The organism is Ornithinibacillus jepli, assembly GCF_047228935.1.
GTDB lineage: Bacteria > Bacillota > Bacilli > Bacillales > Amphibacillaceae > Ornithinibacillus.
In genome coordinates this window covers 1-115,343 of record NZ_JBFEGG010000001.1, presented here as the reverse complement: position 1 = coordinate 115,343, position 115,343 = coordinate 1, and the positions used below count along the sequence as shown (strand labels likewise).

Annotated in this window: 106 protein-coding genes, 4 tRNA genes, 1 pseudogene and 2 riboswitches (1 of these 113 running past the window's edge); of the genes and pseudogenes, 30 read left to right on the top strand and 81 right to left on the bottom strand. The window is 35.2% G+C overall.

Annotated elements, in window-relative coordinates; genetic code table 11:
- The 4 genes from AB1K81_RS00555 to AB1K81_RS00540 form a co-directional block, all read right to left on the bottom strand.
- Positions 1-680, bottom strand: partial view of an FAD-binding oxidoreductase gene (locus tag AB1K81_RS00555; RefSeq protein ID WP_412974703.1) — the beginning only. Its footprint begins 685 nt before the window's first position; only the first 680 of its 1,365 coding nucleotides appear in the window; it begins with the start codon at positions 678-680; its stop codon lies off the left edge, out of view.
- A 251-nt stretch (positions 681-931) separates the two neighbouring features.
- Positions 932-1,561, bottom strand: coding sequence for a hypothetical protein (locus AB1K81_RS00550; RefSeq protein ID WP_412974702.1), 630 nt, complete (start codon positions 1,559-1,561; stop codon positions 932-934).
- Positions 1,551-1,772: a helix-turn-helix domain-containing protein gene (locus AB1K81_RS00545; RefSeq protein WP_412974701.1), complete on the bottom strand. Its 222-nt coding sequence runs from the start codon at positions 1,770-1,772 to the stop codon at positions 1,551-1,553. The genes AB1K81_RS00550 and AB1K81_RS00545 overlap by 11 nt, the downstream gene beginning before the upstream one ends.
- 10 nt (positions 1,773-1,782) lie before the next feature.
- A complete protein-coding gene (locus AB1K81_RS00540) occupies positions 1,783-2,259 on the bottom strand; it encodes a DUF2975 domain-containing protein (RefSeq protein WP_412974700.1) in 477 nt (158 codons plus the stop codon).
- A 377-nt stretch (positions 2,260-2,636) separates the two neighbouring features.
- On the opposite strand from AB1K81_RS00540, the gene AB1K81_RS00535 reads away from it, so the two are divergent.
- The 3 genes from AB1K81_RS00535 to AB1K81_RS00525 all read left to right on the top strand — a co-directional run bounded on the left by AB1K81_RS00535 (position 2,637) and on the right by AB1K81_RS00525 (position 6,679).
- Entirely contained in the window at positions 2,637-4,100 is a 1,464-nt protein-coding gene (locus AB1K81_RS00535) for a methyl-accepting chemotaxis protein (protein ID WP_412974699.1), read from the top strand.
- A gap of 277 nt (positions 4,101-4,377) precedes the next feature.
- Positions 4,378-4,734, top strand: coding sequence for a hypothetical protein (locus AB1K81_RS00530; RefSeq protein ID WP_412974698.1), 357 nt, complete (start codon positions 4,378-4,380; stop codon positions 4,732-4,734).
- A complete protein-coding gene (locus tag AB1K81_RS00525) occupies positions 4,724-6,679 on the top strand; it encodes a 7-cyano-7-deazaguanine synthase (protein ID WP_412974697.1) in 1,956 nt (651 codons plus the stop codon). Before AB1K81_RS00530 ends, AB1K81_RS00525 begins: the two co-directional genes overlap by 11 nt.
- Positions 6,680-7,027: 348 nt before the next feature.
- Here AB1K81_RS00525 and ade read toward each other — a convergent pair whose 3' ends face one another.
- Together ade and AB1K81_RS00515 are read right to left on the bottom strand one after the other, a co-directional pair.
- Positions 7,028-8,770, bottom strand: coding sequence for an adenine deaminase (ade, locus tag AB1K81_RS00520; RefSeq protein WP_412974696.1), 1,743 nt, complete (start codon positions 8,768-8,770; stop codon positions 7,028-7,030).
- Between the two features lie 150 nt (positions 8,771-8,920).
- Positions 8,921-9,022, bottom strand: a riboswitch (purine riboswitch).
- Positions 9,023-9,196: 174 nt separating this feature from the next.
- Positions 9,197-9,934, bottom strand: coding sequence for an SDR family NAD(P)-dependent oxidoreductase (locus AB1K81_RS00515; protein ID WP_412974695.1), 738 nt, complete (start codon positions 9,932-9,934; stop codon positions 9,197-9,199).
- A 193-nt stretch (positions 9,935-10,127) separates the two neighbouring features.
- Here AB1K81_RS00515 and AB1K81_RS00510 point away from each other — a divergent pair, with 193 nt between their 5' ends.
- Positions 10,128-10,727 carry a TetR/AcrR family transcriptional regulator gene (locus tag AB1K81_RS00510; protein WP_412974694.1) on the top strand — a complete coding sequence of 200 codons (600 nt, stop codon included), beginning with the start codon at positions 10,128-10,130 and terminating at the stop codon, positions 10,725-10,727.
- Positions 10,728-11,061: 334 nt separating this feature from the next.
- Here the strand turns inward: AB1K81_RS00510 and AB1K81_RS00505 are convergent, their stop codons facing one another.
- Positions 11,062-12,717 carry an alkaline phosphatase gene (locus AB1K81_RS00505; protein WP_412974693.1) on the bottom strand — a complete coding sequence of 552 codons (1,656 nt, stop codon included), beginning with the start codon at positions 12,715-12,717 and terminating at the stop codon, positions 11,062-11,064.
- Positions 12,718-13,241: 524 nt separating this feature from the next.
- Between AB1K81_RS00505 and ltaE the strand changes: the two genes are divergently transcribed.
- Together ltaE and AB1K81_RS00495 are read left to right on the top strand one after the other, a co-directional pair.
- Positions 13,242-14,261 (top strand): low-specificity L-threonine aldolase, encoded by a 1,020-nt coding sequence (gene ltaE / locus AB1K81_RS00500; protein ID WP_412974692.1) that lies wholly within the window; start codon positions 13,242-13,244, stop codon positions 14,259-14,261.
- A 110-nt stretch (positions 14,262-14,371) separates the two neighbouring features.
- Positions 14,372-15,310, top strand: a complete 939-nt coding sequence (locus AB1K81_RS00495; RefSeq protein ID WP_412974691.1) for a threonine ammonia-lyase — start codon at positions 14,372-14,374, stop codon at positions 15,308-15,310.
- Positions 15,311-15,434: 124 nt separating this feature from the next.
- On the opposite strand, the gene AB1K81_RS00490 is transcribed toward AB1K81_RS00495, so the two are convergent.
- The 8 genes from AB1K81_RS00490 to AB1K81_RS00455 all read right to left on the bottom strand — a co-directional run bounded on the left by AB1K81_RS00490 (position 15,435) and on the right by AB1K81_RS00455 (position 21,911).
- Positions 15,435-16,067: a response regulator gene (locus AB1K81_RS00490; protein WP_412974690.1), complete on the bottom strand. Its 633-nt coding sequence runs from the start codon at positions 16,065-16,067 to the stop codon at positions 15,435-15,437.
- Entirely contained in the window at positions 16,064-17,104 is a 1,041-nt protein-coding gene (locus tag AB1K81_RS00485) for a sensor histidine kinase (RefSeq protein ID WP_412974689.1), read from the bottom strand. Before AB1K81_RS00485 ends, AB1K81_RS00490 begins: the two co-directional genes overlap by 4 nt.
- Entirely contained in the window at positions 17,101-17,826 is a 726-nt protein-coding gene (gene liaF, locus AB1K81_RS00480) for a cell wall-active antibiotics response protein LiaF (protein ID WP_412974688.1), read from the bottom strand. The genes AB1K81_RS00485 and liaF overlap by 4 nt, the downstream gene beginning before the upstream one ends.
- A gap of 92 nt (positions 17,827-17,918) precedes the next feature.
- Positions 17,919-18,554, bottom strand: coding sequence for a PspA/IM30 family protein (locus AB1K81_RS00475; RefSeq protein WP_412974687.1), 636 nt, complete (start codon positions 18,552-18,554; stop codon positions 17,919-17,921).
- Between the two features lie 80 nt (positions 18,555-18,634).
- On the bottom strand, positions 18,635-18,985 hold the full coding sequence (locus AB1K81_RS00470; protein ID WP_412974686.1) for a lmo0954 family membrane protein: 351 nt from the start codon (positions 18,983-18,985) through the stop codon (positions 18,635-18,637).
- Positions 18,986-19,314: 329 nt separating this feature from the next.
- Entirely contained in the window at positions 19,315-20,181 is an 867-nt protein-coding gene (locus AB1K81_RS00465; RefSeq protein ID WP_412974685.1) for a metallophosphoesterase, read from the bottom strand.
- Between the two features lie 105 nt (positions 20,182-20,286).
- Positions 20,287-21,090 (bottom strand): arginase family protein, encoded by an 804-nt coding sequence (locus AB1K81_RS00460; RefSeq protein ID WP_412974684.1) that lies wholly within the window; start codon positions 21,088-21,090, stop codon positions 20,287-20,289.
- A 101-nt stretch (positions 21,091-21,191) separates the two neighbouring features.
- On the bottom strand, positions 21,192-21,911 hold the full coding sequence (locus tag AB1K81_RS00455) for a DinB family protein (RefSeq protein WP_412974683.1): 720 nt from the start codon (positions 21,909-21,911) through the stop codon (positions 21,192-21,194).
- A gap of 159 nt (positions 21,912-22,070) precedes the next feature.
- Between AB1K81_RS00455 and AB1K81_RS00450 the strand changes: the two genes are divergently transcribed.
- On the top strand, positions 22,071-22,715 hold the full coding sequence (locus AB1K81_RS00450; RefSeq protein ID WP_412974682.1) for an HD-GYP domain-containing protein: 645 nt from the start codon (positions 22,071-22,073) through the stop codon (positions 22,713-22,715).
- A gap of 47 nt (positions 22,716-22,762) precedes the next feature.
- On the opposite strand, the gene AB1K81_RS00445 is transcribed toward AB1K81_RS00450, so the two are convergent.
- The 5 genes from AB1K81_RS00445 to AB1K81_RS00425 all read right to left on the bottom strand — a co-directional run bounded on the left by AB1K81_RS00445 (position 22,763) and on the right by AB1K81_RS00425 (position 26,807).
- A complete protein-coding gene (locus tag AB1K81_RS00445) occupies positions 22,763-23,413 on the bottom strand; it encodes an SDR family oxidoreductase (protein ID WP_412974681.1) in 651 nt (216 codons plus the stop codon).
- Between the two features lie 199 nt (positions 23,414-23,612).
- Complete coding sequence (locus tag AB1K81_RS00440) at positions 23,613-24,110, bottom strand: DinB family protein (RefSeq protein WP_412974680.1); 498 nt, start codon at positions 24,108-24,110, stop codon at positions 23,613-23,615.
- Positions 24,111-24,122: 12 nt separating this feature from the next.
- The gene (locus AB1K81_RS00435; RefSeq protein WP_412974679.1) at positions 24,123-25,094 is read right to left on the bottom strand and encodes an NAD(P)-dependent alcohol dehydrogenase; all 972 of its coding nucleotides are present in this window, start codon (positions 25,092-25,094) and stop codon (positions 24,123-24,125) included.
- Between the two features lie 70 nt (positions 25,095-25,164).
- On the bottom strand, positions 25,165-25,773 hold the full coding sequence (locus AB1K81_RS00430) for a Crp/Fnr family transcriptional regulator (protein ID WP_412974678.1): 609 nt from the start codon (positions 25,771-25,773) through the stop codon (positions 25,165-25,167).
- Between the two features lie 272 nt (positions 25,774-26,045).
- Positions 26,046-26,807 carry a class I SAM-dependent methyltransferase gene (locus tag AB1K81_RS00425; protein WP_412974677.1) on the bottom strand — a complete coding sequence of 254 codons (762 nt, stop codon included), beginning with the start codon at positions 26,805-26,807 and terminating at the stop codon, positions 26,046-26,048.
- 261 nt (positions 26,808-27,068) lie between these two features.
- Here AB1K81_RS00425 and AB1K81_RS00420 point away from each other — a divergent pair, with 261 nt between their 5' ends.
- Complete coding sequence (locus tag AB1K81_RS00420) at positions 27,069-28,238, top strand: MFS transporter (RefSeq protein ID WP_412974676.1); 1,170 nt, start codon at positions 27,069-27,071, stop codon at positions 28,236-28,238.
- Between the two features lie 40 nt (positions 28,239-28,278).
- On the opposite strand, the gene AB1K81_RS00415 is transcribed toward AB1K81_RS00420, so the two are convergent.
- Entirely contained in the window at positions 28,279-29,652 is a 1,374-nt protein-coding gene (locus AB1K81_RS00415; RefSeq protein WP_412974675.1) for a DUF6880 family protein, read from the bottom strand.
- A 295-nt stretch (positions 29,653-29,947) separates the two neighbouring features.
- On the opposite strand from AB1K81_RS00415, the gene AB1K81_RS00410 reads away from it, so the two are divergent.
- The 3 genes from AB1K81_RS00410 (at position 29,948) to AB1K81_RS00400 (ending at position 31,531) form a co-directional block, all read left to right on the top strand.
- Positions 29,948-30,325, top strand: coding sequence for an SET domain-containing protein (locus AB1K81_RS00410; RefSeq protein WP_412974674.1), 378 nt, complete (start codon positions 29,948-29,950; stop codon positions 30,323-30,325).
- Positions 30,326-30,402: 77 nt separating this feature from the next.
- Complete coding sequence (locus AB1K81_RS00405) at positions 30,403-30,843, top strand: cell wall hydrolase (protein ID WP_412974673.1); 441 nt, start codon at positions 30,403-30,405, stop codon at positions 30,841-30,843.
- 142 nt (positions 30,844-30,985) lie between these two features.
- Positions 30,986-31,531: a VanZ family protein gene (locus tag AB1K81_RS00400; protein ID WP_412974672.1), complete on the top strand. Its 546-nt coding sequence runs from the start codon at positions 30,986-30,988 to the stop codon at positions 31,529-31,531.
- A 72-nt stretch (positions 31,532-31,603) separates the two neighbouring features.
- On the opposite strand, the gene AB1K81_RS00395 is transcribed toward AB1K81_RS00400, so the two are convergent.
- The 6 genes and pseudogenes from AB1K81_RS00395 to AB1K81_RS00370 all read right to left on the bottom strand — a co-directional run bounded on the left by AB1K81_RS00395 (position 31,604) and on the right by AB1K81_RS00370 (position 35,685).
- Entirely contained in the window at positions 31,604-31,900 is a 297-nt protein-coding gene (locus tag AB1K81_RS00395; protein WP_412974671.1) for a rhodanese-like domain-containing protein, read from the bottom strand.
- Positions 31,901-31,955: 55 nt separating this feature from the next.
- Positions 31,956-32,213, bottom strand: a pseudogene (locus AB1K81_RS00390) (metal-sensitive transcriptional regulator); the annotation flags it as partial.
- Between the two features lie 75 nt (positions 32,214-32,288).
- Entirely contained in the window at positions 32,289-33,617 is a 1,329-nt protein-coding gene (locus AB1K81_RS00385; protein WP_412974670.1) for an MFS transporter, read from the bottom strand.
- A 173-nt stretch (positions 33,618-33,790) separates the two neighbouring features.
- Positions 33,791-34,045 (bottom strand): GlsB/YeaQ/YmgE family stress response membrane protein, encoded by a 255-nt coding sequence (locus AB1K81_RS00380; RefSeq protein ID WP_412974669.1) that lies wholly within the window; start codon positions 34,043-34,045, stop codon positions 33,791-33,793.
- A gap of 116 nt (positions 34,046-34,161) precedes the next feature.
- The gene (locus tag AB1K81_RS00375) at positions 34,162-34,587 is read right to left on the bottom strand and encodes a YbaN family protein (protein ID WP_412974668.1); all 426 of its coding nucleotides are present in this window, start codon (positions 34,585-34,587) and stop codon (positions 34,162-34,164) included.
- 153 nt (positions 34,588-34,740) lie between these two features.
- Positions 34,741-35,685, bottom strand: a complete 945-nt coding sequence (locus tag AB1K81_RS00370) for a Gfo/Idh/MocA family protein (RefSeq protein ID WP_412974667.1) — start codon at positions 35,683-35,685, stop codon at positions 34,741-34,743.
- Positions 35,686-35,838: 153 nt separating this feature from the next.
- On the opposite strand from AB1K81_RS00370, the gene AB1K81_RS00365 reads away from it, so the two are divergent.
- Positions 35,839-36,348, top strand: a complete 510-nt coding sequence (locus AB1K81_RS00365; RefSeq protein WP_412974666.1) for a CueP family metal-binding protein — start codon at positions 35,839-35,841, stop codon at positions 36,346-36,348.
- A 14-nt stretch (positions 36,349-36,362) separates the two neighbouring features.
- On the opposite strand, the gene AB1K81_RS00360 is transcribed toward AB1K81_RS00365, so the two are convergent.
- From AB1K81_RS00360 to AB1K81_RS00305, 12 genes are all read right to left on the bottom strand, one after another.
- Positions 36,363-36,938 carry an alpha/beta fold hydrolase gene (locus AB1K81_RS00360; RefSeq protein ID WP_412974665.1) on the bottom strand — a complete coding sequence of 192 codons (576 nt, stop codon included), beginning with the start codon at positions 36,936-36,938 and terminating at the stop codon, positions 36,363-36,365.
- Between the two features lie 169 nt (positions 36,939-37,107).
- Complete coding sequence (locus AB1K81_RS00355) at positions 37,108-37,680, bottom strand: CBO0543 family protein (RefSeq protein WP_412974664.1); 573 nt, start codon at positions 37,678-37,680, stop codon at positions 37,108-37,110.
- A 117-nt stretch (positions 37,681-37,797) separates the two neighbouring features.
- Positions 37,798-38,265, bottom strand: coding sequence for a hypothetical protein (locus AB1K81_RS00350; RefSeq protein ID WP_412974663.1), 468 nt, complete (start codon positions 38,263-38,265; stop codon positions 37,798-37,800).
- Between the two features lie 135 nt (positions 38,266-38,400).
- Positions 38,401-40,329, bottom strand: coding sequence for a ribosomal protection-like ABC-F family protein (abc-f, locus tag AB1K81_RS00345; RefSeq protein ID WP_412974662.1), 1,929 nt, complete (start codon positions 40,327-40,329; stop codon positions 38,401-38,403).
- 495 nt (positions 40,330-40,824) lie between these two features.
- A complete protein-coding gene (locus tag AB1K81_RS00340) occupies positions 40,825-42,771 on the bottom strand; it encodes an FtsX-like permease family protein (protein ID WP_412974661.1) in 1,947 nt (648 codons plus the stop codon).
- A complete protein-coding gene (locus AB1K81_RS00335) occupies positions 42,761-43,522 on the bottom strand; it encodes an ABC transporter ATP-binding protein (protein ID WP_412974660.1) in 762 nt (253 codons plus the stop codon). The genes AB1K81_RS00340 and AB1K81_RS00335 overlap by 11 nt, the downstream gene beginning before the upstream one ends.
- A gap of 96 nt (positions 43,523-43,618) precedes the next feature.
- Positions 43,619-44,623, bottom strand: coding sequence for a sensor histidine kinase (locus AB1K81_RS00330; RefSeq protein WP_412976090.1), 1,005 nt, complete (start codon positions 44,621-44,623; stop codon positions 43,619-43,621).
- Positions 44,623-45,315 (bottom strand): response regulator transcription factor, encoded by a 693-nt coding sequence (locus tag AB1K81_RS00325; protein ID WP_412974659.1) that lies wholly within the window; start codon positions 45,313-45,315, stop codon positions 44,623-44,625. The genes AB1K81_RS00330 and AB1K81_RS00325 overlap by 1 nt, the downstream gene beginning before the upstream one ends.
- A 149-nt stretch (positions 45,316-45,464) precedes the next feature.
- Positions 45,465-46,622: an MFS transporter gene (locus AB1K81_RS00320; protein ID WP_412974658.1), complete on the bottom strand. Its 1,158-nt coding sequence runs from the start codon at positions 46,620-46,622 to the stop codon at positions 45,465-45,467.
- Between the two features lie 197 nt (positions 46,623-46,819).
- Positions 46,820-49,012 carry an RNA degradosome polyphosphate kinase gene (locus AB1K81_RS00315; protein ID WP_412974657.1) on the bottom strand — a complete coding sequence of 731 codons (2,193 nt, stop codon included), beginning with the start codon at positions 49,010-49,012 and terminating at the stop codon, positions 46,820-46,822.
- Positions 49,013-49,123: 111 nt separating this feature from the next.
- A complete protein-coding gene (locus tag AB1K81_RS00310; protein ID WP_412974656.1) occupies positions 49,124-50,653 on the bottom strand; it encodes a Ppx/GppA phosphatase family protein in 1,530 nt (509 codons plus the stop codon).
- 158 nt (positions 50,654-50,811) lie between these two features.
- Positions 50,812-52,476: a ribonuclease J gene (locus AB1K81_RS00305; protein WP_412974655.1), complete on the bottom strand. Its 1,665-nt coding sequence runs from the start codon at positions 52,474-52,476 to the stop codon at positions 50,812-50,814.
- Between the two features lie 194 nt (positions 52,477-52,670).
- Between AB1K81_RS00305 and AB1K81_RS00300 the strand changes: the two genes are divergently transcribed.
- Positions 52,671-53,057, top strand: coding sequence for a MarR family winged helix-turn-helix transcriptional regulator (locus tag AB1K81_RS00300; RefSeq protein ID WP_412976089.1), 387 nt, complete (start codon positions 52,671-52,673; stop codon positions 53,055-53,057).
- An 11-nt stretch (positions 53,058-53,068) separates the two neighbouring features.
- A complete protein-coding gene (locus AB1K81_RS00295; RefSeq protein WP_412974654.1) occupies positions 53,069-54,256 on the top strand; it encodes an MFS transporter in 1,188 nt (395 codons plus the stop codon).
- Between the two features lie 25 nt (positions 54,257-54,281).
- Here AB1K81_RS00295 and AB1K81_RS00290 read toward each other — a convergent pair whose 3' ends face one another.
- From AB1K81_RS00290 to AB1K81_RS00270, 5 genes are all read right to left on the bottom strand, one after another.
- A complete protein-coding gene (locus AB1K81_RS00290) occupies positions 54,282-55,241 on the bottom strand; it encodes a nucleoside hydrolase (RefSeq protein ID WP_412974653.1) in 960 nt (319 codons plus the stop codon).
- A gap of 196 nt (positions 55,242-55,437) precedes the next feature.
- Complete coding sequence (locus AB1K81_RS00285) at positions 55,438-56,712, bottom strand: DUF5667 domain-containing protein (protein ID WP_412974652.1); 1,275 nt, start codon at positions 56,710-56,712, stop codon at positions 55,438-55,440.
- Positions 56,713-56,787: 75 nt separating this feature from the next.
- A riboswitch (cyclic di-GMP riboswitch) is annotated at positions 56,788-56,873 on the bottom strand.
- A gap of 172 nt (positions 56,874-57,045) precedes the next feature.
- Positions 57,046-58,152, bottom strand: a complete 1,107-nt coding sequence (locus tag AB1K81_RS00280) for a DUF4145 domain-containing protein (protein WP_412974651.1) — start codon at positions 58,150-58,152, stop codon at positions 57,046-57,048.
- A 181-nt stretch (positions 58,153-58,333) separates the two neighbouring features.
- The gene (locus AB1K81_RS00275; RefSeq protein ID WP_412974650.1) at positions 58,334-60,154 is read right to left on the bottom strand and encodes a methyl-accepting chemotaxis protein; all 1,821 of its coding nucleotides are present in this window, start codon (positions 60,152-60,154) and stop codon (positions 58,334-58,336) included.
- A 2-nt stretch (positions 60,155-60,156) separates the two neighbouring features.
- Positions 60,157-62,157 carry an efflux RND transporter permease subunit gene (locus AB1K81_RS00270; RefSeq protein WP_412974649.1) on the bottom strand — a complete coding sequence of 667 codons (2,001 nt, stop codon included), beginning with the start codon at positions 62,155-62,157 and terminating at the stop codon, positions 60,157-60,159.
- 207 nt (positions 62,158-62,364) lie between these two features.
- Here AB1K81_RS00270 and AB1K81_RS00265 point away from each other — a divergent pair, with 207 nt between their 5' ends.
- Complete coding sequence (locus AB1K81_RS00265; protein WP_412974648.1) at positions 62,365-62,937, top strand: TetR/AcrR family transcriptional regulator; 573 nt, start codon at positions 62,365-62,367, stop codon at positions 62,935-62,937.
- Positions 62,938-63,012: 75 nt separating this feature from the next.
- Here the strand turns inward: AB1K81_RS00265 and AB1K81_RS00260 are convergent, their stop codons facing one another.
- On the bottom strand, positions 63,013-64,200 hold the full coding sequence (locus tag AB1K81_RS00260; protein ID WP_412974647.1) for a DUF4317 domain-containing protein: 1,188 nt from the start codon (positions 64,198-64,200) through the stop codon (positions 63,013-63,015).
- A 249-nt stretch (positions 64,201-64,449) separates the two neighbouring features.
- Here AB1K81_RS00260 and AB1K81_RS00255 point away from each other — a divergent pair, with 249 nt between their 5' ends.
- The gene (locus AB1K81_RS00255) at positions 64,450-64,983 is read left to right on the top strand and encodes a hypothetical protein (RefSeq protein ID WP_412974646.1); all 534 of its coding nucleotides are present in this window, start codon (positions 64,450-64,452) and stop codon (positions 64,981-64,983) included.
- A gap of 89 nt (positions 64,984-65,072) precedes the next feature.
- Here AB1K81_RS00255 and AB1K81_RS00250 read toward each other — a convergent pair whose 3' ends face one another.
- The 12 genes from AB1K81_RS00250 to AB1K81_RS00195 form a co-directional block, all read right to left on the bottom strand.
- Positions 65,073-65,705, bottom strand: a complete 633-nt coding sequence (locus tag AB1K81_RS00250; RefSeq protein WP_412974645.1) for a hypothetical protein — start codon at positions 65,703-65,705, stop codon at positions 65,073-65,075.
- Between the two features lies 1 nt (position 65,706).
- A complete protein-coding gene (locus tag AB1K81_RS00245) occupies positions 65,707-66,135 on the bottom strand; it encodes a permease prefix domain 1-containing protein (RefSeq protein WP_412974644.1) in 429 nt (142 codons plus the stop codon).
- Positions 66,132-66,461, bottom strand: a complete 330-nt coding sequence (locus AB1K81_RS00240; protein ID WP_412974643.1) for a PadR family transcriptional regulator — start codon at positions 66,459-66,461, stop codon at positions 66,132-66,134. The genes AB1K81_RS00245 and AB1K81_RS00240 overlap by 4 nt, the downstream gene beginning before the upstream one ends.
- Positions 66,462-66,927: 466 nt before the next feature.
- The gene (locus AB1K81_RS00235; protein ID WP_412974642.1) at positions 66,928-68,805 is read right to left on the bottom strand and encodes a PTS fructose transporter subunit IIABC; all 1,878 of its coding nucleotides are present in this window, start codon (positions 68,803-68,805) and stop codon (positions 66,928-66,930) included.
- A gap of 30 nt (positions 68,806-68,835) precedes the next feature.
- A complete protein-coding gene (gene pfkB, locus AB1K81_RS00230; RefSeq protein WP_412974641.1) occupies positions 68,836-69,747 on the bottom strand; it encodes a 1-phosphofructokinase in 912 nt (303 codons plus the stop codon).
- Complete coding sequence (locus AB1K81_RS00225) at positions 69,744-70,493, bottom strand: DeoR/GlpR family DNA-binding transcription regulator (RefSeq protein ID WP_412974640.1); 750 nt, start codon at positions 70,491-70,493, stop codon at positions 69,744-69,746. Before AB1K81_RS00225 ends, pfkB begins: the two co-directional genes overlap by 4 nt.
- Before the next feature lie 198 nt (positions 70,494-70,691).
- Positions 70,692-72,563 (bottom strand): ABC transporter permease, encoded by a 1,872-nt coding sequence (locus AB1K81_RS00220; RefSeq protein ID WP_412974639.1) that lies wholly within the window; start codon positions 72,561-72,563, stop codon positions 70,692-70,694.
- Complete coding sequence (locus tag AB1K81_RS00215) at positions 72,538-73,302, bottom strand: ABC transporter ATP-binding protein (RefSeq protein WP_412974638.1); 765 nt, start codon at positions 73,300-73,302, stop codon at positions 72,538-72,540. The genes AB1K81_RS00220 and AB1K81_RS00215 overlap by 26 nt, the downstream gene beginning before the upstream one ends.
- Positions 73,303-73,387: 85 nt before the next feature.
- Positions 73,388-74,389: a sensor histidine kinase gene (locus tag AB1K81_RS00210; RefSeq protein WP_412974637.1), complete on the bottom strand. Its 1,002-nt coding sequence runs from the start codon at positions 74,387-74,389 to the stop codon at positions 73,388-73,390.
- Entirely contained in the window at positions 74,386-75,090 is a 705-nt protein-coding gene (locus AB1K81_RS00205; RefSeq protein ID WP_412974636.1) for a response regulator transcription factor, read from the bottom strand. Before AB1K81_RS00205 ends, AB1K81_RS00210 begins: the two co-directional genes overlap by 4 nt.
- Positions 75,091-75,254: 164 nt before the next feature.
- A complete protein-coding gene (locus AB1K81_RS00200; RefSeq protein ID WP_412974635.1) occupies positions 75,255-75,776 on the bottom strand; it encodes a DinB family protein in 522 nt (173 codons plus the stop codon).
- Between the two features lie 118 nt (positions 75,777-75,894).
- Complete coding sequence (locus AB1K81_RS00195) at positions 75,895-79,089, bottom strand: SNF2 helicase associated domain-containing protein (protein ID WP_412974634.1); 3,195 nt, start codon at positions 79,087-79,089, stop codon at positions 75,895-75,897.
- A gap of 201 nt (positions 79,090-79,290) precedes the next feature.
- On the opposite strand from AB1K81_RS00195, the gene AB1K81_RS00190 reads away from it, so the two are divergent.
- On the top strand, positions 79,291-80,217 hold the full coding sequence (locus tag AB1K81_RS00190) for a DUF4349 domain-containing protein (protein ID WP_412974633.1): 927 nt from the start codon (positions 79,291-79,293) through the stop codon (positions 80,215-80,217).
- A gap of 77 nt (positions 80,218-80,294) precedes the next feature.
- Here the strand turns inward: AB1K81_RS00190 and AB1K81_RS00185 are convergent, their stop codons facing one another.
- Positions 80,295-81,266 (bottom strand): iron-hydroxamate ABC transporter substrate-binding protein, encoded by a 972-nt coding sequence (locus tag AB1K81_RS00185; protein WP_412974632.1) that lies wholly within the window; start codon positions 81,264-81,266, stop codon positions 80,295-80,297.
- 251 nt (positions 81,267-81,517) lie between these two features.
- Here AB1K81_RS00185 and AB1K81_RS00180 point away from each other — a divergent pair, with 251 nt between their 5' ends.
- The 3 genes from AB1K81_RS00180 to AB1K81_RS00170 are packed head-to-tail and all read left to right on the top strand — an operon-like array spanning position 81,518 to position 84,541.
- The gene (locus AB1K81_RS00180) at positions 81,518-82,495 is read left to right on the top strand and encodes a FecCD family ABC transporter permease (protein WP_412976088.1); all 978 of its coding nucleotides are present in this window, start codon (positions 81,518-81,520) and stop codon (positions 82,493-82,495) included.
- Positions 82,495-83,511 carry a FecCD family ABC transporter permease gene (locus tag AB1K81_RS00175; protein WP_412974631.1) on the top strand — a complete coding sequence of 339 codons (1,017 nt, stop codon included), beginning with the start codon at positions 82,495-82,497 and terminating at the stop codon, positions 83,509-83,511. The genes AB1K81_RS00180 and AB1K81_RS00175 overlap by 1 nt, the downstream gene beginning before the upstream one ends.
- A gap of 31 nt (positions 83,512-83,542) precedes the next feature.
- Positions 83,543-84,541 (top strand): NAD(P)/FAD-dependent oxidoreductase, encoded by a 999-nt coding sequence (locus tag AB1K81_RS00170; protein ID WP_412974630.1) that lies wholly within the window; start codon positions 83,543-83,545, stop codon positions 84,539-84,541.
- Positions 84,542-84,589: 48 nt separating this feature from the next.
- Here the strand turns inward: AB1K81_RS00170 and AB1K81_RS00165 are convergent, their stop codons facing one another.
- From AB1K81_RS00165 to AB1K81_RS00150, 4 genes are all read right to left on the bottom strand, one after another.
- Positions 84,590-85,504, bottom strand: coding sequence for a GNAT family N-acetyltransferase (locus tag AB1K81_RS00165; protein ID WP_412974629.1), 915 nt, complete (start codon positions 85,502-85,504; stop codon positions 84,590-84,592).
- A gap of 49 nt (positions 85,505-85,553) precedes the next feature.
- Entirely contained in the window at positions 85,554-86,777 is a 1,224-nt protein-coding gene (locus AB1K81_RS00160; protein ID WP_412974628.1) for a DUF418 domain-containing protein, read from the bottom strand.
- Between the two features lie 85 nt (positions 86,778-86,862).
- The gene (locus AB1K81_RS00155) at positions 86,863-87,990 is read right to left on the bottom strand and encodes a DUF4279 domain-containing protein (protein WP_412974627.1); all 1,128 of its coding nucleotides are present in this window, start codon (positions 87,988-87,990) and stop codon (positions 86,863-86,865) included.
- Positions 87,991-88,148: 158 nt separating this feature from the next.
- On the bottom strand, positions 88,149-89,498 hold the full coding sequence (locus AB1K81_RS00150) for an amidohydrolase family protein (protein ID WP_412974626.1): 1,350 nt from the start codon (positions 89,496-89,498) through the stop codon (positions 88,149-88,151).
- A 134-nt stretch (positions 89,499-89,632) separates the two neighbouring features.
- Here AB1K81_RS00150 and AB1K81_RS00145 point away from each other — a divergent pair, with 134 nt between their 5' ends.
- On the top strand, positions 89,633-90,547 hold the full coding sequence (locus AB1K81_RS00145) for a helix-turn-helix domain-containing protein (RefSeq protein WP_412974625.1): 915 nt from the start codon (positions 89,633-89,635) through the stop codon (positions 90,545-90,547).
- 55 nt (positions 90,548-90,602) lie between these two features.
- On the opposite strand, the gene AB1K81_RS00140 is transcribed toward AB1K81_RS00145, so the two are convergent.
- Together AB1K81_RS00140 and AB1K81_RS00135 are read right to left on the bottom strand one after the other, a co-directional pair.
- Complete coding sequence (locus AB1K81_RS00140; protein ID WP_412974624.1) at positions 90,603-90,725, bottom strand: YuzL family protein; 123 nt, start codon at positions 90,723-90,725, stop codon at positions 90,603-90,605.
- A 489-nt stretch (positions 90,726-91,214) separates the two neighbouring features.
- The gene (locus AB1K81_RS00135) at positions 91,215-92,063 is read right to left on the bottom strand and encodes a patatin-like phospholipase family protein (protein WP_412974623.1); all 849 of its coding nucleotides are present in this window, start codon (positions 92,061-92,063) and stop codon (positions 91,215-91,217) included.
- 204 nt (positions 92,064-92,267) lie between these two features.
- On the opposite strand from AB1K81_RS00135, the gene AB1K81_RS00130 reads away from it, so the two are divergent.
- Positions 92,268-93,290, top strand: coding sequence for a DUF3231 family protein (locus tag AB1K81_RS00130; RefSeq protein ID WP_412974622.1), 1,023 nt, complete (start codon positions 92,268-92,270; stop codon positions 93,288-93,290).
- 458 nt (positions 93,291-93,748) lie between these two features.
- Here AB1K81_RS00130 and AB1K81_RS00125 read toward each other — a convergent pair whose 3' ends face one another.
- Complete coding sequence (locus AB1K81_RS00125) at positions 93,749-94,036, bottom strand: hypothetical protein (protein WP_412974621.1); 288 nt, start codon at positions 94,034-94,036, stop codon at positions 93,749-93,751.
- Between the two features lie 63 nt (positions 94,037-94,099).
- Positions 94,100-94,435 carry a hypothetical protein gene (locus AB1K81_RS00120; protein WP_412974620.1) on the bottom strand — a complete coding sequence of 112 codons (336 nt, stop codon included), beginning with the start codon at positions 94,433-94,435 and terminating at the stop codon, positions 94,100-94,102.
- A gap of 295 nt (positions 94,436-94,730) precedes the next feature.
- Here AB1K81_RS00120 and AB1K81_RS00115 point away from each other — a divergent pair, with 295 nt between their 5' ends.
- Complete coding sequence (locus AB1K81_RS00115; protein ID WP_412974619.1) at positions 94,731-95,675, top strand: NADP-dependent oxidoreductase; 945 nt, start codon at positions 94,731-94,733, stop codon at positions 95,673-95,675.
- 227 nt (positions 95,676-95,902) lie between these two features.
- Positions 95,903-96,457, top strand: a complete 555-nt coding sequence (locus AB1K81_RS00110; RefSeq protein ID WP_412974618.1) for an NADPH-dependent FMN reductase — start codon at positions 95,903-95,905, stop codon at positions 96,455-96,457.
- Positions 96,458-96,515: 58 nt separating this feature from the next.
- Here AB1K81_RS00110 and AB1K81_RS00105 read toward each other — a convergent pair whose 3' ends face one another.
- From AB1K81_RS00105 to AB1K81_RS00090, 4 genes are all read right to left on the bottom strand, one after another.
- Positions 96,516-98,612: a tetratricopeptide repeat protein gene (locus AB1K81_RS00105; RefSeq protein ID WP_412974617.1), complete on the bottom strand. Its 2,097-nt coding sequence runs from the start codon at positions 98,610-98,612 to the stop codon at positions 96,516-96,518.
- A gap of 345 nt (positions 98,613-98,957) precedes the next feature.
- Positions 98,958-99,551 carry a hypothetical protein gene (locus tag AB1K81_RS00100; RefSeq protein ID WP_412974616.1) on the bottom strand — a complete coding sequence of 198 codons (594 nt, stop codon included), beginning with the start codon at positions 99,549-99,551 and terminating at the stop codon, positions 98,958-98,960.
- 19 nt (positions 99,552-99,570) lie between these two features.
- Positions 99,571-101,007: a sodium:solute symporter family protein gene (locus AB1K81_RS00095; protein ID WP_412974615.1), complete on the bottom strand. Its 1,437-nt coding sequence runs from the start codon at positions 101,005-101,007 to the stop codon at positions 99,571-99,573.
- A 27-nt stretch (positions 101,008-101,034) separates the two neighbouring features.
- The gene (locus AB1K81_RS00090; RefSeq protein ID WP_412974614.1) at positions 101,035-101,244 is read right to left on the bottom strand and encodes a hypothetical protein; all 210 of its coding nucleotides are present in this window, start codon (positions 101,242-101,244) and stop codon (positions 101,035-101,037) included.
- A 252-nt stretch (positions 101,245-101,496) separates the two neighbouring features.
- On the opposite strand from AB1K81_RS00090, the gene AB1K81_RS00085 reads away from it, so the two are divergent.
- On the top strand, positions 101,497-102,126 hold the full coding sequence (locus AB1K81_RS00085; RefSeq protein ID WP_412974613.1) for a LysE family transporter: 630 nt from the start codon (positions 101,497-101,499) through the stop codon (positions 102,124-102,126).
- On the opposite strand, the gene AB1K81_RS00080 is transcribed toward AB1K81_RS00085, so the two are convergent.
- Entirely contained in the window at positions 102,123-103,439 is a 1,317-nt protein-coding gene (locus tag AB1K81_RS00080; protein ID WP_412974612.1) for an amino acid permease, read from the bottom strand. The two genes, AB1K81_RS00085 and AB1K81_RS00080, sit on opposite strands and share 4 nt — an antisense overlap.
- A gap of 215 nt (positions 103,440-103,654) precedes the next feature.
- Here AB1K81_RS00080 and AB1K81_RS00075 point away from each other — a divergent pair, with 215 nt between their 5' ends.
- The 3 genes from AB1K81_RS00075 to AB1K81_RS00065 all read left to right on the top strand — a co-directional run bounded on the left by AB1K81_RS00075 (position 103,655) and on the right by AB1K81_RS00065 (position 106,541).
- The gene (locus AB1K81_RS00075; protein ID WP_412974611.1) at positions 103,655-104,401 is read left to right on the top strand and encodes a YqcI/YcgG family protein; all 747 of its coding nucleotides are present in this window, start codon (positions 103,655-103,657) and stop codon (positions 104,399-104,401) included.
- A 173-nt stretch (positions 104,402-104,574) separates the two neighbouring features.
- A complete protein-coding gene (locus tag AB1K81_RS00070; protein WP_412976087.1) occupies positions 104,575-106,005 on the top strand; it encodes an FAD-binding oxidoreductase in 1,431 nt (476 codons plus the stop codon).
- Complete coding sequence (locus AB1K81_RS00065) at positions 106,002-106,541, top strand: MFS transporter (protein WP_412974610.1); 540 nt, start codon at positions 106,002-106,004, stop codon at positions 106,539-106,541. The genes AB1K81_RS00070 and AB1K81_RS00065 overlap by 4 nt, the downstream gene beginning before the upstream one ends.
- 201 nt (positions 106,542-106,742) lie before the next feature.
- Here AB1K81_RS00065 and AB1K81_RS00060 read toward each other — a convergent pair whose 3' ends face one another.
- The 4 genes from AB1K81_RS00060 to AB1K81_RS00045 are packed head-to-tail and all read right to left on the bottom strand — an operon-like array spanning position 106,743 to position 110,762.
- Positions 106,743-106,889 (bottom strand): hypothetical protein, encoded by a 147-nt coding sequence (locus AB1K81_RS00060; protein WP_412974609.1) that lies wholly within the window; start codon positions 106,887-106,889, stop codon positions 106,743-106,745.
- Positions 106,890-106,948: 59 nt separating this feature from the next.
- Positions 106,949-108,118, bottom strand: coding sequence for a Ger(x)C family spore germination protein (locus tag AB1K81_RS00055; protein WP_412974608.1), 1,170 nt, complete (start codon positions 108,116-108,118; stop codon positions 106,949-106,951).
- 15 nt (positions 108,119-108,133) lie between these two features.
- Positions 108,134-109,660, bottom strand: coding sequence for a spore germination protein (locus tag AB1K81_RS00050; protein WP_412974607.1), 1,527 nt, complete (start codon positions 109,658-109,660; stop codon positions 108,134-108,136).
- Positions 109,620-110,762: a GerAB/ArcD/ProY family transporter gene (locus AB1K81_RS00045; protein WP_412974606.1), complete on the bottom strand. Its 1,143-nt coding sequence runs from the start codon at positions 110,760-110,762 to the stop codon at positions 109,620-109,622. The genes AB1K81_RS00050 and AB1K81_RS00045 overlap by 41 nt, the downstream gene beginning before the upstream one ends.
- A 718-nt stretch (positions 110,763-111,480) precedes the next feature.
- Between AB1K81_RS00045 and AB1K81_RS00040 the strand changes: the two genes are divergently transcribed.
- Positions 111,481-111,999, top strand: coding sequence for a hypothetical protein (locus AB1K81_RS00040; protein ID WP_412974605.1), 519 nt, complete (start codon positions 111,481-111,483; stop codon positions 111,997-111,999).
- A gap of 232 nt (positions 112,000-112,231) precedes the next feature.
- A complete protein-coding gene (locus tag AB1K81_RS00035) occupies positions 112,232-112,720 on the top strand; it encodes a hypothetical protein (protein WP_412974604.1) in 489 nt (162 codons plus the stop codon).
- 496 nt (positions 112,721-113,216) lie between these two features.
- Here AB1K81_RS00035 and AB1K81_RS00030 read toward each other — a convergent pair.
- The 6 genes from AB1K81_RS00030 to AB1K81_RS00005 all read right to left on the bottom strand — a co-directional run bounded on the left by AB1K81_RS00030 (position 113,217) and on the right by AB1K81_RS00005 (position 115,343).
- A tRNA-Leu gene (locus tag AB1K81_RS00030) sits at positions 113,217-113,298 on the bottom strand.
- Positions 113,299-113,402: 104 nt separating this feature from the next.
- Positions 113,403-113,876: a hypothetical protein gene (locus AB1K81_RS00025; RefSeq protein ID WP_412974603.1), complete on the bottom strand. Its 474-nt coding sequence runs from the start codon at positions 113,874-113,876 to the stop codon at positions 113,403-113,405.
- A gap of 9 nt (positions 113,877-113,885) precedes the next feature.
- Positions 113,886-114,893, bottom strand: coding sequence for a DUF3231 family protein (locus AB1K81_RS00020; protein WP_412974602.1), 1,008 nt, complete (start codon positions 114,891-114,893; stop codon positions 113,886-113,888).
- A gap of 216 nt (positions 114,894-115,109) precedes the next feature.
- Positions 115,110-115,183 (bottom strand) — tRNA-Cys (locus tag AB1K81_RS00015).
- An 8-nt stretch (positions 115,184-115,191) separates the two neighbouring features.
- Positions 115,192-115,266, bottom strand: a tRNA-Gly gene (locus AB1K81_RS00010).
- Between the two features lie 2 nt (positions 115,267-115,268).
- Positions 115,269-115,343: transfer RNA gene (locus tag AB1K81_RS00005), tRNA-Gln, on the bottom strand.

The window sequence follows — 115,343 nt, the reverse complement described above, 5'->3', positions numbered from 1 at the left end:
GCATTAAATTTTTCTAGAATTTTCTTGGCATCCTTATAATCGTACATAACATCTAATGTAAACACTTTCGGTCCAACTTTATGTAAGGCAAATTCAAATCTAGTAACAACTCCAAAATTTCCGCCACCCCCTCGAATCGCCCATAAGAGATCAGAATGGCTTACTTCATTCACGTCCAGTATATCTCCATCATTTGTAACAACTCGAGCAGCAATAATATTATCACAAGTTAAACCATACTTACCCCTTAAGTAACCAATACCTCCACTTAAAGCTAAACCTCCGACCCCAACTTTTGAAACTGTACCAAGTGGTACCGCAAGTCCAAATTTTTGTGTCTCCTTATCAACGTCTCCAGCCCTTGCACCACCATCAACTAATGCGACTTGACGATTCTCATCTATAGTTACTTTCCTCATATTTGACAAATCAATCATTAAACCACCATCACAAACCCCAAATCCTGCCACATGATGTCCACCACTACGAATGGATATATCTAAACCGTTCCTTTTAGCGAACTTCACAGCCTGAACAACATCCTCTTCCGATTCACAAACACTAATACAGGCAGGCTTTTTATCTATCGAATTGTTCCAAACCATTCTCCTTAATTCATAGCCATATTCCCCAGGTAATATTAGACTACTCTTCCCCTTCTCCTCTAGGACTTCATACATATGTACATCCCCTCTTATACTAGCATTTAGTACCATTATACTGTTCGTTATAACGAAAGTCTATCGTTTTTTGTAAATTTTTATCTAAATATCGTGGAAACTATCCAAATCACCAGTTGTCAATCACTCGGTAGAAAAGTGGATAAAGAAGCTGTAATACAATTTCTTTTAACACAAAAAAAGTCCAAATACACAATTCCTATGTGTATTTGGACTTTGCCTTTCCATACCATTGATGACATTCTTATATATTACATTCCAACTGGCACTACTGGATATGGGGATTGAACTAATTGATTCATATATTGATACTCTCTTAATCTACCTTCAAATACTAGTTCAAAATCTGCTGCAAGAAGAATATCACTTGGTTCTACTAAAGATAGATCTTTCCCAAAGTTAGTACTCATACTTTCATCTAGAACAGTTGCTACAAACTGGGAACAGAAAAATGCGTTCTTTCTTTTAATCGGTTTATTTAACAGTACACCAATTAATCCTAATAAATTATAGCGATAACATTCCTTTTGGCATTCTATTCCTTTAATATATCGATACATCTTATGGTAGTCGTCATTAGAAATAGTTAATGAATAGATTGCACAATCTGCTTGTCTAAATAATACGGAATTTATATCTTCTCTAACGAATCCCCCGACAAACGGGTTTCTTGGTGTTTTTCTTCCAAAACTATATACCTCTTTTAAATCTGCATCAAAAGCAATTGAGGCGTGATTGTGAGGTTTCTTAGTAAAGGACTTTATCATCTTAGTAAATACTGTACCAGTATCCGTTAAAAGAATATAAATCTTTTTTTCTCCTAACATATCCATCACCCTCAATTCTTTTAGTGTATTATCACGTACAATATTATCCTTCAATTTCTACGTCTTCTCTGTATTCTAAAATATCACCAGGTTGGCAGTTTAACGCTTTACAAATCCCCTCTAGCGTTGATAAACGAATCGCTTTTGCCTTCCCATTTTTCAGAATAGAAAGGTTTGCCATTGTAATTCCAACCCTCTCCGATAGCTCGGTCACACTCATTTTCCTTTTAGCTAACATCACATCAATATTAATAATAATCGCCATTTTTTTCACCTCAGACCGTTAAATCATTTTCTGATTTTATATTAATGGCTTCTTGTAAAAGTCTTTGTAGTACAGCTGCAAAGACTGCGATAACCATGGAAGCAAATATCGGAATCATGCCAATTATTATAAGACCTGGTGCATCATCTTGTTCTGCTACTAAGTAAACGAATGGTAAGATGATTACATACAAAGCACTAAATGTTATCGCACAGTATTTGATTTTATTTAAAGCAAAAACGGATATTTGAGAAAAAGCTTCGTTTCTATCAATATAGTTTAACAGTTTAAAAGCCTGATATAATGCTATATAGAAAGGTATTATTGATCCATACGTACCTACTAATATTGGATATATCAAATGGTCATAGTCAGGACTAACAGGATGATTAACTAACCAAATACCTACAGCTACACATAAGGCTAGAACTGGGATTCCAATTACTATAAGTGCTAACTTTAAAAAAAGTGTAGAACCTCGTTTCATTAGACACACCTCGCATATTGTTGTTTATAAACAAATATTAACACGAGGTTTATCGTTTTGCAATAAATTTTTATTATTTTTCATTTGTGTTTTATTGTTAATAGGAAAGCCTTCCTCATTCTAGAGAAATGCTTCGATAATCATTTACACATATTATTCCACTATACCTCATCCACAATGAGATTTAAAGCTTATTTTTATAAAACATCTCTCCTAGTGCTTATAACAATCCTGTATTATTCGTAGCCATACACAACAATCTTTTCCTTCATTAACTAGCCAGATCCAACGTGTTATATTTAGCGGTATATGACAGTATACTAGAAGTTAATTTTTATGCTAATATAATGGTTGATTTTAAATAAAGGAGATATAAAATGACAATCACAGAACTTAACAATCAAATATTGAGGAAGAAAAATAAAATTATTTTGAGTATGTTGATACTTTCCGTTATTTTAGGAACAGTAGTTGAAATTAGCTTAGATAAAGGCTTGGCTCTCATATTGACAATTGCCATTGGCGGTGGAGTACTTTGTGCGATTATTGCTTTCTTACATATTACAAATCGACTTACGAAACAAATTTCATACATGTCTATTATCGGTTTGGTAATTCTATTAGGGGCTATTATCTTAATAAGTCCGTCTGAAAATAATCTTTCATTAATTTACTTTTTATTAATTTGTTCTGCACTTTATATGAACTTAATTCTTTATGCAATTGGTACATTTTTCGGATTAGGATTGCTTATATTTGCTTTTACACTAAACGGTGAAATTTACTCATCTGATATTAGCACTTATTTATTACTATTCTCTTTAGCAATTATTGTATTATTTTTCCAACAAAAAATTATGGGTACACTAGAAAAGAATCTAAGTTCTACTCAAGTTGCTATGCAAGAGAAATTAGAAAAAGAAGAAAATCAACGTGTAGTTATTGCGGAAAACTCAAAAGTGATTGCAGATAACATGCATACAATTGAAAAACAATCTGAAGCAGAGAAAGCTATAACGTTGGAAATAAATGCTGCAATCCAAGAAATAACTTCAGGAGCACAATCTCAAGGTGACGCAATACATAACATTACAGAAGCCATAGAAAGTACCGCTAAACAAGTTGTTTCTATGAATGGCCAAGTGGAACAAATTAGTGAATTCACTACCGAAATTACAGAACAAATTGATAACGGCCGCTCCCAATCACAAGTATTAAGTGAACAAATGGATGAATTTAAACAGTTTATTGAACTAACGGAAAATAATATGAAACAATTAAGTGAGAAAATAGAATCTTCCTTAAGCTCTATCCAAGCCATTCAAGATATCACGTCCCAAACAAATCTATTAGCACTAAATGCTTCCATTGAGGCAGCAAGAGCTGGAGAAGCTGGGAAAGGTTTTTCTGTAGTTGCGGAAGAAATTCGTAAGCTTGCAGAAACTACTGATTTAACTGCTGTTCAAATTTCGGACACGTTAAATGAACTACACATAAACAATATCGAGACACAGGAACAAATGAATACTGTCGGAAGTAAAATGGATGAGAACATTGAGGGTACCAAGAAAAATCAATCTATTTTTGAATCTATTCAGAAATCTATTGTTAAGCTGAAAGAAGAAGTAAATTCCTTTGGAACGCTTGCTAAAAACATAGATCAGGAAACTGTATCAATTGAGACTGCGATAACCGAATTTGCCTCTATATTAGAACTATCATCTGCTTCCCTTGAAGAGATTTCAGCTACAGTACAGTCGCAGACTAATAACAAAGAACAGTTGACCGAATTAATTCAAGAAACAAATAAAGCCACTCAGAATCTTAGAGGATTGTTTTAAGAAACTCGCTTAGGCGAGTTTTTTGTTTCTTAATAAATTTCCTTTCTCCAATTCGGGTTTATTACTATTGTTCACTTTTTTCCCTAAATAAATAAAGCTATTTTTAATCCTACAAACTAATAAATTTTTTGATTACAAACCTCATCCAATGTATAAACCTACTTTTTCCAGCAAAATACCCAAAATATTTTAATTTTTCGCAAATCATTTGTGTATTTAGATTGTAAAATATTGTATAATGTTGATAAATATTTATTTGTTATTAGGGGGGATTTAAATGGGAAGTATGGGAAGTGGTAGATTTGGTGAACAAAATGGAGCAAAACAATACAACAAAGATAGATGCTTAACTGAGATACCGGAAATCCAATTAGAGGATGTTGTAAATTGTGAGTATTATTTGTCTGAGGGTGAGGTACCAGGTTTATTTCGTGAGGTATTTGTTCCAAAAAAATTGAAACGTGGAAGATTAACAGTAATACAAGCAGAAGATAATACAGAAATAGGATTAATCCCATCTCAATTCAACTATCTTTACACTTGCTTGTTAAAAGGGCATTCATATAGGGGAAATATTGTATACATTGAAGATGGCCAATTTCCAAAAGTAGTGGTGAAGTTAGATGCAAAATAAAAAGCGCATATTGATTCTAGGTGAAGTTTACACTGATAATCATATCGACTTGCAAGCTATAAGACTAGGGGGGATCTTCCATTCTGCTAGAACGTTGGATGCATTAAATGCAGATTATGCATTAGCAGCTATTTTACCACAATACTTAAATCAAGACTTTGAAACGTTTTCCTCGGAATTAAACGCTAATGCATACATTCGTATTGGTGAGATTCAACGGTCTCCTAATTTAATCAATATTCAAGATTCTAAGGAAATTGGGGACCTAGGTTATGAAGATATATTAAGAGAACAAGCTGAAACTATACTAGATACAAACCGCTTTATTAAATTGTTTGAAGAATATAGACCAACTGATTTACTTATTTATCCTGGGAAGTACGATCTAATTTCCCTATTAAACTCGATACATATAAATAATATTAATATCCATATAGACTTTCAATATCAGGAAAATCTAATACATGAATTGTTAAATCATAACATTACAATTGAAACTTTAATTCTATCTACTACTTCTAAAGCATTTCTAGATATCGGGGGATCAGTATTTAATTTAATGAATTCTAATTTAGCAGATAGTTGCAGTTATATACTTCTAAAAGAAAATCGTGGAGGTTCCACATTAATTGATGTAGTAAAACAACTTATTCATGAGACGCCCTCATTTAATATCTTAAATACTCATTCTGTTGGTGTAGGTGATAGTTTTAATTCAGCATATGTTTTCAATAATAAACTTATAAAAATTGAACATTGTTTAAAAATAGCTTCATACCTTGCTAAAGAGTATGCTTCAACGTTCTCCCATGTAGAGTTCAAAAATACTGTTTCCTTAATAGAAAATGACATTCTAAAAATGTCAGGTGTAAGAATTCCCTGGGAAGAAAGACAAAAAATTCACATTTACATCGCTGGACCCGATTTCCCTTCCCAAGATAGGGAGTTTTTTGATGAAATTGAAAAAACCTTAAAATATCATAATTTTGTTCCTCACAGACCTATTAAAGAAAATGGATTATATACAGGAGAAGAATCATATAGAGAACAACAAATTATGTATAATAAAGATATTGAATTGCTAAAAAAATGCGATTTAATGATAGCAATATTAGTTGATGAAGATCCCGGAACTTTTGTAGAAATTGGTTGGATGAAACATGCAGGAAAACCAATCTTATTATTCGATCCTTACAAAAAAGCTTTTAATCTTTTTCTTAAAAAGAGTGTTACAAATATAGTTTATACTTTGGATGAAGTTCTTTTTGAAGTGTATAATTTATGTAATCGTAGTGTAGAAAAAACGCCCGTTAATTATGATGTATTATTACTAATGTCTGGTGGTCTTGATTCAACAACTTTAGCCTATGATTTATTGACTCAAAACAAAACAGTATTACCAATTTTTCTAGATTATGGACAACATTTTAAAGATAGAGAATTAGAAAGCCTATTGAAAGTTATACCTAGACCTCTAAAATCCCATCTGAGAATAATAAATATAAGAGATATTTTTGAATATTCATCATCAAAAATGATAAATGAGCCCAATTTATGGCTAGACAATATTAATTCAGATGATTTATATCTTCCATATCGTAATCTCTTATTCTTATCAATAGCTAGTTCTATCGCCCAAAGTTTAAAGATTAAAGAAGTTTATGCTGCTTTTATTAATTCAAATCATGCAAAAGAAATTGATTGCTCCAAAGAGTTTTTTGATAATCTTGGAAGTCTTTTAAAAGAATATGGTACTGTGGATATTCAACTACCCTATAGAGAGTTAAATAAAACAGATGTGATTAACAAAGGAATTAAATTAAAAGTACCGATGGCATTAACATATTCATGTCAAGCAAATAGCCAAGTACCTTGTGGAATTTGTCCAAATTGTGTTGATAGAGAAAGTGCTATATCTTCAGCTTTTCCATATAATAAGAATTGATATGTATAGAACTAATACTATAATAATTCTATCTCTGTATCTAAAAAACATGTTTTTTAAACGATAGATTAATAGAATATCTAAAAAGTATTTATTCTATACAAAATACAAATCACTTATCCTGAATATAGGAATTATGGAGTTAGATCTTAATGGTGCTAAATCCATAATTCTTTATATTCAGTTTATATAAAAAAACTAGTCTTAGATATATTGTTACGTAACCGAATCCTTTGTTGATGTTTTTATACAAAAAATTCATTTCTGGTTAATATAACAAGGGTCACAAATAAGTAAAATATTCAAATTACTTTATAATGAGGATCTATTATGTTTTAAAATTTTTAATTAGTTTCCCCCAACAGAAACCGGCACAAACTCAAACTTCCTCACATCCACTAGCCCTAAATCCGTAATTTTCAAAGTTGGAATTACTGCTAAAGACATAAATCCTAACGTCATAATCGGATCAACATCTTCTGATATCCCTAATACTTCTCGTGCAACTCTGTCTACTTTGCTTTGCTCTGTTACTACTTCTTCTCCTGATAAATTGCTCATTAAGCCGCCAACAGGTAGTGCCATACGACAAATGACTTCCCCATTGTTTACCAAGACCACCCCACCATCTTGTTGTTTTAAGCTTTCAATCACCACTGCCATATCCTCATCATTCGTTCCAGTTACAATTACGTTATGTGAATCATGAGCAATGGAAATACCAATTGCACCTTGTTGTATTCCATAATCCTTTAATAATCCAACAAATACATTTCCGGTGTTTTTATGTCTTTCCACTACAGCAATTTTGGCAACTGGTTTTTCTGGATTGTACACAAACTCACCTACGTCGTTCCGTTCCACTTCAACGATAGCTTCATTCGTCAATGCTTCCGTTTGAATAACCTCAATCGCTCTTGCTTTATTGGAATCTAATTTTAAACGAAGCTTCTCTTTAGAAAAGTCACCAATATGGACGCTTGATTGTACTGAAGTAGTGTCCGCTTTCGTAAATGGTGCTACGTACTCTCCTTGATTCGCTACTAACTTTCCATCGATGTACGTCTGTTCCACTACAAAATGGTTGAAATCACTAAAAATAACCAAATCTGCTTTTAATCCTGGCGCTACTGCTCCCCGATCAAATAACTGGCAGCTTTCTGCCGTATTAATCGTGGCCATTTGAATTGCTGTTATTGGATCAACATTTTCCTCTATACAAATACGGATGGAATGATCTAAATGCCCTTTCTCCAACATCGTTTTTGCCTGTACATCATCCCCACATAAACAACAGCGACGCGCATTTTGAGGCGTCACGCCTTGTAATAAAGTACGTAAATTTTGTGTTACCGATCCTTCCCGTAAGAATACATACATTCCTCGTGATATACGTTCTTGAAGCTCTTCTACAGTAGTACATTCATGATCATTTTTAACGCCAGCAGCAATATATGCATTTAGTTCCTTACCGCTTACCAATGGACTATGCCCATCAATTCGTTTATTTAAATTTCTAGCAACTAATAGTTTTTCTATAACACTATCTTGGGCATGAATAACTCCAGGGAAATCCATGAATTCCGCTAGCCCTGAAGCTTTTCCTTCTTCTAGAGGTGAAACCATATCGGATGCTGTTAAAACTGCACCTGCATTTTCCATATTAGTAGCTGGTACACAGGAAGGTAGCATATATTGGATATCTAAAGTGGTATGTTTTGCTGCCTCCATCATATAATCCAAACCTTTAAGACCTGCTACATTTACGATTTCATGAGGGTCTGCCATTACGGTAGTCGTCCCAAGGGGTACAAGTAAACGGCCAAACTCTTCTGGAGTCACATAAGAAGATTCCACATGGATATGCGGATCAATTAAACCAGGTGCAATATATTTTCCTTTTAAATCAACGGTTTCTTTCCCCTCATAGTCTTCCCCAATCCCAGCGATTTTCCCATCTATGATCGCTACATCACCCTCTAGGATATCGCCTTGATAAACGTCAACAATTTTTCCATTTTTTAATACGAGGTCTGCTATTTTCCGTCCCGCAGCCACGTCAATTAATTGCGTTAATTCACTTTTATTCATTTCTTCTTCCCCCATCTCTGAAATCAAATCCATTTTTGTCTTAGAAAGAAATAAAAAAGCCCGAAAAACTACTATACTCTAAACTATGAGTATAGCAATTTCTTCGAGCTACATGCCTGAAAAGATAGTAATAGAATAAATGATTCCGTTACTATATTTATTGCTACTCATAGTCAGTTCATTTACGGTAAACTGGTAGAAACTCGCAAGCCATATTCTTGCTATTATATGAGTAAATAGATGTATGTAATTATTAGTATTATAGCACTCCGTAATTAGATTTCAATACAAATTTTAACTATATATATTTCTTCTGTTGTATTATCAGCAACATGGATAAAGCTTGAATGATATTAACCATTTGGGTATAAAAAAGAATCCATGCTCTAATTTGAGCATGGATTCTTCTATTTATTTCATCAATTATTACTGAGCTGTATATCCACCATCAACAATTAAGCTATTACCAGTCATGAAACTAGAATCATCACTTGCCAAGAATAATACAGCTTTCGCCATTTCTTCTGGTTTACCTAGACGTTTCATTGGTGTAGCATTAGTTAGGAAATCTCTATCCGTATCACCTAAGATTGGTGTTTCAATAAATCCTGGGCATAATGCATTTACACGGATATTACGCTCAGCATATTCTAAACCAAGAGAACGAGTTAAGTTAACCACTCCACCTTTTGCAGCATTATACGCAGCGCTACCAGGTGATCCAACCCAGCCATACATAGAAGCTGTATTCACAATGACACCACTACCAGCCTTCAAGAATTCTTTAATAGCTGCTTGTGCGACTAAAAATACGCCATCTAAATCAACCTCTACAGTTTTTCTCCATTCAGCATATGTTAATTCTTCTGTAGGTTTTACCGCACCAATACCAGCATTATTGAATAGAATATCCACCTTACCAAAAGTTGATAATGTTTTAGCGTAAATATTTTTTACATCTTCTTCACTCGTTACATCCGCTTTTACGAAAACAGCTTCTGCACCTTCCGATTTTAATTCCGCTTCAAATTCAGTACCTTTTTCTTCGTTAAAATCAACTAGTACTAATTTCGCCCCTTCAGCAGCAAATAAACGCGCTGTTGCAGCACCGATACCAGATACACCACCAGTGATAACTGCTACTTTATCCTGTAGTTTACCCATTATGAATTCCTCCTGTTATAATATATTTATACAATCTTTTAATTGAAAAGGTTTACAAATTTATTGTAGTACTTAACGTTTTGTTATCCAACCATCAATACTTTCCTTATTGTCTATTAGGCAGACATATTATACGTAACTGTCTATTATTTATACAGATTTTAGTAAACTGTTTATTACAGGAGGTATCCTAATGACTGAACTTCTTTCCACTCCACGTAAAAACCGAACAAAAGAACATTTTCAATTAGCCCTTATTGCTTTAATCAAAGAAAAGGGATTCCAGTCTATTACGGTCAAGGATATTGTTCAATACGCCAAGTATAACCGAAGTACTTTCTATACCCATTATCAAGATAAATTTAATCTAGCGGAGGATTTGTTAAATACTATGCTCCTGGGAATAGAAGAAGCGGTCAGGAAACCTTATCAATCTATTCAAAAGGTTAATACCGTTCGACTTACTGCAAACTCCTTTAATATCATTTCCTATATATATGAGAATGGTAACTTCTTTGAGTTGATTACCTACCAAGATTCTATTCCAGAATTGCATACTAAATTTCCGGAAACTATCATAAAAATCTACCAGGATAAGTTTCAATTCGAAACGATAGATAACTTACCAGTAAATATGGATTACTTTACACGTTATACAGCATACGGATTTTACGGTCTGATATCTCATTGGATTAATACGGGATTTAACGCTTCTCAGGAGGAGTTTATTAAGGAAGTTATACGGTTAGCGCAAACACATATGGCTTCGGTTAGGTTTGTTGGGGAGGATTAGTTTGGAAATTTCCTCACTAAACCTAACTATTGCACATAAAAAAACCGCCTAATAATTAGGCGGTTTCATGCGTTTATAATTGTGGCGTAGGACCATGTGGTTCACATGCACATGTATTGCATTGTCCTCCCGACTTATACAAATCAGCTCATCGCTTGATAAGTATAACATCATTTCTATCTCAATGATAGCCCTATTTCACTATCAGCATCTATAAAATCTGATATACATTACTGGGTTAGGCATGATTAACATGCTCAAACAGAGGAATTTGTTAGTAGCTACTTAAAAAGGCACTTCCCCTAAATTATCGTTATTAAAAGCTATCACAAAGTTATTTAGATAGATTCAATGCTTCTTTCGATACATAGAAATCTTCTGAATTATAAACCGTTACACCATCAAGTACCTTCGTGAAATTTTTATTATTTTGTGTAACATAAGCAACGTTTTTATTAACAGGTAGCTCGATTTGAATATTTTTCTTTTCTGCAATAAATACAGGATTATTCTCATCAGTTACATCAATACGAGTCTTGTATCCTTTTTGTTCAAAAGACTCTCTTGCATTTACAAAAAGCTTGTCCGTTGATTTATCTAAATCAACATTTAAGAATTTAGCCATTGCTTTCGCTAGATCCGTGTTATCTACTAATCCTACTGGTTTAGATGGACCATACGCATAAAGAAAAACATCCTCTCCAGTATGCCCACCAGTAGAAAAGCCAATGTTCGCTCGATCTGCTAACATGTTAACCATATCTGCTGATAATGAATCCGATGACTTTAAATCATTAATTTCTTCATCTGTTAGGTTGTCTAAACCATATAATTCTGCTACTTCCTTCATATTAGAGCGATCAGCATTAAGTTGATTCAAAGCACCCTCAAGTGTCATTGTTGCTTTCTTTAAAGGATCAATATAATCAGATACTGGAATTTCAGGATAATTAGAGTTCGTGTTTAGATTTCCCATTGTAATCCCACTGTTTCCATGGTCACTAACAACGATTACCATTGTATTTCCATCTTTTTTTGCAAATTCTAGTGCTTCATGTACTGCATCATCAAAAGCCAATACGTCACTAATAATACCGATTGTATCGTTTGCATGTGCTGCCCAGTCTACCTTACTTCCCTCTACAAATAGGAAGAATCCTTCTTCATTTTTGGAAAGAGTATCAATACCCTTTTTAGTCATCTCAGCAAGGGATGGTTCATCATTGTTTGTAGCTTTACGGTCAAAGTCATAAGCCATAGCTGATGTGGCAAATGCTCCCCAAATCTTATCTGAATTGGAATTTAAAAGCTCATCACGTGTTTCAACAAAGTCATATCCTTTATCATCAAGTACTTGTACTAAATTTTCACCATCAACTCTGGAATTTCCTGATTGGCCTGGTAATAAGGATTCTTTTCCTCCTCCAAGAACCACATCAATTTCCTGATACACTTGTTGCTCGGCTATATCTTGGTAATTGCTGCGATGTACAGCATGCGAAGAAAATCCAGCTGGTGTTGCATGTTGAATTTCGGAAGTTGAAATGATACCTGTTGCCTTGCCTAGAAGTTTTGCTCCTTCTAATACGTTTGCTACTGGTTTAAAGGCATCTTCAGGATCAACAGCTTCAACGCCTGGGGTATTAACTACTTCAGGAAGAAGCCCAATAACCTTATCATTACTTTTATGTCCTGTAGCCAAAGCAGTTGCAGCTGGTGCTGAGTCGGTAATCGCTGATTCAGCTGAATGAGTACGGACTGCCCCAGTAACGATTTCATCCATGGCAAGGTTTTCTCCTTTATACCACCTTGCTAACGAAGTGGCACCTGCACTCGTTCCATCCATTACCATCATGATGACATTAGTAGGTTCTTTCTTCTTACTCTTAGCCTCTGTTAGACTATTGTACCCTACAAAACTTAATGATGATAAGGCTAAAACAGCCGCCGTCGTAATCATGGCTACTTTCTTACTCCATAGTTGCTTCATTTTCAAATCCCCTCTCCTAGTGAATGTTTTAAATTCATTTTCATTATAGAGCGGGAATATTAAGACAAGCTGACTATTACGTTAAATATTTGAAAATTAATTTATTACTTAATACTCAGATTAATACATAATACCTAGTTGTTAGATGATATATCGGGACTATATGTCCAATTGGCTTTTAGGTAATGCGGGCAATGTCTAGTAAATATGTAAAAAATTTGAAGCGTATAAGTGTTTAGAGATAAGGAAGGAGGAGAACTTCTCTCCCCCCTATTTGCTATGACAGGAAGTCATATCCTCCCACAGTTGAAGTTTTGATTTCTATTTTTCTCATTTATTTACCTTGATAATTCATATAAATGAATGGGTGAAAAGTTTTTAAGAATAAGCAGAAGATGCAACTATTCCTTACCTTTTTGTATGGAGAAAATTTTCACTAACTTTTTCCTCCGAACAATATGATAAAATTAAAAATAAGCTTATCATTACAAAAGAAATTTAATAGAGATTAAGGTGGTTGCAAAATGATTGATTTAAGAAGTGACACAGTAACAAAGCCGACAGAGTCCATGCGAAAAGCAGCATACACTGCTGAAGTTGGGGACGATGTTTACGGTGAAGATCCTACCGTTAATAGATTGGAAGAAAAAGCGGCAGAATTACTCGGAAAAGAGAAAGCACTTTTTGTGACTAGTGGAACACAAGGAAATCAAATCGCTGCCTTGACCCACTCAAGACCAGGTGATGAAGTTATTTTAGAAGCAAGCTCGCATATTTACATATATGAAGTTGGGGGATTTTCTGCATTAGCAAACGTCCAAACACGTCCAATTCAAGGTGTGAACGGAGCAATGGATCCAGAGGAAGTAAAGAATACGATTCGTACAGAGAACATACACTACCCAACTACTTCTTTAATTTGTATGGAGAATACCCACAACTTAGCAGGTGGAGCGATATTACCTCTAAGTAATATGCAGGCTATTTATGAAGTAGCTAAAGAAAATAGTCTTCAAGTTCATCTTGACGGTGCTAGGCTTTTTAATGCATCAGTTGCTTCGGGAATATCAGTGAAGGAATATGCTAAAAACGCTGATTCCGTTCAATTTTGCCTATCGAAGGGACTTGGGGCACCTGTTGGTTCTATCATTGCTGGGACGGTGGATTTTATTAACCATGCTAGAAAATGGCGTAAGATGTTAGGTGGAGGCTTAAGACAGGTTGGTATGATTGCTGCTCCCGGCCTAGTTGCACTAGAAGAAAATATTGATAGATTAGCAGAAGATCATTTTCATGCCAAAGTTTTTGCGGAAGGTTTAGCTAACATGAATGGTATTAAAGTAGAAAATAAGGTGGAAACCAATATAATTATCGTTAATGTAAAAGGAACCAGACATACTCCTGAAACATTCGTCGATGCATTAAAATCAAAAGGCGTTCTGGCAGGTGTGTTTGGTTTAGAAACCGTACGTTTTGTCACGCATTATGATGTATCGAGAGAGGATATTGATAGGGCTTTGGTTGCCGTACAGGCTATCGTTTAAATAGGGCATGTCCTGAATTCCCCTTGACTATAGCTCATAAGTTTTCCGGCTGGCTCGAAACGATTATCGTGGTGCAAGAAAACCTTTAGTTAAAAGGATGGTGTTTACCTATGATTAACCTTTACGATTGTATACAAGCAAAAGAAAATATTGCTGATTTTATTCATGAAACGCCGATTTTACACTCTTCTCAGCTTAGTGAAATATGTGGGAATGAAATGTATTTTAAAGCAGAGCATTTACAGAAGACTGGCTCCTTTAAGATTCGTGGTGCTACCAATAAGGTGTTACGAGCAGTCAAAGAAGGGGCGACTTTTGTCACTGCTGCATCCAGTGGCAATCATGGACAGGCCGTAGCTTATATAGCCAGACAATTAGATGTGCCAGCTACTATAGTTGTTCCAGTTGATGCAAATGAAAGCAAGCAAAATGCGATCAGAGCATATGGAGGAAATATAGAAAAATGTGGAACCACTTCAGCAGAAAGGCTACCAAGAGCAAAGGAATTGGCAGCTAAACATAATGGTATTTTTATCCCCCCATATGATGATCCATTAGTAATGGCAGGACAAGGCACAATAGGGCTAGAAATAGTAGATCAATTGGAAGATACTGACGCCATTGTTGTTCCAATTGGTGGTGGTGGATTACTATCAGGGATATTAACTGCAATTAAGCAAAAAAATCCGAAAGTAAAGGTTATAGGTGTAGAACCAGAGATTGCAAATGATACGTTTCTTTCATTAAAAAATGGAATGATTACTTCCATACCAGCAACTACCACTATTGCTGATGGACTTAGGACTAATCAGCCAGGCGATATGACATTTCCTATCCTTCAAAAATATTTAGATGATCTTGTACTTGTTTCCGAAGAAGAGATTAAGCTGGCACAATCTTTTGTTCTTGAACGAATGAAGCAACTAATTGAACCATCTAGTGCAGTGACCGTAGCCGCAGCAATGAGCAAAAAACTAGATATACAAAACAAGAATGTAGTGTGTGTGCTATCTGGCGGAAATGTGGATGTCAGAACGTTGAGAAGCTAGAGGGAAACTCCCTCGGTACTTTGTCACTTTAAAGCATTGAGGGAGTTCCATTTCTGATATGATGTTTTGTTCACTTTCATTACCTTAATAATAGTTTATTCTTAGAGCAATTAGGAAGAGTCCCCTACTTAACTAAATCATGCTTAAAAGCATAAATCACTGCTTGTGTCCGATCTTGAACCTCAAGCTTTCCCAGAATATTACTCACATGTACTTTCACTGTCTTCAGCGCAATAAACAATTCATCTGCAATTTCTTGATTCGATTTACCTTGAGCAACCAAAAGTAGAATTTCCATTTCGCGTTCGGTTAATTGATCATGAAGTTGTCGGGAGGGCTTTTCACGCATTTTAGTCATAATCTTTCCAGTTACCTCTGGTTCTAGAACAGATTGACCTTTATAAGTTGAACGAATTGCTTTAGCTATTTCTTCTGCTTTAGATGTTTTTAACATATAGCTTGTGGCCCCAGCTTCTAATGCAGGATACACTTTTTCATCATCAAGAAAACTTGTAACAATGATAATTTTTGCTTCTGGCCATTGTTCTATAATCTGTTTCGTTGCTTCAATTCCGTCCATTTCTTTCATCACTAGGTCCATTAGAATAATATCTGGCCTAAGTTCTAACGCAAGCTTCACTGCAGGAGCTCCATCGCTCGCCTCTGCAATTACTTCAATATCCCGCTGTGCAGAGAGATAAGCCGTAACACCGATCCTTACCATTTCATGATCATCTGCGAATAGGACTTTAATCACCTGCTTTCACCTTCCTTCCGTAAAATAGGGACCTTCACTTCCAACTGAGTACCTTGGTTTGGTAATGAAATAATCTTGAAAGTACCACCAACTTCAAGTGCTCGTTCTTGCATATTTTGTAACCCATATGATCCGGTTTTTACTGTACTCATATCAAATCCAACACCATTATCCTTCACACGTAAAATGGCAGTATTATCTCGCATTATCAACATAACATGAAGGGTTGTTGCTTTCGAATGCCTTAATGTATTAGATACCGACTCCTGTAAAATTCGGAATAACTGATCCTCTACACCTTTATCAAGTTGGAAGTCCTCTGCCTTCCAAGAGATGTCCATAGGAACCTTTTGTAATAATTCTAGTAATAACTCTTCTACACCCTCCAGTAGGGATTTTCCTTTAAGAGCTACAGGGCGTAGATGTAATAATAATGCCCGCATTTCCAACTGAGATTGTTGTATCATATTTTCAACTAGTCTTAATTGCTTTTGAATCGTATTATCCATTTCCCCTGCCGTATCATTAATGGCAGACATCATCATCGAGGCTGCAAATAATTCCTGACTAACCGAATCATGTAGTTCCCTTGCTAAGCGATTACGCTCTTGTACAACAATTTCCTGAAGGCTTTGTTCTCTCTCCTCGGCTCTTTGTGTTGCGAGATTTTGGAAATGTTCAGCCTGCTTATTTATCTTTTCTTGCAATTGCTTTAATTTCTGTTCTAGACTTCTTAATTCTTTGTGTGAGTTATTATCCAAATCTGTATTTTGACCTTTTATTAAGCTATCTAGCTTCCGATCTAAATCTTGAATTCGTTGCTTCCAATACCAGCCAATAGAAATTCCCAGAATTGCACCGGAGACTGTCGCAATTCCTAGAACTGCTAGGAGAAAGGAAACATCTCCTAATCGCATTTCTAAAAGCAAGGACCAACTAAATTCTTCTTGTAAGAAAAAGAATAGCCCTACAGATAAAACCACTAATACCAAACTATATATAATTCCTATCATCATGTGGCGAAGAACTGTCATCATATGCGCTTCACCTCAATATCACCTGAGAAAATAGAGGTTACGATTTTCACTCTAGGATAGGTCGTGTCATAATGTTCCGTTTGGAAAAATAATGACTTATTTACTAAATTTACATCTTTCTCATCAAAGATGTATGCCCTACCAAATACCGAGCTATGGTGAATACTGACCTCTACTTCATACGGAACATAAATTTCAATATTTCCAACTAAATGCCGGATAGAGATTACTGCTGTATCATTTGGTAGAACCGTATTACTTAAATCAATCACCCGATTTCCAAACGCACCATGAATATTAACATCTCGCCATTGATAAGCCATGTCCTCTGTCTGTACATCATCAAAAAACTGATTTTGAAATAGTGGTTTCATTTTAATTAGCTTTTCATTATTAATAACGTTGTTAGGTAGCGTCGGTTTCAGGCTTTTACTCTGCTTTGATTCATAATAATCTTTTAGCCACAATACAATTACCACGACAATCAAAAATCGAATTGCCCACAAATTTAATATGAAGAAAACAAAAAAGACAAGAAAAATCCAAAATAACACTTTCCCCCAAAGATGCCGGAAGTTTTTCCATCCAATATAGGCAAATATCGCAGAAAAAATTGCAGGAATTATGGCTCCACCAAATTGAAAAATAATTTCAAATATAAGAAGGATTACTCCTACGATCATAATCCAGTTGAGTGTTTCCGTTTTTAGTTTTTTGAACATAGCAGGAATCCCCCTTATCAACTCTTACAGGCCCAATTTCTTGGGCCTGTGTCATGAGTATACCATTTTTAGCTAGTTTTTGTGCATTTCAATTAATTCACTTTTTCCTTTGCTTGCATTTCTTTTTCCAGTTTTGCAATTTTGCTATCAAATGTGCTCTTATAGTAAGCGCTATTTACCCTATATTCCAAGTTATCGATATAGCGCTCCATCTCAGCAAACTTGGAAAAAGGTTTATCTGACACTTCTTCCATTACACGATTAATTTGATGATTGGCATGAAGTACATTCTCACGTCCCATCAATTCCATTCTGCGAAGTCGCATATCCTTGATACGGTGCTTCATTTCTTCATATTTCTGTTCCAACTCTTCTAGTTGCTCGATTGCTTCTTGGCGAGATACCTTCATTCTTTCAGCACGTGCTTGATATTCTTCTTTTTCCTTTTGAGCAAAGGCATGCATTTGCTCCTCACCTGCTTTTTCAGCAATGGAAGCTTGCTTCTCACGCTTTTCTGCCATTTCTGCAGCCTTCAAATATTCCTTTGAAAACTCATCCTTCAACTTATACTGACGCTCTATTAATTTGCGCACTTTCTCTACTTCTTGTTCCGCTTGCCGCAGATATTGATTTAAAGCACCAATTGGGTTTTTCTGTTCCTTTTTGTCTAGTAATTCATGTAAATCTGCTTCAATTGAATCTTTAATACGTGTGAATACATTTGTCATTTTGGTTTCTCTCCTTTTTTGGTGGCCCAAGGGGAGGCGTATATGTCCACGCTTTGGGCTCATGTTCTATTACACGAAACTTAATTCTTCATTTCCGCCCATTGCCGTTCAAAGTTTGTAAATGGATCACTATCATCAGTAGGACCAACCGGATTATGGTTATCCTTTTTCCAGTTTTTCACTATCCAGTACAATGCGAATGCAGCAGCAATTCCAATAACTGCATAAATATTTGTGAAACCAATTCCTAGGATCACTAGCCCAAGAATCACCCAACCAATTTTTGCCCCGACAGAATCGCTCTTTACGAACTTTTTGAAGATGATGTATAGCAACCACACACTAAGTCCTAATAAAACCATTGGACCCAGGTTAGCTAACAATACTAGTAGGGCAATTAACCCTCCTACAAACAGCATAAATTTTCTCATCTGATTGCCTCCTTTCTTTATCATGAATTAAGTCTATCGCGAAAATATGTTATGGATAATGAGCCTCAGCTATATTTTGAACTAGGTCCTGGGGCTTATATTGATGTAAGGCTTGAAAATATAGAAAACTGTTCTTATGTTACATTCGTCTGTATTGCTTATTTGTTGTTACACATTATGATGTATCAAGAGGAGATATTGATAAAGCTTTAATTGTGGTATAAGCCATAGTTCTAGCTTAAAACTGGTAAGAAGGTTGTTCGGGAAACTGTCGTGGATAACTACATGAAGGCTCCTAACCTCACAAGGAGTTAGGAGCCTCTTTTATGCTAACTTTGTATTTTTTTACTTACTCCATTTATCACAATTAGACTAACCTGACTCTGATTCAAAAATCTCACCGGCGCAATACTAGTCCCAAGCCCACTATCTATATACAAATACTGTTCCTCACCAAACTCGAATACGCCTTTATCTAGCTCTGGAAAAAAACCTTGATCCGGTGCTATTACTGCGCCAATTAATGGAAATCTAACTTGTCCACCATGTGTATGACCACTTAGTATTAAATCGGCATAAATATCATCATATTTCAGCACGACACCAGGTGAATGAGATAGCAATATCGTATAATGATCAGAATCTACTTTTTCAAATGCTAGTTTCATATTTTCGTGATTCGTTGATTCGTTATCGATTCCTACTAAATTAATAACCGTACCATCTATTCTAATCTGTGTGTTTTCATTACTTAATATGGTAATCCCACGTTCCTTAAGTCCTACTAAAAATTCTTCTATTCTCTTATTCTCCCACTCATGGTTTCCTGTTACAAAGAACACATCCTGATTAACTCTTTTTATTTCCTCAACTAATAAAAAAACATCTCTGAAGCTATCTGTGCTTCTATCAATTAAATCCCCCGTTAACACAATAAAATCTGCATTCGATTCTTCCACCATATTTATTAACTTTTCGTTGTTATCGCCGAACACTTTATTATGTACATCACTTATTTGTAACACACGAAGTTCAAAGTCAGATGGCAGTTTAAGAGACTCAAACTGTACATTATTTACTTTGAACACATTAGTATCAAAATAAGCTTTCACGAAAGAGCCTAGTATAAATAAAAATCCAAAGACAAATACTAATCTCTTTAGATAATAAAACTTTCTTTTTACTTTATTGGGCATAATTTAATCCTTCCTCAATACCTTCTACTTAAAAATTTATGCACTCTTCCTCTCTTAAGATATCCAAGTCATTATAACAAATAATGGTAAAAAGTGACAAAATCATTAAGCGTGTAACACCTTAATTGGATTGCGATTATTTTCTGTCCATTGTTTAATAGATTCGAGAATAACACTATTTGCTCGATTATTTTTTTCAATAGCATCTTTAGTTTCTATTCTGTATTCATTTATTGGATTTATAGGATATTCACCGCAAACATCGACACCAATAATCTCCTTATTGTGAAAGAGTGACTTCATCATTAGAATCATTTGCTTTAATTGAAGTGTCCCATGATCCCAAGAAGTTACAGCATCACTTGTATGGAGAACATCTTTATCTATGCTGATATATATCGATTGAGTTGGAATATTTTTGATAATCGATTTTGTAATGGTCTGTAGGTTAGATTGGAGTGAGTTTTCGGTATAGATGACGACTTTGTCGTGTATCGTCTCGGGGATATGTAGATGTGTTTCTTCACTCACACCAATAAAGAATACCTTCTTCAGCATGGGAAGATTTATAAGTGATTCCAGTACCCACGAACCGCAAGAAATTAATTGATCACTAGGCGCTTTAAGGGTATCAGAATGATGGTCGAATAATACTAGTGTGTACGGCTTCTTAATCTTCGCTTGAAGTAAATAGGATATATAATGATAGTTCCCGCTTCCCAAAAAATGAAGATCATGTAAAGGCTCTTCTACTAGTTTTTCTGTAATATCCTGTAGGTTGCTTTTTTCGCAAAATAAGCTGATGTTCCGCATGAAGTCTAAATCAATCCATTTGTAGGTGCCTCTAAGATAGAAAGTTTGTTTTCTGTATGTCCCATCAATGTTCAATATAGTAACATTACTTTCCATTCTGGTTCCCCCATTATTTTATTTTTAAAATTGTTTCTACTATTATAGCACTCTAGAATTAATCTGGTTGAACGGATGCCTAGTTAAAGTGAAAAAGCGTATCATTTAAGAAACGCTTTTTCATTTGAAATCAAATTCTTTTGATATCTATCCTTTATACGAATACATTTATTTAAATGTATAACTATATGTCTAGTCGCGGGCATTAATACTAAACCGGCAATTGTTTTTTTACTCCAGTATTCTGCAAGCCAGCTAGACTGCTGTGTAACGGCATTTTCATTAAATAGCTGTTTGATTCTATTGGGGTCAACTTGCACGGTAAACTGTCCAGGTTCTAATTGAGATATGATTTCCTGTGTTCTTCTCCCGACTTCTGATCGATACCGGAGTAAAGCATTAAAATCTATACACATACTTAGTTCAGCAATTTCTTTCTCAGGCATATCATTTCCAGAGTGTTCAAATGGAATATTTAATCGTTCTAGCCAATTTTTCTTCGTGAGAACTTGGTCCCCTCCTGCCACTAAAATATTCATCGTCATATCCTCGATACGAGTGGTATGCCAAAGATGCCAAGCAATGGAATTTTTTGTATCTGGGGTTTTAACCGGGTATAGCCTAAATATTGATTCATCTAAATTTAATAATAGTGAATCTTGTAAGTTCTCTTGATCTAATCTACCTGTAGTTGCCGTATGCAACAACGTATGTTGCGACAGAAATAAGTGAATAGCCTCAGTATGCTTTTCTGATTTTACAATGATTTCCTTTAATATCCTATGATTGTCATTCCAGACTTTTCGTTGGTTTTTATCCATAGTGAACCATTTCCTATCATCCTTTTTCTTTATCCCATTATAAATCTTACATTAGTTAAATAGAATCATTTATTCTAGCAAAAATCACAAAATTAACAAAAAAATTGTAATAATCTGTTATAATAGTTTTACAAATAAGAAGATAAAGGAGATTTTCTTATGATCCGCACTCCGGAATCCCTATTTGAAGATATAGCTCAAGATAGTGAAGTATTGCAACAATTTAAACATCACTCTTTACGCGTTATGTATTTATCATCAATGCTTGCAAAAGATGTCGGTTGTTATGATGACGATTTACGAGTAGCAGCATTTTTACATGATATTGGAAAAATCGGTATTGCGAAGGAAATATTACTAAAACCCGGTAAGTTGAATCCTATAGAGCGAACGATTGTAGAAAGTCATAGCCACATTGGTAACATTATCGTGCGGAAGGAACTAGGAAGAACCAGAGCAGCAGAATTTATTAGGGACCATCATGAAGATTGGAAAGGGACAGGCTATCCTAGGCGTTTAACAGGTGAGGAGATTTCTATCCAAGGGAGAATCATTCGTATCTGTGATTCTTTTGATACAATGACATATGATGAAAGAAATTACAAACTTACAAAAATGTCTCACCATGAGGCATTTGAAGAATTAGAAAGATGTTCCTGGACACAGTTTGACGGGAATTTAGTAGTAAAATTTATTAATTTATTAACTAGATTAGAACTTCCAGAGAATTGGTATGATACTTATAACTCAAGTTTTGTAAAAAAGATATTTGATCAAATTGAAAATCCTACAGATTTTTTATAGGGAACAAACAAAAAGAAAGCGGACGGAATAGTCGCTTTCTTTTTCTTTTACTTTATACTTTTCAATGCATCTTCCACTGTCTTATCACCAGTCATGATTTCAAGTGTTTTTCGATATGTTTTTTCCTCATCTAATGCCGCAACCACCGTTCTAGCTACATCTTCACGAGGAATAGACGTTTTTTGAATGTCTTCACCAATTGCTATTTTTCCAGTACCCGGATCATTTAATAGTAATCCTGGACCGAGGATTGTATAGTTTAACTTACTTGATACAAGTATTCTGTCTGCATAATGTTTAGCGACCATGTATGGTTTAATCGGGCTATCTTTCCAAGACTCGCGGTCATATGCTTTATAGGCACTTACCATAATATAACGATTCACACCTGCTTTTTCAGCCGCTTCCATCGATTTCACCGCACCATCTAAATCCACGAGTAAAGTCTTATCTGGACCAGTGTGACCTCCAGATCCAGCAGTGAAAATAACCGCTTCAGAACCTGTCATCGCTTCAACAAGCTCATCTACACTACCTTCCAAATTAGCCACAACTGATTTTACACCGGACGCTTGCAATTGTCGTGCCTGCTCTTCACTTCGGACCATTGCCGTTAATTCATGTTTATCACTTTCTTGAAGGAACTTAATAATATGTTTTCCAACCTGACCATTTGAGCCAATGAGAAATACTTTCATACAAGAAAACTCCCTTCACGTTTATACTTCTATTGTTTCAAATCAATGAGAATTTATCAAAGATGATGCCTTAAGGGAAAATTCCCACTACAACCCTTGAAGTATCTTAATTTCATTCCAAGCCTTTTAGAATGCAGTAGTAATTAAAGACTCAAACAAAAAACACGCTAGTTTCAAGTCTTAGCGTGTTCCGCTGAGGTTAATCCCCTTTAATTTCTGTAATCTGCTCCATATGCCGTTTTTCATGTAAGGGTACAAAATCAATCCACTGTTTTAATGATAGTAAACCAAAAACCGGATGAACCACAGCTTTTTCTTCTAATACGGTAGTATCTCCAATACTATCAATCAATTCGAGCAATTTATTCCTCGAGTTATTTAGCATTTCCACTATCTCATTTATCTCGAATGGACCTCCGCCTGGCTCAACTACTTTAGGAGCACGAACCTTCCTAGATCGATTAAGAACGAGAGTAATATCTTTCGGATCACTTTTCGTACCCTTATCTTCTCTTAATCCATACTTCACTGCTTTAATTGTAGAAAGTTCAACTAATACTAAATGATGACAAACCTGTGCGATGCTCCACTTGTCTTCGCTAGGTGTGGCATTAAATTCCTCTGTACTTAATCCTTCAATCAACATGAGTAACTCATCTCGAGTCACCTGGTAATAATCCGTAATAATGCTACTCATCCATATCCTCCTCTAATGTATCGTAATAACAACCTTTCCTCGTGAATGTCCCTCTTCAAAATACTTTAATGCCTTAGAAACCTCACATAATGGATAGCTACTATCGATGACTGGTTTTACTTTGCCAGCTTCAATAATCTCCTTCAAAAATACGAGATCCTTCTTGCTTGGTTTCTGCATGAAATTCACGAACTTCTTTTTCCCAAACAAAGAAACCCATGATCCTATAAACATCGTTTTATACATTTGACTAGAAGAACCTCCTACATGAACAAATATTCCATTTGGCTTAAGAATATGCTTATAAGTTGAAATAGTTTGTGAACCATTTACTCCAACGATAACGTCATACAACTGATTTAAGTTAGCTAAATTATCTTTTTTATAATCTATAATGTGGTCTACACCAATGTCTTTAGCTATTTCTACATTTCTAGTACTTACCACTGCTGTCACTTCAGCTCCATATGCTTTTGCAATTTGCATAGCAAACGTGCCGACTCCACCAGATGCACCTTGTATTAACACTTTTTGCCCTGTACCAATTCTTCCTTTATCACGAATTGCTTGCAATGCAGTAGTTGCAGCCATAGGAACAGCAGCTGCTTCTTCAAAAGATAGATTACTAGGTTTATGAGCAATAGCCTGATCTGATACAGCTACATATTCTGCAAAAGTACCCCAGCCACTACCGGACAAGTCACCATACACCTCATCACCAATCCTGAATTCCGTTACCTTCTCTCCGATTGCCTCAACTATTCCAGCCATATCCCCACCAGGAATCAGGAACTTCGGTTTCGTAATTCCAAATGCTAGCCTCGCAACATAAGGCTTTCCTCTTAGTAATACAATATTTCCATAATTGATTGATGCTGCATGAACTTTTACTAAAACTTCATTCTCCTTTAGCCCTGGTCTAGCTATTTCCTTTAATTCCAATGTTTCTGGTGAACCATATTTTTTAGAAATAATTGCTTTCATCTCCAACCTCCTTCTAAATTCTTTTTGGGATTATATTAATAAGAAAAAGAATTTATCGCATTGACTTATGTTAAGATGGGGTTGATTTATCAGCATTATTTTCATGAATTCGCTTTTTAATTCTACTTAATGACTCTGGTGTCATTCCTAGGTAGCTAGCTAATTGATGTTGGGGTACGCGGTTCACGAGATTTGGTCGTTTTTGGATAATCGATTTGTATCGTTCTTCAGGTGTTGAACTAATAAACTGGGTTAAATCATTCTGCGCTTCTCCAAGGTAGATTTCCATCATACGGCGAGTCATTTTTTCTAGCTCAGAGTATTGCTCATACATGTCTTCCTCGCTTTCGATATCACCAACAACTAATACCGCGTCTTCCACACACGTGAGGGAATATTTAGAGGTATGATCAAGTTCTAGAAGGTTAGACAACAAAATTGGCTGCTCCTCTGTATAGAAATTAGTGGTCACTTCTTTTCCATTACTATCAATACGATATTGCCTAATACAACCCGATAATACAAAGTAACATTTCGTGGGATTTATTGGATATCCTTGCTTTGCTAAATTAGTACCTTTTGAAAAAGTCTCTACCGCTATCTCTTCCAAAATAGCCTTTTGATCATCTTCATTCAGATTTGTATATTTAGCCATATACTGTAATAGCTTATCCTTCATCGCTATTCTCCTTTGTTAATCTTTGAGTTTATCATATCACTATCCGCCATTAAATAAATGTATAATTTTAATAATTGCGAGATTTTTATGGTCGATCGACATTTTTGAGAAACCTAACGGGTAATACATATGAAGTTCAGGTCAAATTTTGAAATGTTCAGGTATATTGTGAGATTCTTCGGGTCTTTTCCCGGAAACTTCGGGTCAATTTCTCAAAACTTCGTGTATTTACATAAAAAGGAGAACCTCACAAGTCGAGATTCTCCTCCTTTCTACTTCATCAACTTAAACACGATAAAATTAGCATTATTTAAATCCTCTTCAAAATCTGGATATTCCTTCAACATATCCTTTGAAAGCATCGGTTCAACTAAATCCTCTAGTTTAAACCCAGCTTTCAATATAGCTTTGAAATAACTAGTTAATGTCCTATGGTAAAAGACAATCTTCTCCTCAGAGTCGATTGGTAATCGTTGATCGTAGACACCTTCATAAAAGTACTTCTCCACTTTCCAGTACATCTTCTTTCCCTTTTCATTTCGAACCCAACCACTGTCAGGTGTGATAAAACAAGGATGAAGGATAGAAAAAATAAAAGATCCACCTGGTTTTAAAAGCCGATACATTTCGCACAATGCACTTTCATAATCCTCTAAATCTTGAATGACCATATTGGAAATAATTGTATCGAATTGATTTCCTTCTAAGAAGTTAAGATTCTCGCAATTACCATGATAGTAGATTATGCCTGCATCACTAGGAGTACGCTCTCTTGCAATCTCTAGCATTTTCTCTGAGTAATCAACCGATGTCATCCTTGCTCCTTTTTCCGCTAGTATTCGGCTAAGATACCCCTCGCCACAGCCTGCATCAAGTACCGCTTTTCCTTCTACATCATCCAACAATGAGAAAATCGTTGGGTTTAATAATACTACTCGACTCCTATCCCCTTCCTCTGTGTACCCTGCTGTAAAAGCCGCTGCATGAATATTCCATCGTTTAATTGCTTCTTCCGTTGACATTGTCCGTTTCATCCAATAACCTCCTAAAAATAATAACCGTAACGTTACGTTCTTGTGCACATGATAATTTTTACATAATCAGAAAAATAAATATAGACTTATAATTTAATTTTTTGTATCATGTAGATAGAGGCATAGCTTCTTTAAAACATGACACGAAAAGCCAGAAATCTACGATGATTTCTGGCTTTTTTTTATTTTACATTCTTTCCACACAAAAGCTCGTCTTATTATAATTCCTTCTGCATATATTTTATCCTGAGGTGAAGAAAATTGAGAGAAGCATCGGTGGATAAGCTACATATCTTTGTCATTATGTTTTTAGTCAGCTTGGTGATGAGTGTTCAGTCACCTATTTTTGCACCTTATGCAGCAAGCTTAGGAGCATCTAGCGTTTTGATTGGAATTATGTTAAGTATTGCAGCATTTGCTAATTTAACGGGAAATCTAATTGCTGGCCCATTGTCAGACCGTTTTGGAAAAAAGGGATTTATTGCGCTTTCCTTGTTCCTATCAGGTTGCCTATTTCTAGCTCATGCGCTCGTTTCTGACTCTACTAGTTTACTGGTGGTTCGTACACTGAACGGTTTGTCATTAGCATTCCTAATTCCTTCTGCATTGGCGTTACTATCTGGATATGCAAAAAATAGTCGTCAGCAAGGGAAAAATATTGCAATCATGGGGATACTCGGTACGATTGCAAGCATCATTGCACCTATTATTGGTGGTCAATTAGGTGCGCTCATTGGTTATGCCAATACGTATTACGTAATTGGAGCCAGCCTATTACTAACATCACTTTATACGGCAAAATTTTTGCAAGAAAAACAAGGGATTATCGCCATTAGACAAGCACAACAATTAGGTATTAAACAAGTTATAACGATGCCTAATTTACAAATTGTTTTCCTTACAGCCTTTGCTGTTATGTACATCCATGGTGTAATTATTTATGAAGTACCATATTTAACAGTTGAGCGTGGTCTATCTACTGCAACAACTGGTGTACTTTTTAGTTTTATGGGAATTGGGACTTTTGCTTCGTCATCCTTATTTTTTATCAACCGTTTTGATCCGACTAAACGGATGATGTTTGGATTATTCGGAATGTCTATGAGTATTTTCACCATATTAAATGCCCTAGTCACATTACCGATATCTTTATTCTTGTTAGGATTTTTCTTTGGAATTATGATGCCAGCGATGGCTACAGGGATTACCGATGCTGTATCAAGCGAAGGACATGGACGTGCTTTTGGTGTTATGTCTGCGGTTAACTCTCTTGGAATGATTTCGAGTTCTTTTATTACTGGAGTTACCCGTGATTTAGTTTCTCCTTATTTCATTGCTTTTCTAATTGGGATGGCAGTGCTAATCTTAGTTGGATATGCAAAGATAAAAATGCAAGTTAGCCATACTGATCGGTTGCCTCAACATTATTAAAAGAAATCCCCCCTATATAATTTAAGGGGGGATTTCAATTTTACCTCTCTATTTTCTCCAACTCATTCACAAAAGCCGGTTTTCGTTCATATGCATCTTTAAGATCTTGAACTAACGAATTAAACTTCGATTCTCCACAAGCTTCCTTATATACAAGTAGCTTCTTACATACGAAGCGATATCTTTTTCGCTCTGTTGCTTGTTCTGCTTCGAAAAGAATATGCTTCATAAAAATATCTTCCACTTTTTCGGGATAGTCTTCTACTAAAAAAGTGTAAAGTTCAATAACCGTGGAAGGTGCTTGTTCCACATACTTCAAAATCTTATCCGTACGATTTTCTGCCTTCGCAATATACTCATATACATGTGGGAGATAGTCTGAAGATCTTCCTTCAAATAAATCAAAAATATTTTCTAAAGCAAACTTCCATTCATCTGGAGTGTATAATTCCTTAAGCTTCCCATAAGCTTCATATTCATTGTCTAAAACAAATTCTACAAGAATATCTTTTTGCTTTTCAATATCCTCTATCTTTTCATAGACTTGTAGACGATATTCCTTCCATTGCTTCAAAAGGCCGGGATACTTACTATCATTCTCTTCCCCTTCTTCACAAAACTTCAACGCTGATTCATAGTTTTCATTTTCAATTTCTTTTTCGATAGCCATTTTACGGAATGCAGAAAACTCTATGTGATTATTAATGAACTGGCTAGCTTGCTCCATCTCACCATTTCGCTCTAAAATCTTTAATTGAAGTTGTAAAATTGCTTCTTTATCATAATCTGAAGACCACGAAGAAACCGCTGCAAGTTGGGTTAAAAGCTTATCCAACGTTTCTTCTAACTTTTTCCTTGCAGATGTACGAGCGGAATAAATGGTACATACATCTAATAGCTCATAGCGCGTATCGTTCCAACCATCATATCGTTTGTGCATTGCTTCCTTTAAAATTAAATTAAAGGTTCTCTCCTGCCCTCTGTGATTCGATGAAAGTAGTACTAGTGAAGATGCATCTTGAAGTAAAGTAATGCTTTCATTAACGATATATCCAATTTCCCCATTCGAATCATCGGTATATTGAAGCATGTCAACTACAATAGAAAGCACAGCAATTCCTAATTCAACTGCTTTCTCCTCTTCCCCACTTACCATCTTATTCCGACCTTTATCGATTACCATCTCTGCTCCTTGAAGTGCAGCATGTACATTACGCCAAGAAATAAAACCTTGTCTCTTATTTTCATTTATATATTTACGAATCAATTGTTTACTAGCTTTCACTTCATCGTGAGGTGTGAAAAGTTTAAATTCAATCTTTTTCGCAATATCTTCATCCCCGTCAACAAGCTCCATTAGTAAATCAACTAATTCTTTTTTGGTAAGCTTTGAAATTTCTTTTTGTAAATCCAAACTTTCTCTCCTCTCTTCCATCAACTATCTTATACTAGTGTAGCATAAACTTCACAGGCAATCGCAAATGATACTATCACTTACTTGTATACCCTTACAAAATTCACAAGATGCAGTTTCATTATATGTTCGGTATTTATCTGTATAACTTTAAAAAGACTTAATTTTCCTTATCCATCCTAATACATATAGGATTATCACAGACGGGTACAATAATAATTATAAAAACTTCGAGCTCTTACGTATGATTCATGTTACAGTTAAGAGGACAACTATAAAGGTGAGGAGAGTACACATGATTGAAATAAAAACATCTTCACTTAGTGATGGAGAGTTCAATAGAGGCGTGTTTGCAACAAAGGATATTAAGAAAGGTGAACTAATACACGAGGCACCAGTCATTGCCTATCCAAATGATCAGCATCACCATATAGAAAAAACTCTACTTGCCGATTATGCATTTGAGTATGGGATAAACCATACAGCAATCCTACTTGGCTATGGAATGTTATTTAATCATTCCTATGAGCCAAACGCAGTTTACGAAATTAATTTCGATAACCACACATTTGATTTTTATGCATACACAGATATTAAAGCCGGCGATGAAATATTAATTAATTACAATGGCTATGCTGACGACAAAGAATTACTTTGGTTTGATAGAGAATGACGTAAAGCACTACTAAAAAGTACAGAAATAATGAACCATTGCCAGCATTTTTCATACAATTTTAAGAGGTGATGAAAATGGCAAGAGTTAAGTATACAGATAACGACATTAACCTAGTGGCAAGAATGATGCGGGCAGAAGCAGAAGGTGAAGGTAAACTTGGCATGCTTATGGTTGGAAACGTAATTGTAAATCGACTAGCAGCAAATTGTTTGGATTTTGTAGGTTTAAGATCCATTTCGGATGTCATTTATCAAGTACAAGGTGGAAATTACTCATTTGAAGCCGTACAAAAAGGGAATGTTTTTTATAATAGGGCAAGAGATGTAGAAAAAAGATTAGCTAAACAAACGTTAGACTACTGGAGACAACACCCTTCTAAGTTCGCTCTTTGGTACTTTAATCCATATGGTGAGTGCCCACCGACATGGTATGATCAACCATTTGCAGGGAATTTCAAACAACATTGCTACTACGAGCCACAAGCTAATACATGTGAAAGTGTTTATTCAGGGTAGAATCTCTATACAATTTGAGGATTTTAATCAGCAGTTTAATTTATGGACTGCTGTTTTTTTATTACGCGAAATTTCAACTTAAAAACGGAATGAGGAAATGTTAAGATAGTATTATGTAATTTTAAAGAGAGAGATGGATATAATGATAGACACTGATTTACTTTTCATTTTATTTATACCGTGGCTACTTTACAGAATAATAGTTTGGATTATTAAAAAGCAAATTTCTATTAAGACAGAAGTTATTAAAGCATTATTTTACTTTTCAATTACATTTATTTATTGTCTAACGCTCTTCCCATTTCCTTTTTATGTTTACCCACATCTCGAAACTAATGGGTTTTTAGGAATTAACCTAATTCCTTTTAAAAGCATTTATGGCTCACTTACTCATTTTTACTATATGGTCCCTTTACGGAATATAGCGGGTAATATTTTATTATTTATGCCATTAGGATTCTCTATCCCGTTTCGATTCCAAGTAAAAAATATGTGGAAAGTTATATTGATAGGCTTTTCCGCTTCACTATTAGTAGAAACTACGCAGTTATTTTCAGGTACTCGCTCGTTTGATGTTGATGATCTAATATTGAATACTTTAGGAACGGCACTTGGATTTTTCAGTTATCGATTAGTGGTTAGGCTGACAAATATTCTTTCACATAAAAACAACAAGCAGTCCACATAATGAAATTTTGGACAGCTTGTTGTTTTACTTTTTACTCCAAAGTTGTTCTTTTTTAGAAAAGAAAAGGAGAAATCACTCCATTTCTCCTTCCCAATCGAGCATTCCACCTACCATATTCGTCACATTATAGCCATTTTGAGTGAGATACTCACATGCATTGCCGCTTCTCCCACCTGAACGGCATACCATGTAATAATGTTCATCTTTATCTAATTCATCTAAGCGTTCTGGAATTTGGCCGAGTGGGATATGTTTAGCTCCAGGGATTTTGCCCATGGCAACTTCTACATCTTCTCGAACATCGATAATATTTACTTTTTCTCCTGCAGTTAGCTTTTGTTCTAGCTCCATTGCTGTGATTTCCTTCATAATCTAAAATACCTCCGAATAAGTTTATTTTTATATTTATGGACAGTAAAACTCTTCTACTTTTCACTAATAAATCAACTGCTTCTTTTACGATTTGATCAGTCTTTTCACCTTTTGCAATATTTTCCCTCACACATTGTTCAAGGTTCGTACTTACAATTAAACCAATTGTACGGTCTAATGCACTACGTGAAGCAGATAATTGAGTAATGACATCACGACAATCTTGATGTTTTTCAATCATATTTAACACACCTTTGATTTGCCCTTCAATACGCTTTAATCGATTGACAACCGATTGATCATATTCCACAATAATCACCCCATGACTTGTGCTGAAAATAATTCGTTGATAGTAGTTGAGCAAATAATCTAACTGGCTCTACTTCTAGGAAACACGACTGGTTGTTTTTCCATCCATTTCATCCTGTTTACGCAAGACAATTAAAATAATTGGTACAAGTAATAGGGAGAGAACCCCACTTCCAATAGATAACATAGTAAAGCTGGAACCTGCTACTATCATACCAGATAAAGCACCACCAGCTGCACCTGATAACGCGATGAGCACATCTACTGTCCCTTGAACCTTAGCACGATTTGTTAATGTAGTTCCATCAACTATTAATGCTGTTCCACTAATTAGTCCAAAGTTCCAGCCAATACCCAATAAAATTAGCGCAATAGTTAAGACAGCTATTGAATCTGTTGGCGCATAAGCGGCCACAACGCCAGAAAATAGTAGAGTAATACCCGAGGCACAAGCCATTATTTTACGACCAATAGTATCCACTAAAACTCCTGTCACGAGTGACGGTAAGTACATAGCACCAATATGAAACCCAATAATAAAGCCAACCGCAGATAGTTCGTGTCCATGTTCTCCCATATGTACAGGGGTCATGGTCATCACTGCAACCATAACAATTTGGGTTATTACCATAACTGTTGCGCCTATTGTAACTTTATGTTGATTAATTTTTGGTAGCTTTAAACTGTTATTTGTATCTTTCTCTATTATTTCCTGATTCCTTGTTGCAAGTGCTTGTGCGATTTTAAGAGGGTCGGGACGAAGGAATACAAATAGTACTACGCCAGATAATATAAAAGCTGTCCCAGCAAGAATAAATGGCCCTGCTAAAGGTGGCACGTTGATAGATGATGCGAAATCCCCCATTACCCCAACTAAGTTTGGGCCTGCAACTGCACCTAATGTTGTGGAAACCATTGCCATACTAATCGCGGTTGCGCGCTGTTTTTCACCTGCTAGATCCGTTCCTGCATAACGAGCTTGCAAATTTGTAGCCGTGCCTGCTCCATAAACAAGTAACGCAATAAAAAGTAGGATAACATTGTGGAATAGAGCTGAAATTACCACTCCGACTGCACCAATACCACCAGTAATAAAACCAACTGCTAGCCCAATACGGCGCCCAAAACGTTGTGAAATAATCCCTACAATTAGTGCTGCACCTGCAGAGCCTAAAGTAAATAGGGCAATTGGCAGGCCAGCTAACATATTGGAACCTAACATATCTTCCGCTAATAATGCACCTACAGTAATTCCTGCAGCCAGTCCTGCTCCTCCAAGGATTTGAGCAATGATAATGATGATTAAAGTACGTCTGTATAATTGTTTTTGTTTTTCTGGATGGTCTATAAATGATTGAATAAGCTCTTTATTTTCGTCCAACTCCCGTACCACTCTTCCCCGCATCATTATACCCCCATAGGTATATTTAGAACGATATTATTATATATATAATTGATATACTTTTGCAATATTCCTGCTTAAGGAGGGTGAGTGAAATTACTAAAGGTATCCATACACTGCTTATACAAAAAGAAAACACCTAACCCTACAAATAGAGAGCTAGGTGCACCCATACATTAATCTGACTTTCGCATTGCTCGCATCACTAAACTGATTACGAAGATTAAAATAATTGCTCCAATTAGTGCTGGAATAATTGAATATCCACCTATTTCAGGACCCCAATCACCTAGGAGTGCTGAGCCAATCCATGCTCCGATAATACCCGCGATAATGTTACCTATCACACCACCTGGAACATCCTTTCCAACAATCAAACTTCCTAGCCAACCTAGAATTCCACCTACAATTAAACTCCATATAAACCCCATACTAATTCCTCCAAATTATTACAAATTTAATCTATTATATGTTTAACCAATCTACATAAAATTTAAACACTGCTTTTCTAAAGTAAAAAACCTCACTGTCCATGTGAGGCTTTCTATTACTGATTACTTACTGATGCTGCCTTTAAAATCTTGGCTTCCTCTGGTGTAATCGTTGGGATTTTTTTTATAAAGTAGTAGTGCTTCATAATACCAAGTATGATGATGATAACCTTAACTAAGATAATATCAACGTAGATTATGGAAAAAATGATAAATGCATCTGCGATCATATTAATACGGATTTTCTCTTTACGAGTCATTCCTTTATTTTCTTTTATTCTTACAACATAATCTTTATAAAAAGACGTACTCTTAAACCAATTATCTAACCGTTTGGAGCTTTTTCCAAAACAAAAGGCAGCAATTAAAAAGAATGGTCCTCCTGGAAGCACAGGAAGTACTACTCCGGCAACACCAATCCCAAAAGAAATAAATCCTACTATAATAAACAGAATACTTCTTAAACTTTTGATGGTAATCACCTTACCTTTTCGAATGCATATTTAAGAGCAATCAAACTATTAATAGTTTACACCTACACATACAATATTTCAAAGACTGCAACTTATGTTAAAATCTCCAATCAATAAAGACCTACCAAACGAATTCTTTCATTTGATAGGTCGAATTAAAAGTTATATTTTTCTCAATTGTTCTAACACACGCTGTGCCTTATACCCTACTTCAAAATCATAAATTTCTGCATCGTGGCCTTTTACTGCCTTCACTAATTCATCAATTAGATTATTATATGGTTTACCATCAACTGCGATTTCTTTTAGGTCCTCACCATTTTTCCCAGCCTTTAAAATCCCCCAGTTATTCAGGGTAATAACTCCCTCTGTTCCAAATGCTGTAAATCCAATATGCTCTTTCCCAGCAATTTGGCTTAATCCTTCAATTAACACTGGAGTTCCGTCAGTTAGCTCAAGCGTCGCAATAATACCTGTTTCACATTTAAGTGGATCTTCAGGTAGTTCTAGTTGGGCTTGAATATTTTTTACATCGCCAAATATTTTAATAATTTGTTGAATAAAATGCACCCCAACTTCCAGTACAAATCCCCCCTGTTCTCTTCCACCTACCCAATTATTTTGCTGCCATAAACGTGGCCACTGCGGGAAGTACATGGAAAGCTGTAATCGACGTAGTTTTCCGATATAGTTTTCGTCTATCATCTTAGCAAGTAAATTCGTAGCTGGTTCATAATTTAAAGGGAAATTCATTGCATGGACAACATTAGTACGCTTTGCAGCCTGAAACATTTCTTCAGCCTCTTCTAAAGAATTAGCTAGTGGCTTCTCACAAAGTACATGTTTTTCTGCTTTTAAAACATCTAAAACAATCTGATGATGCAGCTTCGGTGGTACCGCAACGTAAACCAATTCTACTTTTTCATCGGCAATTAATTGTTGATAATCTGTATACCCATTAATTCCACCTAAACGAGCCGTTGTTTCCGCTAGAAGTGAATCCATTTGGTCACAGACTGCAACTACCTCTACTTCACTATGTTCATTAAAACGTTTTATTAATCGTTGACCAATTGCACCAAGCCCAATAATACCAATATGTACCATTCGATTACTCCTTTTTTGTCTAAGATTCTATCATTTTTGATAATAATATTACCACAAAGTAAAAAGAAGTATGAACTTTTCGTGAAAAAAAGGGTATCGAATGGATTAGTATAGTAGAATAACATTTAGACTAAATTCAGGAGTTGAGGTTAAATGAAAAACGCTTTAATCGGAATAACAGGACTATTGCTATTGATACTGACCGCTTGTGGAAATTCATCACAGGAAGTTAAAGATATTAAAGAGTTAGTTCACGAATATAGTATAGGAAATTTTGAAGATGTTTCCGCTTCTATCGATTCACACAAGCTTACTGTGACAGATAACAATCAAAAGAAAACAACCTATGATCTTCCTGAAGATGAGTTTTTCGTTTCCATTGCACCTTTTGAAAAAACAACCCATGAATGTGCGATTCATAGCTTAACCGGCTGCCAAGGTGAGCTAATAGAGAAAGCATTTGACGTTTATATTGAGGATGAAGATGGCAATGTTGTCGTTAATGAGTCCATGACATCATTTGCAAATGGATTTATTGATCTATGGTTGCCCCGTGATAAGACGTATCAAGTAAAGATTGAATATAACGGTAAAGTTGCAGAGTCAGAGATATCTACTTTTGAAGGTGACAATACTTGTATCACAACAATGCAATTACGATAAATAGAGAAGGAGCTTCAAAAGCTCCTCTTCTCTTTGGTTAACAGATTTTTTATGTCATCCAATAATTCAGGAAGTCCATTTTCAAACAAATGCTCCTCCCCCGAAATAACTCTTCTTTTTCCATGAGGAAGCTTTTCTGCATATTCAGTATGATGTGAAAAGGGTACGATTTTCTCATCAATGCTATGATAAAGGAACAAATATGGTATTTCTTTTAGAGGTTGTTCGAAATCTTCTCTAAGAAAAAAATCGCTCCGTTGCCAATCTTCATCGATACCCCAAAATGGTGCTGCCACTATAAACAAACCCAAAACTTGTACTTTGAAAGATTCCTCTGAAAGATATTTTAATAGTACAGAACCACCTAACGAATGTCCCACTAAGATAACCTTACCAGAAAGTTGATCTAATTCTTTTTCAATTTGTTCTTTCCATTCGTCATATTTCGGATCTTCTGGTGTTTGCATATTAGGATGGATAAGGTGGTATTCTCTACTTAGCTCCTTTTGTAAATATGCGGTTAGTTTACCACTTCCTTGATTTTCACCTTGTGGGCCTGCACTATGTATGAACATTAAAGATAGGTTCATTTGAAAACTTCCTTTCAAAAAGTATTAGTTCACTCTTCTATATTAAAATGATACTTTCCTAAATCTATTACACTGTCATAAGATACGTAATTTAAAAAGAAACGTTTCAGATAGAGTAGATTTCTCTTATAAAAAAAACCTCACCTGGATCTTGTGAGGTTCAATGTGTTTATTTCTTTGCAGCTAGTGGTTCAAACGTTTTTGCTATACTAATCCTATAAACAATTAAGTAAATGACAATATAAATTGGAAATGAATAGATAGCCTTCCAATGATCTGTGGCATACAATCCTAACCATTTAAATAGCGGTTCTCCAATAAAAGCTGTCATTCCAGCAAATATGATTGCCTTTAAAAATGGATTTGCATCTGGTTTATATTGTAGCCAAAACATGATAGTAACTGGAAGCAATGTGATATCCCATGGAACATACGTAGGAATTGTAGGCAATGCCTTTCCTGTATAATGCCATAATCCCAATATAACTCCTAGAAAGTCTAACCAAGAGCTAATAATAATTACTATACTACCTGCTAATAAGAGCCTTGCCTCACTTCCGCGTTTTCGAAACATTATCCATAATACCCAAGGGAAAAGTGTCAGAAATACAGATAACCAATACTCCCAATGCCATAACGTGTTTTCCTTCCAGTATTCCAAATATTCCATTTCAACATTATGTATCTTCATATAAAACTCTTTCGTACCTTCAATTTTTTCCTCATCTAGTAATGGTTTCAATTTCATTGATCTCCTTGGAAAAATTCAGTAATTATAATTGCATACTCCCCATTTTTTCCAATATCCAAAATAAAACACCCATAAATATTGAATCTCTACATTTATGGGTGTCATGATTTAAGCTGTTTTTCTTACCTTCTCAACTAAATATTGTATTCCATACAACAAGTAAGCTTTATAGTGCAAGTAAAAAAAGAATTGAATATTACTTAATCGATGAAGCCCAACAATCTTAAATTTTTTCAGAATCTCAATTCCCGGAAATGCAAAGATAGCATCTGCAATTGCATTTACAATGATAAATTTTTTAAAGTTTCCATAAGTATACTTCAATATCCACATGGAAAGTGGCATATATGGTTCTATACTAAATGGAAGTTCATCCTTATAGAAGGCGTCCTTTTTATCATAAAATTTCCACCAATTCCGCTTGTGTCCATACAAATGGTTAACAATTTCAAAAATAATGATAAAAAAGCCACCAAACGCATACCGTTTAAAACTTCGCTTCCCAATAAACAATAGTGTCAACCAAGGAAAAATCATCATTGCAACATTAAAATACAAATGTCTCTTCGACATCATCAAACACAATCACCCCAACCAACTTTAGACTCTTTCCTTAAGATAACCAAAACCCTAAAAATAATCCAAAAATGGGACACGGGGACAGGTCGGTTGACCCACTTATCTAATGATTGCAATGACTTTCCCTAAAATTTATTCCTTAGAGCTTAACCACAAATCCATTGCCACATCCAATTCTTCACTCAATTCCACTTTTCTAGTGTACAAATTTTGAAGCTCCTCATAATCTATCTGTTCAGCCGACATAGAAATATCTAACTCGTTAATTTCCTTCTCAAGTAAATCAATTTTCTCTAGTAATTTAGCTTCATTAATCGTTTTATTTTGTGCTTGATTCTTCGTTTTCGGCTCCGGCTTTACAAACGGTATCGGTTTATTTTCCTTTTTCAGCATAGGTATTTTTTCAAGCTCAGCTTTATAAAAGTCATAATTTCCTAAATAGCTTTTTAAAGCATGATTTTCCACCGCTATTACTCTGTCGCACATTTTATTTATGAAATATCGATCATGAGAGATAAAGAAAATAGTCCCTTTGAAATCTTCCAAAGCCTCTTCAAGGGTTTCGATAGATTCAATATCCAAGTGATTCGTCGGTTCATCCAAAATTAATAAGTTTATATCTTGATAAAGTAACATAGCAAGCTTTAGTCTGATCCGCTCGCCACCAGATAGAAACTTCACTTTTTTATAAACACTAGACTTATAAAACATAAATTTTGCTAAATACTCGCGTGCTTTTCCTTCTAATATAGAGATATCCTCACGAAAAACTTCAATTAACATACGTTCCTCATTTGGAAAAGTAATTTTTTGTGGCAGGTACGCTACATTGACACTTGCTCCTAAAGTAATCTCTCCAGCATCTGGTTGTTCTTCTCCTAACAACATCTTAAGAAATGTAGTCTTCCCACTTCCGTTTGGCCCAATTAAACCTACCCTTTCACCGTAATGAATCATAACCTCGGCATTATGAAAAATTTCCTTATCACCGTATTTTTTAGAAAGGTTTGTTGCTTTGATAACCTCTTTACCAGAACGCTCAACATCGTTAAAACTTAATCTCATATTCTTTCTCTCAGTTTTAGGATTTTCCAAGCGTTCGATTTTTTCTAATCTTTTCTGAATGCTTGCTGCTCTTCTAAAAAACTTATTATTATCCGCCCGCATTGCCCAGTCTCTTAAATCCTTTACCGTATTTTCCATAGCAGTAATTTTCTTTTGCTGCTGTCGAAATTGTTCATATTGAATTCTTATATTTTCTTCCTTTTGAGTTACAAACGATGAATAATCTCCTTTATAACTAACTGATTGTTTATCTTCTACTTCCACAATTTTCGTAGCGACATGATCAAGAAAATAACGATCATGTGATACAAGCAGGACTATACCTTTATAGCTTTTCAAATAACTTTCTAGCCATTCGATTGACTCCATATCTAAATGATTCGTTGGTTCATCCAACAGTAAAATTTCTGGACTATGGATAAGAAGTTTCCCCAAAATAACGGTCGTTTTCTCTCCGCCACTTAGGATATCAAATTCTTTGTTTAAAAAGTGATCATTAAATTTGAGCCCTGTACATACTTTGCTTAATTTTTCCTTACGCTCATATCCGCCTTTTACTTCATAGTTTTGAACTAGGTTACTATATCTGTTTAAAGCTTTTTCTAAATCGGTACCTTCTAACACCTTCATTTGCTCTTCTATCTCACGCATTTGCTTTTCAATTTTATCAATTTCCTCAAAGGCAAGGTTTAAGATATCGATAACCTTATATTGCCCTGGATACTCTGGCATTTGTTCCAAGTAAGCAGTGGTTGCCCCATTAGGTATAATATTGATTAAACCCTCATCATACCCATAACTTGTCGTTTGCGGATATCCTGGGTAATAGTTCATTAGCTCTAACCCAGCTATTATTTTTAGAATAGTACTTTTCCCACTACCGTTAACCCCGACAATTCCTACCCTTTCGCCATCAAACGCTTCAAAGGTAACATTCTCTAGCACAAGTGTTGCATCCATAAATTTTTTCAAGCCATTAACTTTTAACTCTAACATAATTATTCCTACCTTCTTTCTTCCTGTACGTCACACCATTCTAAGACAGGCTAGAAGACTCCTACTATTCCTATATGAAAAAAGACCATAAGAAGATATTGCTTCTTACAGTCTAAAAGGATAGATGATATAAATATTGGCACAAGTTTATAGTGCATATCTATACAAAAATACACAAGAACCCTAAGTCTGGTTCTCGAACTAATATTAATTATCCCGTTTCAGTAAGTAAGTAGCCTTATAAATTGCCTGATTTTTAATGGCATAACAAATAAACCTAAAATTCTAGGTAATTCACACATTAAAAATCCTTATTAATTACACATAATTAATAATTAGCAATTCGTTGGCATCATACGCTTACTTACCTCCTTTAAAATTCACTCAATTATTACACTTTTTCCTCAATTTGTAAATAGGCTATTGAGAGGAATCGAACTTCCAATAAAAAAATGAGGCTACCAACACTTACATGCTAGCCTCATTTTAAATAATCTACAAAGCTTCCTTTATTAATTTCTTGTAGTAAAAAACAGAGAGAATACCAAAAATCGAATATAATATGGTGTATAGTACCATTACAATAATCATCGGTGTCCATAATTCCGTACCGAACCAGAACCATCCGGATTTGACTGCAAAGTAGCTATGGCTAAGTCCGACTAGTAAAGGTATACCAAAATTAAACATTTGCTTTACCTTAATTCCATTTAACAAATCCCCTTTGGTAAAACCTAATTTCCTGAGAATGGTATAGTTTGATTTTTCTTGCTCTCCCTCATCCATTTGTTTGAAATATAGGATACATCCTGAAGTTATTAAAAAAGTTAACCCAAGAAAAGCAACGACAAACATGATTAATCCCATATTTTGCTTTTGATTATTAAATGTCTCAAGCTGTGACTCATGACCTGCCCATACACCAATAGAAGATTGAAAAATCTCATTTGCTTTTTCGATCTCATCCTCCTCTTCTATGTCGACCCCTATAGATACTGTAAACTCATGCTTTATTTCTGGATCTATATCCTTACTTAATTGTTGAAATACTTTTTCATCCACTACAGTAGTTGGAAAACCACCATCCCCAACTCGCAAAGGAATAACAAATTTGTCTTCCATAATTTTATTTAGATTTAAATCATACGAAGTTGTATTACCATATATCGTAAATTTACCCATTTGAACGGACATAAATGTTCCTAGTGAAGACTCTATACCGATAAATGCTGCTTCATCTTCCTTCACATTTAAATCCTTAATATCGTTGTCTGACACGATAATGATTGGTACCTGGCTATCTTCCATCCAAGCTATATCTGTTAGACTAGTTTGGACAATATTCGAAATGTCCGAATTAACAGCTAGCATCTTAATTTTAGTTTGATGAAAGTCGATTTGATTTTCCTCTAATAAAGCTGTAAATTGTTCAGCATTCTCCTCATTTGGAATAGAAAAATCATACACAATATAATTTTTTGCTGACTTTTCTGCCGAATAATATGAAATATACGATAAGGATAACAACCCAATAGCTAATGCTGATACAGTTGTTACGACAGTTAATAACAGAGAATTTGACCTCATCCTGAACATGATGGAGGATAGCGAAAGAACTTTGTTTACAGATAAGTATCCATTATCCTTCTTACGAATGAGATTGAACATAAATCGAACTGAACCCTTGTAGAAGAAATAAGTTCCGATAATTACCGATCCTAGAATAACTAACATAGCATAGAACATTTCTTCCATTATAGAAAATTGTCCATCAAATAACTTTGTAGATAAATAATATCCAAATATAATGAGTCCAATTCCAATTATCCCCATTAAGATTTCCAATATGGAAACCTTATGTTTTTTCTCTTCTGATGTCGATGTCGTATGGAACAGTGATAAAATCCTTTGTCTTTTAATAAACCATGCATTTAACATTAGAATCAATACGTAGACTCCAGCAAAAACAATCACCGTTTGGACAAGTGCTTCTGTTGAAAATCGGAGTTCTGCAACCTCATTAATTCCAATGATTTTGATCAGTATCATCATAATTAGCTTTGACGATGCAAAACCAAGAAAAATACCAAGTATCATAGAACCAAAATACAAGACAAAATTTTCTACCCCGATAATCCAAAATACATTTTTCTTCGTTATTCCGACCAATTGAAATAAACCTATCTCTTTCCCTCTTCGCTTAATAAAAAGATTATTAGCATACACAAGAAAAACCGCTACAATGGCAATTAAAAGTACAGAAGATACCTTCATTGCCGCTTCACCTTTAATCGACCCTGTCGTAATATCCATTGCAGGATCATATTGTAGTGTGACAAATGCAAAATATAAAGAAACACTAAATACCAGTGCAAAAACATATAAATAATAATTTTTAATGTTCTTTAATAAGTTTCGAAAGATGAGAGATTTAAAGCTCATGCTGTACCCCACCTAACACACCTTGCGTTTTAATGATATCTTGAAAGAAATCCTGCCTACTCTCTTCCCCACGATTTAATTTCGTAAAGATTTGACCGTCCTTTATAAAAATGACACGGCTGCAATAGCTTGCTGCTAATGGATCATGTGTAACCATGACAATTGTAGCTTTTAGCTTCTCATTTAGATCACCTAATTTATTCAGTAAATCAGATGCTGCCTTTGAATCCAACGCCCCAGTTGGTTCATCTGCAAAAATGATACTAGGCTGATGAACAAACGCACGCGCCGCCGAAGTTCTTTGCTTCTGACCACCAGAAATTTCATTCGGATATTTATCCTTTATATCAAAGATACCTAATTCCTTCGTAACCCGTTCAAACATTAGCTGTGCTTCCTTCTTAGGTGTTTTATTAACTGTTAGTGGTAACATAATATTTTCTTTGACAGTTAATGTATCTAAAAGATGGTATTCTTGAAAGATAAAACCTAGGTGACGTTTTCTAAACTCTGCCAATGCTTTATCCTTCATTCTGGTGAACTCCTGTCCATCTACTAGAATTGAACCTTGTGTTACACGGTCAATGGATGAAAGAACGTTTAACAAGGTTGTTTTACCCGATCCAGAAGGACCCATTATACCAACAAATTCGCCTTTTTCAACGTTAATATCAATGCCCTTTAGCACATCTTGCCGATTTAATTTATTTCCGTATGTTTTTACAATATTCTTCGCTTCCAAAATGCTCATCCTAATCAACTCCTTTTTCTATTAATAGCATACCTGTATTCTTAAAAGACTTCCCTCTAATCGTCTAACAAAATAACAAAGCATGTGACAACTTTGTCACATGCTAATAAGATCTATAAAATCATTCTTGTGCGGAAAGGTTAATATAAACAATGTCCCTACACCATACGAAGATTCGACATCCATATGTATTTTTAAATGCACGGCTGCCTTCTTCGCTAAATAAAGCCCCATTCCTGTGGCATTTTGGTCCTTATGGTCACTAGTAGAAGTAAATCCTTTTTCGAAAATACGCGGAATATCCCTTGCTTCAATACCACGTCCATAATCTTGAATTTCCACTACTACCTTACCATTATTGTGATAACTTCGAACCTTTATATCTGATTTCCCACTATATTTAACAGCATTGGTTAAAATCTGACGAAATATAAAAGGTAGCCACTTAGCATCGGATAATACTTCAAAGACCTTTAAATCAACATCGAAGCCTAGCCCCTTTTGAAAACACCACGTTTTTAATGATTGGATTTCTTGAATGATTAATTTTTCTAAATCCATTTTCTCGATATAAAGGTCGTTCTCCATCGATGATAAACGGCGTTTATGTAGTTGTTGATCTAAAAGCAAATGCACTCGTAACCATTCATACATCAACTGCTCTCTTAACGCATTATCATCGATTCTTTCCATCATTAATTTCATTGTTGTTAACGGAGTCTTTACTTCATGAATCCAAGATAATAACTCATCTTTCCCCTGTTCAACCTCTACTACTAGCTGATTTAACTCTTGTTTAGTAGATTCTATCTGTTGTTTGATCGTCTTTTCCACAATCTGTTCAAAAGGAGTATTTCCTTCACCTATTATTTCTACGTCAACATTAGGCTCCCATTCTTCCAAACGTCTATAAAAGGAAACTTCCCTACCATACTGAATAACTAGAAATACTATAAAGAGAACAAAGGATAAAAAGACTATATATAGGATTGAACTAATCTTTATAGCAGAGTCAACATAGGCAACAACAAGGAATATTCCTTGTAAGAAACAAAAGAAAAGTATCCAGATTAATTTCTCTAATAAATATTTTTTTATCATCAAATTATTTCCTCTTCTTTAGCTATATACCCTTGTCCTACTTTCGTTTCTATAAATTGCCCTAACCCTATTTCCTCTAGTCTCTTTCGTAAACGATTGACATTTACTGTTAAAGTATTATCACTGACAAATCGTTCATCATTCCATAATTGTCTGATTAATTCCTCTCGATTAACAATTTGATTACTCTGTTCTAACAATATTTTCAAAATGAATATTTCATTTTTCGTTAGTTCGATCTCTCCCGAATTATTTTGTATAGTCCCTTTTACATAATCAACTGTTGCTCCGTTCCATACTTTTAGTTGGATTTGTTGCTCCTTACTATAGTTATATACTCGCCTTAATACTGCTTGGATCTTTGCAATTAACACATCAAAGTGAAAAGGCTTTTGCACATAGTCATCCGCTCCCAGCTGCATGGACATTATCATATCAGTAGGATGATCTCTTGATGATAAAAAAATAATCGGAACTTTAGAATGAGAACGAATCATTCGGCACCAATGGAATCCATCAAATTTAGGTAATTGAATATCTATAATTACTAAGTCTGGCTTTATCTGGGTAAAATCTTTCATCACGTCATGAAAGTTTTGGATGCCGTATACTTCATATGACCATTGTGATAAGCGTTCTTTCATCTCTTTAAACAATGTAACATCATCTTCAATTAGTAAGACTTTAAACAACATTACCACCATTTCTAATTATTTATTACATCTATTTTATATCAAAAAGAAATACAGTGCTATTGGTTAAGATAGAAAATAAATAGACTGAATCCTTTTTGATCCAGTCTATTTTCTAATGAAAGAAGTTTAGAGAAAAAATGTCCCCATTACTCAACTTCTCTCTCCTTATTAGCATAAGCCCTAAACAGTGAATACGCTAAGATGGAGAGTAAAATACCTGAAATGTATGGTAAACCAATTGATACGGAATATAATAATCCACCTAATATTGGCCCTACAATTCTTCCTAACGAATCAAATGAAGATAAATAACCCGTCGCAACACCATAACCCATTTTGGATCTTTTCGTTAATAAGGAAGACACACTCGGCCTTATAACCCCATTTCCAACCCCAAATATCGCAAGAAAAATGGCTGCAGTAGTAAAGCTTTCTGTTAAAAGAATAAGTCCAAAACCTATCCCAGAGACGATGATCCCCGCTCGGATAATAGTTCCTTCCCCATATTTTTTAGTAAGCTTCCCCATCGATCCTTGAACTGCTGCACTAGCAAATCCCATTATCATGAAAATATATCCTAATGTAACAGCATCTAGCCCTGCTCTTATCGCTGCAAAGTATGCGAATGTAGCTTCAAGGCCTGATAACGATACTGAAATAAAAAATTGAAGGAAATATAACAGAGCAGTTGGTCCACCAATAACTTTTCCTAAAGTTAAAGTATTCCTTTTATTTTGCCTGTGCGGTGCCAAGTGTAAAGATTCCTTTAAGATTAAGAACACAAAGATTAAGGTTACAAATGAAACGGTTCCAGCAATATAGAAAGGGGCATGTAAATCGATTTTTGTAAAAACTCCACCAATAGCCGGACCAAAGATAAACCCGAGCCCCGTTGCCGCTCCAATTATACCCATACCTTTACCACGATCTTCTTCAGAAGTAATATCTGCAACATATGCCGTAATGGTAGGCATATTCGCAGCAGATAATATACCACCAATGATTCTGGCAGCAAACAACATCCAGATTTCAGTGGATAAAGCTAAAATAAAAAAGGAAAGGGAAAGACCAAATATCCCCACCATAATTACCGGTTTACGACCAATTCGGTCAGAGATTTTACCCCACATCGGTGCAAACACGAATTGCATGAAAGAATAAACCGCCATTAAAAATCCGAGCTGTGCTGGAGTTGCGCCTAATTCTTCTGCATAAAAAGGTAGGACAGGAATGATGATTCCAAATCCTACCATAACTAAAAACATAATTAAAAAAAGAATTGGTAGTACTTTATTAAGTTTCAATGTTACTCCATCCTTATATTAGTGAATAATTAGGGAAAAGAAGCTTCTCACATTAGTATACCATTCCCTTACTTTTCCACACATGGCGAAATATCGACATGTCAAATTATAGCTTCTGGCTTAAAACTGTGTACGATATGAAAAGGAAAAAATAATCCTCACAAATTCACTTTGTAAGGATTTATTGTACAACTATGTTATTTCGATTTATCATATATTTTACTTATTTGTTTAAATGGAAAATAACTTAAAATATCGAATTTCCCTTTTTGATTTTGCGTAGTATCGTTTACTTTCTCAACTTTACGAGCAAGTTCACATAGTTCCAATTGACTATCAATCTCTTTTTCATCCTCTTGTCGTTCCACATAATAATATTTCCCATCGGATGCCTGTTCTCGTGCTTTCACATTATCTGCTAACATAAGGTATATCCACTCTAAAATCCGTTGTTTTAGATGCTCCTTTAAGATAGGGAATAGTATCTCAATTCGTTTTTCCATATTTCGGGTCATCATGTCCGCTGAGGATGAATAGACCTTCTGTTCTCCATTTTGGTGAAAGTAATAAATTCTTGTGTGTTCTAAGAAAGATCCCACAATACTTCGAACTCTTATATTTTCACTAACATTGGTAATTCCTGGGCGGAGACAACAAATTCCTCTTACAATTAAATCTATCTTCACCCCCGCATTGGATGCTTCATATAACTTTCTAATTAAATCTTTATCGGATAGAGAGTTCATCTTGGCCATAATATGTCCATTTCCAAATTGTTTATGATAAGCAATCTCTTCATCAATTAGCTGAACAAATTTCTCTCTAATATCAAATGGCGACATAACTAAATGATGATAATCAGGCTTGTCCATATATCCACTTAAGTAATTAAAGAAGTTTGTAGCATCAATACCAATTTCCTCATTGGCAGTAAGTAGTCCAAGATCAGTATATGTTCTTGCAGTTGCATCATTATAGTTTCCTGCCCCAAGATGCACAAATCGTTCAATTTGGTTTTTCTTCCGACGAACTATTAAGGTAATCTTACTATGTGTCTTCAGATGGGTTATACCATAAATCACGTGACAACCAGCCTTTTCCAATTCTTTTGCCCATTGCACATTGTTCTTTTCATCAAATCTAGCTTTTAATTCTACTAATACCGTGACCTGTTTCCCATTCTCAGCAGCTCGTTCTAAGCTTTTAATGATTGGAGAATTTCCACTTACACGGTAGAGAGTCTGTTTGATTGCTAATACATCAGGGTCATCTGCCGCTTTTGAGACAAAGTCTACAACCGGTTCAAAAGACTCATATGGATGATGGAGTAAAAGATCCTCCTCTAAAATAGCCTCAAACAATTCCTTATCCCCTCGTAAGTCTTGAGGAGGCTGTGGAATGTAAGACGAATCCGTTAAGTGCTCATGAGTGGATTTAATAGTCTTATAGAAATCAAAAAGAAATGTTAAATCGAGTGGTGCTTTTACGAAATAAACATCTTTTTTATTAATCTCTAGTTCTTCGATAAGATAATCAATCACTTGTTGGTCATAAACTTGATCCTGAACCTCTAGGCGGACTGCTGCTCCTCTTTTCCGTTTCTTTAATTCTTCTTCGATTTCCTGTAATAAGTCCTCAGCACCATCTTCGTGTATCGTCAGATCAGCATTTCTAGTAATTCGAAATACTGTGACCGACATTACTTGAAAACCAACAAATAATTTATGAATAAAGTGTGAAATTACTTGTTCCAAAAGGACAAAAGATCTTACTTCGTTTTGATTAGGCAATTCTAAGTAGCGATTTATAACGGACGGTACTTGTACAATCGCTAATCGCTCCGCCTCCATCGTATTTGAGTGCTTATCTTTAATAGTGATGGCTAAATTAAGTGACTTATTTAATAGCATTGGAAACGGTCGATAAGCGTCGACCGCCATTGGTGTTAAGACAGGAAATATATGCTCGTTAAACTGTTGTTCTAAAAATTCTAAGTCCGTTTTCGTTATTTCTTCAATGGAAACAATAGAAATATGTTCTTTTGTTAATAGCGGAGTTAATAATTCTAGATAGGTATCATCCTGTTCTGAAAGTAACTTATGACACACTTTCGATATTTCGTTCAATTGTTCCATAGGAGTTAATCCTGCTTTATTTTCGGGGCGATTATAACCTGCCTTTACTTGGTCAAGTAATCCAGCTACACGAACCATAAAGAACTCATCTAAATTTGAACTGAAAATCGCCATAAATTTAAGTCTTTCGAGAAGTGCATTTCGATCATCTAAAGCTTCTTCTAATACTCGGTAATTAAAATTCAACCAGCTTAACTCTCGATTATTATAATAGGAAGGATTATCTAAGTTGATGGTTTTTTCTGCAACTTCCACACAGCACATCCCCTTTTCGACACTTATACTTAAATTTTAACAATTGAACATCAACGAATTATGAACCAATTGTAAATTTTATGTAAATATATAATGTCGAATGCGAGATAATTAGCTAATGAAAAAGCTAGTAGATATTGAAATCTTTAACAACTTTTCAAGATGCTTCTTCTGTTTTTCCACATGGTATTCTTCAGGTCTAAAGTAACCGTTACAACTAATATTTAGCGACCAATTATCCGCTTTTTCTTGGTTAATATGTACATCAACTACAGTATTTTTATTTGAGATGTTCAAGCTTTGTGATACTTTCAAAATAGCACCGAGAATACTTATTTTTATTTGTTCTTCTTTTGTATACCAATCTTTATAAGGTTGGATATACTTTTGAAATGCTCCTTTTCCTTTATAGGAGGCGACTAGTGCTAGTTTAATTCTATCCCGGTGAGACATTCCTAATATTGTCTGATTCGCAATTAAGGTGAATGTATTACTGCTTGTCTCCGTGGATACCTTATTTCCCAAGTTATATATTCTTGCACCAAGAACTAATAGTTTATAATCCTCTTTAGAGAAGCTATGCCCTAATCGGTCTATTTTTTTCACTGCCTCATAAAAAATAGTTGCAATTTTAGTTAATTGATGTTCATCTTGAGAACCAATGTAAAAATGCTTACGAAACTTTTCAATACTAACATCTAATAATGGTAGATTATGATTATCATGATTTAGCCATTTCTCATATAGTATTCCGTCTCGTAATCCACGACGGCTTACGATATATTTTGTAGCACTGGCAGTCTTACAAATCGCTTCGAAGACTTCAAATGCTGGCAAAATAGTATCCACGCGGTCTTTTGATAATCCATCTATCTTTTGTAATTCAGGATAGGACAACGGCAGTAATCTTTCTTTGATCGCTGTCAAATCCTCTACTTCCATTTCATATTGATGCATTTCATCTAATGGGTAATCTGAAAATAGCTGATGAATTTGGCCAACATTTCTGGCACTGCCACCGATTGCAATAACAGGAACTTGTTTATTGCTAATCCAAGGAAACTTCTGTAGCTGCTCATCAATAAAGTGCCTAATATTTTCTATTTCCTGATATGATGGAATATCCTGTTTAACAAATTGTAGCTTTAAGGATAATGCCCCAAAAGGAAAGCTATGAAAATGTACCATGTTACGATTTTCAAAATAGGTCACTTCCGTACTACCACCACCAATATCGATGGTCAAACCTTGTTGTAACGGAATTGAATGAATAACTGCTTTAAAGCCATAAAACGCTTCTTCATATTCACTTAAAAGCTTAATTGCAATCTTTGTCTTCTTCTCAACTATTTTTAGTATGTCATTCTTATTGGCTGCTTGACGTATCGATGCAGTTGCAACACATGTAAATTCGTTCACTTCATAATGAGTTAATAGATTGTTAAAATCCTCTAACGTTTTAATCAACAATTCTATTCCGTCATTATTTAAGAAATGATTCTCATCAAAGTATGATCGAAGTCGCGCTGAAACCTTAATATTTTCTATCTCATCAAAATGTTGCCAAGAAGTTAAACGCTCATATATAACAAGTCGAATGGTGTTAGAACCTATATCTATAATCCCAACTCTTTCTGCCAACCGAATTACTCCCTTCTACCTGTGGGAATTCTAACCTATTTTTCTATTTTACCATTTTGTTTACAGAAGGCGTATATTTATAAAAAATCCGCCCTAAGATACATAGTTATCAAAAAGGACCTATCATATCTAATGGATATAATAGGTCCTGCACTAAATTAGATCTCAATCAAAATTGGAACAATCATTGGTTCCTTCCTCGTACGTTCTTTAATATATTGTGAAATCAATCTTTTTATTTGCTTCTTCTTCACATTCCATGAATATCGATCTGCAGCATGAAGCTCGTCTACAGTGTCACTAATGATGGTTATCATCTTTTTTCTGAGCTCGGAAAAATCATTATCCACAAACCCACGAGAGATAACCTCTGGTTCCGCGAGCATTTTTGGATCTTCTTTGCTCATTGGAAGGATTATCATTAACATGCCATCTTCTGCAATTTGCTTTCGGTCACGTAATACAAATTCCATATTCCCTACATCGATACCATCTACATACGTGCTACCTACTGGAACTGAGCGAGTACTACGCGCAATTTGATTTTCAATATCTACAACGTCACCATTACTTAATATAAATGTATTTCCAGGCTCAATCCCAACTGATTCAGCTAGAAGTCGGTGATGATGTAACATCCGATACTCCCCGTGAATTGGCACAAAATACTTCGGCTTCATCAGTGTAATCATCAGCTTAAGATCCTCTTGGTAGCCATGTCCAGATACGTGCATTCCAGAACTACTTCCTGATCCATAAATAACATGAGCTCCAAGCTTATATAAATTATCAACAATAGTAGTAACATTTTTTTCATTGCCTGGGATTGGCCCTGCAGCAAGTACAACCGTATCTTCAGGGTAAATATTCACTCCTCTAAAATTCCCCGTTGATAAGCGGCTTAGAGCGGCCATCGCCTCACCTTGACTCCCAGTGCATAGTATTGTCACCATTTCTGGTGGGAGTTCTTCAATGTCACGGGCATCGAGTAACATTCCTTTAGGTACATCTAAGTACCCACGTTCCATCGCAACTCCAACTACATTTACCATCGACCTACCAAGAAGTACCAGCTTCCGTCTAGTTTTCTTTGAAGCATTAACTACTTGTTGAATCCTACTAACATTAGAAGCAAATGTGGAAACGATTACTTTCCGCTTACACTTTATAAAAATACTCTCTAAATTCTCCCCTACTATCTGCTCTGAAGGGGTAAAACCTTTTCGCTCCGCATTTGTACTTTCGGATAAAAGTAACAGCACTCCTTGATTTCCAATCTCGGCCATACGATGAAGATCTGAACGTTCATTGTTTGCAGGGGTTAAATCGAATTTAAAGTCACCAGTATGTACGATATTTCCTTCAGGTGTATGAAATACAATGCCTAAGCAATCAGGAATACTATGGTTTACTTTAAAAAAGCTAATACTCATATCTCCTATTTGAAGCTCAGACTCAGAAGTAATGACATGTAATTCACTTTCTCTTAAAAAGCGATGTTCCTTCAATTTCAATTCTATAAGTCCAAGAGTAAACCGTGTTGCATATACTGGGACATTAATTTTCTTTAAAAAATATGGAATACCACCAATATGATCTTCATGGCCATGAGTAACAATTAGCGCACTTACTCTATCCTTATTTTCAATTAAATATGATATATCTGGGATAATTAAATCAATACCTAATAAGCTTTCATCAGGAAATTTATTGCCACAGTCGATGACAACAATATCTTCTCCACATTCTATTACGTACATATTTTTGCCGACTTCATTCAAGCCGCCAAGAGCAAAGACGGATACGGCTTCTTTCCTACTCATTTATTACCCTCCCGCTAAATTAAATATGATTTAGTATGCCCGATGATTCATATTTTTATATGAAATCTTCCTGCAGTTTCATTCTCGAAAACAATTTGCTATACTATAATAGTTACCCTAGGTAACTATTATCTTCACTAACCATTTTAGGAGGGATTTATATAAAAACTTCGCAAAAATTTTTTCATCAGCTTATATTGCTTTATCGTCCATTTGAAAATCACTTAAATATAGAGCTTAACAAACATCAATTACATCGAGCTCAATGGACAATTTTGTACTACTTGTACAATTACGGTGCAGCTACAAATGTTGAAATTTCCCATTATCAAGGAGTGGAAAAGCCAACGATAACAAGGACTATGGCGAGGTTAGAGAAGTTAGGCTATGTCGAGCAAAAGCCTGGAAAAGATAAGCGTGAGAAGCGAATGCAACTAACCAAGCCTGGACAAGAAATTTACCAAGAAGTCCGCAAGACCATTGATCAATTTGAAGAAGAAATGTTAAATGGTATATCTGAAGAAGAACAACTAGAGACAATTCAAATTTTAGAGGAAATACGAAAAAACATCATGAAATAAGGGGATATATAGTGAATCAACCTAAAGCAAAATTATGGACGAAAGATTTTATTATTATTTCGTCAGCAAACTTATTCTTATACTTAGTATTTTATTTATTACTTGTCACGATGGCTGTCTATGTGGTGGAACAGTTCCATGCTTCAGAAAGCCAGGCTGGTCTTGCAACTGGTATCTTCATTATCGGAACGTTAATAGGTAGGCTTTTCATCGGTCGCTTCATTACATCGATCGGAAATAAGCGAATGTTATTTATAGGGTTACTTTTTTTCACCTTAACTTCCTGTCTATATTTTATCGAGCTAGGAATTACCTTTCTTATGATTACGCGATTATTACACGGAATTGCATTAGGAATGGCTAGTACAGCAACCGGAACAATCGTTGCTGAGATTATACCGAAACAACGTAAAGGTGAAGGAATTGGTTTCTATAGTTTGAGTATTACGCTGGCTACCGCCATTGGGCCTTTTTTCGGAATTTTTATGAGTCAGCATGTGAGTTTTCAAATGATTTTCAGCTTTTGTCTCGTATTAGGGATTAGTAGTATGCTATTTGCCTTTTTTATAAATATACCAGAAGTAGAACATTCAAATACTGAAACGAAACTAACTGGACTTACGCTATCTAGCTTCATTGAACCAAAAGCTTTACCTATAGCCCTTATCATTCTTGTAACATCCTTTTGTTATGCTAGTGTCCTTTCTTTCATTAATTTTTATGCTATTGAAATAGACTTAGTTGAAGTCGCGAGCTTATTTTTTGTAGTTTATGCTATAGCCATTTTGGTTTCCCGACCGTTTACAGGACGATTAATGGATAGAAGAGGTGCAAATGCGGTAATGTATCCTGCTTTTATTCTTTTCGGAGGTGGATTACTTCTATTAAGTTCAGCTGAAGGAAGTATTTCTTTATTACTCGCAGGAGTCCTTATGGGGTTTGGATTTGGTAATATGCAATCGATCACCCAAGCAATTGCAGTAAAAGTAGTTCCACCTCAAAGAGTAGGACTTGCAACATCCACCTACTATATTTTTCTTGATGCTGGACTTGGATTTGGACCGTATATTCTAGGGATTATCATTCCGCTTACTGGTTATCGAAATCTATATGCTATTATTGGCGTTTTAGTATTATTAACTACCATTTTCTATTATGTTCTGCATGGAAAAAGAGAACGGCTAAAACGGACGAATTAATTGTGGGACAAGAACCTGTCCCACGTTATTCCGGCAACATTACTCTACTAAACTCCTCAATAAATTTATCATAATGAAGCTTTATTGCAATTCTTGTCTTACCCGTTTTACTTGTTGGGCGAATATCAATATAGGACATTCCTTTAGCCTCAACTTCCTCCACAACTTTTGCATCGTAGTAAATATAGTCAACAATATGTGGGTTCTTAATTAACATTACGGTAAGTAGGTCATGAATTGGTGCTCCTGGAATACCAGGATTCGTTTTTTTATAAAATTCGTAATAATATTCAAAAATTGGCGAAAGCATGAATGCATATACGTTCTTCTTGTTTCGAGAAATTAAATCCACAATGTCTGGAGTAAGAATAGCAAACTGGGTGGCATTTAAAGGGGTAATCGTTAAATTATGGGCATATTTTAGAACGAAATTAGACGAGGTTGGATCACCATGGAAGTTAGCCTCGGCCAATGGTGTAACATTGCCTGGAAAAAAGAAAGCCCCTCCCATTACATAATACGAGTGAACCAATTTCATGTGGTCTGGAAATAATATAAATGCCGTCGCCAATGTAGTAGAACGACCTGTATCGACAATAATAAGCTCATTTCGGTATCTTTCAATAATGAACCGAATTGTATCAAAGGGATAAATCTGATATTGAATATTAGTTGGAGGTTTAATTGGACCGATTCCTTCTCCATGAATTTCAGGATAGAACGTCACCACTTCTTGCTGTACTGGTTGCGAAGCACCAGGAATTATTGGAACATTATGCTTCCCTGCTAATTGTAATAGATAGGCAGCATTTGCAGTTGCTTGGTCTTTGGTCACATTTCCATAACTGGTCACTACCCCAACAATTTCAAAAGTTGGATCAATAAGGCTATACATTAGCGCTAGTGAATCATCAATACCAGGATCACCAAAAAATAAAATTTTTATAGCAATTAGAATCCCCTCCTTTACACGATATATATTCAATTCAATCCTTTATCATGTCTGGAAAGAAAAGCACCATAATATTTGTTACTAGTTATTTACCGTTTTTATAGAATGGATAAAATATTTCTAGTGTCTTGGATCTACCGGATCTACCAAATTCGTAATGAATTGCTCTCAATATAAAAAAAGAGGAGTAGATTATAATCCACTCCCCCTAATGGTTCAATTATTCTATCTATTCATCACTTTCTTCTTCACGCTCTTTTTCTGCTTTTTCTTGCTTGTCTTCCGTTTCTTTATCTACTTTTTCTGAGCGTTTTTTTGCCTCTTCACGCTGTTTTTCAGCTTCTTGACGTTGTTTTTCTTCAGCCTTTTTTGCTTCTTCTTTTTCTTTTTCTGCTTGCTTCTTCAATTCTTCACATTTCTTTTTTTCAGCTTCCTTTGTCTTCTCTTCTTGTTTCTTCAATTCTTCACGTTTCTTTTCTTCTGCCTTTTCACGTGCCTGCTCTGCTTTATCCTTATCACGATCAGACAGTTCTTGATGCTTTTCCTCTATTTCTTTCCCTTTTTCACTTACATCCTTTATAGTCTCTTCTGCCTCTTCATTTACTTCTTCCAGAAGCTCTTTTTGCTCTTCGGCTAACTCTTTATTTAATTCAGCAAGTTCTTCTTGGTATTCATTTTCATCAATTTCACCAGCTTCTAATTTCTCATCAATCTCAGCAAGTTTCTTGTCAGCCTTTAATTCTTTTTCTTGAAGTTTTGCCAGTTTTTTATTGATTTTCTTCTCTAGCTTTTCTTGTGCTTTCACGATATTCTTTTGTATTGATTCTTTAGCTTGAGGATTCTCAATCTTTTCAAGTACTGCAGTTAAAGCAAGTAAATTGGATGCCATTTTCTCTTCTAATTCAGCACGAATTGGATCAACTGTTTCATCTTCAACAACCTCTTCATTAGTAGATTCCTCTACTTCATCTTCAACATCTTCTGTTTCAGAAGCTTCTTCATAGGTTGCTAATGCTTGTTCTTGTTGCTCAATTGCCTTTTGAAGAATTTCTTGTGCTAAGTCAGTTTGACCATCCTCAATTAAAACTTGAGCTTCTTTTATTCTTTCTTCAGCAAATTGTGCAAGTAATTCCGCTTCTTTCACTTCATCAAATGTTAATGCAAGCTGAACGTTTTCACGAAGTGTTTTAAAGAAGTAGAAGAAATCACCAGGAATTAGGGATGGAGACTCTTCTTCATCTAGAGTTTCTTTCTCTTCCTCTGAAGCTTCATCTGTTTCCGTTTCTTCCTTAACAGCTTCTTCTATTACTTCATCCTCAGCATTAGGATCCATCACCTCGGTTTCAGTTGTACTCGTATCTTCTTCTTGTGAAACAATATCCTCTACTTCTGTTTCCGTTCCTTCCTCGGCTAAAGCCGGGCCAACTCCTAAAGTAATTGCAAAAGTCGTTGCAACAACACTGGAAACAAATACGTTTCTAAAGTTTTTACTAAATGTAAACATAAAAAATCCCTCCAAATATAGTAAGATATTGGAAGAATATAGAATTAGACTTATATTGGTCATCATTCTCCATTCTTCAGCGGTTCAGCCACCATAGTTTCTAGAACTTTAGGTCTGTAACTTTGCGTCTCTATCTTTCAATAGATTTGCCTTTTTCAAATGAGGAACGGATGATATCTTCGTTCATCATTTATTCTATAAATATACAACATAACATACTAAATTAGTAGAATTATTTTTTTGTTATATAATTCCTTTTTTAGGGGTATATAGAATTATTCCCTCTGATACCTTACCGTTCCAAAGAATAGGGAAGGAGAGCTAATCCCCTTCCTACACCCCTTGCATTTCCTTCAACTGCTCAAATAACCTTTCAACCGTCCCTATACCTACACGATCATATTTTGCTAATATAAGTAATTCCATCGGCAATTGACCGACTCTTTCAATCTGGTCCTCCTGCATTTGTCTTAATAGATTTGGAATACCAGTAAAATGCCTTTCTGTTAAAGGAATTAAGGATAACTCCTCTGTTACAACAATGTAATCCGTCTTGAAAAAGAAGAATAGGTCTCCGGGACGATCGGTTGCTATCTGTCTACGAATCTTCTCTTCCTCAATAAATATTTTCAGCTCTTCAAAAAATTGTCCTTCATTCTTCTCCGAGAACCGTTTCACATGTTTGGAAAGTCCTTCTAAGTTACTCGGAAGCTCACTCATAATTCTTCCATGCTGCTCAGCACCAAGCCTAATTAAAAACGTTTCTGACCTTGGAAAACGTTGTGGAAGTAGAAATGCATCACGAAGGAAATACGGAATTTCAATTGAGTCACTCTTATAAGAAATAATACGAATTGAAGTATTTCCAGGGAGAGTATCAGTAATTTTTTCATCTATTACAATAGTATTTCTCCCTACCTCTTCCCCTTCACGTTTAGTAAAAGCAGCGGATAATCGTGCTTCTAACGCATCTAATTTAAATACAAGCTCTTGTATGTCAAACGTTTGTTGATTCCGTGGAGACGGGTCCTGATATTCCGGAACTTCGATATTATGAGAAGCATAGACTTCCACATACCATTTTACAATGATGTAAATTGCTTCCCAGCATAATAAAGCTTCAGAATAACGAAATTTCCTCGGATCATGTGCAGCCTGATTCCCTTGCATTCTCACATAATGAAGAGAATCTCGAATTTCCTCAGTAAGATAACCTTTCTCATCGAGTATATTAATTTGATCCATAAGCATCCCCTTACGAATGGTAGGAAGCTTTTCCATCTCCATTACTTTCTGTAAAATATGTTCAATAAAAATCCTTGAGTGGGTTAGGACAACTCTTGGACTTGTAAAAATACTATTCTCTAACTGTTTTGCTACAAATGCTAAATCTTGAGAAACCGGTTCTAAAAAGTTGTAAAAGTATCCTTGTTGTTGCATGATGTTTCCTCCAAAATTTTAATACTAAATTCTATCGTAACACTTTTATTAGAGGTTTGAGTACAATACTTGTTCAGGAAATTGTTACTAATAAATCCGAATTCTATCGTCAAAATTATATAGTTCAAACCAAAAAATAGGTGTCAAGTATTGCTGTTAAGCTATACTTGACACCTTCTTCTTATCTAAATAAATCTAAAAACAACTCCCAAAATCCTTTTTTCTCTTTTGTAGGTTCTTCGTCCACTTTTGGTTCTTCATATTTAATACTATCTGTTTTAAACACAAATTGTACAGAATTTACTTTTTCATTTTTACTAGAAACAAAGGATACAGGTTCAAAATCTGACTTATCATAATCAGATATCATCTCATCGACTTCTTTATTCATTTGTTCTGGCAAATCACTAGTAGAATTTCTTAATTCTGTTATACCTTCATGGAGCTCCACTACCCCATTTTCTAGCTTAATCGTACCTTCTGACAACTCTACCATTCCGTTATGGAGCTCAGTATATACTTCCGAGATTTGGTTGACTCCACCAGTATATTTTTCTAATCCTGTATGAAAATCTTTATAGTTGGAGGATAATGCCGCTATTCCCTCCTGTAATTGTACTAATCCATCCATTCCACTCTCATTCAACGAGGCTGAAAGTTCCTTGGTCATCTGATCTACATTATTAGCCATGGTAGTAAGTGACCCTTTTACCCCAGTTAAGGTTTCTCCAACCGCATCAAATCCAGGCTTTACAGCTGAATAAGTTTTTTTAACGGTTTGTGCTGCATCATATGTTTCTACTAATTGGTTTATGACTTCTACATTAGCTCCACTTTCCCTTAATGCTTTTATTTCTGCATTTGTAATTTCATATGCAGGAATATTATTTATTGCATTAACTAAAGCATTATATGAATCTCCGAAATTCCTTTTCAATATATCTAATCCATTAGCAGTTTCTCTAAGTCCAGAAGATAACTTTCTCAGACCGTCTACTAGTTCACTAAGTCCTGACATATCCATTTCCTCTGATGAGTTAATGGAGTTATTTAAAGTGTCCAATGCCTCTTCTATCTCTTTTGAACCATTTACTAGATCGATAGAGGAATCTGCCAGCTCGTGAACACCATCTTTATACTGAACAGATCCATCTGTTAATTCAGCTACACCATCATTTAATTCCGAAACCCCATCATTTAATTCCCCAACACCATTATTTATTTCCGCTATGGCATCAGAAAGGGACTTGATATCTCCTGTCATTCCATCTATATTGATTTCATCGACCGACATCGAAGAGGGGACTCCAGTAAAATTAATACCTTCTAATTCAAAGCCTAAGACATCCGCTTCAAGCTTTAATTCCGCATCTTTTTCAGGCATTACGGTAAACGTTACTTGTTTATCTTTACCAGCATTAGCTATCATTCCGTCCTCTGCTCTTATATTAGTAAACACTTCTGTATTAAGTGCTAGAGAAATTTGTAATAAGTAATTCTCTTTAAATACTGGGTTCACTGAATCATTAGCAGCTGTATTAATATAAATTTCAACATGCCCATCTTTTCCAGCCAACTCTTCTGGAGAAATGTCATTTCCATCTAAGAAATACGTAACGGAAATATCCCAAGGAAGATTGGCGTCATTGATGTTCCCTTGATAATAAAATTTCCCTTCAGACGCTGAAAAACTAACTTCATCTTGTTGATTTTCAATTTTAGCTAAATCGGTTAAGTTCTTTAAACTTGTATAGCTACCATAGTCCATAATCGTTCCTGCTTTTACGATATCTAGTGTATTAACAACATAGATTTCGTTTCTTTTTCCTGTAGGGTCTAAACTAGCATATACTACCTCATCCTTTGATGAGTATTCCCCATTTTCTTGGACTTTCTTTTCATCAGACTCACCGTCATTATCCGCATTCACTGTTGTAAGAAATGACGGTAATATAAGGATTGCAGCTGTTAAAACTAGTAATATTTTTTTCATTTTCCTCATCATCATTTCTCCTTATAGAAATTAGCTTTTAAAGTGGTTTTATCTATTACTTTATCAAAAAGTAATAGACAGGCCGGTAGAAAGAACACTACCATAATAAACGCGAGTAACGCCCCACGTCCGAGTAATAATCCAATGGACGATACAATTGGATTCGACGATGTAATCCATAAAATGAAACCAACACTAGATAAAATGGAAGCAGAAATTGCTATCGAAAATATTTTCTCATCTAATGTTTTCTTAATGGCTTTTAATGCTGACATTTCTTTTCGATTTTCTTTATATGCTTCGGTTAGTAAAATGGCGTAATCTACGGTAGCTGCTAGCTGTACTGTACTTACAATCAAATATCCTACAAATACCAAGGACGAGCTCGTAAAGTAAGGAACAGATAAGTTAATCCAAACAGCTGATTGAATAGTAAGAAGTAGAATAATAGGAAAAGTAATCGATTTAAATGTAACTAGTAGTACTATAGCGATAGTTATAACAGTTAATAGATTCACTATCGTATTATCCTTTTGAACGACATTTTTCATGTCATATAACGTTACGCCTTCTCCTAGTGAGTATGCTTCATCTCCATAATACTCCGTAGTAATCCCTTGTACTTCTTCAATAAAACTAAAGGCTTCGTCACCTTCCGTTTTTGTATTCGTCTGTACGATAATTCTGCTATAATGCTCAGAATAAAACTGTTCCGTCACGGATTCATCTAGGTACTCAGGAGGAATTGCAGAGCCTACCGTATTCACATAGGCTAGAACACTTTTTACATGGTCCATACCCTCTAGCTCCCGAACCAACTCTTCTTCCTTGGCAATATCCCCTCTTGGTACAAGTAACACCATTTGCGTATTTTTACCGAATACGTCTTCAATCTTTGTGATATCACTTCCGGCTCGTGTTGACTCAGGTTGGTCACCAATTCCATAAATAAAGTTAGTTTGCCCTTGAGCTAAAAATGCTGGTACGATTAAAATCAGCACAATGAAAAGACTTGGTACTTTTACTTTCACTACACGCCTTCCTACATTTTTGAAACTTGGAAGGAATGGTTTGTGCTGCGATTTATCAATCCATTTATAGAACATTAATGTTAATGCTGGTAAGAACACCATTACACTAATAAAGCTTAACACGATTCCTTTTACAAGATTTAAACCTAAATCAGAACCGATCTCAAATTTCATAAAGGTTAGAGCAATAAATCCAAAGAAGGTAGTCGATGCACTTGCAATAATTGCGGGAAATGATCGCTTCATTGCTAGTCTCATTGCTTCTTTCGGATCCGATACTTTCTGTCTATAATCAGAGAAACTATGCAAGAGAAATATCGCATAATCAAGTGAGACAGCAAGCTGTAAAATCGGGGCAACAGACTGCGTTACAAAGGAAACTTCCCCAATAAAGATGTTCGTTCCTAAGTTGATGAGTACAGAAACACCAATTGCGGTTAAAAAGAAGACCGGCTCCACCCATGAACTCGTGGATAAAACTAGTATTAGAATGATAATTGGTACTAATAAGGCTGCAGCAAACATGGTCTCCGAAACCGCCATCTTTTGTTGAGTCGCAGTATTAAGCGCCTCACCAGAAACGGCACCTTCTTCGCCTACAAGTTCGTATATAGCATCCGTTGCTGCTACCTCTTTCCCGGATGCAACACTAAAAGTAAATAATGCACTATCATTTTTATAATAAGTCTCAACCGTATCTACATCCGCCATTTCAATCGGTGTTTTAATATCTATAGCATCATCTAGCCAAGTAACATCAGACACACCATCAATAGAGGCAAGCTTTTCTTTCATGGTAAGTGCTTCCTGTATCGTGACATTATTTATCATAACCCGTGTATTTGGCACAGCACCTTCAAATTCTTGTTCCATTAATTCCATCGCTTTTGTTGACTGGGCATCTTCCGGCAAGTAATCTACCATATTATAATTTACCGAGACTCCAAACTGAGCGATCACACTAATTAACGTAACAATCATAAATACGATCACAATAGGCTTTTTATTTTTTATAATTCTAGCTGCAATATCTATGGCTATCCACCCTCTCTTGCCTAAACAAAAAATCCACTTTATTATTATAAAAGACACTGTGTTGGTTTCACAACAAACAGTTTTATAAAATCCGTACGTTTCACAACATAATTCTTCAAAGTGTTGGATAACGTGTTATTAAGGAGAATTTTCATGACTTCCGATAAATTAGATAGAAGAAAAAAATATACCCGAATGGTACTAAAGGATAGTTTGATGGAATTATTAAAGGAAAAACCTCTTTCATCCATAACGGTTAAAGAAATATGTGAGTTAGCTGATGTCAATCGTTCTACCTTCTATGCCCATTATCCAGATCAATTTGCCCTACTTACGCAAATTGAGGATGAGCTAATTGAAGATTTAAAACATTATCTTAGTAGTACTAATCTTTATAAAGAAGACGAAGCTTTTGATATGATGGTTAGTTTACTTGAATATTTTTCATCCAAACATGAAAAATGTTTAATACTCCTTAACGAAGGAGGCGACTCCACCTTTCAACAAAAAGTGGTATCCGTTGCTGAAGGTTTCATGATGGAAAACTGGATGGATGCATTTAATATTGATTCAGATACGTCGAAGTATATTAGCACGTTTATTATTAGTGGGGGGATTCAAGTTATCAAAATGTGGATGTCTAAAGGAATGATCCAATCCCCTATGGAAATGGCAAGATTAATCAATGATTTGATTAATAAAGGGATTGAAAATGTTAGGTTATAATTTTTAAAAGGCAAAGTACGTCATAATAGTACTTTGCCTTTTATAAAAGAAATACTTTTATAACACTAAATCAATCTATTCTTGTTCGTCATTCGCTTTATTAAATAAAGCTTCTGGAATCATTTCAAATCCTTCAATTAGAGGATTTTCTTCTAGTTCTATCATCATGTATAGCTTACCGTTGAATTTCACCTGTTTTACATGTCTTAGTTCCTGTGGACTAACTGCAATATCAGCAACCTTTGTTTTAATTTTAATAGACTTAGAAGTAAATTTCGGTACGATATTGCTTGCTTTAAACTCATATTTTTCATCATCAATGACCGTTTTGAAAGCTGTTTCTACTTTTTCCGTATCAACATTTTCAACCCCGCTGCTTTTCAGCACTTTTTCTACATCTTTATAATCTAAACGAGGCACTTCTTCCTCTTCATTTTCTTCGATTACACGGTGTATTTCATCATAAACATTAGAAAGCGTTGACGTGTTGATTTGGTCACCAGTTACTTTTTTTACAATCTCTTCAAATACTACTTTGTCATCAGCAGCGGTCATTGTCTCTTCAGCATTTAATACTTCCTCAATGAAATGATAGTCTAGTTCATATTTTTTCCCTGCAGCATATAAAACATGGTTTACATCAGCAGCATTTTCTGTAAAGCATGGGAATAGAAATCCAGATATTGGTGCCTTTAAGTTGATTATTGGATCAACAACAATATTATATTTGAACTCTTTTTCCACGTAATCAAAGAGTAACTCTTTCTTTGGATCAAGAGTTCGATTTAAGCTGCCTAGAATAAATGGATTAGCGTAAACCGTATCTCGATCACTTTCCTCCGACTCATCACTTTTCTTCATGGGCTTCATGTATTCACCACGGATAAAGGTTACCACTATATCCATCTCATACTGCTTGTCCTTCAACATTTTCTCAACAAGACGAAGCATTTGTGCTTTCCATTCTTCCGTTTCATTCGTAAGTAAACCTTGATGTAGAATAAGCTGGCTACTATCTTGTTCGTCACGACGGAATTTTAATTCGAATAGTTTTTCGTCCATCTGACCTGAAAGTACTTTTTTGAAGTTATCCATAAATAACTCTTTTTGCTCTTCTTCTAATAGGTCAAATGGGAAGCTTTGGTGATGATAAATATCACTAGATTCCTTCATAATGTACACATAATAAATATCATGAATTTTCAAAAGGTCATTGTTTACTTTAAATTGTTTACGTATATTTGCGATGTCTTTTTTGTTCAAGTTGGTACACTCCTAGGTTGTGTTGTTGACTACTCTACATATTTAACATTATTTCATTTTATCATAATCTTAGAAACCTAGCTTAAAGAAAACAGTTGTAAAATGCTAGAACTCACTTCCCTAAGGACTGATATTTAAAATCTACCTCATCCAATAAATTCATTATAATGTAAATTTTCCAACAGAATATCATAAATAGGATTGCTACAGTTGTTAGTTTAATCTTATAATTAACTTGAGGTGAACGATTTGAATTGGATAGTATGGTTAATTATTGCTTGTGAGGTCGGCTTTTGGGTTTTTATACTGTTAGGATTATTTATGAGGTATGTGTTTAACAGACCATCCCTCGGATTATTTCTATTAGCTCTAACTCCTGTCATTGATGTTATTCTTCTAATAGCAACAAGCTTCGATCTTTACCGTGGAACAATAGCGACAACTGCCCATGCTTTAGCTGCTATATATATAGGGGTCTCTATTGGATTCGGGAAAAGTATGATTCGTTGGGCAGATGAACGGTTTAAGTATTATGTGACGAAAACTGGGCAGAAACCAGTTAAATTATATGGAATAGATTATGCGAAAAACTATTTTAAAGGATGGCTTAGGCATCTTCTATCTTATGTAATTGGTGCGAGTATAATTGGAATTATTCACTTTTTAATAAATGACTACGATCGAACCCAGGCTATGATACATATATTAGGAATATGGTCTATAGTTGTCGTGATTGACTTAATAATTGCAATAACCTACTTTATTTTCCCTAGAAAACAATAACTTTTAGCAGAACCAAATACAAAAGATTAAAAGGATATTCTAAGTGAGTACTATTCACCTGGAATATCCTTTTAATTAAGTGAACCAAATTATACCTTCCGTCTATAGTTGAAATAATACATAGTCAACGGCCACCATAGCACTGCAAAAATAGGATAAACAGCCCAAACCTCACCTGCTGAGGAAAAAACATTTATACTGATAAAAAATAAGCTAATTAATAATGTAGAATGGATAGAAAAGGTAAAGTAAGATTTTCTCTTGACGTGATATAGTGAAAGTGGCCACCATATTATCGAAAAGGTTGGGAAAATAGCCCACGGATATGCTGGTGCCAAATTACTATTTAAGATAACATAATATAAAATCATAATTGTACTTATCGTAACTGCCACAGACATATTTTTACTTCGTTTTCCTAATAACATAAGAATTGGCCATAACACAATAGGTGCTGCCGCATATAGAAACCATGGGTAATCAGGCGTTTGGACCATATTCTCGATTACTAAGTAAACTAAAATCACGAAGCTTGCAACAAGAGAAAACAACTTGTGCTTTTTCTCTATTATAGAATAGATTCCAAATGGTATTAAAAAGAGTAGAATTGCAGGATAAATAAACCAAGGATACCGTGGACCAGTTATAATATTAACTACGATTAAAAAAATTATTGTTAATACACTGCCAGCGGTAATGAAACGCCATTCATATTTTTTCATCTTACTCTCCCCTTTTTGCTTTTGACCATCGATAATACATGGATAACGGCCACCACAAAATGGCAAATGTTGGATAGACAAACCAGATTACTTGCGGAGTATAATAGAAGTTAATAAATACAAATAGTCCAATAACCAACAGGCTTGCCCAAATGGAGTATTCTAAGTTTAATTTCGTATTTTTTAAGCTTTTTGTTGATTTCTTTGGCATATTTTTATCAGGAACTCCCAATTCTTTTTTCAAGTCCTCAATATCACCAAATTCGACGATTGCCTTATTAATCGCATCTTCTTCCTCTTTACCTTGTTCCATTAAATCCCAGACCTTTTCTTCTAGGTTTTGAAGTACTTCTTGCATAACGACCTCTTTTTGCTTACTTTCTGGTACATCATGAAACAATTCGTTCACATGCTGAGTTAACTTTTTCAATGAAATCCCTCCATAAAAATATCAATAATTTCCTTCGTTTCTTTCCATTCTTCTACTGTTTCTTTTAGAAAAGCTTTTCCAAGAGTGGTTATTCGGTAATACTTTCTTTTCCCGCCCTTCGACTCACTTCCGTAATAAGACTCAATTAATTCCTTTTTCTCCAATCGTTGAAAAACAGCGTATAATGTAGCTTCCTTTATCTGAAATCGTTCATCTGTCCGATGGCTAATTTCCTTCGATATTTCGTATCCGTACCGATCTTTTTCCATAATTAACCGTAAAATAATAGAGTCCAGATGTCCTCGTATAATATCACTTCTAATCAAACTGACACTCCTTCCGAGATAAATTACTTTGTCACATAGAGTTCTATCTGATAGAGTAATTGTAATACAATGTACTCTATCTGTCAAAGTAATTTTAAAACTAATACTGAATTACTTATTCTAGTGGGGGAATTAAAACTATTTACTAAATAAAAACCGGATGAGTAGAATAAGGAATTTCTACTTCATCCGGTTCTGTAATCATCTTTATGAATATACCTCTAGCTCTCCGTATTACGAGCATTCGATTTACCTTTTCCTCGCTTCTGCTCATCAGGTACCTTGTGACTATTATCATTTCGCTTTTTCTTTGGAGCATATGAATCTTTGACCATGCCATTCCCTCCCTTACCGTTGGGATATCAAAGTTTATTTGCAGTTATAGATTGAACAAGAAGCCACTATATTATTCAACATCACTACAAGAAAAAAGCCTAGGATTACCTAGACCTTTCATCTTCCATATTTATTCCTTTTCTCCAACTGGCTTTCTCCAGAATCCTAATAATAATGCCGACACTACAGATCCAATAACTAGAGACAACAAGAAGAATAACGCATTCTCAGCAAGTGGAATAACGAAGATTCCACCATGTGGTGCTGGAATTGCTGTATTAAAGAACTGTGTTAATCCACCCGCAATCGCTGCTCCGACAATAGATGATCCAATCACTCGTAATGGGTCAGCTGCTGCAAACGGAATAGCACCTTCTGTGATAAAGGAAAGCCCCATAACATAATTCGTAACTCCTGATTTTCTTTCTTCTTCAGAAAATTTGTTTTTAAAGAATGTACTTGCAAGCGCAATTGCAAGTGGCGGTACCATACCACCAGCCATAACTGCAGCCATTAAACTACCGTCACCTGTATCAGTGAATATTCCAATAGAAAATGCATATGCTGCTTTGTTAAAAGGTCCACCCATATCCACGGCCATCATTCCACCAAGTACAATTCCAAGGATGGCAGCATTCGCTGTACCTAAACCTTGTAGAAAATCAACCATAGCTGTATTAATCGTTGCAAATATAGGACCAAAGACGAAGTACATTAAAATTCCAGTTACAAATAGTCCTAGTACGGGATATAGTAAAATCGGTTTTATTCCTTCTAATGTTTTAGGTAAACCACGTAAAACTTTTCTTAAGAAAAGAATGACATAACCAGCTAGGAAACCAGCAACTAGTCCACCTAAAAATCCTGCATTACTATTTACTGCAATTAATCCTCCGACCATACCTGGCATTAACCCTGGGCGGTCAGCAATACTTAACGCAATAAATCCTGCGAAAATAGGAATTAAGAAACTAAATGCATTGCTACCGATATCATTTAAAAATGTAAATGTTGTGCTATCACTACCTAAGAAACTTTCGAACAGGAAGGAAAGAGCAAGTAATATCCCACCACCAACAACAAACGGTAGCATATGTGAAATTCCGTTCATTAAATCCTTATAAATTCTACCCCAAATGGAATTAGGCTTATCTTCCATGTCATCCGCTTTTTGCTCGCTACCGTCTGAATGGTAAATTGGAGCATCTTGATTCACTGCTTTTGTAATTAATTCCTCTGATTTCTTAATACCATCTGCTACAGGACGTTGTAACACACGCTTTCCGTTAAAACGATCTAAGTCTACTTTCTTACTTGCTGCAATAATTACAGCATCTGCACGACGAATTTCATCTTCCGTTAACGTATTTTTTGCCCCTTCAGATCCTTGTGTCTCTACACGAATATCCACATTCATCTCTTTTGCCTTTTTCTTTAACGCATCTTCAGCCATGAATGTATGGGCAATCCCGGTTGGACACGCAGTAATGGCTACTACGAATGGTTTTCTATCATTCACTTGGTTGGAACTGGAACGATCTTCTGCACTATCTTCTTCTTGTTCCTCTACAAACAACTTGTGAACCTCATCAGCAGTGGAAGCGTCTTTTAACTGTGCCACAAATTCTGTATCAATTAATTTTCTAGACAGTGCTGCTAATGTTTCTAAATGGGTATTGTTTCCTCCTTCAGGAACAGCAATCATGAAAAATAGATATGCTGGTTGTCCATCAAGTGATTCATAGTCTACCCCTTTTTGGCTCTTTGCAAAAAGTACAGTCGGCTCTTTTACTGCTTTATTCTTCGCATGAGGCATCGCAATTCCATCACCTAATCCGGTAGAGGTTTGTGCCTCCCGTTTTAAAATTGCATCCTTAAACTCAGCAGTATCAGTTAATATTCCACTTTCATTTAGGCTAGCAATCATTTCATCGATTACTGCTTCTTTTTCCGTTGCCTGTAAATCCAGTATCATGATGTCTTTTCTAAGTAAATCGGTTATCTTCATCATAATCATCCTTTATATCGTTATGTCATTCTATAGCGGTTTAATTTCAATCTGGTTCATGAGTGATAGAATATCCTCTTGTTTAGCCAAATCATCAGAAAATGCAGTCGCACTACCAGAAGCGATTCCCATTTTAAAAGCTTTCATTGGATCTTTTGAATCCATATATTCACCCGTAAACCCAGCAATCATGGAATCCCCTGCACCAACTGAGTTTTTTACGGTGCCTTTCGGATTAATACCTTTATAAATCCCGTTCTTTGTAAATAATAGTGCTCCTTCACCAGCCATGGATACAATTACATGCTCTGCACCGAGCTCAAGTAGTTTTTTTCCATATAGAAGAACATCTTCTTCCGTACTTATACTTACCTGAAATAGTTCTGCCAACTCTTCTTTATTTGGCTTTACTAGGAGTGGATTATTTGATAGAGCAGCTAATAGCTCTCGTCCAGTTGTATCAATAATAAATGAAGCACCTTGCCTCGATATAAGTTCAATAAGATTTAAATAATAGTCTTCCGGCAAACTTGGTGGCTTACTTCCAGAAAGAATTACTGTGTCATCTTTGGATAATTGATTTAGCTTATCCATCAATTCTTTTGATTCTTCTTCAGATATAGTTGGCCCACGACCATTAATTTCTGTTTCTACATCAGACTTTAATTTAATATTGATTCTCGTATCTTCTTGGATTCGAATAAAATCTGATTGAACTCCATCTTTCTTCAACCAATCGGAAATGAAGTCCCCTGTAAATCCACCCAAAAAACCTAAAGCGACTGTATCTTTTCCTATTTCATGTAAAATTCTTGATACGTTAATACCTTTTCCCCCAGGTAATTTTAAATCACTTTCCATTTTATTTAACTTTCCTAGGGTTACTTGTGGAATATTAACTACATAATCAATAGAAGGATTAAGGGTTATCGTGTATATCATGATGTAGCCTCCAAAATAGTTGTTTTTTCTTTGAATGATGTTAAATCAATATCGCTTTCATCGGTAATAATGGTTACATCTTCTAGTTCACAAACTTTAACAAAATTAACTTTATTCCATTTCGTCTTATCTGCAACAACGTAGTTATTGGAAGATTGCTTGAGTACTAACTTTTTAATAGCAGCTTCCTCTGGATCTGGCGTTGTACAGCCGAACTCTAAATCTATTCCGTTAATCCCAATAAAAGCTTTATCAAATTGATAATTCGAAAGTTCACTTAGGCTAGTGGAACCCACAATTGCTTTCGTAGAGAACTTAATTTTCCCACCTAACAAAATGGTATCGATTCCATAATCAGCAAGTAGAGAGGCATGCTCGATTCCATTGGTTACAACTGTAATGTTCCCTACCTTGATGAAATCTATAATTGATAGTGTTGTAGTACCCGCATCGAGAAAGATAACGTCGTTTTCCTGTAATAGCGATGCAGAAAACTTACCAATTGTTGTTTTTTCTTGAATGTTTTTGAGCGATTTTTCTTTAGTGGTTAATTCTTCATCTAATCGATAAATTCTTTTTGCCCCACCATGAATGCGCTTTAAAAATCCTGCTTGTTCGAGATGGTCTAAGTCCCTTCTAATAGTTGATTCCGAGCAATTTAATTCTGTTATTAAATCTTGGGTTTTTACAATACCAGATTCATTTAACAGTTTCAAAATGATAGAATATCGTTCATCAGTTAACATCGCACACCTCCTAAAATGGTATTCTACCACCAAAAACATTCAAAAACAATCAATACCTCTCAAAAAATTCTAACTGTCAACAATCGGTTTTTATTAAGTTATTTTTCAGTAATCCTTACTTGAATCCTTACTTGTGGAAATTTCTTTCTGTAACTCAGACAAGAGAAAAAAGCAGGGATTTATGTCTCCCTGCTTTTCCTAAATAACTTTTTTAACCTGTTTTGTATATAAATAGCGAACAATATAAAAATATAATATTTGTATTAGTAGAAATGTTCCTAGAACTAATATAGAAACAGTAAATAGTTCATGTGAGATGAAATGTGATAGTGCTGTTAGCGCAACTGCACCATGTATTAATGCAACTATAATGGGTGCAAAAAATAAAATTGCAGTTTGTCTCGTTAGTACCTTTTTTAATTCTTTTTCGGTCAATCCGATTTTGGCAATAGCACCAAATTTCTGTTTATCTTCATCCAGATCTGCATAAAGACGGAAGTAAAGGAAGCTACCTGCTGAGACAAAAAAGACAACCCCAATAAACAAACCTACAAACAATACAAGACCATAATTTTTCTTTAATTCAACTAATTCATATTCAGGTGAAAAGAATGTATAAGGTATTAGCTTATCATATAGTTTTTTAGAGACTTCTAAAACATGTTCCTCTCCATTAAACACCTGCCAAGCATAATAGCTTTCCTCTCTTTGAGGGGCAGGTAATTTCTCAAAATCCGTATCTGAAACTATAAAGTATGAATCAGTTGCAGGTAACGCCCTAGAATAGATTACTTCATTTGGACTTAAAGTTTCCCCAGAAGTTAAATGAATAGTCTGTTCTGTTAATTCTTCAGTTTGTCCAAAGGCATTTCCTTCAAATTCAACAATTTTCAATTCTCCGGAGTCCACATGAATCGTATCTTCCCCTATCAAGCTAGCAAAACGGTTATAATCCTCACTTTTCGTAATAAGAATCGTATCATTCCCAACCTCATAGTATCGAAGTATAGTTTGCTCATACTTAGCTTTTATATTTTCCTCTTTAATAGTTTTATGAACAAGTGAGATATCCTTTGCTAATTCTTCGTCTTCCACCATATATCCATTATAAGTAAACGTATTAGGATTGGCGTTTTTTATTCCAGCTTCAAGAAAATATTGAAATCCAAACAAAGTCCCTACTGCACTAAAAGCAACAGTAGATACAATTGCTACCATAAAAAAGGTCCTTGCGTTATCCTTCATTCGAAAGGAAAGGTCAGATAATAAAATCATATTCGTTTTACGCCAAAAGACTGTATCCTTCTTTTTGAACTTACGAATAATATAGACACTTAACTGCGTAAATAAAAAGTAAGTACCAATAATTACAACTATGATAACCGGTAACATTACGGCTATTACGCTTACCCCTTTTGCAACTAAAGCTACGGAGTACCCTACTCCGAGTAAAAGGACAGCTAAAATCACAAGAAAGATATTTGCCTTTGGCTCACCCTTTGACTTCTTATTCCCTTTTATTAAATCTACAAGCTTTCGTGTACGAAGAACATAGGAAACAAATAATGAAATAACAAAGAATAATAATATAAATGATCCAAATGTTATCATAATCGCCTGAAATGGAAAATAGAAATTTAATGGTTCATCCATTAAAAGAACATTTTCAGCTAACAATAAGATCCCTTTTGCAAACAATAATCCAAAAAGAATACCGCCTATTGTTGCAATAAATCCAATCAGCATGTTCTCAAGAAACACCATTAATCGAATTTGTCTTACAGACATCCCCTGCATCATCAAGAGCCCAAACTCTCTCTTACGTGTATTTAAAAAGGAACTCATCGAATACATAATAAAGAAAAAGGAAAAGACATAAATTATGCCTGCTGAAATGTTCATCCCATTCCTTACACTGGAATGTAATTCATCTCCACTTAACGTTGGATGGAAGGCAAAGATAGCAAACGTGAAAAATACCATCACCGTAAACATACTACTAAGAAAGTATGCAGCATATAATCGCTTGTTCCGTATCACATTATTAAATGCGAATTTGCGAAAGGTCATTGCCATCCCCTCCTAGTAGTGAAAGTGTATCAATTATTTTTTGGAAGAATGTTTGACGGTTATCTCCACGATGAATCTCTGAATAAAACTTCCCATCACGTATAAAAATCACTCGATTGCAGTAGCTTGCTGCTTGAGGATCATGGGTGACTAACATCATAGTGGTGCGCTCGTTTTTATTGATTGATTCCAGCATCTCCATAACATCCTTTGAAGACTTCGAATCAAGATTTCCTGTTGGCTCATCTGCCAGCAACATTTTAGGAACATGAATCATTGCCCTTGCGACAGCCACTCGCTGTGCTTGTCCACCAGAAATTTCGTATGTGCGTTTCTTCATAATCGAGGAAATTCCTAATTTCTCTGCAATTACATTTGCCCTCTCCTTCATCTCTTTTACCTTCTTGCCATCTAGAGTTAAAGGAAGAACAATATTTTCTTCCACGGTTAAGGTGTGAAGTAGGTTAAAATCTTGAAAAACAAACCCTAGCTCTCTTCTGCGGAATATTGCTAATGCTTCTTTTTTTAAACGATGTGGATTTTTTCCATTAATTAATATTTCACCTGTTGTAGGTTCATCAATGGTTGCAATCATATTAAGCAAAGTAGTTTTACCACTACCAGATGGCCCCATTATTCCTACAAATTCCCCATCTTCAATAGAAAGATTAATATTCTCTAATGCTTTATAAGCAATATTACCTTCATATATTTTACTTACTTGTTTCACTTCTAACATCATCAGTTCTCCTTTCAACTACTAATCTGTAGAAAAGTATACCGTGCTTAAGTAGTCAGAACTATCGATTCTTCTTTCACTTTTCTTACATCGTTGTAAGGTTTTGTGTTTCGGAGAAAATGATGCGAAAGCTAGTCCCTTCCCCTACTTTCGATTCCACTTCTAGTTGATGTCCAAGATGGTCTAGTGTCTCTTTAGTTAGATACAATCCCATTCCAGTCGATTCTCGATATTTCCGGCCATTTTCACCGGTAAAAAAGGGATCATAGATTCGTTTTCTATCCGCTTCTGGAATACCTATTCCAAAATCTTTTACTTCTAGTATTGCCTCTTTCCCTCTTTCATATATCGAAATGATAATTTGATTACTTTTTTCAGCAGAATACTTCACCGCATTATGAAGAAGCTGTGTGAGGATAAAGAAGAGCCACTTTTCATCTGTCTCTACCGTTATACCTTCCTTTTCTAGATTAAGTTTTGGGTATACTTGGTTACGAATATAGAATCGCTTATTCTCCCCGTTGACTTCATCGATGAGGTTGGATAGGACAACTGGTTTTATATGAAAATCTTGTTCTATAGTTTTTAATCTAGCCATATAAAGAACCGTGTTTAATCCTGTTTTAATTCGTTCTGTCTCTTCGCGAATACTCGATGATTCCGGTTCATCTATATTCTGTGCTGTAAGTTCAATTACGGATAATGGTGTTTTCATTTGGTGCACCCATCTATCCATATACCTTCGATGCTCAGTTTGTTGTTTTTCCATCACTTCTAGCTGACTTAAAAATAGTTTGTACTGTTGACTTAACAATTGATGTAGGGCAACCGATATAGGTGATTCATCTAGCTTTTGAAAGCTATTATCTAGTGACTCTAGTGGAGTTGTAAGTCTGGCATATAGTTTGTGTCGATATCGATAATGGATAATCAAGTAACAGGTTAATAGGAAAAATACAAGAAAGGCTGCATAGAAAAAAAGCTTGAGATTTTGATAACCATCAAGCCAAAAAAGCGAAAGAATAACCAACAATTGAATGCACTGTACAACAACCAGAAGGAAATGCTCCTTGAAAAATAGTTTCATTCTTTAATCTCCTTCCAGGAAACATTTAATCGGTAACCTGTACCTCTTACCGTCTCCACAACATCTTTCAGACCAACTTCTTGCAGTTTTTTCCTTACTCGGGTGATATTTACATTGAGCGTATTTTCATCAACATACGTTTGTTCGTCCCATAGTTTTTCTAGTAAATCTTCTCGACCAGTCACACGAGGATATCGTTCCATTAAACTCTCGATAATATCCGATTCCTTTTTTGAGAGGGATACCGTTTTCCTTTCAAAGGAGAGTTCTAGTCTCTCTGGATAAAGTTTTAATCCATCAGTTTCCAATACCCTTTCCTCCACTTTTGTTGCATATTCTCCGTAGGCACGTCTCAGTTGACTCCTAATCTTTGCCATCACAATTTCTGGACTAAATGGCTTGGTAATATAATCATCGCCGCCGTTTTCCAATGCCATGACTTGGTCCATTTCCCCAATTCGAGCAGAGATAAAGATTACTGGACATACTGATTCCGTTCTTATTTGCCTACACCAATAATAGCCATCAAAGCTAGGTAAATTTATATCCAACAGAACAAGTTCTGGTTTCATCTCTCTAAAGTTATCCATTACATGTTCAAAATCATTCACTATCCGTACATCATAACCATATTTTTCAATATGACTTTTAAGATGATTGGCTAACTTAGGTTCATCTTCTACGATCATTATTTTTTGCATCTTCTTCACTCCTTGACTATTATTATGTCATAGAATGATATGGACAACAAAAAGCTAAGAGAATGAAAAGTTTCTCTTAGCTCTATTTTCATTTGGATTTTTTCTGACTTGATCATTTCTAGTTAAACCCTTATGATACTTTCATTTCTATGATGAACTAGTAACTATTTCTTTAATATCCCTAAATAAGCTATCCAAGGACCTACATCTTCTTGATATCGCTTTGCCAAAACTCGAACAATTTGTGCGATATGAGTTAAATCATGTACAACCCATGTTGAGATTAATTGTCTCAATGTCACTTCACCGAATTCCGGGTGAATACCTGTTTTATTAAAATCTTCCTCTGATTGAATCAGACTATAAAGCGTCTTGATATTCTCTTCTCTCAGCGCGCTAAACTCCTCTAGCTTCGTTGACATAGGTCTTTCCCGTTTTCTCAAATGGGCAAACCGATCAAAAGGCGGAAAATGATTTTCTCTTTCAGGAATGAGAATAGACTCTATCCTTGGCATCCAATCTGTTTTCTCCGCTTCGATTAAATGTTCTACCACTTCTGATGAATTCCATGTTCCTTCACCTTCATTTACCTTTAGCCAATTTGATGATAAGCCGCTTAAAAAATATTCCAAAGTTTTCGGTGTTCTTTCCAATATCTCTAATCCTTCTTGTAGATCAAAATTCACGTTACTCCCCCCTTAATACTATTGATTAATAATACACTCTTCGTTTCTACTTTAGACATTTTTTTGTGATATAAGTCCAATCTTATTCGGTGTTAGGTTAGATTAGATTATTAAAGAACTAACTCAATAAATCTTGAATATCTTCTTCTGTCAAAGCCAGTAATTGTTCGTCATGCGGATCAATAACTTCCTCGATTAAACGCCGCTTCCGATTTTGTAATTCATTCATCTTCTCTTCAACTGTTCCCTTTGCTACAAGCTTTATAACTTGTACTGATTGTTTCTGACCGATTCGGTGTGCCCTATCAGCAGCTTGCTCTTCAACGGCAGGATTCCACCAACTATCGTAGAATATAACCGTATCTGCTCCAGTTAAATTAAGACCAGTACCACCAGCTTTTAATGAAATAAGAAATACGTCCCGTTCCCCATCATTAAATCTATTACATAATTTCACTCTTTCTTCCGATGGTGTTTGACCATCTAAATAAAAATGAGATATACCTTGAGCAACTAATTCTTGTCCAATAAAACTTAGCATCTTTGTAAATTGAGAAAAGATTAATAACCTTCGCCCTGAAAACTTAGCCTCTTCTACAATACTCATAAGTTGCTCAAACTTTGCTGAGGAACCTTCATATCCATCAACGAATAATGCTGGATGACAGCAAATTTGCCTCAGTCGGGTTATGCCTGCTAAGATTCTTATTCGGTTTTTTCGGATTGTTTCCTTATCCAAGTGCCTTAACGTTTTATGCTTAAGCTTTGCTAAATAACTTGCATAAAGCTTCTTCTGTTCTGGTAATAATTCCGATCTGTCAACTACTTCTGTTTTTTCCGGGAGTTCGTCTAGAACATCTTCCTTTATTCTTCGTAACATAAAAGGGCGAATTCTCCTGGCAATCTGCTTGTTCGTTAATTGACTATACTCCCTTAAACCTAGAAATAATTCAGGGAACACAACGTGAAAGATAGACCAAAGTTCTTCTAAGGCGTTTTCCATTGGTGTACCAGTTAAGGCAAAGCGAGTTTGCGCATTGAGTTTTTTTACTACCCTAGCAGTTTGTGTTAAAGCGTTTTTAAACATTTGTGCTTCATCAAAGAAGATAACGTGAAACTCCTGGCATTCATACCATCTACTATCACTTCGTAATAATGGATAACTCGTGATAATAATATCAATATCATCAAGATCAGATTGTAGTTTTAGTCGTTCTCGCTTATTCCCGTCTATTACTACCGTTTGCAGCTCAGGTGTAAATTTCAATATTTCGCTTTGCCAGTTATACGTAACAGATGAAGGACAAACGATTAGTGCTGGCTTCCCCTTTTCTCGAATTTGAGGTAGCTCAGATAATATAAAAGCAATACTTTGAATTGTTTTTCCTAATCCCATATCATCCGCTAAAATTCCTCCAAAACCAAAATTAGAAAGAGCCTTCATCCATTTAAATCCATGCTTTTGGTAGTTTCGTAAAATATCTTCTAGCGGTTTCGGCACTTCATAAGGTAAGGTTTCAGGATGTTGAATAGCCGAAAGAAACTCCCGGAAAGATGTTTCAAAAGATACCGTATCATTCGACTCTATCGTATTAAGTAATCTTAGTCCTTCTACAATTGGTACTTTAAATTGCTGCTCCCATTCATCAATTTGCAGTGGTACATGGTTCATGAACCTATGGATTTCTTCTATTTCTCTTGTTTCTAAAGAAAAAAGCCTACCATCTCTAAGACGATAATACTTCCGCTTTTCTTCTAATGCAGTCAAAACATCCTTAATCTCTTCTTCTGGAATACCATCAATCGAAAAGGTAAATTCAAGCCAATGTGTCCTTTCCCGATAATGCCTTACTTTTATTTTGGGGATCGTCGTTTTAGGTAAAATTCGCAATCGGACTGCTGTAGTTGCATACACTTGAACTAGTTTGTGCAACTTTGGCAGCTGATGATGTAAAAAGTTGTATTCTATCTCTTCGTTTTGAATATAGTAGCCGCTTTCTGTTTGAATAAACTTACTTTCATTCATAAGTTTTAGAATCGCATCTTCCTTCTCTATATCACGAATAATCATCATGCCAACTTTTGGCTGCCTACCATCCAAGGGATTAATCACAACATTTTCATAATGAAATTCAAGTCCTGCTAATAGGCGGTTCTTAACTCTATCTAAGTAAAGCTTGGCCTTCAGTGGTGTTTTTTCTATCTCAGCAGTAATCTCTCCGGATAAGTGAACCTGTCCCATTTTCCTCAACTGGGGCAATAACTTTTCCATATAATACTTCAATTGGGGTTGTGGTATTGGAATGGCATTCGATTTAGACACAGCTAGCATTTGCTTTAAGCCATAGAGCCTTTCCGCTTCCCCTCGTTTAACCACCACCATTTTTCCATCAAATAAACAAGAGTCATATTCTTTTAAAATCACCATATTACGTAAGCCTTCAATTGCTAGTTGATAGCCATCTTTGCTATTGCCCCTGAATTCAAATGTTAATGGCAAGGGTTCGTCCGTTACGTGAAATTGAGGATAGTCTTGCCCACTGTAATGAAGTGTGACGTGTGGAGCACGAATCAATAATGGTTCCATTCTACTCCAAGAAGTTGCAGGGATAGATAGAATCGTTTTATCTTCCTTATTATTACACTTTGTTGGTAGGGCTCGAAGATACATCCTTTCGTCATTTAAAATGGATATTAATTGCTGGATAACTTGATCTGTTTCTTGGTCAAAGCAATGTTTTTTTGGGTCGTATGTGAATTTATCTGATATAGAATACTTCTTACCTTCATTTATTTGTAAGAAAAATTTGCGAATATCATATATCTCTTGACCCTCAATAGCCAATCCAATCCCTAATAAATCATTTCCATCATCACCAGGTATCACCTTGCAATGCAAAGTTGCTCTGACCACTTTTCTATTCTCAAAATGGGTTTGTTTACCCGTTTTTGGAGAAGGATTGGATTCAAATAAATGTAATAATTCATCAGAAAGTTTACTAGTGTCTCGTACCGAATTTAGATCAATAGTCTTTTCCTTTTGTTGTACATAAGCAATGAGTACTGCTGCGACATGTTGGCAATCCTTTTGAAATGAACTAAGGGACGGGCAACTACATGTTGATGTAAAGCCATTTTTGTTTTTCTCAAGGTGGACAAAAAACTCCTCTGCACCTTGAACTGTCGCATCTATAGATTCAGACGTTACCGCTTCAATCGTTACTTTTCCATTACGATAAAAGGCGTCCCCTTTTTTATAGGAGACTGCCCCACAACGTTCTTTGATGACTTTTTGATTTAGTTTAATCTCCATTTAGGGTAACTCCTTACCTCGATAAAAATAATTTAAAACCGTTCAATATTCCTTCTTAATCAATTTAGCATGAACAAATAAAACTTACCAGTACAGCAGTCCCATGAAATATGTAACATTTTTGTAACATATGATAAATTCATACCGTCTTATTCATTATAGAAAGAGAAGTTTTCAAATATATAAAAGTGGGGTGTTAGAATGAAGAAGTTGTTATTCTGGCTTATACTAAGTATTTGTATTGTACTAGTAGCCTGTAGCAATGATTCCCAAAATAGTGAAGAAGCTGATTATGTTGCTGAGGACTCAGCTGGGGCAGACGGAGAGAGTGCTGATTTCTCAAATTCACCAGAAAATGCTAATACTAGTGAAGGATCATCTACAGAAGGACAGAAGGAAGAAAGTCAACAAACTAGTAGTGAGAATCGTCCAGTAGACAGGAAAATTATCTATACGGCTAATGTAGCAATTGAAGTGAAGAATTATCAACAATCAATAAATGATATTGAAACTAAAGTAACGGATTACGGTGGCTATATTGTGGAATCCAATACGGAGAGTTTTGATGGTGATAAAATCACGAGTGGTTTTATTACTGTTCGAATTCCTCAGGATAAGTTTCGAGAGTTTATTAACTTAGTAGAAGATGGTAGTAGCAAAGTTTTAGAAAGCTCCATTTCTGGCCAAGACGTTACGGAAGAATATGTTGATTTATCCTCTCGATTAAAATCAAAACGAGTAGTGGAAGAACGACTTCTCTCTTTTATGGAACAAGCAGAAAAGACTGAAGACTTATTAAAGATTTCAGATGACCTAGCAATCGTCCAGGAAGAAATTGAAGAAATCCTCGGAAGGATGAATTATTTAGATAATAGAGCAGAACTAGCAACAGTTACAATTGAAATACATGAAAATAATGTAAGTCTTGCACAAGTAAATGATGACGATTTAAATACTTGGGAAAAAACGAAGGAACAGTTTATAAAGAGTGTAAACATGTTGATTAATCTATTTTCTAGTTTGTTTATTTTCCTTATTGGAAACTTGCCGATTCTTATTTTACTAGGCATTATTGGTTTGGTAACGTATTTAATATTCAAAAAGAGAATGTTTAACAGAAAAGAGTAAATTACTATTAGCAAAAATAAGTCTGGGACAAAATTTTTGTTAGTCCCAGACCCTATTCCGTTTGGCAAACAGAAACCCTACTCTAAATCTGACAATATATGGTCAATCATTTGTGAGTTTGCGATTGGTCCTGTGTATAGCCAGCTAGTGTTGGCATCGTATTCATAGATATTTCCATTTTTCACTGCTGGGATGTTTTGCCAAATTGGATCTTCTAACATTTCTGATCCATTACCCTTATCACTATTGACTAAGAAAATATGATCGGCATCCAATTCCGCAAGCTTCTCTAATGAAATCTCAGACCAGTTTGCTTCTGTGCTAGCCGAAATCTCTTTCACTACGTTTGGTGTTGTAAGACCTAAGTCATTATACAAAACATCACCACTAGATAAGGAATCACTCACTACGTAGAAAGTGTTACTCACTAACCAAATTGCTGCCACCGATTCATCACCGATAGCTGTTTGAATTCTTTCCTTAGCATCTGCCGCTTTTTCCTCATAATCAGCTAGTACTTGTTCAACTTTCTCTTCTTCTCCAAACACTTTACCTATTTCCTTAAATTCGTCACGCCAATCATTATTTTGTGCTGATCCGATGACATAGGTAGGTGCGATTTTACTATATTGTGCATACTTATTTCCTTCAACCATACTAGCTGAATCCATAATAAGTAAGTCAGGTTTAAAGCTAGCAACTGCTTCTAATGGAAGGTCATGTGGGATTGTTGGAACCTCTTCAAGATATTCTTGTAAATACTCTTGAATTCCATTACTAACAGACCACTGGGCAACAGGAGTTACTCCTAATGCTACTAAATAATCTTCTAAGTATGAAGCAATTACACGTTTAGGCTCAGCAGGAACCGTTACTTCGTTCCCCATCGCATCTGTCAACGTACGGTCTGCTACTTCGGTTCCATCATTTTCATTCTGAGTAGTCGAATCATCGCCCTGTTCTTCTCCATCATTATTTCCACATGCAACTAATAGTAATGCTAATACTATTAGACTTAAGAATATGTAAAACTTACTATTAATTTTCAATGATCTATCCCCTTTAACTTAAAATAATAACTTCACATCTAAATGATAACAATTATCATTATCATTTGCAATCGTTTTCTTACCTATCCTATTATATTTTGCTCTTTGAATTTTTTTATACTATAATGATAATGATTCTCAATCCTATGATAAATAACTTTTATCAACTTATCAGGAGAACTTTATTTATGACCAAACATGCGTCCGGAAAAATACATACTAATATTTCAAAATCTAGACTAGTCATTCCGATGTTTATTTTACTTGGAGGAACAGTTTTTCTCATCTTCTCTATTGCAATATCTATTTTATTTGGAGCAGCGGATATAAACTTACAAACGATATGGCAAAGCATTACGAATTTTGATTCTAATTCTACATCACACCAAATTATAATAGGGCTTAGAATACCTAGGGCACTAGCTGCCGCTTTAATAGGTGCTGCTCTTGCAGTTTCCGGATCCCTGATGCAAGGGATGACTCGAAATCCACTTGCTTCCCCATCGATTATGGGGGTAACAGCTGGAGCTACTTTTATGATGGCCATTGCGCTTATAGTTATGCCTCACGCATCTAATTTCGTCATGATGCTATGGGCATTTGCTGGGGCTGGACTTGGTGTTGCGATTGTATTTGGAGTAGGATCCATTTCCAAATCAGGTTTAACTCCCGTTAAGCTTGCCTTAGCTGGTACTGCAGTGTCTGCGATACTCAGTTCGTTATCGTCAGCTATAGCTATCCATTTTAATGTGGCAAAAGATATGAGCTTTTGGTATGCAGGAGGGGTATCGAGTGTACAGTGGCTTCATGTTCAGCTCCTATGGCCAATTGTCGTAATCGGACTTATACTTGCTTTTATCCTTGCCAAGTCTATCACGGTTTTAGCCTTAGGAGATAATGTTGCTAAAAGCTTAGGACAACATACGTTACTTATTAAAACAGTAGGTACGATAGTCGTTTTATTACTCACAGGTGCAGCTGTATCGGTATCAGGGACTATTGGTTTTATCGGATTAGTGATACCTCATATTACTCGTTTTCTTGTGGGAGTAGACTATAGATGGATTGTTCCTTGCTCGGCAGTACTTGGGGGATTATTACTAGTTATAGCAGACACCGTATCACGAATGGTTAATCCACCATTCGAAACACCTGTAGGGACAATTACTGCATTAGTCGGTGTTCCATTCTTTCTCTACTTGGCACGTCGTGAAGGGGGAAAGATGTAATGAAATCTAGTTCAAAACAAGGGAAACGAATTGCAATCACTGCCATCATTTTAATCATAGGAATTATTATCACGATATTAACTAATCTCAACTTAGGTGTCATCTCCATTCCACCGATTGACGTTTTCAAAACTGTTTTCGGTCAAGGGGACGATTATAACAGTATGGTACTGATGGAGTTCAGGCTACCTCGTATCGTGATAGCAATATTAATTGGCGCAGCAATGGCGATATCTGGAGCAATTTTACAAAGTATTACCCACAATGAATTAGCAGATCCAGGAATAATTGGAATAAATGCTGGTGCGGGTTTTGCCGTTGTGCTATACATCTACTTATTTCAAAGTGGCATGACGGAATTATCGAGCACATCAATTTTCTTTTTACCACTTACAGCTCTTACTGGCTCAATGGTTGCAGCAATACTAATTTATCTACTTTCTTGGAAAAACGGTATCTCACCGATTCGTTTGATACTAGTTGGAATAGGGATTAATAGCGCATTTGCAGCTTTGATAATCATGTTCCAGTTAAAAATGGATCCAACTGATTTTACAAGAGCGACTGTATGGTTGTCTGGGGATATCGCAGGTGCAGACTGGACCTATGTCCTTGCCCTGTTACCTTGGGTAGTCATACTTATCCCACTTGCACTTTATCAATCCAATGTATTAAATGCATTACAATTAGGGGATGATGTTGCAAAAGGGCTTGGTACTCATGTAGAAAAAAATCGATTTGGCTTATTATTTATCGCTGTCGCACTTGCTGGTTCTAGTGTTTCTGTCGGTGGTGGAATTGCCTTTGTTGGACTTGTTACACCTCATTTATCGAAAAAACTAGTCGGTGTTAACCATTATTCCTTCCTTCCGATTACGGCATTGATGGGGTCTTTATTACTTTTAGTATCAGACACAGTTGGACGGAATATTTTATCACCATCAGAAATTCCGGTCGGACTTATCGTATCATTAGTTGGTGGATCTTATTTTATCTATTTATTAATGAAGAGCTAGTTGCTTAAATACATGTAAAAGGGAGATTATTATGGGGGAACATAACGAGCTACACGATGTCATTATCATCGGTGGAGGAACAACAGGTTTATTTGCTGCTTTTTATTGTGGTATGCGTGATTTGAAAACAAAAGTAATCGAATCCGGATCCGAGCTTGGTGGAAAAGTGCTTCAATTTCTTCCGGAAAAGCTTATTTATGATGTTGGCGGAATACCACAAATCACTGGAGATCAGTTAGTCGAGCAAATGATAGAGCAAGCATCAATAAATCAACCTACGATCATATTTAACCAATGGATCGAAACGATAACTAAAGATGAAGATGATATCTTTACCCTAACTTCATCTGACGGAACTCGTCACCGAGCAAAGGCCGTAATCGTCGCAACTGGAACTGGTAAATTTAATCCAGTAAAACCCGAAGTGGACGGGTTAGAGTCTTTCGAACAAAAATCTGTTCATTATACGATTAGCAACCTTCAGCAATTTGCAGGAAAACAAATTATGATTGCTTCCAACAATAGAATCGGAATAGATTGGGCACTCACACTAGAAAATATTGCAGAGCGTGTCTATTTAGTTAATAACAAAAACACCTTCCAGCACGCTGCAGACGAAGAACTACAAAGTCTTGAGGAGTCATCCGTTATTGTCGAATTAAATAGTAATTTAATAGAACTTCAAGGGGAAGATGGTTGGCTAGATGAAATTACAATAAAGTCCGATGAGAAAGGTGAACAACGCATTAAAGTTGATCATCTGCTTGGATATAACGGTCTCAAAATGGTTGCTACTCCATTTAAAGAATGGGGATTAGAAACATCTAGTGGCAAAGTAGCAGTTGATCACTATATGGCGACAAACATTGAAGGAATCTTTGCAGCTGGGGATTCTACCGGATATCCAGGAAAAACAATGCTAATTGCTTCTGGCTATACAGAAGGACTAACGGCTGTAAATAGTGTTGCGAAATATCTTAACCCGAAGGCAGCTCCACAAGTATATAGCACGGTAATTTATCGCAAGTAACGTAAAGGACATGTGGTCTGAATTGCCCCATGTCCTTTCTTATATGAACTAAGTTAACTCAATAAAAAATCTTCTTTCTTCCTCTATTACGTTAAACCCCACTGACCGGTACAATTGTAGTGCTTTCTCATTCTCTGTATCAACCATCAACATTGCTTTGGTTAGTCCAATGTCTTTTAAATAGGTGAGTGCTGTTGTTAGAAGAAATGTTGCAATTCCTTTTCTCCTCCAGTTTTCTCTTACAAACACATCCTCAATGACACCCATATCTTCTTCCCGCCAGGCCATTGCAGAAGCTATTATACTCCCATTTTCCAATACTGGAATCGCAGTCCACGATGGATTAGCTTTATATTCATGTAATCTGTTCAGCCCAAGTGCAGCATCTGGCCAAATCTCACGCTCTACTTCTAAATATCGCTTTTCCTCTTCTAGTCCCTTCATTTCCCAAAAATTCCATTGTAAATCTGAATGTGATAGCGTGATAGACTCGATGGGTTGTTGTAAATCTCTTTCCATTGTATATAGTGTATTTAATGGCCTAAAGCCTTTCTCTTTCACAAAGTAGCGATTATTATTTATCTCGGCCCCAAAGTTACCTACGCAAAGGTTCGTTTGGTAATCTGCTGAAAGTAGTTGCTTCAGTTCTAATGCACGACTATATAACGGTTTATATAATTTATTTAATAAATTATAATCTAGCTCTCTACCGGGTAAGGTTTTAAGATTTATATAGATCATATGTCTATTTTGTATTGGATGTCCTTCTGAAACGCGGTTAATAATTTCAACTTGACCCTTTGCTACTATTTTTCCAGCATCAAAAGCACAAATCACATTATCCCAGTTCTCTTCTGGGCCAACCCACCAAAATATGACTCTTCTATCTTTTGTCACAGAGTGATAGAATTCACTTAATAACGGTAAATCTTCTTGTTTAAAATTCCTAATCTCTGTTAGCATTGTACAGCTTCACCTCAATCTGTTTCACTCTTAGTCATAATTGACATAGTTAGGAATAGCTTCTCTCATCATTATTTTTAACAAGTGGTTGAATTCTCCAGTACGTAATCGATCTCCATAACCATTCGAACGGGCCAAAGCGAAACTTTTTCAACCAAAAAGTACTAATAATCATTTGTACTGCAAATATAATGAAACAAATAATTGTACCTGTTACAAGATTTACTTTCCCATACCAACCAAATCCTACAAAAATCCCAATAGAAATGATAGTTTGCATTAAATAATTTGTTAATGCCATTTGACCTGTAAATCCAAGGGAACGTAATCTTTGTTGCCATTTATTTCTCCTTAGTAATATGGTCAATGCAGTAATATAAAATAAGCATAAAGGAATACTGCTAATGCTCGTCAATACTTGAATAATGTATAGTTGTTTAACCCCTGAATCCACTATTCCAAATGTATATAAAGCGAGAAGTGCAACAAGTGGAATACTGATTAATAAAGTAATGAGACGTATTTTTTTAAGCAATTGCAGGTGTTTAGATACATCTTGGAAGATACCTGCTTTTCCAGCAGCTAATCCGATTAAAAACATCGCAAGTACCGGAATCATTGCAGGAAGTATATTCAATAGAATCATTGGTAGCTCTGCTCCAAGTCGATAGCTTACCCATTCTAGGTATCCAGAATGTTGATAAATAGCCGTATAACTAGAAACTTCACTTTCCATTACTATTCTTGGTACTTCTATTTGTTCTAATAATGTATTTGGTATTAATAAGGTGAGGCTATTGAAGGCATTATATGCTAATAACAAACTGCCCGCCCAAATCAGCATTGTTTTGATCTTTCGTTTATAGAACAATAACAAGAAAAGTCCTGAAAGTGCATATGTATGTAAAATATCTCCATACCATAGAGCAATCAAATGTATCAGCCCAAATACTAGTAATGCTATTATTCTTCTAATATATAATTTTGTAGCAGCTTGTCCTTTCATCTCAGCACGGCTAATAAAAATATAAAAACCTAATCCAAACAGAAAAGAAAAAATCGTAAAAAATTTCATATCAATAAACAATGTGAAAAATCCATCTAACCAATAATCCCAACCAGTATACTCCGGTTCGTATCCATTCATTGTTTTCACAAATATAGCACTATGAAATGATGGCATGTTAACTAGAAAAATTCCAAATAACGCAAATCCCCTAATAATATCAATAGTACGAATTCGTTCTTGACTTGAAATTGGTGAATTAACCAAAACAGTTCCCCCTTGTTCGTTAGTAACTTTCTATTATTTTACGTTAACTATTAAATTTAAGTTTCACTATTTGCTAAATAAACCTTTATAACTTCCTCCCTTTAAACGTAATCCCATCACTTTCAAATCGTAAATTTTCATCAAAAGGCATGACATAAGTATCCAAGCTAATATATTCGGTTTGAATTTGATGAGCAAAACTGAGGATCTTTTTATCCAGTGTAAGAATTGGCATTTCACCATTTTCCACTCGGATAACAACTTGAATACGAGATGTTAAATCATATTTTTTTCGTAACTCATTAATGATAAATACTTTATCTCGAAGCTTCTGGATAACCTCATTCATCTTATCCTTTAAATCAACAGAGGCTTCATAATCGGTGCCTAGTTCCCACCAAGTTTGTGTATAATATCTTCTGAAATCAGGATTTATCTTTCCATTTGGCGGAATAATCTCCTCACCTTTTTTATCCGTATCGGTTGGTAGAACACCTAGTTTTTCCGTTACTTCCTCTAGTGGAAAGTCGTCACCATAAAGACTAAAATAGACCATGATTTCTGATTTTTTCTCGTTTAGTTCAATCTGCTCTTTTTTTATGTACTCCCGTATCATTTGTATGACTGATCTCATTGCATCAATATTTAATTCTACATATATACCTTCTAAAAGATCATTCACTCCAGCTACATGTGCAACAGTTAAATTCTCATTTCCCTCTAATAATTGAATGTCCTCGTCGTCTACCACATCACTAATCTCTCCTATTACGACTAGCCCTTTATTTGGACGTTCCAACAAGGCTTGTAATACTTGAGGATGATGAGTATAAGGTGTGAACCAAACTGCTTTTATATTCGGATAAAGCTGGTGTGTAAGAAAATAGGCTGCAATTGTAGATCCAAGTCCTAGTGAGACAAAATGAACGGTATCATATTCCTGGTCCTGTAAAAAAGAAAGGATCATTTCATTAACAATTACTGGTAGATTTTCTTCATTTATATTCATTCCTGAATAATGAAATTGAAACGTATCAAAACCTTCATCCCAATAAAGATGATTGGTATACCACATAATGGGGCCTTGTGTTGTATATTCTTTACCAGGTAATAAAATAGCAATTTTTTTAGGCTGACTATTTTTCACTGACAAAGTATAAGGAATCGTTACTCCTTGTGCTTCCATTGTTCCTTTATGATATGGATATTGCAACATTCTACCCCCTAGTGTTGTAAACTATATTTGCTTAATTCTAACTATACATTACTTATAATTATATTTGGATTTTTTTTACAATAAAAACAACAAAAATGGCAAGAATGAATCGAGGTTAACCGTCATCACTCTTACCAAGAGGTTATTTCTATAAATCAATTATTAATAGTTTCTAATTCCTTCCATTCCTCTTGAAATTCACTTAAAGTCTTTTCCATATATTCATTGCTTGGTACGTGCTTTAATATTTCGTCTTGTGAGTATATTTTTCCACCTTTAATTATTCGGTGAATACTTCTCGTATGTTGAATATCTTCTAATGGGTTATCATCTAGGATTACAATATCTGCAAAGTAGTCCTCTTTAATAGCACCAATACTATCTAGGTGTATAGATTTTGCTGCACGGATGGTTGCAGCCTGCAATGCTTCCATTTCTGAGAGTCCAATTTCTACAAATATTTCTATTTCACGATGTAAAGCCATACCCGGAAATGTCCAAATAAGTGCAGGTGTATCGGTTCCAGTAACAACAGTTCCTCCCAAATCATAATACGTTTTTGCAACTAGTTTAGTAAACAGATCTAATATACCAAGTTGCTCTTTTAATAGTTCATTCTGTTCAGACATGTTTTCCCAATGGCCAATTAGAATATTTTCTTTTTCAAGTGATTCGGTTACTTTATTTTTGGGATACCATGTATTTGGATACTGCGATACTTGATCAGTAAGCACAAGCGTTGGGCACAGCTTTACATGATACTTAAGCATTTCTTCACATAATTCCTTGATTTTTTCTTCATCTGGATTCTCCCAGTTAATATGCCCCCACTCCGATTGATCTGCAGTTGGATACCATCCGTTATAAAGAGCCTGCCCAAAACCTGAAGCATGTTCAAACCACGTCACACCTAGTTTAGCAGCATCTAAAGCAGTCAGATCTTTTGAATGGATGAGATCACAACTTACTTCTAGATTATATTGGTTTGCCTCATCCACAACAGCTTGTAAAACCTCTCTCTTAATCAACCCATACGCTTTTATAAATTTCGCCCCAGCAGCTGCTTGTCTTCTAACTTCTTTTCTTGCTATTTCCGGGTCATCTGTGACAAGATTTCCGAAGCTTGTTGGCCCCCATAAACCGGGAGTTCCATCAATCATTCGATCTGCAGCATATACTTTTGGTGTTGGTGCATCTATTGGTGCATCAATTAATTTTTTTAGCATGAATACATTTCCTGCGGTATTACGAACCGTTGTTACCCCAGAAGCTAAAAAGTGAGGCGCAAACTGTTCTTGAATATGACAGTGCATATCAATTAATCCTGGTATAAGATACTTTCCTCTTACATCAACTAGTTTTACCCCTTTAGGTATTGTCTCATTATGATTATAGATTTTTATAATTTTACTTCCTCGTACTTCAATTGATCCTTCAAAACAAACTCCTTTTTCTACATCAATTATTGTTCCATTTGCTAGAATATAATGCTTTAATTCCATCATTTCAGTTTCCTCCCCTAATTTTTTTCCGTTATACTTATTTGAAAGTACTTGTTGTAATTTTATTGTAATTCGAACATTTATTAGGATTGATAAAATTTTCATATAGTGGAATTTTGATTAAGGTGGCTAGTATTATGAGAAATTATGGTGAAACCTTTCGAATCATTCGTAAGCAAAAAGGATTAACAATGAAGGAACTAGCTGATGGGGTATGCTCGATTTCATTTTTATCAAAATTTGAACGAGGAGATTCCGATATAACGCTTGGAATTTTCACAAGAATTTTAGATAAGCTTATGATGAGTATGGATGAATTTTTGTACGTACATCATGATTACCAACCAGGTAAAATCGAACAATTTTTCCAGCAAGTAAACAAAGCCTATAATAGTCAAAATGTAGCCCGATTACAGCAATTTAAAAATCAAGAAATGAAAAAGTGGGAGCAATACAAATTAGAAACGTATTATTTTAATGCATTGATGCTTCAAGTTTATGAGAGTATGTTGGTTTCCGCTGCAATGGATGAGAACGTGGGGGAGGAAGAAATCAATCAGTTAGCCGATTATTTTTTTCGGATTGAAATATGGGGATATTATGAATTAGCTCTCTATAGTGCAACGATGTTCTTTCTCGATCCGAGTATCGTTGCTCAGCTATCTAGGACAGCATATGGAAAAAGTAGCCGTTATCACAGATTTAAGAAAACAAATGATGCGATTATTGCCATCCTGATTAATACACTTACTCTATTAATTGGCCCCGTGAACCGCTTCCAAGAAGAGTTAATATACAAGAAAGAAATTGAGGAGTTTTTTTCCTACGTAGAAGAAATTCAATTGCCAGAGGGAAATTTATTTGAACGGCTAAAATTGCTTCAGCTAAAGGGAGCTTTTGATTTGAAGTGTGGAGATAAAGAAGCTGGAGAGGCTAAGCTACGACAATCCATTCAAATTCTTAATGATCTAGGAGCTAATGGAATTGCAAATAACACTACTATATATTTGGAGCAAATTTTATCTTACATAAATATCGCTAATTCTAAATAGTATTACACCTCCAACAGTTCTTCTGAAACAATTGGAGGTGTAGTGGGTTACTTACTTAAGTACGCTTTTTCTTCTTTCTTGAAGAATCTTTCTTCATTTTCCCTGTTTCTCTATTAGTCGTTCCTTGGCCTTCTACCTCTGAAGATCCCATTCCAACACCGACTTTTCTTTTGGTCATGATAATTTCACCTCCAAGTTATAGTGTTCCTGATAATTTTTAAGGTATGTTGTTTAATTAATAAATTACTCAGAAAGCATATTAGATGCTATTGGACATTACATCCGCTCTTTCTTTCGTTTTGTCCAATAGCACTCGGATATTAGACATTTCCATCGCTTTTCCTCTCATTTTGTCCAATAGCACCCGGTTATTGGACATTTACACCGCTTTTCCTCCCGTTTTGTCCAAAAGCACCCGGTTATTAGACATTTTCATCGCTTTTCCTCTCGTTTTGTCCAAAAGCACCCGGTTATTAGACATTTTCATCGCTTTTCCTCTCGTTTTGTCAAATAGAACTCAGTTATTAGACATTTTCATCGCTCTTCCTCTCGTTTTGTCCAATAGAACCTTGCTATTAGACATCTCCAACCGCTTTTCCTCTCGTTATGTCCAATTACTTAAATAGAAAAAAGACCTGATATTTTAAATATCAAGTCAATCTCATTTCTAAGCTAAAAATTCCTTCAACTGCTCAGATACTTTTTTAACATCTTCCATACCTAAATGATATAAATCAGTCAATTTATCCTTATTCCTTTCAACACGTCCTACCTCTAACTTTTCAGAAGGACTTATAACAAATACATTTCCCTTCTTCTCTTCTTCAAAAATATAATTCAATGTATCATTATAAACTTGATGCCGCTTTTCTATTGCTCGTAATAGACCTGGATATTCTTTGTATTTTTTTCGCATATACCATCCAAATGACTGGGGCTTTTTTACATACCCTCTATTTCTAGTTAAAATAACGACATTCTTCTTGTTCCCGTCTCTAACTGATTGTTTAATCGGAATGGGATCGGAAATTCCCCCATCTAATAGTTTACGCCCATTAAAATCTACAACAGGTGCAAACAATGGTAAAGAACTTGAAGCACGAATTACTTTTAAAATCTCTTCCTTATAATCTTCTCGTTTATAAAATACTGGTTCTCCAGTCAAACAATCAGTAACGCCAATGACAAACTCTTCTTTTGCCTCATAAAATGTATTAAAGTCAAATGGCTCCAGTTCATTTGGTAAAACATCGAATAAAAAGTCCATTCCAAAAATCTCTCTCTTTTTAACAAAATTTCGGAAGGATACGTAATCCGGATGATCAAGGTAATCAATTATTACCGCTCTGTTTCGGTCCATTTGCCTCGAAATATAGGATGAGCCATTACATGCTCCTGCAGAAACTCCAATAACATATGGTAAGTATATATCTTGCTCCATTAAATAACGAATAACTCCCGCAGTATAAATCCCTCTACTTCCTCCACCTTCTAATACTAATCCTATATGGTTCATACAATCCCCCCTCTGAAAACCTTAATCAAAGGAATTCTATTAATTCATTTTCTATATCTATTATAAATCCAAAAAGTGGAAATTTCTAACTTGTTGTTTTTTTGTCGTGTTATTCTGTACTAACCCAAATATTCCTATACCGTATATTTCATCCTTTACTCCATAAAATAATCCATATTCAATAAAATTCTGGAGGTATTTCTATTGTTAAAAACGTCCTCACATCCTAGCGTTTTACGAATAAAAAAGAGAAATAAATTAACCGCAGCTGAGATATCTAGTATTTGGGTTCAGTATATGAGCGATACAATGGCAATTTGTGTTTACAAATATTTTCTTAAAATAGTGAAAGACAAAGAGATAAAATCTATTATACAAGTCTCCCTAAGGATGGCGGAAGATCATATAAAAAAAATGAAAGAAATTTTTCAAAATGAAGGGTTCCAACTCCCTAAAGGCTTTACAGAAAGAGATGTTAATTTACATGCACCACGATTGTTTACGGACCAATTTTTACTCTTCTATTCTTATATTATGACAGTACACGGAATAACCGCTTATAGCTTGGCTTATTCCACGTCTGAAAGAGAAGATATCCAATTCTACTTTTCGGAATGCATTACAACTTCGAAAAAGTTATTTAAAAAAATAATGGCTATATTTAAGACAAAACCTAAATATGTCAGTCCTCCCTCCATACCTTCACCCGATAAGGTGGAATTTCTTAATACAACTGGAATTATTTCTAATTTAATTGGGGAAAGAAGGCCACTTAATTGTTCTGAGGTTAGTAATTTATTCTTCAATTCAAAGAAAACTGGATTCATTAGTACATTAAGCTTAGGCTTTAGCCAAGTGGCAGCACGTGAGGATATTCGTAATTTCATGTTAAAAAATGTAAAACTAGCTAGACAGGATGCTAATAGTTTTGATGCTATATTACAAAAAGATAATTTAGTAATACCAGAGAAATGGGATTCTGAAATTACAGATTCTACTATTAGTCCTTTTTCAGACAAACTAATGATGTTTCATGCAGCGTTTTTAGTAAATGCGGCTCTATCCTATTATGGTGCAGCACTAGGATCAAGCCTCCGTTCAGATGTAATGTTGAACTATCTTAAGGTGTATACCCATGCAACAGAAGCAGGAGTCCTTTGCTATAACATTATGGTGAAACATAGATGGTGGGAAAGACAACCGGAAGTGGATAGAAAGCTGTTTTAATTTAAAATACTCCCTTAAGTAATTCACTTACCTCAAGGGAGTTATTTTTAAACTTTTAACTCTAGTTTTTTTCTTTATCCATTATTCTCTTTCTTCTTACTTTTAATAAATGATAGTAATCCTTCATTGAATAATAAATCATTCTGTTTAAGTAAATACAACTACAATGCAGAGATTGTTCACTATGAAGAAAAATAATATTTTTGTCAGATGAGGAACATTTGTACCAGGCTTAAGAATAATTGGCTCCTTTAATCGAGCACGTAATGTAGTAGGAGTAAGAAGTATTTCTTTTGCATCCATCTCCCAAGAAAAACTAGGTAGCCATTAGATAATACGTCCCTGGTAAAAACGTTCGAAAAACTAAAATCTCTCAAGATGAAAGTAAGGTAAGGTTAACTAGAAAAATATTATCAACTTTAATTTCCCAATAATCGCTATAAAAAAGAAGAAAATGCCTATATCCATTTTCTTCTAGAAGTACGCTTTAGATGATCTCTTTTCTCCGGGTCAAAATCCAGTACTTGATTTCTTTCTTTTTGTTTTCTCCTGTCCCTCTCAATCAATGCATCTAATTTATCAACTGCCCTTTCCAGTTCCACCTCATTTATGTCTCCCCTAGCATAAATACTACATAAAATACTATAAGCAATTGCCTTTGTTTCTATGTTCACAACTAGATCTACATCTGAGTTTCCACTCTTATCTATTAGGGTTTTTAATTTATTTTGAATTCGTTTTTCCACCACCATCTACTCCTCTTTTGGTTGAATAGAGGGATACTCTATTTAGTATCCCTCCAAAAAAAATTAAAAATCAAGATCTTGATTTTGCTCTTGATCTTGGTCCTGATCAGAATCAGCTTCAGACCTAGCACGTACTCTTGCCCGTGACTCACTATCTACGTTAATATCCAAATCTACTCTTGAATTTCCACTATTTTCAACTCTAGCCCTTGCTATGTTAGTATTTTTATCTTTAACACGAACATCATTCTCATTGTCTAGTTCATTATCACTTCTGAAATCTAGTTCATTATCTGCTTCACTTCTAGAATTACTTTTTGAATTACTTCTTGATCGAGAGTCACCAGATCCTCTTCCACTATCTCCAAAAACACTTGGGTTTCTCCATACTTCACTCATAGTTTTCGCCTCCTTTTTGTACTAGTCACAATATTATATTCTTTTAAATATCATATGCTTAGATGAACTCACTATTAAAAGATAGTCATTGGTATATTTTAGATTGATAGTTATTAAATCTAGTATAGATAACCTGAAATTTCTAAAAAAACTACTGTTACGAAGTATAAAGAAAGTCAAGTATCTGTATTTGTTTTCAGTGATTGGGGTAATAATAAAAATTGGGTAGTGCTAAATCCTTAAAAATCTAACTCTCCATATTAGATAAGCACTGGAGAAAGGAGTGAAAAGCTGTTTGCAAACTAGAGCTGTTATCATTAATCAATACGGTGGAAAAGAAGTATTAGAGGAGTGTACTGTAACACTTCCAGAATTAGCAGACAATCAAGTACTAGTTCGTGAAAAAGCCACTTCCATTAATCCGATTGATTGGAAGCTTCGTGAGGGATATTTAAAACAGATGTTTGACTGGGAATTCCCCATTATTCTTGGTTGGGATGTTGCTGGTATTATAGAAGCTGTAGGTTCAAACGTAACAAATTGGAAAGTGGGAGATGAAGTGTTTGCCCGTCCAGATACAACTCGTTTTGGAACTTATGCGGAGTTTACGATTGTTGATGATCATCTATTAGCCTTAAAGCCGAATTCTATCTCATTTGAGGAAGCAGCGGCGGTTCCATTAGCTGGATTAACCGCATACCAAGCTTTGTTTGATTATGGTGAACTAGAAAAAAATCAAAAAGTACTCATTCATGCAGGTGCTGGTGGGGTTGGTACATTTGCAATTCAACTAGCCAAAAACGCAGGAGCATATGTATATACAACTGCTAGTCCTAAAAACCATGGACTTCTGCGGACATTAGGAGCGGATGAAGTAATTGATTACCGCACAACAAATGTTAAAGATGTACTCAGTGATATAGACCTTGTCATAGATACAATTGGTGGCAAGACACAAATGGATAGTTTTGAAATCCTTAAAGAAAATAAAGGTAGACTAATTTCGATTGTAAATGAACCTGACCAAGACAAGGCAAAAGAAAAAAATGTTGTAGCCAAAAGCATTTGGCTGAATCCTGATGGAAAACAACTAGGCAATTTAGCTAATTTACTGGAAGAAAAAAAGATCAAAAGTGTTATCGGAAAAACTTTTCCATTAACAAAACAAGGTATTTATGATGCACATACATTTAGTGAGACCCATCATGCTACAGGTAAGATTGTTATAATAATTGATTAAAATGGCTAGAAGATAAATATATTCATTTATCTTCTAGCCTTTCGCTTTATGTAGATATAATAATATCATTCTATCCAAATGAAATAAAATAACTGGCTTAAGTAGTTTGTTTGGATATCTTCAACAGAATAAGATAGGATTTAAGATGTAGTATACATTAGAGTTTACATGCTTATATATTACATAATCGGAAAGTGTCCGTATTTGAACAGAAGGGAGAACGTACAGTGAAACTAGTCGGAGTCTCAGGTACATTAGCCGGGGAAAAAACTTCACAGGCAGTCAATGAATTATTAGCAGCCGCAACTTCCATTGACCCAAAACTTGAAATTGAACTGATTGATTTAAGGGAATATGAAGTTGAATTATGCCGTGGAGAACCGCTTTCCTATTATAATGATGATACTTGGAAGGTAGTAAAAAAGATTCTTGCTGCTGATCTATTACTATTCGCTACACCAGTTTATCAGGCGTCCATTTCAGGCGTACTGAAAAACTTATTAGATTATATGCCAGAAAATGCATTTAAAAATAAAGTAACAGGGATTATTGCAACAGCATGGTCTGAGAAACATTTCCTTGTTCCCGAATATCATCTAAAACCAGTTCTTTCGTATTTAAAAGGCATGATTCCATCAACAAATATATTCATCCCTAATAAATCGTTTGATATTGAAACAAATGAACTGAATGACTCGAATATCTCCAGACGAATAGTTAATCTTGCAGAAGAAATGATTTTCTTACAACGTGCAATTCATGATAGATGGAATCCAAAATAAACTATAAAAAACCCCAGAATTCGGCGTTACTACACCATGAATTCTGGGGTTAAATTTATTAACTTATGGTGTTCATTAATTCATACTGGCGGAGTCTTAACTCAAATAGAGTCAACGGATCACGATAAATTTCGGGTTTTTCCCTCATTCTATTAAGTGAATTATTAAGACTATTAATATCTCCCTCTACTTCTTGACTCACACTATCAAGTTCTCCATTAGCATTTGTGAAAAACTTGTTTACATCCCATTCAATTGATTCCTCATATAATTCTAACTGCTGGATGAATGGGGTAATGAGTTCTTTTGTTATTTCACTATAGTCTTTATTTTCGACGTAGGATTTATACTTACTATAGATTTTATCATTACCTTTTGAAATAGAGCTTAATAGTTTACCCGCTCCTTTAAACAGAACTTGAACTGGATTATTGCGCATCAAAATATTTACTTTTTCAAGTTTTAACAAGGCCCTCGAAATTCGTTCCATATCCCGCTGCCAGTCATCTAATATTCTTAATTCACCATCGAGTACAATCTTCTCTTCACCAAATTGGTTATTAAAATTCTCACTCATTTCGTTTAACTTAATTTGACAATCCTTGAACTCATCTTCGCAATCCTGAATCCATTCTCGAATCGCTTTTTTGAACTCACGGAGAGCAGTGTTATTCATATAATCAACTATCCGTTTATTCATTTCGTTATTTAGTTCAACGTGAAGTTTGCTAAAATCACTGTCTTCCCGAATTAATTCAGAACAGTTGCGCAGTAGTTCAGGTATTTGACTCATCATCTGTTGAATGGAATCATTTTTTATAGATTGGAATGAATCTTTAATGACTTGTGCTTGTTCCGTCTCCATTTCACTCAATTGATTTTGAATTTCCTGAAGGCTAACAAGTAATTTTTCATCCCAATTAATCTTATCGATAATCGTGTTTTCCACTTCTACCCGTTTTTCAATTAGAAACTCAATAGCAGCCTTAATAACACTTCTTATTTTCGAAGGGCTCGCTACTTCTATGTTGTATTCTTCTAGCAAAGGATCCATAAATGCTGCTAAATCATCCTGCAATTCTTCTTCTTTAGCCCATTCTAGGATAGACTCATAAAGCTTAATACCTTCTTCCCTACTGTTTGGATACCCATTCGTATTTATAAAATGTTTCTCTGCTTCAGTTACCAATGTCGCATTAAGACTCGATGGAAATACTTCATTCCAAGCAAGAATAGCGGATGAAGAAATAAATGTATCAGCAGCCGATGAAATTTCTAACCAGTTTGTTAAATGAGTTTGTATTAGATTGGAAATGTCTTGTATTAAAAATCTTCCACTAGTTAATTCAACATACGCCTCTTTAAATAAGTTAGGTAGCTTCTTCCACATATAAGATTCTTCAACATTTTGATGCAATAATAGCTGATTAACTTCTTCCAACCATGAAATATAAAGCTCACTTTGTTTATAGCTATTCCACATTATCTCTATCAAACTTTCAAAGCGTAATTTATCCATTTCGAGAGCAGTCACAAGTACTTCAGTAAAATAGTTTGGTTGATACTTAACCGTAAGACCCTGTGCTACATACTCCTCTATAACGGTTAACCACGAAAGGGATTTAGTCCGTATTGCCTCGTTTACAGCAAGTTCAATTGCGTTATCCCAATCCTTTATATCCTCAAAATAAGTTTGAGCCATCTCGGTTACACAAGTATAATCTGGGTTTAATTGAACCGCATTTTTAATAACCTCAATAGCCTTTTTCGTTCTACCTTGTTGAATATATAATGAAAACAGTTGAAGAAGAACTTCAGATTTCAACTCAATCGATTCCGTTTTAACTTCATTATAGAATTTTTCTGCATGCGCTAATAAGCCCATTTCAAAATGGGCATCAGCTATGTTTTTCTGTGCCCAAGGAACGAATTTTTCATCTAATGGATGTTGCCATTTGTAAATAGCCGCTTCATAGTCATTATGTAGAAAATAAACCTCTCCTTGTGCAAAGCGAATTAACGATAATTCCGGTCTTTCCTTCTGCATTTCTTCCATGTACATATCACCCAAAACTTTAACTGGGTGTTCACTATTGTTCTGATCTATTACAGTCTGATAATAGGATTTATTAATTAGTTGATTCTCCGTTGTCACGATAATCCCCCACATTTTTATATAATTTTATAGTTACGTTTTGTGATATACCAAGTCATACTAAGGTTTAGATTTCTTCACACGTTACTACTATATAAAGCTCACCATTACAATATTCGTCTTTTTTCTCTTATTTATGGGGAGAGGGCAAGATTAATTATGGAATGCTTTCTTCTCAACTAGACTTACAATAAGCCAAACTACCTGAATACATACTTTTCAACTTATACGATGGTTTTCTTTTTATACGTCTGTTAATCTTGTGTGAAACAAACAACCTGTAGGAGGAAGTATACAACTAATAGAAAGAGACATGAAGAATCGTTCTTCCTCATGTCTCTTTCTTTATAACAAGTCTTTTCCATTTCTCCATCTGCTACTCAAGTATTTCTCTGATTCTCCTGTATTAGCATTTATAAAGAAAACGTCCTTGATATACCCACTATTCACTACTACTTTCCATATAGGTAAATAGTGTAGCGTTACTCCTTTAATATCATGCAGTGGTTTCTTTAATACATAGGAGCGATTGATTTGGTTTTGTTGTACATCTTTTATATACTGAAGCGCCGCCTTATCATCTGGAATCCGTACAGGAACTAGGAAATCTTCTTCCACCTCTTCCTCGGTTATGGGGGGAACTTTAGAAAATACACCACGATAACCAGATACCCCATCCACAAATATTAAATTCGGTGTTTTTTTCGGAGGAAATGGTGGACGTTCTGCAAGGACAACCGTTTTCGCTATATAAAAAGGATGATAGATTAAAGTCTTTTCTGACGTAAAATCGCGTAAGTAGTTTTCATTTATATTCTTATTTAATTTGTAGCCTATCCCTAGGCTTTTATAGATAAATGAATAGATTTCCGCTTCATTTATTATATTTCCTACTCCAATACGCTGTATGGAAATACTCTTTTTCTTAACTGTATGCATGTTTCCTCCTCCTCTTGGCTTAATCCAAATGGGTATGATAGGAATCCACTCTGTCTTGTATTTCCTTCGATGGAGGCTTTGTCATTAAGCTAACTATAACTGTTAAAAGTAAGGAAACAGGTGCACCAATGATTGGTTCTGCATTGGTAGGTAACCACTGACCAATTATAAGAATCAAAAACGTAAGAGCTCCCCCTACCATACCAACAAGTGCACCAGTACTATTCGCTCGTTTCCACCATAGCCCTAATACAAGTGGGAACCCGAAAGAGGATAAGAGGAATCCGCCGACCCATCCTACCATGATAGCAATTAGCCCTGGTGGATCTATCGCAATAATAACACCGATAATACTTGCAACAATCATAACGACTAATCCTAATCCAGTGATAAACTTTTCCGAAGCTTGCTTGTTAATGTGACCTTTGTAAATGTCATGGGCAATTCCTGCTGATATGGCTAATAACATCGCATCTGCTGATGACATAATCGCTGCCATTAGCCCCGCCAACATAATTCCACCTAAAATTGGTGGTAAATAATGCTCGATAACCGAAACAAAAATCATATCACTTCGTTCCAACGTTTCAATGATTCCCAGACTTGCACCAGCAGATGTTACCATGAAGCCAGAAATAAATAATGTTAAATATAATAAACAAGCCCACATCGCAGAACGACGAGCAGTTCTGGCATCACGAGAAGCAAAGTTACGCATGACTACTGATGGCGAAATAATCCCAAACCATAAAAAGGCGATAAACAAACCAAAATAGGACATCCATGGTTGTGTTATATCACCAAAATCTGGACTTACGGCAAGGGCATCACTAATTAGGGAGCTAAGCCCACTATGATCGACTAAAATAAATCCAGCAAGAACCACAATTCCTACTAACATAATTGCACCTTGTAGGAGGTCGGTATAAGTTATTGCCCACATTCCTCCTAGTGCCGCGTAAATCGTAAAGCCTAATCCAAGTACAATCACAGCGGTTGTATAATCAATTCCGAGTACATAAGAGCCAATAAGTCCAGACGCTGTCAGCTGTGGTACCATGTAAAATGTCATTCCAATAACCACAATTACAGCCGAAACAATTTGGACGGATTTCCCGTACCGTTGGTTAAAAAAGTCAGGCATCGTTTTAGCACCAGAACGACGAATTTGCCCGGAAATTAGAAACATGGCAAATGGCATAATCGCAATTACCCCAAAGGCATAGGTGAAAAAGTACGGAACACCTAACGCGACCCCAGAACCAACGGCCCCCATTAACGAACTAGAACTAGCAACCGCAGCAAATATAGCAAATGCCCCAACGAACGTATTGATACTTTGTCCAGCAGTAAAGTAATCACTTTCCGACTGACGTGCTCTCCGATAAAAGTAGATTCCAATCACCGTTATGACGATTAAATAGATAAAAAGTATAATAGCTTCGGTAGTTCGCATTTTAAGCTCCCTCCTTTAAAAAGTACTCTATTCTTTTTCGAGCTTCTCAATCCAAAGACAATAAATAATCGCTAACAAGAACCAGAAGAATAGACCGATAAACATCAACCATCCAACTAATGAAATCCCACCAACATAAATTTCTGTTGGCCACCAAATAAATACAAAGCTAGCATATAGAACTAAGACTATCGTTAAGATTAACCCTGGATCTTTAAATTTTGATCTTGATGCCATGTTTACACCTCCTATCACGGAATAGATAAAACTCGTCTTATCAACATTGGTATGCAAATGGATAGTGGTTTATTCGGTGGCTTTAGGTGTCATTCACTTCCCAATGATGCATTTCTATCATTCCTTTTAGATTATTTTTCCCACTTAGGTAATACTTTGGTTATTAAACTTTTTTCCACACTTTTAGTCGTACAAGCATTCCTTTTTGAATAGAAATAAATAGAGTGTTTTTCATTTAAAGGAGTGTTCATGTTGGGTACCTTTTTTAGCTATATTCTATTAGGCTTATCACTAGCAGCACCAATTGGACCAGTAAACGCTGCACAATTAGATCGAGGTATAAAAGGAGGATTTTTTCCTGCATGGTTTGTCGGTCTTGGAGCGATACTTGCCGATGCAATTTATATGTTAGTTGTTTATTTAGGGATTGTTCATGTCGTAGAGGTACCATTTGTTCAAACTTTTTTATGGTTATTTGGAGGATTTGTTTTAATTTATACAGGTGTTGAAAGCATGGTTAGCGCAAAGGAGATCAATACCGTCCACGAAAGAAATAAAGAACCCTTGCATAAATCTTTCTTCGCAGGGTTCCTTATGTCAATCACTAATCCATTAACCATCTTATTTTGGTTAGGGATATATGGTTCTGTACTTGCAAAAACCGCATCCACCTATGGACTTCAAGCACTTATTATTTATAGTGGGGCAATTTTTATCGGATTATTATCATGGGACATAGCCATGGCAGCAGTTTCAAGTAGTTTCCGGAAAGTGTTAAATAAACGATTACTTACAAGTATTTCAATCATTTCCGGTTTAGCACTTATTGGATTTGGGATTTACTTTGGATTACAAGGGGCTCTATTATTAATAGATAGCTAATTCTCCTTTTTCCACTTTTTATTCATAAAGAAAGCAACAATTCCTATGACACAGATAATCCCTAAGCTTATGAAAAATCCTGGGCGATTTACTTTATCAAGTAACGTACCACTAACTCCAGCTAATAATAACACCATTCCGATATAGTATTTAATCGATTCCTTTAGGTCAACTTTTCTAAGCTTTCTAGCAGATAATATAATAAAAAACCAGTTGTAAAGTAGCATAAGTCCGGCAGCTGTAGTGATATAGGCATATATATTTTCTGGAAGTACAAGAGACATAATGATGGATACTGCAATCCCAAAAATTAATAAACCTAAAGCAGGAATAGGTACAGCTAATTTCCCTTCTTTAGCAAATAAAGAAGGTGCATCCTCATCCTCAGCTAATGAAACAAGAATGGTGGTTACCCCATAGAATGATGCAACCATTGTAGAGAAGCCTGCAATAATTAATGCACCATTAAAGATATGGGGTACAATGCCTAAATCAAAGTCCTTTAACGAATCAATGAATGGGCTTTTTTCTGTGTTAAATTTATCCCAAGGCATAAGAACTATCGCTAAAGCTAAGGCAATCGCATAAATGGCAACTAAGGATAAAATCATGACTTTGCCAGCTTTAGGAGCATCTTTCGGTTCTTTCAATTGGACTGCCATGAGGCCCATTACCTCAATTCCCCCGAATGCAAAAAATGCAAAGATAAGGCTCGACCAAAACCCAATCCCACCTGTAGGGAAAAATTCATTCAAAGCTTTAGGTATATGTAATTCTTTAACACCTTCAAATAGCCCAAAAACAAATGCACCAGCTATTATAATAAACATCAAGATAGCAGCAAATTTAATCACGGCAAGTAAATTTTCAACTTTACTTAGTTTCTTTGCACCAAGTAGTAATACAACTAACCCTAACACCGCATATCCAAGTGCAAATAACCACATTGGCAATTCTGGAAACCAAAATTGTGAAAAAATAGACAATGCGGTAAGCTGACTTCCCATAATTAATATTTCAGAAAACCAATAGATCCACCCAATACTAAAACCAGCCCAACGTCCATATGCCTGTTTAGCATAGGTCCGAAAAGCACCTTTTTCTGGTTGACTTGCCGTTAATTTTGCTAAACCATCATAGACAATATAGGTTGCAATTCCAGCCAAAATAATACCAAAGACAATAGATGGTCCACCCTGCTTGATCCCTATACTAGAACCTAAAAAGAAGCCAGTTCCAATTGTACAACCGACTCCAAATAATGATAGGTGCCACCACTTCATTTTCTTTTCCTCTGAATTAGACTGAGCCACGTGAGATCCTCCTCAGATATTCATTATTTAAAATGCCCCATACGACAAAAATATATTTTGTAATTTTTTCTAGTCATTTTTACATAAAAGTAGGCTTCTAATACTTTAAAGGGTGGCTAGCACAATGGATATAATGGGAGTTCGCCTATTTTTTATTAGGTTAATCACCCAACCTGTACGATTGAATAAAGTATAGGGAGTTGGGGGTGATTCTAATGAACGCTTCATTTCGAGACAATCATACGAATAGAAATAAACTTAAAAAGTGGGAAAGAGTAGCATTAGAAAATTTCAAAATAAAAATGACAGATAAAACTAAGCTATTCCCGTGTATTCCAGCGACAATTGGGTTTTCTTTAAATCAGCTTCGATACGGATTTATCGGTGACCCAAGAGAAACTGAAACAGTTAAGCAGTTAGCATATTTATTAAAGGATTTTACAGAGGAATCAAAAGAAATAGGAGATTACACTTCCCTGATTATATTTTTTCAACTTCCAGAAGATAGTAGAAACTCGTATACAGTTGAGAATTATGAACAATTATTTTGGAAACTGCTTAGTACATTATCGACTATCGATGATGCCGAATGGCCACAGGAAATTCCAACAGATCCACATGATCCAATTTGGGAATATTGTTTCCAAGAGGAAAGATATTTCATTTACTGCGCAACACCAGCACATACAAAACGACAGAGCAGACATTTTGATACCATGATGCTTGCCATTACACCCAGATGGGTATTGCAAGCTTTTAACAAATCCGAAAAACAGGCAGAAAAAATAAAAACACAGATTAGGAAACGGCTGAAGAATTATGATTCTATCGATATACATCCCGATTTAAATAACTACGGTTCTTTAGATAACTACGAGTGGAGACAATACTTTTTACGGGATGACGATAAAACTTTAAATAAGTGTCCTTTTCATTTGTTATTGAACCAATTAAAAGTGTAGGAAATGGATAGGGAGTTGCTCTTCTACATAAAAACGTTTGATATGTGGATCGGGTAACTCCTTTGGAATATATATTCTTAAAGTATCTTTAAGAAAGCATTGTAAGAAAGGGGGCTAAAAGCTATACTGTACTAGACAAAATTGCTTTTAAAACCATGAATTTGGGGAGATCTATTTTGAAAAAAACTATGATGCTCATTACAATTTTATACGGAATAGGATTAGCAACCTCTCTTTGGCTGTATAATCACAAACCAATAATTATGGAAGATGTCGGTCAACTACTACCGACTAGAATAAAAGAAGTACATAGTGCTACAACTGAAGCTGAAATACAAAGTTGGGTGCAAGAGGCAATTGAGAACGGTGAGAAAATTTCTGTTGCTGGTATGCAGCATAGTCAAGGAGGACAAACATATTATCCTAATGGCACCGTAATAGATATGAAGAAGTATAACAAAATACTTGATTATAACCCAGAAGAAAAACGTATTACAGTTCAAAGTGGTGCTACTTGGGAAGATATTCAACGGAAAATTAATCCTGACCACTTGGCAATTCGCGTGATGCAGTCACAAAACATATTTACTGTCGGAGGATCTATTAGTGTTAATGCTCATGGTAGAGATATTCGTTTCGGTTCGCTTATAGATACCGTTGAATCCTTCCGACTTCTTACTCCTAAAGGGGAAATTATTAATGTTAGTCGAACGGAAAATAGTAATCTATTTCCTCTCGTGATCGGAGGATACGGTTTATTCGGTATTATTTTAGATGTCACATTACATTTGACAGAAGACGAACTCTATCAGATTCGTTCAAAATCAATCGATTACCAGGATTATCCTGAGTACTTTATTCAGGAAGTGCAACAAAATGAAGATATCCGAATGCATATTGCTAGATTATCAGTAGCACCTGAGACTTTGCTACGAGATATGTATGTTACGGATTATGAATTAGTAGAGAATCAAGATGATATAACCAACTATGATAAATTAAAAAGAGAAACAATTGCTGCACCTTCTAAATTCATGCTCGGATTAGCACGACACAGTGACTGGGGTAAGGATTTACTTTGGAAAGTACAGGACAAATTTTATACTGGCCAAGATGGTAATTATATTACACGTAACAATGCTATGCGTGGGGCAAGTAAATTTATGGAGTATGATAATGCAAGGAAAACAGAAATTTTACAGGAGTATTTTGTTCCAGTTGATAAGTTCACTAGTTATTTAGATGATTTACGTGTAGTTCTTGAAAAAGAAGATTTGAATCTATTAAATATTACAGTACGATATGTGAATGAGGATGAAGAAGCAGTATTGTCCTATGCGAAAGAGGATATGTTTGCTCTTGTTTTGTTAATTAATCAAGGAAGAGATAAAAAGGAGATTGAACAAACAGAAAAGGTTATCCAAAAAATGATAGATGTTACTTTAAAACACAATGGCTCCTATTATCTGCCTTATTATTCTTATCCAACACAAGCTCAAATGGATGAAGCATATCCGCGTAACAAAGAATTTTTCGAGCAAAAGAAACAGTTTGATCCAAATGAACTATTTATGAACCTATTTTACAAGGAGTATAGTCAATGAATTTTCATAAATTTCTAATCGCCCAAAGCATCCTAATCGCAGCAAGTAGTGTTGTCTTTCCATTTTATTTATTACTCATAAAGAATATTGGAGATAGTTACTCACAATTTGGCTGGGCTTATGGACTATTCACTCTAACTGCAGCTCTAACCTATCCTGTCATTGGCCAATTAGGTGATCGATTTGGTGATAAGACAATGCTTCTTGTTTATACACTTGGCATGGCAATAGTTATGCTAATCATCCCACTTCTCATTCATGTATGGCAAGTTTATGTTATTCAAATTGTCATGGGGATTCTCGGTGCGATTCAAAAAAATACAGAAAAGGCATTCCTCGCACGTAACGAAAAAGATAGTAATACTACAGGGAAACGTATTGGAAAGTATCATTTTCACGTATCCCTGTGGAGTGGTATAGGAATTATCTTAACAGGCTATCTAATTGATTTCTTAACTATTGCTAGCTTATTTTATTTGATTTCTTTTGTTTATATCGTCGCTTCTTTCGTTATATTGAAAAAGGGAAAAGAATAAATATGGTTTCGTTATACTTTTAAGTCATATCCCAGTGTCTTCTTCACTGACTATTCCACTACCCTAGGATCAGGTCCCTAGGGTAGTGAAGGAATGTTTTGATTTTTAGTTAAATATTCTTCTCATTTCAGCTCTCTAGACATAATTCTATTTTCATTTTTCCACTTATTGGTTGCTATACATGTAATCAATTTAGCTTTTTCAAACAACCTTATTTACTATAAACGTAACAACTTGATTTAATCCTATCAACCTAACCCCAAGCATGTGTAACTCCGTCAAAACAAAAGCAAACACTAAAATGACAGTATAGATAACCATTAGCTTCTTGTTCTTCTTTTTCTTCATATATCGATAATCCATGAAAGAAATAGAAATAAATAAGAGTATTAATAAGAAAGTATTCATTAATCATTCGCTTCCTTTTGTTTTTCTTGTGTTGGGTCAATAATCAAACCAGATCTCCGAACATTGGACTCTACTTGGAAATCAAACTCAACCTGATCTAAATAAGCAGAAGAATCACTAATTTCCTTCCAATGTTTAGGATAAAATCTTCTAACCTCTAGTCCAATTCCATAAATATCAGACCCAACTTCTTTTGCTAGATTAAATTCTTTCACCACATTATCTTTAATGAACTTAGTAATTTCCGTCTCTACTGTTTTCAAGTGTTCCGGTTTTAGTAAATCAATCGGACAAGTCTGGTCGAGTAAATTCCCTTCTAAGGTCACCTTAACCTTCAGTGTAATTTTTTCTCCTTTTAATTGCGGGCGTATGCCACTTTGAAAATCGGTAATTTGAAAAGCAAATAAATCACCATTTTCGGATTCAGGACATTTTCCTTCTAAGATAGAATAGTTCAATTCACTATTAATAATTTGTGTACCAGTTGAAGCTGGACCGAAAACATATTCTTGCAATTTATCATTATTAAAAATAGCAACGCCATCCACTTCAAATGTTTCCACTTCTCCCCTAATTTCCTTTGGCCTAATTACATCAAGGGTAAGTTCAATTCCAGGTGTAGCGAGTATAGTCATTAAATCTCTAAGTTTAATTTCCAACGCATTAATTTGTCTCATTTCCGAGCCTTGAATTAGATCTGCCATAGCTTTCGTAGGAACTTGCCCAAGTTCTATCTTATTATTTAGCAAATCCTCCGCCACTCCAGGTGTGACCGCAATAACTGCTCCGGCACGACTATCCCGATCCCTCTCAAACCATGTAATCACAGGGGCAATACCTTCTCTTGCCACTGCATCACCGAAGATAATGATTTGTAAATGTGCCCAGTACAGCCGACGAGGAGATATTTCATTTAGGTTTCTAATAGCTGCCAAGACAGTGCTTCCTGTAGCAGTAACACTCCAAGTAGGCATTTCAGAGCCACCACCACCTCCACCTTCCTCTTTTGAAGGTGGTTTAATCACTTGAGCGGTGATTTTATATTCTTCATCTGCTTTATCGATGCCGACCCCCATAACTAACGCAACATCTGTTAGTTCCTTTTTATCCCAACATCCAGCTAAAAATATAAGTAAGAAAACAGCTACAAAACAAATTACTGACCTCATTGTAAATTTCTCCTATTAATGACGCTCATTACTTGCACTTTGCATCCTATTTTGATCATCATTGGTGATTTCTTCAGGTCTTTCTTTCATATTCCGCCATGGAACACGGACAAATAAATCCTTCCAGTCATCCTTATGAAAAGGGACTAGTGGTGCTAAATAAGGTACACTAAATGAACGGATAGAATTTAGATGTATAAACAAAAAGATCAAACTGAAAATTAGACCGAAAGCTCCTAACACTGCTGAGAAAAGTAAAAGAACAAACCGTAAGAGCCTAGCAGTTATTGCAATATTGTAAGATGGCGTAGTAAAGGAGCAAATTGCTGTTAGTGCAACTACAATAACCGTTGCTTGACCTACCAAACTAGCCTCAACTGCAGCTTGACCTAATACTAAACCACCAACAATCGAAACGGCTGCACCAACTGTCTTCGGTAACCTAATACCTGCTTCCCGAAGAATTTCAAAAATAATATCCATGATGAAAATTTCAATTGCAATACCAAGTGGTACCCCTTCTCGCTGCCCAGACATAGCGATTAATAACGGGGTTGGTATCATTTCTTGATGAAAAGTAAGTAACGCAACATAAAGACCTGGTAAGGCTAATGAAAGAATAAAGGCAAATGTTCGTAGCATTTTCATAAAGCTTGCGATATCATACCGTTGATAATAATCTTCATTAGATGTTAGGAACAGACCAATAGTTGCAGGTACCAAGAGAACTACAGGCGTACCATCTACCATGATTGCTATTCTACCTTCTAATAATCCTGCAGCAATTCTATCCGGCCGCTCCGAGTTAAAAATGGTTGGAAATGGTGTATAGCTTTTCGTATCTTCAATTAGTTCCTCAACATAGAGAGAATCAAGAATACCGTCGATATTAATTTTATCGATACGCGAAATAACCTCTTTCACAATGTCGTCTTTGGCAATACCAGAAATATAAAGAACTGCTACGGAAGTTTTGCTTTCCTGTCCAATTGACTTTTTATAAACCTGTAGCTTAGGAGTATTCACCCTTTTACGGATCAAACCTACTCCCGTCATTAGTGACTCGTTAAATGATTCACGTGGTCCACGTACCACTGTTTCAACGGTAGATTCTGATACTGGTCTTCTTTCGCCTCCAGACGTTTCAGCAGCGTAAGCGATATTATTCCCATCCATCAGAATAATTGAATAGCCTCGTAATAAATGCTCTAAAACTTCGTCATGTTTGGTAAGTTTCTTCATTTCATTTGTAGAAACCGCTATATCGTTAATGGCTGATGTTAAATTATGTAGCTGACTATTTAAAGCAAAGATAACATGTTGGTCAATAATTTCTTTTTCAACTAAGCTTTCCAAATACAAGACGGCAACTTTTCGATGTTCGCCTTGTATGTAGCGTACAAACAAATCAGAATCACTTCCAAATATTTCTTTAAATTGGTTGATATTTTTATCTAATTCATCAAAAATTTCTTGTTTTTCTTCATCATTATTAACGTTATTAGTTTTTGTTTGATTTACTTGTTTCCTTCGTCTTATCATCACTTTTCCGCCCTTCTAACTTTTGACCTGTTTTCCTGAACTGACTGATTGTTAGCAAGACAAGAGGTAATATCAACCCAACAAATGTAGCGTAATATGGATAATAATTTTTTAAGAAGCGATAAATTCCGATTAAATCCTCACTATTGATGATGGACACGATAGCAAGTAAAGCTGCAAGTGGAGTTACTAACATTTTGTAATCATCCACCTTGAATAACTGTGCTATTCCTAATGACATGGCATAAAGAAAAACAGTTGCTTTTCCAAACGATCCTAGTGACCAGAGTAAAATCCCCAGAATATCCAATCGCTGGAAAGCTCCTATTTGGACGTCCCTTAAAATTAAGAATGTAGGAAAATAAAGACCTTCCCCTCTCTCTTCTCCATAGATAGCAATCACCCCTGTGATAGGGCCCACGAACATAATAATCAGAATCATCATTGTAACAATGGAGTACCTTTTCAGTTGCTTCGTATCATTGATAAAAGGAAAGATCATACTTAAAACAAAAATAGAGCTATATAATGCGACAAGTGTTAGCGTCCCATGAATGACAGGCTCGAAAGAATCCTCTAAGATTGGGAGGAAATTGCGATAATCTTTATCCTTGTGAGTAAGAGCAGATGCTAAAACCCCTATTGGAATTAAAAAGACAAGGATTGCTTGATTCGTTCTAGCAATTACTTCTAGCCCAGAGCGCACTGCATATCCTGCAAGTATTAATATTGCAACTAGATAGATTAATATTGGTGTACGTGGTGTAACAGCAGATGTATAGAACTCCCCAAATCCTCTTATGGCTAGACTTACTTCATGAAACAAATACAATAAAAATATAATGACAACAAATTTACCTAACCATTTTCCCAATATTAATTGACTATATTCAACCATCGATTGCCCTGGATATCGTTGGGCTAATAACGCAACGATAAACCCCATAAGTATTGCAGGCAAAATAGCCAGTAATAGGGAAATCCAACTATCTCTACCAGCATGACCAAGGATGACAGGAATAAATAACAGATGACCTGTAACGGTTATCCCAGTGATTCCTAGCATTAAGGCTTGACTCTTGGAAATATAAGTTTTATTCATGTGGACACCTCAATACTTTTTAGAAGCATGAACAATATTAGTTATAGACATTAACGTTTTAATCTAAACAGTTCATCGATAATTAATTCAGGGAATATTTCCAAACTTACTAACTACCAATGTCCAAGAAGTTGAATAATCGATACCTTATTTGATTTGGTGAAAATGTTTAAGATAAATTAAATTTATTATTTTATTTCCCAAAACCAAGAAAAGCCCACAAACATTGGTGATTCCCTGTTTGTAGGCTTTTCTATTATGTTTACACTGAAGCAAAAACTCGAGCCCTAAATTTAAAAAAATATGCTCTGAGTTGAAATCGTACTCTTTAAAAATTATCCAAACGTATGGACAGAGACATTTCCATCATATGCCAATTAATATATTTTTCTTATATCCTTTATATCTAGTTGCAAAGGACTTCGATCTAATAATCTTCGCTGCTTACTTCCATCCTTTGCTAGAAGGTCTAGTGCACTTTCTGGTATACCATAATCCTTCAATGAATTTGGAATTCCAACATCACGAACTAATTTAGCTAGCTAATGTCGATAATCATTACCCTTAGTGAGAGTGTCTTTTTATACATGTTTCGAGAAAGTTGTTCATGAAAAGTAAGTCTAAATTAAAACTTTTCTTATAATATTTCCCAAGTAAAATTTAAAGGGATTTTGTAAATTATCATCGAATACTATTTTATGCGGAAAAGGAGGTTTCTATGTTAAAGTTCAAAAGCACAGCATTTAAGATTTTAGGATTATTTTTAATAACTATAATCATCTCACTTGTATTAGTAAGTGTTACTGCAGCTGAAGATGAATTGAGTGAATTATTAATTGAAGAAGAACCTATTAGTTTACTCACTATAAAGTATTCATCTAATGTATTAGTAAAAGAAGACTCTTCCAATCCAATAAGTTTTAATAGCACTGTTAAAAAGGCAAGTCTACAAGGTGATTATTTTATATTACTTGGTCGCTCAATACGTGACAATAAAATTAAAGGAGGAAGACAATATATAAATAGTGGGAATAGCAGCGCCGCAAGAGCTGAATTCAATAAAATTGGTGGTAAAAACTACGAATATAGGACGGAACTTCAAGATGGTCAGATAAAATACCTTAAAGAAGGTTCTGATGGAACAGCAGTCTTATATAGAAGTAAAAGTACTTATGATAACATTCAAAGGCCTACAATCTCCTTCAATGGTTATAAGGTAAGGTTTATTGGAGATTGACGTTTTAGATTTATTAAATATCGGTAAAACCCTTAAAGCTTAAATTTATTAATTATATTTAGTCGATTAATAAAATTGTAATTTGGCAATCTATTTTTGAGAAATAGTAAATACAATAAGAAATTATTAATAAATAATTTAATCAAATAAATTCTATTAAAAGTAGTTAGTTGTCTATTCAGGGAGGAGTAAATATAATTTTAATAATGTGAGGAAAAGAGGAAGTTATAGAATGAACAAAGGATGGAATAAAATAAGACAGTTAAAGGGCTCAACGTTAATGGGGATATATTCAAAACAACTTGATGTTTCTCTCGGAAATAAAAATATCGTGCTACATCTGGTAGTTCCTATATTAAAGATAGTATCCCAAGATTCGAATGAATTTTGGTATTGGAGATTAGAATGGTTTGAGGATGAAGTAGGTGATGATCTTTTAATAATAAATGAACAGGAAACACCTGAACCATTAAGGCACACCTATGAGCCAGATATTGCGCCAAATCAACATCTTGTTTTCGGTTCTTATTTTTCTCTTGAAAATAATACAATAAAAAAGGTAATTGGTTACGGATATGAAGATAAAGATGATAAGAGTTTAACTACACTACTTTTTGAGCTTGAGGAATTATATCTTACTATTACTGCTGGCCCAATTATAATTGGAAGGATACTTGATAAGAAGCCCAATAATCTAGGAAAGCAAATTTTTGTTATGTAACCTAAAGAAAGAAGAATAGATGATAGATGGATAGAAGAGTAAAAAGCACCTCAGCAAGTTCGAGGTGCTTTTTTATTTAGAAATTCATCTAATCATCTTGTAGTATATTAGTAAGCGTCAAATAGTCCAAACTTATTCTAGGTTTGTCAAATAAAGTGTGTAAATAGTTTTTAAGTATGCATCTAGATAAAACACTTCCTGTTAGAAAAAGCAGTCATTCTTGATAGTGAACTACTATTTAAAACATTGTTAAGTAATATTAATAGTAATGACCTAAGCTACCACTACCATTTACTACATGTCTGCACAGACAAAAATTATAAAAAAATTTTCCCTTAACATGTGTAAAATTTTGTGTGAAAAAGTTTGTTCACTGTGTAAATAATTGTTTTCTATATTATTTAAACGTAGCTTAAATAGCAAAAAACTCACAAACATTGATAGAACAACATTCATGAGTTTTTTAGTTGTTAACGTAATGTATTTTGCTTGAAAGTACCGGTGGTCGGGGTCGAACCGACACTCCATAAGGAACACGATTTTGAGTCGTGCGCGTCTGCCAATTCCGCCACACCGGCATATTAAAAATTGACGAATGTCTTGACTGACAAATAATAATATAGCACGGAATGGGGATTGAAGTCAAACTAAAAACCTTACTAAACTAATTCTACTCACTACCTTATCTCTCGTTCCTTTTAATCCAGTTTAATAAAAATACTCTAATACCTTTTCCTATTAAAAATCCAACAATAAGAAATATAATAGGTAGCCAAATAACACCTAAGTATAGCCCATAAATATTAAAAGTCGAAGAGTATACTACACCAATGGTACCAATGTATGCTGAAAAGACAAAAGGAATAAATGCATAGGGCTCTTCCCCTCCACCTGCATCCCGATAAGCATCCCATATCGCAAACAAATAAATACAAGGATAAAACATCAACCATTGATACTCAACAGATGCAATGGCTGCATGTATATCACCATGAAAGCTTGGGATGATTGCATAATTTAATCTAGACTTAACATTTACAATGAACTCTAATAATATTAAAACTGTACCTTTAAAAAGTTTGCCATTTAAAAACTGACCAAATCCAGGTAAGGCAATACTCCACAGTAATACTTCCAGTTTCCTGTCCTTTGACATCTCTGCACACTACCCATCTGCCAATTGTTGTCTATCAGATGCCATAGGGGGTTCCTCTAGCCATCCATTATTTATCATAATATTTGCGCCATCCTCACAATACTTTAGGATTTCACTGCTTAGCCTTGAATAATGATTTCCAAGATCTCGTCTATGACTTGTAGCTAAACTTACCCCATAATACCCTAAGACAGCAGCATTTAAGGTTGTTGTATGAAACATGATTAATTTGTCTGAGAAAACAAATGTAGTGCTGTCCGTAACTTCTGTTTCTAATGTCATCGGTATAGGCAAATTGTTCTCACGCATAATTGATCCTAATACCTCGGCATGCTTTGATGTTATTTCCTTCCCTCTTTCCATATACTGTCTAACTTCTTTTGAGTTAGCGACCTGTGCAAAACTAATTAATGTTGCTATTTCTAAAGCATTCCGTAATATATTGGAAAATAGGTTCGATATCTCCATACCATTAAGTGGCCGTCTTTCAGCAAACCACCCAATCAAAAAACGTTGTTTCTCCACATAAGTGGCTCTCTTAGGTGGTGATAAATATGGTGGACGTACATTAAGGCCCTTTGATAGCATCAGCTTCAACGCCATTTTATGTAGCTTATTAGTCTCACTAAGATTTTGAGAAAAATAATCATAGACATCTTCTCTAGCTGAGAAAGCGACAGCAACTCCATAATTGTTCATACCGACTTGAGACATATCCCGAATGTATACAAGTATATAGTTATCGGAATACAATCTTGGGGCATTAATATCAACATCCTCATTAACACTAAATCCGATTGGTATTGGATATTCTTCAGCCTCAAAAAACGCTTCAATTTTAGATAAGTGTGATTCTGCTAATCCAATAGCATGCTTCACAATTGATTTAATATTTTCATCTTCCACTATATTGAAAAAGTACTTTAAGACACAGATTCCCATACTATCATTCATATAATTAGTCCATAGCTGTGTAATCTCCGTTGAAGTAAGACGAGCATTATGATTGATTTCCATATTTCCTTCTACCTCCACAAGTATTACGTTCTAATCATAGTCTTCCCTAACTGTTAAATTTATACAGTAATTGCCATTTCTATTTTTTACCTATTGAAGAATTTTATTTGAAAATAGAAAAAATAAAAAAACTCTTTTGTGTTAATCGCAATAATAAATTGCAACTAAAACAAAAGAGTTTAACATCATTTAATTTATGTATTTATAAAATAAAATTGGAGGCGGTAACCGGATTTGAACCGGTGATAAAGGTTTTGCAGACCTCTGCCTTACCACTTGGCTATACCGCCATACTTCCTGGAGCGGAAGACGGGATTCGAACCCGCGACCCCCACCTTGGCAAGGTGGTGTTCTACCACTGAACTACTTCCGCACTGGCTGGGCTACTAGGATTCGAACCTAGGAATCACGGGACCAAAACCCGTTGCCTTACCGCTTGGCTATAGCCCA

Bases quoted from the DNA above. Each gene is read 5' to 3' on its own strand.
- AB1K81_RS00545 (WP_412974701.1), bottom strand. From the start codon at position 1,772: ATGGCGATTATTATTAATATTGATGTGATGTTAGCTAAAAGGAAAATG.
- AB1K81_RS00540 (WP_412974700.1), bottom strand. From the start codon at position 2,259: ATGAAACGAGGTTCTACACTTTTTTTAAAGTTAGCACTTATAGTAATT.
- AB1K81_RS00535 (WP_412974699.1), top strand. From the start codon at position 2,637: ATGACAATCACAGAACTTAACAATCAAATATTGAGGAAGAAAAATAAA.
- AB1K81_RS00530 (WP_412974698.1), top strand. From the start codon at position 4,378: ATGGGAAGTATGGGAAGTGGTAGATTTGGTGAACAAAATGGAGCAAAA.
- AB1K81_RS00525 (WP_412974697.1), top strand. From the start codon at position 4,724: ATGCAAAATAAAAAGCGCATATTGATTCTAGGTGAAGTTTACACTGAT.
- ade (WP_412974696.1), bottom strand. From the start codon at position 8,770: ATGAATAAAAGTGAATTAACGCAATTAATTGACGTGGCTGCGGGACGG.
- AB1K81_RS00515 (WP_412974695.1), bottom strand. From the start codon at position 9,934: ATGGGTAAACTACAGGATAAAGTAGCAGTTATCACTGGTGGTGTATCT.
- AB1K81_RS00510 (WP_412974694.1), top strand. From the start codon at position 10,128: ATGACTGAACTTCTTTCCACTCCACGTAAAAACCGAACAAAAGAACAT.
- AB1K81_RS00505 (WP_412974693.1), bottom strand. From the start codon at position 12,717: ATGAAGCAACTATGGAGTAAGAAAGTAGCCATGATTACGACGGCGGCT.
- ltaE (WP_412974692.1), top strand. From the start codon at position 13,242: ATGATTGATTTAAGAAGTGACACAGTAACAAAGCCGACAGAGTCCATG.
- AB1K81_RS00495 (WP_412974691.1), top strand. From the start codon at position 14,372: ATGATTAACCTTTACGATTGTATACAAGCAAAAGAAAATATTGCTGAT.
- AB1K81_RS00485 (WP_412974689.1), bottom strand. From the start codon at position 17,104: ATGATGACAGTTCTTCGCCACATGATGATAGGAATTATATATAGTTTG.
- liaF (WP_412974688.1), bottom strand. From the start codon at position 17,826: ATGTTCAAAAAACTAAAAACGGAAACACTCAACTGGATTATGATCGTA.
- AB1K81_RS00475 (WP_412974687.1), bottom strand. From the start codon at position 18,554: ATGACAAATGTATTCACACGTATTAAAGATTCAATTGAAGCAGATTTA.
- AB1K81_RS00470 (WP_412974686.1), bottom strand. From the start codon at position 18,985: ATGAGAAAATTTATGCTGTTTGTAGGAGGGTTAATTGCCCTACTAGTA.
- AB1K81_RS00465 (WP_412974685.1), bottom strand. From the start codon at position 20,181: ATGCCCAATAAAGTAAAAAGAAAGTTTTATTATCTAAAGAGATTAGTA.
- AB1K81_RS00460 (WP_412974684.1), bottom strand. From the start codon at position 21,090: ATGGAAAGTAATGTTACTATATTGAACATTGATGGGACATACAGAAAA.
- AB1K81_RS00455 (WP_412974683.1), bottom strand. From the start codon at position 21,911: ATGGATAAAAACCAACGAAAAGTCTGGAATGACAATCATAGGATATTA.
- AB1K81_RS00450 (WP_412974682.1), top strand. From the start codon at position 22,071: ATGATCCGCACTCCGGAATCCCTATTTGAAGATATAGCTCAAGATAGT.
- AB1K81_RS00445 (WP_412974681.1), bottom strand. From the start codon at position 23,413: ATGAAAGTATTTCTCATTGGCTCAAATGGTCAGGTTGGAAAACATATT.
- AB1K81_RS00440 (WP_412974680.1), bottom strand. From the start codon at position 24,110: ATGAGTAGCATTATTACGGATTATTACCAGGTGACTCGAGATGAGTTA.
- AB1K81_RS00435 (WP_412974679.1), bottom strand. From the start codon at position 25,094: ATGAAAGCAATTATTTCTAAAAAATATGGTTCACCAGAAACATTGGAA.
- AB1K81_RS00430 (WP_412974678.1), bottom strand. From the start codon at position 25,773: ATGAAGGATAAGCTATTACAGTATATGGCTAAATATACAAATCTGAAT.
- AB1K81_RS00425 (WP_412974677.1), bottom strand. From the start codon at position 26,807: ATGAAACGGACAATGTCAACGGAAGAAGCAATTAAACGATGGAATATT.
- AB1K81_RS00410 (WP_412974674.1), top strand. From the start codon at position 29,948: ATGATTGAAATAAAAACATCTTCACTTAGTGATGGAGAGTTCAATAGA.
- AB1K81_RS00405 (WP_412974673.1), top strand. From the start codon at position 30,403: ATGGCAAGAGTTAAGTATACAGATAACGACATTAACCTAGTGGCAAGA.
- AB1K81_RS00400 (WP_412974672.1), top strand. From the start codon at position 30,986: ATGATAGACACTGATTTACTTTTCATTTTATTTATACCGTGGCTACTT.
- AB1K81_RS00395 (WP_412974671.1), bottom strand. From the start codon at position 31,900: ATGAAGGAAATCACAGCAATGGAGCTAGAACAAAAGCTAACTGCAGGA.
- AB1K81_RS00385 (WP_412974670.1), bottom strand. From the start codon at position 33,617: ATGCGGGGAAGAGTGGTACGGGAGTTGGACGAAAATAAAGAGCTTATT.
- AB1K81_RS00380 (WP_412974669.1), bottom strand. From the start codon at position 34,045: ATGGGGTTTATATGGAGTTTAATTGTAGGTGGAATTCTAGGTTGGCTA.
- AB1K81_RS00370 (WP_412974667.1), bottom strand. From the start codon at position 35,685: ATGGTACATATTGGTATTATTGGGCTTGGTGCAATTGGTCAACGATTA.
- AB1K81_RS00365 (WP_412974666.1), top strand. From the start codon at position 35,839: ATGAAAAACGCTTTAATCGGAATAACAGGACTATTGCTATTGATACTG.
- AB1K81_RS00360 (WP_412974665.1), bottom strand. From the start codon at position 36,938: ATGAACCTATCTTTAATGTTCATACATAGTGCAGGCCCACAAGGTGAA.
- AB1K81_RS00350 (WP_412974663.1), bottom strand. From the start codon at position 38,265: ATGATGTCGAAGAGACATTTGTATTTTAATGTTGCAATGATGATTTTT.
- abc-f (WP_412974662.1), bottom strand. From the start codon at position 40,329: ATGTTAGAGTTAAAAGTTAATGGCTTGAAAAAATTTATGGATGCAACA.
- AB1K81_RS00340 (WP_412974661.1), bottom strand. From the start codon at position 42,771: ATGAGCTTTAAATCTCTCATCTTTCGAAACTTATTAAAGAACATTAAA.
- AB1K81_RS00335 (WP_412974660.1), bottom strand. From the start codon at position 43,522: ATGAGCATTTTGGAAGCGAAGAATATTGTAAAAACATACGGAAATAAA.
- AB1K81_RS00330 (WP_412976090.1), bottom strand. From the start codon at position 44,623: ATGATAAAAAAATATTTATTAGAGAAATTAATCTGGATACTTTTCTTT.
- AB1K81_RS00305 (WP_412974655.1), bottom strand. From the start codon at position 52,476: ATGAGTAGGAAAGAAGCCGTATCCGTCTTTGCTCTTGGCGGCTTGAAT.
- AB1K81_RS00285 (WP_412974652.1), bottom strand. From the start codon at position 56,712: ATGTTTACATTTAGTAAAAACTTTAGAAACGTATTTGTTTCCAGTGTT.
- AB1K81_RS00280 (WP_412974651.1), bottom strand. From the start codon at position 58,152: ATGCAACAACAAGGATACTTTTACAACTTTTTAGAACCGGTTTCTCAA.
- AB1K81_RS00275 (WP_412974650.1), bottom strand. From the start codon at position 60,154: ATGAGGAAAATGAAAAAAATATTACTAGTTTTAACAGCTGCAATCCTT.
- AB1K81_RS00270 (WP_412974649.1), bottom strand. From the start codon at position 62,157: ATGATTGTTACGTTAATTAGTGTGATCGCTCAGTTTGGAGTCTCGGTA.
- AB1K81_RS00265 (WP_412974648.1), top strand. From the start codon at position 62,365: ATGACTTCCGATAAATTAGATAGAAGAAAAAAATATACCCGAATGGTA.
- AB1K81_RS00250 (WP_412974645.1), bottom strand. From the start codon at position 65,705: ATGAAAAAATATGAATGGCGTTTCATTACCGCTGGCAGTGTATTAACA.
- AB1K81_RS00235 (WP_412974642.1), bottom strand. From the start codon at position 68,805: ATGAAGATAACCGATTTACTTAGAAAAGACATCATGATACTGGATTTA.
- pfkB (WP_412974641.1), bottom strand. From the start codon at position 69,747: ATGATATACACGATAACCCTTAATCCTTCTATTGATTATGTAGTTAAT.
- AB1K81_RS00225 (WP_412974640.1), bottom strand. From the start codon at position 70,493: ATGTTAACTGATGAACGATATTCTATCATTTTGAAACTGTTAAATGAA.
- AB1K81_RS00220 (WP_412974639.1), bottom strand. From the start codon at position 72,563: ATGACCTTTCGCAAATTCGCATTTAATAATGTGATACGGAACAAGCGA.
- AB1K81_RS00215 (WP_412974638.1), bottom strand. From the start codon at position 73,302: ATGTTAGAAGTGAAACAAGTAAGTAAAATATATGAAGGTAATATTGCT.
- AB1K81_RS00210 (WP_412974637.1), bottom strand. From the start codon at position 74,389: ATGAAACTATTTTTCAAGGAGCATTTCCTTCTGGTTGTTGTACAGTGC.
- AB1K81_RS00205 (WP_412974636.1), bottom strand. From the start codon at position 75,090: ATGCAAAAAATAATGATCGTAGAAGATGAACCTAAGTTAGCCAATCAT.
- AB1K81_RS00195 (WP_412974634.1), bottom strand. From the start codon at position 79,089: ATGGAGATTAAACTAAATCAAAAAGTCATCAAAGAACGTTGTGGGGCA.
- AB1K81_RS00190 (WP_412974633.1), top strand. From the start codon at position 79,291: ATGAAGAAGTTGTTATTCTGGCTTATACTAAGTATTTGTATTGTACTA.
- AB1K81_RS00180 (WP_412976088.1), top strand. From the start codon at position 81,518: ATGTTTATTTTACTTGGAGGAACAGTTTTTCTCATCTTCTCTATTGCA.
- AB1K81_RS00175 (WP_412974631.1), top strand. From the start codon at position 82,495: ATGAAATCTAGTTCAAAACAAGGGAAACGAATTGCAATCACTGCCATC.
- AB1K81_RS00170 (WP_412974630.1), top strand. From the start codon at position 83,543: ATGGGGGAACATAACGAGCTACACGATGTCATTATCATCGGTGGAGGA.
- AB1K81_RS00165 (WP_412974629.1), bottom strand. From the start codon at position 85,504: ATGCTAACAGAGATTAGGAATTTTAAACAAGAAGATTTACCGTTATTA.
- AB1K81_RS00150 (WP_412974626.1), bottom strand. From the start codon at position 89,498: ATGATGGAATTAAAGCATTATATTCTAGCAAATGGAACAATAATTGAT.
- AB1K81_RS00145 (WP_412974625.1), top strand. From the start codon at position 89,633: ATGAGAAATTATGGTGAAACCTTTCGAATCATTCGTAAGCAAAAAGGA.
- AB1K81_RS00140 (WP_412974624.1), bottom strand. From the start codon at position 90,725: ATGACCAAAAGAAAAGTCGGTGTTGGAATGGGATCTTCAGAGGTAGAA.
- AB1K81_RS00135 (WP_412974623.1), bottom strand. From the start codon at position 92,063: ATGAACCATATAGGATTAGTATTAGAAGGTGGAGGAAGTAGAGGGATT.
- AB1K81_RS00120 (WP_412974620.1), bottom strand. From the start codon at position 94,435: ATGAGTGAAGTATGGAGAAACCCAAGTGTTTTTGGAGATAGTGGAAGA.
- AB1K81_RS00100 (WP_412974616.1), bottom strand. From the start codon at position 99,551: ATGCATACAGTTAAGAAAAAGAGTATTTCCATACAGCGTATTGGAGTA.
- AB1K81_RS00095 (WP_412974615.1), bottom strand. From the start codon at position 101,007: ATGCGAACTACCGAAGCTATTATACTTTTTATCTATTTAATCGTCATA.
- AB1K81_RS00090 (WP_412974614.1), bottom strand. From the start codon at position 101,244: ATGGCATCAAGATCAAAATTTAAAGATCCAGGGTTAATCTTAACGATA.
- AB1K81_RS00075 (WP_412974611.1), top strand. From the start codon at position 103,655: ATGAACGCTTCATTTCGAGACAATCATACGAATAGAAATAAACTTAAA.
- AB1K81_RS00065 (WP_412974610.1), top strand. From the start codon at position 106,002: ATGAATTTTCATAAATTTCTAATCGCCCAAAGCATCCTAATCGCAGCA.
- AB1K81_RS00060 (WP_412974609.1), bottom strand. From the start codon at position 106,889: ATGAAGAAAAAGAAGAACAAGAAGCTAATGGTTATCTATACTGTCATT.
- AB1K81_RS00055 (WP_412974608.1), bottom strand. From the start codon at position 108,118: ATGAGGTCAGTAATTTGTTTTGTAGCTGTTTTCTTACTTATATTTTTA.
- AB1K81_RS00050 (WP_412974607.1), bottom strand. From the start codon at position 109,660: ATGATAAGACGAAGGAAACAAGTAAATCAAACAAAAACTAATAACGTT.
- AB1K81_RS00045 (WP_412974606.1), bottom strand. From the start codon at position 110,762: ATGAATAAAACTTATATTTCCAAGAGTCAAGCCTTAATGCTAGGAATC.
- AB1K81_RS00040 (WP_412974605.1), top strand. From the start codon at position 111,481: ATGTTAAAGTTCAAAAGCACAGCATTTAAGATTTTAGGATTATTTTTA.
- AB1K81_RS00035 (WP_412974604.1), top strand. From the start codon at position 112,232: ATGAACAAAGGATGGAATAAAATAAGACAGTTAAAGGGCTCAACGTTA.
- AB1K81_RS00025 (WP_412974603.1), bottom strand. From the start codon at position 113,876: ATGTCAAAGGACAGGAAACTGGAAGTATTACTGTGGAGTATTGCCTTA.
- AB1K81_RS00020 (WP_412974602.1), bottom strand. From the start codon at position 114,893: ATGGAAATCAATCATAATGCTCGTCTTACTTCAACGGAGATTACACAG.